9 protein-coding genes and 1 riboswitch are annotated in these 98,913 nt (G+C 76.5%); of the genes, 2 read left to right on the forward strand and 7 right to left on the reverse strand.

Annotated elements, in window-relative coordinates; translation table 11 throughout:
- The 6 genes from AW271_RS42680 to AW271_RS36385 all read right to left on the reverse strand — a co-directional run.
- Window positions 1–14,787: type I polyketide synthase (locus AW271_RS42680; RefSeq protein ID WP_062342604.1), on the reverse strand; the 14,787-nt coding region annotated here is incomplete at its 3' end.
- Between the two features lie 47 nt (window positions 14,788–14,834).
- Window positions 14,835–34,175: a type I polyketide synthase gene (locus AW271_RS42690; protein WP_062342606.1), complete on the reverse strand. Its 19,341-nt coding sequence runs from the start codon at window positions 34,173–34,175 to the stop codon at window positions 14,835–14,837.
- 28 nt (window positions 34,176–34,203) lie between these two features.
- The gene (locus tag AW271_RS42695) at window positions 34,204–52,758 is read right to left on the reverse strand and encodes a type I polyketide synthase (protein ID WP_062342608.1); all 18,555 of its coding nucleotides are present in this window, start codon (window positions 52,756–52,758) and stop codon (window positions 34,204–34,206) included.
- 27 nt (window positions 52,759–52,785) lie between these two features.
- On the reverse strand, window positions 52,786–62,931 hold the full coding sequence (locus AW271_RS42700; protein ID WP_062342610.1) for a type I polyketide synthase: 10,146 nt from the start codon (window positions 62,929–62,931) through the stop codon (window positions 52,786–52,788).
- A gap of 37 nt (window positions 62,932–62,968) precedes the next feature.
- On the reverse strand, window positions 62,969–81,172 hold the full coding sequence (locus AW271_RS36380; RefSeq protein ID WP_218008266.1) for a type I polyketide synthase: 18,204 nt from the start codon (window positions 81,170–81,172) through the stop codon (window positions 62,969–62,971).
- A gap of 19 nt (window positions 81,173–81,191) precedes the next feature.
- Window positions 81,192–94,742: a type I polyketide synthase gene (locus tag AW271_RS36385; RefSeq protein ID WP_062342612.1), complete on the reverse strand. Its 13,551-nt coding sequence runs from the start codon at window positions 94,740–94,742 to the stop codon at window positions 81,192–81,194.
- 282 nt (window positions 94,743–95,024) lie between these two features.
- On the opposite strand from AW271_RS36385, the gene AW271_RS36390 reads away from it, so the two are divergent.
- Complete coding sequence (locus AW271_RS36390) at window positions 95,025–95,693, forward strand: 4'-phosphopantetheinyl transferase family protein (protein WP_062342614.1); 669 nt, start codon at window positions 95,025–95,027, stop codon at window positions 95,691–95,693.
- Here AW271_RS36390 and metE read toward each other — a convergent pair.
- On the reverse strand, window positions 95,690–97,894 hold the full coding sequence (gene metE / locus AW271_RS36395) for a 5-methyltetrahydropteroyltriglutamate--homocysteine S-methyltransferase (RefSeq protein ID WP_083977764.1): 2,205 nt from the start codon (window positions 97,892–97,894) through the stop codon (window positions 95,690–95,692). The genes AW271_RS36390 and metE overlap by 4 nt on opposite strands.
- A 101-nt stretch (window positions 97,895–97,995) precedes the next feature.
- Window positions 97,996–98,205, reverse strand: a riboswitch (cobalamin riboswitch).
- A gap of 33 nt (window positions 98,206–98,238) precedes the next feature.
- On the opposite strand from metE, the gene AW271_RS40405 reads away from it, so the two are divergent.
- Window positions 98,239–98,913 (forward strand): hypothetical protein (locus AW271_RS40405; protein WP_062342616.1); only part of this gene is annotated, 675 nt, incomplete at its 3' end.

Raw genomic sequence — 98,913 nt, forward strand, 5'->3', positions numbered from 1 at the left:
GGTCAGCGAGGCGGCCAGCATGCTCAGGCGGTCGCCGGCGGTGCCGTCGGGCGGCAGGTCGGCCAGCACCAGGCGGCCGGGGTGCCGCGACTGGGCCGAGCGCACCAGCCCCCGGGCGGCGGCCGCGGCCGGGTCGGGCGCGGGCCCGCCGGGGCCGGTGGCGACCGCGCCCTTCGTGACCAGCACCAGGCGGGCGGCGGCCAGCGGTTCGAGCGCCGTCCACTGACCGACCAGGGCGGCGGCCTCCTCCTCGGTCGCCAGGCCGGCGACGGCGAACTGCGGGACCAGCTCGCCCGCCCGCACGGCGGCGGCCAGGGCGGCCAGGTCGGCGTGGCCGGCCACGGTCGCGCCGACCGCGCGCAGCCCGTCGCCCAGCCCGGCGGCGTCGTTCCCGATCACCGCCCACGGTCCGGCGACCGCGACGGTGGGGTCGGGTATCGGGGCCCAGGTGAGGCCGAACAGGGCGTCGCGCAGGTTGTTGCCCGCGATCCTCAGCCGGGCGGCCGTCACGGGCCGCCGTACCAGCGTGTCGACCGACACGACGGGCGCGCCGGTGCCGTCGGCGGCGGTCAGCGACCAGCCGTCGGCGCCGCGACGGAGCCGGACCCGCAGCGCGGCCGCGCCCGGCGCGTGCACCGACAACCCGGTCCACGAGTACGGCAACCAGGTGCCCTCGCCGGTCTCGCCGTGGTCGGGGAAGAGCGTGGTGGCCCGGAAGGCGGCGTCGAGCAGGGCGGGGTGCACGCCGAACGCCCTGGCCCCGGGGGCGGTGCGGTCGGGCAGCGCCACTTCGGCGACGACGTCGTCCCCGTGCCGCCAGGCGGCGCGCAGGCCGGGGTCGTCGACGGCGATCGGCTCCGCGCCGGCCGGCGGCCAGACGAGGAACTCCCCGGCCGGCCCGGCCGCGCGAGCCGGGGTGAGGGCGCCGCTCGCGTGCCACGTCCACGACCGGTCGTCGCCGCCTTCCCGGCGGGCGTAGATCTGGACCGTGCGCCGGTCGTCCACAGGAGCGCCGACGGTGATCTGGACCTGGGTCGGCCGGTCGGGGTCGAGCACCAGCGGGGCGGTCAGGGTGAGCTTCTCGACGTGCGGGCAGCCGGCCTGGTGGCCGGCCACGACGGCGAGTTCGGCGAGGGCCGTGCCGGGCAGGACCGTCATCCCGGCGACGGTGTGATCGGCGAGCCAGGGTTGCGCGGCGACCGACAACCGGCCGGTGACGACCAGGCCCTCGCCCTCGGCGAGTTCGACGCTGGCCCCGAGCAGCGGGTGGCCGACCGAGCCGAGCCCGGCCGAGGTGACGTCCCCGCTTCCGGAGACGATCGGCTCGGGCCAGAACCGGTGGGAGACGAACGCGTAGGTGGGCAGGTCGACCCGCCCTGCCGGGGCCAGCACGGCGGTCCAGTCGACGTCGACGCCGCGCACGTGCGCCTCGGCCAGGGAGGCCAGCGCGCGGGCGGGGCCGCCGTCGTCGCGGCGCAGCGTCCCGGTGACCACCGCGCCGTCGACGGTCTCCGCGACGGGGCCGGTCAGCACCGGATGGGCGGACGTCTCGACGAACGTGCCGAAACCGGCCCGGCCCAGCGTCTCGACGGCGCGGGAGAACTCCACGGGGGCGCGGAGGCTGGCGTACCAGTAGGCGGCGTCCAGTTCGGGGCCCTGGAGGAACTCGCCGGTCATCGCCGACACCATCGGGATCCGGCCCGGCCGGGGGGCCACGCCCGCCAGCAGGCCGAGGATCTCCTCCCGCAGCTCCTCGACCTGGGGGCCGTGGGAGGCGTAGTCGACGGGCAGCAGGCGGGCCCGCACGCCGTCGCGTTCGCAGGCGGCCAGCAGTGCGGCCAGGGCCTTGGGGTCGCCGGAGACGACGGTGGCGGCGGGACCGTTCACCGCGGCGACCGCGACGGGCTCGGCCGGCCGCTTGCGGCCGCGCTTCTTGGGCGCCGGCGTCTCCAACCGGGCGCGCACCGCCGCGACCGGTTCGGCGATCGAGAGCATGCCGCCGCGTCCGGACAACGCGGTCAGCGCCCTGCTGCGCAGCGCCACGACCCTGGCGGCGTCCTCCAGCGACAGGATCCCGGCGACGACCGCCGCCGCGATCTCGCCCTGGCTGTGGCCGACGACCGCGTCGGGCCGCACCCCGGCGGCCTCCCAGAAGGCGGCCAGCGACACCATCACCGCCCACAACGCGGGCTGCACCACGTCGACCCGGCCGAGGTCCAGGTCGTCGTCCAATGACCAGTCGACATAGGGCGCGAGGGCCGCGTCGCACTCGGCCAGCCGGGCCGCGAAGACCGGGCTGCTCTCCCGCAACTCCCGGCCCATGCCGATCCACTGCGAACCCTGGCCGGGGAAGACGAAGGCCACCTTCCCGGCCGTGCCGCCCGCCGGGACCCGGCCGGAGACGAGCCCGGCGGCGGGTTGCCCCCCGGCCAGCGCGGTCAGGGCGGCGGACAGGTCGTCGCGGCTCGCGCCGACGGCCACCGCGCGGTACTCGAAGACCGAGCGGCCGGTGACCAGCGACCAGGCGACGTCGGCGGGGTGCAGGTCGGGGCGGTCCGCCGCGAACCCGGCGAGCCGGCCGGCCTGGGCGGCCAGCCCGGCGCGGGTGCGGCCCGACACCGGCCACGCGGTCACGGGGCCCGTGACGACCGGGAGCGGCGCGGCGACCGTCTCCTCCCGGGGCGTCGGGGCGGGGGCCTCCTCCATGAGGACGTGCACGTTGGTGCCGCTGATGCCGAACGACGACACCCCGGCCCGGCGGGTACGCCCGTTCGCCGGCCAGGGCCGCGCCTCGGCCAGCAGCCGGACGTCGCCCTCGGTCCAGTCGACGTGGGGGGACGGGTTCTCGGCGTACAGGGACCGGGGCAGTTCGCCGTGCCGCAGGGCCAGCACCATCTTGATCACGCTGGCCACGCCGGCGGCGCACTGGGTGTGCCCGATGTTGGTCTTCACCGAGCCGAGCCAGAGCGGCCGCCCCTCCGGGCGGTCCTGACCGTAGGCGGCCATGAGGGCCTGGGCCTCGATGGGGTCGCCCAGTTCGGTGCCGGTGCCGTGCGCCTCGACCACGTCGACGTCGGACGGGGACAGACGGGCGTTGGCGAGCGCGGCCCGGATGACGCGCTGCTGGGAGGGGCCGTTGGGCGCGGTCAGGCCGTTGGACGCGCCGTCCTGGTTCATGGCGCTGCCGCGGATCACGGCCAGCACGGGGTGGCCGTGCCGCTGGGCGTCGGAGAGCCGCTCGACCACCAGCATGCCGACGCCCTCGGACATGCCCATGCCGTCGGCGGTGTCGGAGAACGCCTTGCAGCGGCCGTCGTGGGCGAGGGCCTGCTGCTGGGAGAAGCTGACCAGGCCGCCCGGCGTCGCCATGATCGTGGCGCCGCCGGCCAGCGCCATCGAGCACTCCCCCGCCCGCAGCGCGGCGACGGCGACGTGCAGCGCCACCAGCGACGACGAGCAGGCGGTGTCGATCGTGACGGCGGGGCCCTCGAGTCCCAGCGTGTACGACACGCGTCCCGACATCACGCTCGCGGCCGTGCCGGTCATCATGTGCCCGGCCAGTTCGATGGGCAGCCCCGCGCCGTACCCGGAGAACGCGGCCCCGATGTAGACGCCGGTGGCCGAGCCGCGCAGGGTGGCCGGGTCGAGCCCGGCCCGCTCGATCGCCTCCCACGATGTCTCCAGGAGCAACCGCTGCTGCGGGTCCATGGTGAGCGCCTCGCGCGGGCTGATGCCGAAGAAGTCGTGGTCGAAGTCGGCCGCGCCGCCGATGAAGCCGCCCTGGCCGGTGCTGGTGCCGGCGGTGTCCCAGCCCCGGTCGCCGGGCAGCGGCGAGATGGCGTCGACGCCGCCGGCCAGCAGGTCCCAGAACCCTTCGGGGTCCCGCACGTCGCCCGGGAACCGGCAGCTCATGGCCACGATCGCGATCGGCTCCCCGGCCGAAGCGGCCACGGCGGGGACGGCCGCCACGGGGGCGTGCTCGCCCAGCAGCCGGACCCGGACGAGCTCGGCGAGGGCCGCCGACGAGGGGTGGTCGAACACCACGGTGGCCGGTAGCCGAAGGCCGGTGGCGGCCGACAGCCGGTTGCGCAGTTCGACCGAGGTCAGCGAGTCGAACCCGAGTTCGCGGAAGGCCCGGCGGGGTTCGACGGCGTCGGGCGAGGCGTGCCCGAGCACGGCGGCGGCGTGGCCCCTGACGAGGTCGAGGAGCAGCCGGTCGCGGTCGGGTGCGGGCAGCGCGGCGAGCCGGGCACGCAGCGCCTCTCCGGTCGATCCGCCCGCGGCGGCGTGCGCCATCGGCGGCCGGGCCGGGCCGCCCGCGAGGCTCCGCCAGAGCGGCGCGAGGTCGGCGCCCGCCATCGCCTGCGCCCGGATCCCGGCGACGTCGAGCCGGGCCGGGACGAGCAGGGCGTCGTCGCGGGTGCGGGCCAGGTCGAGCAGGCCGAGCCCTTCGTCGGCGGTGAGGGCGGCGACGCCGCCCTGGCGGATGCGGTCGACGGCCTGGGCGCTGAGGCCGCCGGTCATGGTGCTGGCCTCGGCCCACAGGCCCCAGGCCAGGGAGACGGCGGGCAGCCCGGCGGCGCGGCGGTGCGCGGCCAGCGCGTCGAGGAAGGCGTTGGCGGCGGCGTAGTTGCCCTGCCCGGCGGCGCCGAAGGTGGCGGCCCCGGCCGAGAACAGGACGAAGGCGTCGAGGTCGAGGCCCTCGGTGAGCTCGTGCAGGTGCCAGGCGGCGTCGGCCTTGGGCCGCAGCACGGCGTCGATCCGGGCGGGGGTCAGCGACTCGACCACGCCGTCGTCGAGCACGCCGGCGGTGTGCACGACGCCGGTCAGCGGTTCCCCGTCGATCAGCGCGGCCAGCGCGGCCCGGTCGGCGGCGTCACCGGCGGCGACGCGCACCCCGAGCCCGGCCGTGGCCAGGTCGGCGGCCAGCGCGGCGGCGCCCGGGGCGGCCGGTCCCGACCGGCTCGTCAGCAGCACCCCGGCGGCCCGTCCGGTGGCGGCCAGGCGGCGGGCGACCAGGCCGCCCAGGGTGCCGGTGCCGCCGGTGACCAGGACGGTGCCGGGCTCGCGGACGGGCGGCACGGTCAGCACGATCTTGCCGACGTGCCGGGCCTGGCTCATGAACCGGAACGCCTCGGGCGCGCGGCGCACGTCCCAGACCCGCATGGGGAGCATCGGCAGCGTGCCCGACCGGAGCAGGGCGGTGGCGTCGGCCAGGATCTCGGTGAGGCGCTCGGGGGCGGCCTCGCCGGTGACGAAGGCCCGGTAGTCGACGCCGGGGTGGTCGCGGGCGACCTCGGCGGGGTCGCGGACGTCGGTCTTGCCCATCTCCAGGAACGTGCCGCCGCGCGGCAGCAGCCGGAGCGAGGCGTCGGTCATCTCCCCGGCCAGGGCGTTCAGGACGACGTCCACGCCCTCGCCGCCGGTCGCGGCCAGGAAGGCGGCCTCGAAGTCGGCCGTGCGGGAGGAGGCGATGTGATCGTCGGCCAGGCCCATGGCGCGCAGCGCGGGCCACTTGGCGGGGCTCGCGGTGGCGTAGACGTCCAGGCCCAGGTGCCGGGCGACGGCGACCGCGGCGGTGCCGACGCCGCCGGCGGCGGCGTGCACGAGCAGGCGCTGCCCGGGGCGGACGGCGGCCAGGTCGGCCAGCGCGTACCAGGCGGTCGAGTGGGCGATCGGCACGGTGGCGGCCTCGGCGAACGACCACTCCGGCGGCATCGCGGTGAGCATCCGGGCGTCGGCGACGGTGAGCGGGCCCGCCGCGCCGGAGGCCATGCCCAGCACCCGGTCCCCGGCGCGGAGCCGGGTCACGCCGGGGCCGGTCTCGGTGACGACGCCGGCGATCTCGGTGCCGACGAGCGCGTCCACCGGATACATGCCGAGCGCGATCAGGACGTCGCGGAAGTTCAGGCCGACGGCGCGGACGGCGACCCGGACCTGCCCGTCCGCCAGCGGGGCGGCCGCCTCCGGGGCGGGCACCAGGGCCAGGCCGTCGAGGGTGCCCTTCTCGGGGGCGTCCAGCCGCCACGGGCCGGTCGCGGGCGGCGTCAGGGGCGGGGCGGCCGAGCGCACGAGCCGGCGTCCGAGCGCGGTGTCGGCGCGGACGGCGAGTTCCGGTTCGCCCGAGCCCAGCGCGGCGGCGAGCACGCCGGCGCCGTCACCGGTCGCGGGCAGGTCGGCCAGCACGATCCGGCCGGGGTGCTCCGACTGCGCGGAGCGCACCAGCCCCCAGACGGCGGCGGCGGCCGGGTCGGCCACCGGCGCGCCGGGTTCGGTGGCGACGGCGGCGCGGGTGACGAGCACCAGGCGGGAGGGCGTGTCGAGGGCGAGCCACCGGTGCAGCAGCCCGAGCACGTCGGCGGTGCGCCGCCGCGCCGCAGTCGCCGGGTCGCCGTCGCCGGTCCCGTCGACCGCGGCGAAGACCAGCTCGGGAAGGGTCGCACCGAGGTCGCTCAGGTCGGCATGGGCGTCGGCGCCGAGACCGGCGGCCAGCCCGAAGGGGTCGGGGCCGATGACGGCGCACGTCCCGGCGGCCGGTGCGGCGGGCACCGGCGTCCATTCGACGGCGAACAGGGCGTCGTCGAGCGTGGTCCGGAGGGCTCCGGTGGCCACCGGGCGCAGCACCAGCGAGTCGGCGCTGACCACGGGCGCGCCGGTGGGGTCGGCCGCGTCCAGGGCGATCCCGCCGTCGGCGGCCCGCCGGAGGCGGACCCGCAGCCGGGTCGCGCCGGCCGCGTGCAGCGACAACCCGGTCCAGGCGAAGGGCAGCACGACCTCCTGGCCGCCGCCCGGCAGCCCGCCCTCGACCAGACCGGCGGCGTGCAGGGACGCGTCGAGCAGGGCGGGGTGCAGGCCGAACGCGGCCGCGTCGTCGGCGGCGTCGCCGGGCAGGGCGACCTCGGCGAAGACGTCGGAGCCGCGCCGCCAGGCCGCGCGCAGGCCGCGGAACGTCGGCCCGAACCCGTAGCCGCCCTCGGCCTGGGCCTCGTAGCGGCCGGTCAGGTCGACCGCCTCGGCGCCCTCGGGCGGCCAGACCGCGAGGTCGGCGGTGTCGGCGGGCGCGGCGGCCGGGGCGAGCAGGCCGGCGGCGTGCCGGGTCCAGTCGCCGTCGCCGTCCTCGGCGCGGCCGTACACCTCGATCGTGCGGTGGCCGCGCTCGTCCGGCGCGCCCACGGTGACCTGGACGCGGACCGCGCGGTCGGCGGGCAGGGCGAGCGGCGCGGCCAGGGTCAGCTCCTCCACGCGGGGGCAGCCGGCCTGGTATCCGGCCCGGACGGCGAGCTCCACGAACGCGGTCCCGGGCAGCAGCACGGTCCCGGCGATCGTGTGGTCGGCCAGCCAGGGCTGGGAGCGCAGCGAGAGGCGTCCGGTGAAGACCAGGCCGTGGCCGCCGGCCAGGTCGACGGCCGCCCCGAGGAAGGGGTGGCCGACCGCGCCCAGGCCCAGGGCGTCGGCCCCTGCTCCGGTGTGGGCGGCCGGGCGGGGCCAGTAGCGCTGCCGCTGGAAGGCGTAGGTGGGCAGGTCGACGCGCTGCCCGGCGGGCAGCACGGCGGGCCAGTCGACCGCGCCGCCCCGCACGTGCACCTCGGCGAGGGAGGTCAGCAGACGGGCGGGGCCGCCGTCGTCGCGGCGGAGTGTGCCGGTGACGATCGCGCCGTCGAGGGTGTCGGCGATGGGGCCGGTCAGCACCGGGTGCGGGGAGACCTCGACGAACACGCCGTGACCGTCGCGGCCAAGCCGCTCGACGCCCTCGGCGAACCGCACGGTGGCGCGCAGGCTCGCGTACCAGTACTCGGGGCCCGCCTGCGTCCCGTCGAGGTAGTCGCCGGTCATCCCGGAGACCATCGGGATCAGCGCCGGGCCGGGGGTGATGCCGTCCAGGGCCGTCAGGATCTCGTCCCGGATCGCCTCGACCTGGGGGCCGTGCGGGGCGTAGTCCATCGGCACGAACCGGGTCCGCACCCCGTCGCGCTCGCACTCCTCGGCCAGCGCCCGGAGGTCGTCGACCGCGCCGGAGACGGTGACCGCCTCGGGGCCGTTGACCGTGGCGACGGCGAGGGCCTTGTGCCCGTCCAGCCGGGCCTCGACGTCGTCGAGGGAGGCGACGATCGAGAGCACGCCGCCCTGACCGGCGATGGCCCTCATGGCCAGGGCGCGGCGGGCGACCACCTTCGCGCCGTCGGCCAGCGACAACACCCCCGCCACGGTGGCCGCCGCGATCTCCCCCTGGCTGTGCCCGATGACCGCGTCGGGTCGCACACCCGCCGCCTCCCAGACGGCCGCCAGCGACACCATCACCGCCCACAACGCCGGATGCACCACGTCGATGCGCGACAGGTCGGGATCCATGAGGTCCCAGTCGACGTGCGGGGCCAGCGCCTCGGCGCACTCGGCCAGCCGGGCCGCGAACACCGGGCTCGACTGCGCCAGCTCACGCCCCATCCCGGCCCACTGGCCGCCCTGACCGGGGAAGACGAACACGACCGGCCCGGCGGTCCCGGCCGTGCCGGTGACGACGGCGGGCGAGGGCGTGCCGGACGCGAGCGCGCCGAGCGCGGCCAGGAGGTCGTCGCGGGTGTCGCCGCGCACCACGGCGCGGTGTTCGAGCGAGGTGCGGGTGGTGGCCAGCGACCAGCCGGCGTCGACCGGGTCGAGGCCGGGGTCCGCGCCGAGGTGGCCGGCCAGCCTGCGGGCCTGTTCGGCCAGCCCGGCGGGCGTGTGGCCGGACACGAGCCAGGCCGGGGTCCCGCCGCCGAGAAGGCCGGGCTCACCGGCCCGGTTCGCCTCGGGGCTCGGGGGCTCCTCCAGGATCACGTGCGCGTTGGTGCCGCTGATGCCGAACGACGACACGGCGGCGCGGCGCGGACGGGCGTCCTCTGCGGCGGGCCACGGCGCGGCCTCGTGCAGCAGGCGGACGTGCCCGGCCGTCCAGTCGACGTGCGGGGTCGGCACGCCGGCGTGCAGGGTGGCGGGCACCAGGTCGTGCCGGAAGGCGAGCACCATCTTCATCACCCCGGCCGCGCCGGCGGCCTGCTGGGCGTGGCCGATGTTCGACTTCACCGAGCCGAGCAGCAGCGGCCGGTCGGCCGGCCGGTCCTGCCCGTACGTCGCGAGGATCGCCTGCGCCTCGATCGGGTCGCCGAGCGCGGTGCCGGTGCCGTGGGCCTCGATCACGTCGACGTCGCCCGGCCGCAGCCCGGCCGACGCCAGCGCGGCCCGGATCACCCGCTGCTGCGAGGGGCCGTTCGGGGCGGACAACCCGTTGGAGGCGCCGTCCTGGTTGACCGCGCTCCCGGCCACCACCGCGAGCACGGGGTGGCCGTGGCGGCGGGCGTCGGAGAGCCGTTCGAGCACGAACGTGCCGACGCCCTCCGAGAGGCTCATGCCGTCGGCGTCGGCCGAGAACGCCTTGCAGCGGGCGTCGGCGGCCAGCGCGCCCTGCTGGGAGAAGCCGATGAACTCGGTCGGGTCGGTGATCACCATGACGCCGGAGGCCAGGGCCAGATCGCACTCGCCGCCGCGCAGCGCCTGCGCGGCCAGATGGAGGGCGACCAGCGCCGAGGAGCAGGCCGTGTCGACCGTGACCGCCGGGCCTTCGAGCCCGAGGGTGTACGACACCCGGCCGGAGATCACGCTGGTCAGGTTGCCGATCATCAGATGGCCTTCGGAGCCCTGCACACCCGTCCCGAACCCGGCCACGCCGGCGTAGCCCGACGACGACGCGCCGGTGAAGACGCCGGTGAGCGAGCCGCGCAGGCCCGCCGGGTCGATGCCCGACCGCTCCAGCGCCTCCCACGAGGTCTCCAGCAGCAGCCGCTGCTGCGGGTCCATGCCCAGCGCCTCGCGCGGGCTGATCCGGAAGAAGCCCGGGTCGAAGTCGGCCATGCCGGTGATGAAGCCGCCTTCGGGGGTGTACGACGGCCCGCCCGGCCCCGGCTCCCACCCCCGGTCCGCGGGGAACGGCGAGATGGCGTCGCCGCCCGAGGCCAGCAGGTCCCACAACGCCTCGGGGGCGTCGGCGCCGCCGGGGAACCGGCAGCCCATCCCGACGATCACCACCGGGTCGGCCGACGACACCGGGGTCACCCGGGACGCGTCGGGCGTCAGGACCGCCGAACCGGTCATCTGGTCGAGGATGCGCCGGGCCAGCACGACCGGGGACGGGTAGTCGAACACCACGGTCGAGGGCAGCCGCAGGCCGGTGGCCTCGTTCAGCCGGGTGCGCAGCTCGACCGCCGTCAGCGAGTCGAAGCCCATGTCCCGGAAGGCGCGGGTGGCCTGGACGTCGTCCATCGAGCCGTGCCCAAGGACGGCGGCGGCGTGCCCGCGCACGAGTTCGGTCACGATCCGCTCGCGCCGGGCCGGGGTGACCTCCAGCAGGCTCGCCAGCAGCCCGGCGGCCTCGCCCGACACCGCGACGGCCATGGTCTCGGCGACGGCCTGGCGGGCCTCGGGGATCTCGTCGAGCAGCCGCCACGACCGGGCCGCGTTGAACACGGCCGAGAAGACGGGCCAGTCGACGTCGGCGACGGCCAGCGTGGTCTCGTCGGCGGCCAGCACCCGGCCGAGCGCCGTCAGCGCGCGGTCGGGGCCGAGCAGGCGCAGGCCCTGCCGCCGCAGCCGGTCGGGCACGAGGCTGCGCGGCAACCATTCGGCGTGGCCCGGCTCGCCCGGCGCCGGCGCGGGGGTCTCGGCGAACCGGCCGCCCGAGTCCCAGACGCCCCAGGCGACGGACGTCGCGGGCAGGCCGCGCGAGCGGCGGTTCTCGGCCAGCGCGTCGAGGTAGGCGTTGGCGGCGGCGTAGGAGCCGTGGTCCCGCACGCCCCAGGTGGCGGTGATCGAGGAGAACAACACGAACGCGTCGAGGTCGAGACCGGCGGTGAGTTCGTCGAGGTGGGCGGCCCCGGCAACCTTCGCGCTGGAGGCGAGGGCCAGCTCGGCGACGTCGGTCGCCGTCAGCGGGGTGAGCTCGACGGCCACCGCCGCGTGGATCACGGCCTTCAGCGGCGGGGCCACCTCGGGGATCCAGCGCAGCAGCCCGGCCACGTTGTCGCGGTCGGCGACGTCGCATCCGGCCATGGTCACGGCGGTGCCGTTCTCGGCCATCGCCGCCGCCAGGGTGGCGGCTCCGGGTGTCAGCGCGCCCCTGCGGCTGGCCAGCACCGCGTGCGGCACGCCGCTCTCGGCCAGCCAGGCGGCCAGGTCGGGGCCGATCGCGCCGCTCGCGCCGGTCAGCAGCACGCTGCCGTCGGTCGTCCAGGGCCGGCCGGCGGCGGGGGCGGCCGACCGGACCAGCCGCCGGGCCTTGACGCCACCGGGCCTGATCGCGACCTGGTCCTCCCCGCATCCGGCCAGCACGGCGGCGAGCCGGTCGGCGTCCCGCTCCGTTAAGACCCCCGGGACGTCGACCAGGCCGCCCCAGCGGTCGGGGTGCTCCAGGCCGGCGACCCGGCCGAGCCCCCAGACCTGCGCCTGGACGGGGCTGGTCAGCACCTCGCCGGGCCCGGCCGCGACCGCGCCCCGGGTGAGCAGCCAGAGCGGGGCCGTGATCCCGGCGTCGCCGAGCGCCTGCACCAGCGCGAGCGTGCCGGCCAGACCGGCCGCCACCACCGGGTGGGCGGCCAGCGGCGCCTCGTCGAGCGCCAGCAGCGAGAGCACCCCGGCGACCGGCCCCACCGTCGTGATCTTCTGGACGAAGGTCTCGCGGTCGGCCTCGCCGGCGGTGACCCGCAGGGTCACGACGCCGGTGCCCCGGGCCTCCAGGGCGCGCGTGATCGCGGGGTCGACCGGTTCGCCGCCGGGGGCCACGACCAGCCAGGTCCCCGGCAGCGCGGCGGGCGCGGGATCGGCGACCGGCGCCCAGGCCACCCGGTAGGACCAGTCGGCCACCGCCGACCGGTCGCGTTCGCGCCGCCGCCAGGAGGCCATCGCCGGGACGACGTCGCTGAACGGCCAGCCGCCCTCGACCGCGAGCGCGTCGGACAGGCCGGTCACGTCGTCGGCCTCGACGGCGGCCCAGAACCGCGCCTCCCCCTCGGACACCGGGCCGGCCGGCGCGGGGGCGGCGGCCGGGGCGGGCTTCGGCCAGTAGTGCCGCCGCTGGAACGCGTAGGTCGGCAGTTCGACGCGCTCGCCCTCGGTCAGCACCGCCGCCCAGTCGACCGGGACGCCGCGCACGTACACCTCGGCCAGGGAGGCGAGCACGCGGGCGGGCCCGCCGTCGTCGCGGCGCAACGTGCCGGACACGACGGGCGCGGCCGGGGCGTCGGTCTCCAGGGTGGCGGTGACGGCGGCGGTCAGGACGGGATGCGGGGACACCTCGACGAACGCGCCGTACTCGGCCCGGCCCAGCACCTCCACGGCGCGGGCGAACTCGACGGGGGCGCGCAGGCTCGCGTACCAGTAGGCGGCGTCGAGCTCGGGGCCATCCAGGTGGGCGCCGGTCATCGCCGACACCATCGGCAGGCGGGCCGGGCGCGGGGCGAGACCGTCGAGCAGGCTCAGCACCTCGTCGCGGATGGCCTCTACCTGGGGGCCGTGGGAGGCGTAGTCGACGGGCAGCATCCGGGCCCGCACGCCGTCGCGTGCACAGTCGGCCAGCAGCGCGGCCAGCGCCGACGGGGTCCCGGAGACGACGGTGGCCGCAGGCCCGTTCACGGCGGCGATCTCGGCCCGGTCGCCCGCCAGCGCCCTGACCCGGTCGGCCGGCGCGGCGATCGAGACCATGCCGCCCTTGCCCGACAACGCGGTCAGCGCCTTGCTGCGCAGCGCCACGACCCTGGCGGCGTCCTCCAGCGACAGGATCCCGGCCACGACCGCCGCGGCGATCTCCCCCTGCGAGTGACCGACCACCGCGTCCGGCCGCACCCCGGCGGCCTCCCAGAACGCCGCCAGCGACACCATCACCGCCCACAACGCGGGCTGCACCACGTCGACCCGGCCGAGGTCCAGGTCGTCGTCGAGCGACCAGTCGACGTAGGGGGCCAGGGCCGCGCCGCACTCGGCCATCCGCGCCGCGAAGACCGGGCTGCTCTCCCGCAACTCCCGGCCCATGCCGATCCACTGCGAACCCTGGCCGGGGAAGACGAAGACGACCCGGGGAGAGCCGTCGGCGACGCCGGTCACGACCGACGCCGAGGGGGCCGGGGCGGCCAGCGCCGCCACCCCGGCGGCCAGTTCGTCGCGGGCGCGGCCGAGCACGACGGCCCGGTGGCCGAGGGCGGGGCGGGTGGTGGCCAGCGACCAGGCCAGGTCGGCCGGCGCGGTCCCGGGCCGGGCGGCGAGGTGGGCGGACAACCGGGCCGCCTGGGCCCGCAGGCCCTCGGCGGTGTGGCCGGAGACCGTCCAGGCCGCCGTGTCGGTCAGCAGGAGCGGGACGGCCGGTTCGCCGGTCTCGTCGGGCTCCTCGTCGGCGGCGGCCGGGGCCTCCTCGATGATGACGTGGGCGTTGGTGCCGCTGATGCCGAAGGCGGAGACGCCCGCGCGGCGGGGCGTGCCGTTCGCCTCCCACGGCACCGGCTCGGTGAGCAGCCGGACGTGCCCCGCCGTCCAGTCGACGTGCGGGGAGGGCTTCTCGGCGTGCAGGGTGCGCGGCAGCAGTCCGTGCCGCATGGCCAGGATCATCTTGATGACGCCCGCGATGCCGGCGGCGGCCTGGGTGTGGCCGATGTTCGACTTCACCGAGCCGAGCCAGAGCGGCCGCTCGCGGTCCTGGCCGTAGGTGGCCAGGATCGCCTGCGCCTCGATCGGGTCGCCGAGGACGGTGCCGGTGCCGTGCGCCTCGACGGCGTCCACCTCGGCGGCCGACAGGCGCGCCCCGGCGAGCGCGGCCCGGATGACCCGCTGCTGGGAGGGGCCGTTCGGCGCGGTCAGCCCGTTGGACGCGCCGTCCTGGTTGACCGCGCTGCCCCGGACCACGGCCAGCACCCGGTGGCCCTTGCGGCGCGCGTCCGAGAGCCGCTCGACGACGACCATGCCGGCGCCCTCGCCCCAGCCGGTGCCGTCGGCGCCCTCTCCGAACGCCTTGCAGCGCCCGTCGAAGGCGAGGCCGCCCTGCCGCGAGAACTCCGCGAACGTGCCCGGCTCGGCCATCACGGTCACGCCGCCGGCCAGGGCGAGCGTGCACTCCCCCGACCGCAGCGCCTGGACGGCCAGGTGCAGGGCCACCAGCGACGACGAACAGGCCGTGTCGACGGTCACCGCGGGACCTTCGAGCCCGAGCGTGTACGCCACCCGCCCGGAGATCACGCTGGTCGCGTTGCCGGTGACCACGTAGCCCTCGGCGTCCGTGGCGGGCACCGCCGCGCCGTAGGCCGAGAACCCCGCCCCGGCGAACACCCCGGTCGCGGAGCCGCGCAGCGAGCCGGGGTCGATGCCGGCCTGCTCCAGGGCCTCCCACGAGGTCTCCAGCAGCACCCGCTGCTGCGGGTCCATGGCCAGGGCCTCGCGCGGGCTGATGCCGAAGAAGCCCGCGTCGAAGCCCGGCGCGTCGTAGACGAACCCGCCCTGGCGGGTGGTGGAGACCTCGGAGCCGGGACCGGCGCCGTAGACGCCCTCGGCGTCCCAGCCCCGGTCGACCGGGAAGCCCGAGATCGTGTCCACGCCGCCCGCGAGCACCTGCCAGAACCCGTCGAGGTCCCCGGCGCCGCCGGGGAACCGGCAGCCGACGCCGACGACGGCCACCGGTTCCTGGTCACGATCCTCCAGTTCCCGCACCCGGCGGCGGGCCTTGCGCAGATCGGCTCCGGCCCGCTTCAGGTAGTCGAGAAATTTGGCTTCGTTTTCCATGGAAACGGCTCCTCGCGCGTCGTCCCCGGCGTCGGCCCGGACCCTCGTTATTCGGCGAGCTCGTGATCGAGAAGATCGAAGATGTTCTCGACCGTCGCTGCTTTTAGATCGTTGTCGTCCGATTGGCCAGCGGCCGTTTCCGGGCCGCTTTCCAATGTCAGCAGAAGGGCTTTCACACGTGCCGCCAATACGGTTTTCGCGCTGTCTTCGAGAGAAATTCCCCGAACCATCTTCTCGAGTTTCCCGACCTCGTCCAGGACCGCCGAACCGGTGTCGGCCTGGGCGAATCCGATCTCCTTCAGCAGCAGCTCGGAGATCGCGGACGGCGTCGGATAATCGAATACGAGGGTGGCGGGCAGTTTCAGTCCCGTGGCGGCGTTCAACCGATTGCGCAGCTCCAGTGCGGTCAGCGAGTCGAAACCCAGATCCTTGAATGCCCGGCCGGTTCCCACGGCGTCCGCCGAAGAATGTCCGAGAACGGCGGCCGCGTGTGTGCGAACCAAGGTCAGTAATATCCGGTCGCGGTCCGATTCGACCACCGCGTTCAACTGCTGCCGCAGTGAACGGGCCGCGTCGGCCCCGCCGGCGGCCGACGCCGACCGCAGGGACGGCCCGGCCAGCACCCGCCAGAGGGGGGCCGCCGGCTCGCCGCGCGAGGCCCGCAGCGCGGCCACGTTCAGCCGTGCCGGGACCAGCAGGGCCTCGTCCCGGGCCATGGCCAGGTCGAGGAGGGCCAGGCCGTCGCCGACGCTCAGTTCGCCCATCAGGCCCCGGCCGGCCCGCCTGCGGTCGCCCGCGTCGAGGTGCCCGGTCATCGAGCTGGCCCCGGCCCACAGGCCCCAGGCGAGCGAGACGGCGGGCAGCCCCTCAGCGCGGCGGGCGGCGGCCAGGGAGTCGAGGAAGGCGTTCCCGGCGGCGTAGTTGCCCTGGCCGGGCGCGCCGAAGGTGGCGGCCCCCGCCGAGAAGAGCACGAAGGCCGACAGGTCGCGGTCCTTGGTCAGTTCGTGCAGGTTCCAGGCGGCGTCGGCCTTGGGCCGCACCACCGCGTCGATCCGGGCGGGGGTCAGCGAGCCGATCACGCCGTCGTCGAGCACGCCGGCGGTGTGCACGACGGTGGTCAGCTCTTCCGTCCGGGTGAGCAGCGTGGCCAGGGCGGACCGGTCGGCGGCGTCGGCGGCGGTGATCCGCACCTCCGCCCCCGCCCCCGCGCAGTCGGCGGCCAGGAGGGCGGCTCCGGGCGCGGCCGGGCCCGACCGGCTGAGCAGCAGCAGCCGCCCGGCCCGGCCGGTCGCGGCCAGGTGGCGGGCGACCAGGGCCCCCAGCATGCCGGTGCCGCCGGTGACGAGGGCCGTGCCGGAGACGGGGTCCGCCTCCGGCCGCGGCCCGCTCGCCACCCGGGTCAGCCGGCGTCCGTGGATCACCCGGTCGCGGACGGCCACTTCGGGTTCCCCGGCCGCGAGGGCCTCATGCAACATGGCGGCGGCGGCCGGGTCGTCGGCCGGGAGGTCGACGAGGACCAGGCGGCCGGGCTCCTCCGACTGCGCCGAGCGCACCAGGCCCCACGCCGAGGCGGCGGCCACGTCGGGCACCGGCTCGCCGTGCCGGGCCGCCAGCGCGCCCCGGGTGACGACCGCCAGCCGGGCGTCGGACAAGGCGGGCAGCCGCGACCAGTGCTGCACCAGGGCCAGGGTGTCGGCGGCGATGCGCCGCGACGCCTCGCCCGCTTCCGGGGCCGTCGACCCGACCGGGGCCACGACCACGTCGGGCGCGGGCTGCCCGGCCTCGATCGCCTCGGCCAGCGCGGCCAGGTCGTCGTGGGCCTCCGCCCCCACCGCGTCCGCGATTCCGAACAGGTCGGGGCCGATCAGCGCCCACCTGCCGGTTGACGGCGTCTCCGCGCCGACCGGCGCCCACTCGACGCCGAAGAGGGCGTCGCGCAGGCCGGTCCCGGCCGCCTGGAGCGCGTCGGCCGTGATGGGCCGCAGGATCAGCGACTCGACCGACACGACGGCCCGGCCGGTGGCGTCGGCGGCGTCCAGGGCGAGGCCGCCCGCGCCGTCGGCGGCCAGCCGGACGCGCAGCGTGGCCGCGCCCACGGCCTGGAGCGACACGCCGGTCCAGGCGAAGGGCACCCGGACCCCGCCGTCGCCGCCCGCGTCCGGGAGCAGCGCGGCGGCGTGCAGGGCGGCGTCCAGCAGGGCGGGGTGGACGCCGAACCTGGCGGCGTCGGCGGCCGCGCTCTCGGGCAGGGCGATCTCGGCGAAGACGTCGGTTCCGCGCCGCCAGGCCGCCCGGAGGCCGCGGAAGACGGGGCCGTAGCCGTAGCCGCCCGCCGCCTGGAGCTCGTACAGGTCCGTGACGTCGACGGGGTCGGCGTCGTGCGGCGGCCAGACCAGGAAGTCGGCCGGCGCGGCGTCGGCGGGCCGGTCGGGGGCGAGCCGACCGCCCGCGTGCCGGACCCACGGGCCGCCCTCCGCGCCGTCGGGGCGGGCGTGCACGTCCACGGCCCGGGTGCCGTCGTCGTCGGGGGCCGCGACGACCACCTGCACCTGGACCGCGCCCGTGGCGGGCACGACCAGCGGGGCCGCCAGGGTCAGTTCGGCGACGCGGGTGCAGCCGACCTCGTAGCCGGCCCGGACGGCGAACTCCACGAACGCGGTGCCCGGCAGCAGCACCGTGCCGCCGACGGCGTGGTCGGCGAGCCACGGCTGGGCGCGCAGGGACAACCGCCCGGTCAACACAAGGCCCTCCCCGCCGGCCAGTTCGACCGCCGCGCCGAGGAGCGGGTGGCCGACCGAGCCGAGCCCGGCCGAGCGCACGTCCCCGGCGCCGCCGACGGTCGTCCGGGACCAGTAGCGCCGCCGTTCGAAGGCGTAGGCGGGCAGGTCGACCCGCTTGCCGGCGGGCAGGACCTTCGGCCAGTCGAGGCCCACGCCGTGCACGTGGGCCTCGGCCAGCGACAGGAGCATGCGCCCGGGGCCGCCGTCGTCGCGGCGCAGGGTGCCGGTCACGACCGGGGCCGCGGCCCCTTCGAGGGTGGCGGTGACGGCCGCGACCAGCACGGGGTGCGGCGACGACTCGACGAACACGCGGTAGCCCGCCTGTCCGAGGGTCTCGACCGCGCGGGCGAACTCGACGGGGGCGCGGAGGCTGGCGTACCAGTAGCGGGCATCCAGCTCGGGGCCTTCGAGGAACTGACCGGTCATCGCCGAAACGACCGGGATGCGGCCCGGCTGCGGGGTCACGCCCTCCAGCAGGGTGAGAATCTCTTCGCGCAACCGCTCGACCTGGGGACCGTGCGAGGCGTAGTCGACGGGCAACATCCGCGCCCGGACACCGTCGCGCTCGCAGTCGGCCAGCAGAGCGGCCAGCGCTTCAGGGTCACCGGAGACCACGGTCGCCGAGGGGCCGTTGACCGCCGCGATCGACACCCGCCGCCCTGGAGAATCCGGCTCAGCATGGGATCTCCCGACCGCCGCCTGATCACCAGCCGCCCACGCCTCCATCCGGTCGCGCACTGCCGCGACCGGCTCGGCGATCGAGAGCATGCCGCCCTTGCCCGACAACGCGGTCAGCGCCTTGCTGCGCAGCGCCACGACCTTGGCGGCATCCTCCAGGGAGAGGATCCCGGCGACCACGGCCGCCGCGATCTCCCCCTGCGAGTGGCCGACCACCGCGTCGGGCTCCACGCCGGCCGCCTGCCACACCGCCGCCAGGGACACCATGACCGCCCACAACGCGGGCTGCACCACGTCCACCCGATCGAGGTCGAGGTCGTCGTCGAGCGACCATTCGACGTAGGGGGCCAGGGCCCGACTGCACTCGGCCATCCGGGCGGCGAACACCGGGCTGGTCGCGGCGAGTTCCCGGCCCATCCCGGCCCACTGCGAACCCTGGCCGGGGAACACGAACACCACGCGCCGGTCCCCGGACGGGACCGCGCCGGTCACGACTCCGGCGGCCGGTTCGCCCGCCGCCACGGCGGCCAGCCCGGCGGCCAGGTCGCCGGGGCCGGACCCGACGACCACGGCGCGGTGGTCGAGGGCCGTCCGGGTGGTCGCCAGCGACCACGCGACGTCGCCGGCGTCGCCCGGGTGCCCGGAGAGACGCGCGGCCTGGCGGCCCAGCGCCGCCGCGTCGTTGCCGGAGACCAGCCAGGCGGCCGGTCCGCCGGTGAGCACCGGCGGCGCGGTCTCGGCCGCGTCCACCGCCTCGGGGGCGGGCGGCTCTTCCAGCACGACGTGCGCGTTGGTGCCGCTGACGCCGAAGGACGACACCCCGGCCCGGCGCGGGCGCTCGCCCGCCGGCCAGGCCACCGGCTCGCTCAGCACCCGCACCTCGCCCGCCGACCAGTCGACGTGCGGCGACGGCTCCTGGGCGTGCAGGGTGGCGGGCAGCAACTCGTGCCGCATCGCCAGCACCATCTTGATCACCCCGGCGACCCCGGCGGCGGCCTGGGTGTGGCCGATGTTCGACTTCACCGAGCCGAGCCACAGCGGCCGGTCGTCCGCGCGGTCCTGCCCGTAGGTGGCGAGCAGCGCCTGTGCCTCGATCGGGTCGCCCAGCACGGTGCCGGTGCCGTGCGCCTCGACGGCGTCGACGTCGGCGGGCGTGAGCCCCGCGTCGGCCAGGGCGGCGCGGATCACCCGCTGCTGCGAGGGGCCGTTGGGGGCGGTCAGGCCGTTCGAGGTGCCGTCCTGGTTGACCGCGCTGCCGCGCACCAGGGCCAGCACGGGGTGGCCGTTGCGGCGGGCGTCCGAGAGGCGTTCCAGGACGAGCACGCCGGCGCCCTCGCCCCAGCCGGTGCCGTCGGCGCCCGCGCCGAACGACTTGCACCGGCCGTCGCCGGACAACCCCTGCTGCAGGGCGAACTCGGCGAACGCGCCGGGGGTGGCCATCACGGTGACGCCGCCGGCCAGGGCCAGCGACGACTCGCCGTCCCGAAGCGACCGGCAGGCCAGGTGCAGGGCGACCAGCGACGACGAGCAGGCCGTGTCGACGGTCACCGCCGGGCCTTCGAGTCCGAGGGTGTACGACACCCGGCCGGAGATCACGCTGGTCGCGCTGCCGGTGAGGAAGTAGCCCTCGGTGCCGGCCGCGTCGGCCGACGGTCGCAGGCTCATGCCGTAGCCGGAGGACCAGGCCCCGGCGAACACCCCGGCGGGCGTGCCGCGCAACGACGCCGGGTCGATGCCGGCCTGCTCCAAAGCCTCCCAGGAGGCTTCCAGGAGGAGCCGCTGCTGCGGGTCCATCGCGAGCGCCTCGCGGGGGCTGATGCCGAAGAACGCGGGGTCGAAGTCGCCGGCGTCGTAGACGAACCCGCCGACCGGGGTGAAGGTCCCCTCATGGCCGTCGTCGGGGGCGAAGGCGTCCCAGCCCCGGTCGGTGGGGAACGCCGTGATGGCGTCGGTCCCGGTGGCGAGCATCGTCCAGAAGCCGGGCAGGGTGTCCGAGCCGCCGGGCAGGCGGCAGCTCATGCCGACGATGGCGATCGGCTCGTCCGCGGCGGCGGTCGCCCGGACGTGGACCGGCGCGCCGGCAGCCTGCTCGCCGGTGAGGTCGGCCCGCAGGTGGGCGGCGAGCGCGGCCGGGGTCGGGTAGTCGAAGACCAGCGTGGCCGGGAGCCGCCGGCCGGTGGCCGAGGTCAGCCGGTCGCGCAGCTCGACGGCGGTGAGGGAGTCGAAGCCGACGTCCTTGAACGCCCGGGCGGCCTCCACCGCGTCGGGTGAGGAGTGCCCCAGGACGAGCGCCGCCTCGGTCCGGACCAGGTCGGTCAGGATCCGGTCCTGGTCGGCGCGGGCCAGGCCGCGCAGCCGCCGTTCCAGCTCGGTCGCCGGGCCGGTCGCCGGGCCGCCGGCGTCCGCGTCGGGTTCGGCCAGCGCGGCGCGGACCTGCGGGAGGTCGCCGATCAGCGCGCTGGGCCGGTGCAGGGTGAAGACGGGGGCGAAGCGGGCCCAGTCGAGGTCGGCGACGGTGACGAGGTCCTCCCCCCGGTCGAGGACGGCGGCCAGCGCGCCGATCGCCGCGCCGGGGTCCATCTCACGCAGGCCGAGCCGCTGGAGCTGGGCGCCGCCTTCGCCCTCGCCCATCCCGCCGCCGCCCCACAGGCCCCACGACACCGAGGTCGCGGGCAGCCCCCGGGCGAGCCGGTTGGCGGCCAGCGCGTCGAGGAAGGCGTTGGCGGCGGCGTAGGCCGCCTGCAATCTGCTGCCCCAGATGGCCGCGCCGGAGGAGAACAGGACGAACGCGTCGAGGTCGCGCCCGGCCGTGACCGCGTCGAGGTGCGCCGCCCCGGCGGTCTTCGCGGCGGCGGCGGTGGCCAGGTCGGCGACGGTGGTGTCGACGACGAGGGAGCCCTGGGCGACGCCGGAGGCGTGGAAGACCGACCGCAGCGCGGGCCCGCTCCCGTCGATCCAGTCGAGCAGCCCGGCCACCTGGGCGCGGTCGGCCGTGTCGCAGGCGACCACCGAGACGGCGGCCCCGGCGGCGGCCAGCCCGGCGGCCCGCTCGGCGACGCCCGCCGCACGCGGGCCCGACCGCGACACCAGCACCACCCGGGGCACGCCGCGCCCGGCCAGCCAGGCGGCCACGTGGCCGCCGACCGATCCGGTGCCGCCGGTGACCAGGGCGCTGCCCGCCGACGTCCACACGCCGGCGCCGTCGGGACGGGGGGCCGGCAGCAGCCGCCGGCCGAGGACCGCGCCGCTGCGCACGGCGACCTGGTCCTCGCCCGGGGCGAGGGACCCGGCCAGGACGGCGGTCAGCCGCGCGGCGGCGGGCCCGTCGAGAACCGGGGGCAGGTCGACCAGGCCGCCCCAGCGGTCGGGGTGTTCGAGGGCGGCGATGAGGCCCAGCCCCCAGACCTGCGCCTGGACGGGCCGGGCCGGCGGGTCGTCGGGGCCGGTGGAGACGGCTCCGCACGTCGCCGCCCAGACCGGCGCGCCGACGCCGAGGGCGGCCAGCGTCCGGATCAGGTGGAGGGTGCCGGCCAGGCCGGCGCTGACGACGGGGGTGCCGCTCAGCGGCTCCTCGTCGAGGGCCAGCAGGGAGAGCACGCCCGCCACCGGCTCGGGCGCGTCGGCGAGCGCCGCCTCGACCGCGTCGAGCCCGTTCTCGGCCAGCACCACCAGGGCGCCCGCGCCGGTCAGGGCCTCGACGCAGGCGCGGGTGAGGGCGGCGTCGTCGGGGGCGACGACGAGCCAGGTGCCGGTCAGCGGCGCGGGGGCCGGGGCGGGCAGCGGCGTCCAGGAGACGCGGTAGCGCCAGCCGGCCGTCAGCGACTCCGCCCGGTCGCGCTGCCGCCAGGAGGCCAGCGCCGGGAGCACCTCGCTGAAGGGGCGTTCGCCGTCGACGTCGAGGGCGCCGGTCAGCCCGGCCAGGTCGCCGTGTTCGACGGCGGCCCAGAAACGCGCCTCGGCCTCGGTGGCGGCCCCCGTGCCGGTCGTCTCGGGGAGCGGCCTGGGCCAGTAGTACTCGTGCTGGAAGGCGTAGGTGGGCAGGTCGACCGGGCGGCCCGGGGGCAGGATCGCCGGCCAGTCGACGTCCACGCCGTGCACGTGGGCGCGGGCGAGCGCGGTCAGCACGGACGCGGCCGCGTCGGCGTCGGCGCGGGCCGTCGGGATGAACGTGCCGTCGGCGCAGGCGGGGCCCATCGCCGACAACGTGCCGTCGGGGCCGATCTCGACGAAGACGGTGACGCCCTGCGCGGCCATCGCGGTCACCGCGTCGGCGAACCTGACCGGCTGACGCGCCTGGTCGACCCAGTAGCGCGGCTCCGGCCGGGTCACCGGCTCGCCGGTGAGCGCGCCGACCCACGCCACGGCGGGCGGCGTGTGCTCCATGCCGACGGCCACCACCCCGAGCCCGGGCAGGACGGGGTCCATCAGGTCGGAGTGGAAGGCGTGGCTGACACGCAGGCGGCGCACCCGGCGGCCCCGCGACCGCCACCGCGCGACGACCGCCTCGACGGCGGCCTCGCCGCCCGAGACGACCACCGACGACGGGCCGTTCACGGCCGCCAGGGAGACGTGCTCCAGGTCGGCCGCGATCTCGTCCTCGGCCGCCTCGACGGCGGCCATGGCGCCGCCCGCCGGGAGGTCCTGCATCAGCCGGGCCCGGCTGGCGACCAGGCGGCAGGCGTCGGCCAGGGTGAGCACCCCGGCCGCGTGCGCGGCGGCGATCTCGCCCACGGAGTGACCGGCCACCACGTCGGGCGTGATCCCGGCCGCCTTCAGCAGAGCGACGAGGCCGACCTCCACGGCGAAAAGCCCGGTCTGCGCATACAGCGTCCGATCGGCGGAGGACTCACCCGAGACGGCGCCCTGAGCGGCCGCGTCGTGATCGGCCGCGCCGCCCCGGCCGAGGACCACGTCCCGGATCGGCAACCCGAGTTCGGCCTCGATCAGGGCGCAGGCGTGGTCGAACGCCTCCGCGAAGGCGGGCGAGGCGGCGTACAGGTCGCGGCCCATCCCGGCGCGCTGCGCGCCCTGGCCCGCGAAGAGGAAGCCCACCCGGCCGGGCCCGTTGGCGGGGACCGAACCCTGGATCACACCGGGCGCGGCCACGCCGTCGGCGAGCGCGGCGAGCCCGGCGGCCAGGTCGCCGGTGACGATCGCCCGGTGCTCCAGGGTCGCCCGGGTCCGGGCCAGCGACCAGCCGACGTCGTCGGGATCGAGGTCCGGGCGGGTTTCGAGATGGGCGGCGAGCCGCCCGGCCTGGGCGGCCAGCCCGGCCGCCGACGCGCCCGAGAGCGGCCACGCGGACGGCGGCGGGTCCAGCACCGCACGCGGCGCGGGGGCCTCGGCGGCCTCCTCTGCCGCGGGGGCCTCCTCGATGATCACGTGGGCGTTGGTGCCGCTGACGCCGAACGCCGACACGCCCGCCCGCCGGGGCCGCCCGTTCACCGGCCACGCGACCGGCTCGGTCAGCAGGCGCACGTCACCGGCCGACCAGTCGACGTGGGGAGACGGCTCGTCGGCGAAGAGGGTCACCGGCAGGGTGCCGTGCCGCAGCGCCAGCACCATCTTGATCACCCCGGCGACCCCGGCGGCGGCCTGGGTGTGGCCGATGTTCGACTTCACCGACCCGAGCCACAGGGGCCGCTCGCGGTCTTTCCCGTACGTCGCCAGGATCGCCTGCGCCTCGATCGGGTCGCCGAGCACCGTGCCGGTGCCGTGCGCCTCGACGGCGTCCACGTCGGCGGCGGTCAGCCCGGCGCCCGCCAGCGCGGCGCGGATCACGCGCTGCTGGGAGGGCCCGTTCGGGGCGGTGAGGCCGTTCGACGCGCCGTCCTGGTTGACCGCGCTGCCGCGCACCACGGCCAGGACGCGGCGGCCGTTGCGGCGGGCGTCGGAGAGCCGTTCGAGCACCAGCACGCCCGCGCCCTCGCCCCAGCCGGTGCCGTCGGCGGACGCGCCGAACGACTTGCAGCGGCCGTCGCCGGCCAGTCCCTGCTGTCGGGCGAACTCGGCGAACGCCCCCGGCGTCGCCATCACGGTGACGCCGGCGGCCAGCGCCAGCGAGCACTCGCCCGCGCGCAGCGCCTGCGCGGCCAGGTGCAGTGCGACCAGCGACGACGAGCACGCGGTGTCGACGGTGACCGCCGGGCCTTCGAGCCCGAGGGTGTACGACACCCGGCCGGAGATGACGCTGGTCGCGTTGCCGGTGAGCATGTAGCCCTCGGTGCCGGTCTGGTCGAGTCCGGTGCCGTAAGCCGACCACGACGCGCCCGCGAACACGCCGGTCTGGCTGCCCCGCAACGAGGCGGGGTCGATGCCGGTCCGTTCGAGCGCCTCCCAGGTGGTCTCCAGGAGCAGGCGCTGCTGCGGGTCCATCGCCATCGCCTCACGGGGGCTGATGCCGAAGAAGGCGGCGTCGAAGCCGGTGGCGTCGTACACGAACCCGCCCGCGCCGAAGTCGCCGTGCACGCCCCAGCCCCGGTCGGTCGGGAAGGCCGAGACGGCGTCGGCGCCGGTCGACAGCAGGTCCCAGAAGCCCTCGGGGGTGACGGCCCCGCCGGGGAATCGGCAGCCGATGCCGACGACGGCGATCGGCTCGCCCGGGTCGGCGACCACGACGGGCGCCGCCGGAGCGGCCGATCCGGCGGCCCCGAGCAGCCCGTCGCGCAGGAACGCGACGACCGCCGCCGGGGTCGGGTGGTCGAAGACGAGCGTGGCCGGCAGCTTCAGCCCGGTCGCCGCGTTGAGCCGGGTGCGCAGGTCGACGGCGGTGAGCGAGTCGAAGCCGAGGTCCCGGAACGCCCGCGCGGCGGGCACCGCGTCGGCGGTGGCGTGCCCCAGGACGGCGGCGGCCTCGGCCCTGACCAGGTCGGTGAGCACGCGGTCCTGTTCGGGCCGGTTCAGCCCGAGCAGCCGCCGGCCCAGCGCGGTGCCGGCCTCCGTCGCCGGGCCGCCGGTGGAGGTGAGGTCGTCGAGGGCCCGCCGGGCGTCCGGCAGGCCGGCCAGCAGCGGGCTGGGCCGCTGGACGGTGAAGACGGGCGCGAACCGGGCCCAGTCGATGTCCGAGACGGCCATGACGGCCTCGCCGGCGTCCAGGATCCCGGCCATCGCCGCGATGGCGGGCTCGGGGTCCATCTCCCGCACGCCGAGACGTTGCAGGGCCTCGCCGGCCGGTCCTTCGCCCATGCCGCCGCCGCCCCACAGGCCCCAGGCGATCGAGGTGGCGGCCAGGCCGCGCCCGCGCCGCTCCTCGGCCAGGGCGTCGAGGGCCGCGTTGGCCGCCGCGTAGCCGGACAGCTGACCGCTCCCCCAGGCCGCCGCGCCGGACGAGAAGAGCACGAACGCGTCCAGGCCGGCGGCAGCCTCGTCGAGGAACCGGGCGCCGCCGGCCTTGGCCTGCGACACCTCCGCCAGGTCGGCCGTGGTCAGGTCGCTCACCAGGCCGCCGAGTCCGGCCCCGGCGGCGTGGAAGACCGAGGTCAGCCGGGGGCCGGTCGCGTCGATCCACGCCACCAGGCCGCTCACCTGCGCCCGCTCGCCGACGTCGGCGGCGACCACGGCGACGTCGGTCCCGGCGAGGGCCAGCTCGGCGGCCAGCGCGGACGCTCCGGCCGCGCGGGGTCCGGACCGGCTCGACAACACCACCCGGGCGGCGTCGCGTCCGGTCAGCCAGCGGGCGACGTGCCCGCCGACGCCGCCGGTGCCGCCGGTCACCAGCACGCTGCCGCCGGGCGACCACCGGTCACCCTGGCGGGGCCGGGGCGCGCGGGTGAGGCGGCGGCCGAGCACTCCCCCGGCGCGGATCGCGACCTGATCCTCGCCGCATCCGGCCAGGACGGCGGCGAGCCGCCCGGCGGTCCGGGCGTCCCACGTCGTGGGCAGGTCGATGAGGCCGCCCCAGCGGTCGGGGTGCTCCAGCGCGGCCACCCGGCCGATCGCCCACGTCTGCGCCTGACCGGGTCCTGAGGGGACCTCCCCCGCCCCGGCGGCCATCGCGCCCGACGTCAGCACCCAGAGGGGCGCGCCGACGCCGGTGTCGCCCAGGGCCTGGATCAGCGCCGTCGTCGCGGCCAGACCGGCGGGAACGACGGAAGCGGCGGGCAGCGGCGACTCGTCCAGGGCCAGCAGCGAGACGACGCCGGCCGCGGGGGGCACGTCGAGGAGCCGCGCGGCCAGGGAGTCGCCGGGGGCGATCTCCACTGGGACCACGTCGGCGCCGTGGTCGATCATGGCCTGGTGGACCTCCCGCCCGGAACCGGCAGGGGCGATGAGCAGCCAGGTGCCGGACAGGGTCGCGGCGGCCGGCACCGTGACGGGAGCCCAGGTGATCTGGTAGCGCCAGTCGGCGACCCGCGACTCGTCGTGCTCGCGCCGCCGCCAGGCGGCCAGCGCGGGCAGCACCTCGCGGAGCCGCGCCTCGTCCACGGCCAGGGTGTGCGCCAGGCCGGTCAGGTCGCCGCCCTCGACGGCGGCCCAGAACACGCGGTCGGCGACCGGTCCCTCCGGGGCGGCGGCCGCCGCCTTCGCGGGCCAGTAGCGCTGCCGCTGGAAGGCGTAGGTCGGCAGGTCGACGCGCTCGCCGGGGGTGAGCACGGCGGTCCAGTCGACGAACACGCCGTGGTTGTGCAGGTGGGCGAGCGAGGCCAGGGCCCGCACCGGCCCGCCGTCGTCGCGCCGCAGGGTGCCGGTCACCACCGCGTCCCCGAGCAGGTCCGCGACGGGGCCGGTCAGCACCGGATGCGGCGACGCCTCGACGAACACGCCGTATCCGGCGCGGCCGAGCGCCTCGGTGGCGCGGGCGAACTCGACGGGGGCGCGCAGGCTCGCGTACCAGTAGGCGGCGTCCAGCTCCGGGCCGCGGAGGAACTCGCCGGTCATCGCCGACACCATGGCGATGACGCCGGGGCGCGGCGTGACGCCGTCGAGCAGGGTCAGCAGCTCGGCGCGGATCTCCTCGACCTGGGGGCCGTGGGAGGCGTAGTCGACGGGCAGCATCCGCGCCCGGACACCGTCACGCTCACACTCGGCGAGCAGCTCGGCGAGCGCCGAGGGGTCACCGGAGACCACGGTCGCCGAGGGGCCGTTGACCGCCGCGATCGACACCCGGTCGCCCGCCAGCGCCCTGACCCGGTCGGCCGGCGCGGCGATCGAGAGCATGCCGCCGCGTCCCGACAGCGCGGTCAGCGCCTTGCTGCGCAGCGCCACGATCTTGGCGGCGTCCTCCAGGGAGAGCATGCCGGCGACCACGGCCGCCGCGATCTCCCCCTGCGAGTGGCCGACGACGGCGTCGGGGATCACGCCGGCCGACTGCCAGAACTCGGCCAGCGACACCATCACGGCCCACAACGCGGGCTGGACGACGTCCACGCGGCCGAGGTCGAGGTCGTCGTCGAGCGACCAGTCGACGTGGGGAGCCAGCGCGCGGCCGCACTCGGCCATCCGGGCCGCGAAGACCGGCGAGGCGGCCGCGAGTTCGCGGCCCATGCCGATCCACTGCGAGCCCTGGCCCGGGAAGACGAACACGACCGGCCCGGCGGCCCCGGCGACGCCGGTCACGACCCCGGCGGCGGGCTCACCGGCGGCGAGGGCGCGCAGCCCGGCCGTCAGGTCGTCGCGGCCGGTGCCGGTGACGACGGCGCGGTGCTCGAACAGGGACCGCGTGGTCGCCAGCGACCAGGCGACGCCGGCCGGGTCGAGACCGGGGTGGGCGTCGAGGTGGGCGGCCAGCCGCCCGGCCTGCTCGGCGAGGCCGCCGGGGGTCTGGGCGGAGACCTGCCAGGCCGTCGCGCCCGACAACGCGGGGCCCGGCTCGACGGGCGTGACCTCGGCGGGCGGGGGCGGCTCTTCGAGGATGACGTGGGCGTTGGTGCCGCTGATCCCGAACGCGGAGACTCCGGCGCGGCGCACCCGGCCGTTGGCCTTCCAGGCCACCGGCTCGGTGAGCAGCCGGACGTCGCCCGCCGACCAGTCGACGTGCGGGGAGGGCACGTCGGCGTGGAGCGTGGCCGGGAGCAGGTCGTGCTGGAGGGCGAGCACCATCTTGATGACCCCGGCCACCCCGGCGGCCTGCTGGGCGTGGCCGATGTTCGACTTGACCGTGCCGAGCCACAGGGGCCGGTCGCGGTCCTGGCCGTAGGTGGCGAGGATCGCCTGGGCCTCGATCGGGTCGCCGAGGACCGTGCCGGTGCCGTGGGCCTCGACCGCGTCGACGTCGGCGGCGCCGAGGCCGGCCGCCGCCAGCGCGGCGTGGATCACCCGCTGCTGGGAGGGGCCGTTGGGGGCGCTCAGCCCGTTCGACGCGCCGTCCTGGTTGACCGCGCTCCCGGCCACGACGGCCAATACGGGGTGGCCGTTGCGGCGGGCGTCCGAGAGGCGTTCGAGCACGACCATGCCCGCGCCCTCGGCCAGCCCCATGCCGTCGGCGTCGGCCGAGAACGCCTTGCTGCGGCCGTTCCTGGCGAGGGCGCCCTGCACGGAGAAGCCGATGAACTCGGCCGGGTCGGCGATCACCATCACGCCACCGGCCAGCGCCAGGTCGCACTCGCCCGCGCGGAGCGCCTGGGCGGCGAGGTGCAGCGAGACCAGCGCTGAGGAGCAGGCGGTGTCGACGGTGACGGCCGGGCCTTCGAGCCCGAGCGTGTAGGAGATCCGGCCGGAGATGACGCTGGTGATGTTGCCGGTCAGCAGGTGCGCCTCCGCGCCGTCGAGACCGGCGCCGTAGCCGGTCTGGGCGGCGTAGCCGGACGCCGCCGCGCCCGCGAACACGCCGGTCAGCGACCCGCGCAAGGACACCGGGTCGAGGCCCGCCCGCTCCAGCGCCTCCCACGAGGTCTCCAGCAGGAGCCGCTGCTGCGGGTCCATGGCGAGGGCCTCGCGCGGGCTGATCCGGAAGAACGCCGGGTCGAAGTCGGCGGCCCCGGCGACGAAACCGCCTTCGTTCGTGTACGACGCCAGCGCCCCCTCGGGGATCTCCCAGCCCCGGTCGGCCGGGAAGCCGGAGATCGCGTCACCGCCGGTCGCGAGCAGCCGCCACAACGCGTCGGGGCCGTCGACGCCGCCGGGCAGCCGGCAGCCCATGCCGACGATCACGATCGGGTCGGCGGCCGAGACCGGCGTGACCCGCGAGGCCGCCGCCGTGAGCTGCTGGGCGCCCATGAGCTGGCCGACGATCTGCCGGGCCAGCAGCGCCGGGGACGGGTAGTCGAAGACCACGGTCGACGGCAGCCGCAGCCCGGTGGCCTGGTTGAGGCGGCCGCGCAGTTCCACGGCGGTCAGGGAGTCGAAGCCGATGTCGCGGAAGGCCCGTCCGGCCTCCAGGTCGCCGCCCGAGGCGAGGCCGATGACGGCGGCGGCGTGCCCGGCGACCAGGTCGGTGACGATACGTTCCCGCTGGGCGGCCGACGCCCCGGCCAGGCGTTCGAGCAGCGCGGCGGCCTCCGCCGAGGTGACGACGGCCGCGCCGGGGGTTTCGGCGTCGGCCTGTCGGGCCTCGGGGATCTCGTCGAGCAGCGGCCACGACCGGACCGCGCCGAACACGGCCGAGAAACGCGGCCAGTCGACGTCGGCCACCGACAGGACGGTCTCGTCGTCGGCGAGCACCTGCCCCAGCACCGACAGGGCGCGGGCCGGGTCGAGCAGCTTGAGTCCCTGGCGGCGGATACGTTCCGGCACGAGGCTCAGCGGCCGGTCGGCACCGCCCGCCCCGGCGTCGTCGAACCGGCCGCCGGAGCTCCACACCCCCCACGCGACCGAGGTCGCGGGCAGGCCGCGGGCGCGGCGGTTCTCGGCCAGCGCGTCGAGGTGGGCGTTGGCGGCGGCGTAGGTGCCGTGCTCGCCGACGCCCCAGGTCGCGGTGATGGACGAGAACAGCACGAACTCATCCAGCTCAAGCCCGGCGGTCAGCGCGTCGAGGTTGGCGGCCCCGCCGACCTTGGCGCTCAGCGCGAGGGCGAGGTCGTCGACGCCGGTCTGGTCGAGGGTGGTCAGCTCGACCGCGACGGCGGCGTGGATGACCGTGGACAGCGGCGGGGCGACGGTCGGGATCCAGTCGAGCAGCGCGGCCAGCGCGTCACGGTCGACGACGTCGCAGGCGGTCATCGCCACCGACGTGCCGGCCTCGGCGAGGAACGCGGCCAGCACCGCCGCGCCCGGCGTGCCCGGCCCTCGGCGGCTGGTCAGCACGGCGTGCGCGGCCCCGGCGTCGGCCAGCCAGGCGGCCAGGTCGGGACCGATCGCCCCGCTCGCACCGGTCAGCAGGACGGTGCCGCGCGGCGTCCAGACGTCGCCGTGACGGCGCGGCGCGGCGCGGACGAGGCGGCGGGCCAGCACCCCGCCGGTCCGGATCGCGACCTGGTCCTCCCGCCCGTCGGCGAGCACCCCGGCGAGCCGGGCCGCCGAACGGTCGTCCAGGACCGGCGGCAGGTCGATCAGGCCGCCCCACCTGCTCGGGTGCTCGACTCCGGCGGTGCGGCCGAGGCCCCAGACCTGCGCCTGGGTGGGGCTGGCGAGCACCCCGCCGTCCCCGGTCGTGACGGCGCCCTGGGTCAGCACCCACAACGGCGCGGCCAGCCCGGCGTCGCCGAGCGCCTGCACCAGCGCCAGCGTGCCCGCCACGCCAGAGGGCACCTCCGGCCGCTCGGGCAGCGGCGACACGTCGAGCCCGAGCAGCGACAGGACGCCCGTCACGGGGGCATTTCCGGCGGCGATCACGGCGGCCAGTTCCGCCCGGGTCACCCCGCTTCGCACTTCGACGAGCCGGGTTTCCCCGCCCCGCTCGGTGAGGGCCCGCACGCACGCGGCGGCGAGGCCGTCGCCGCTGGGGGCCAGGACGAGCCAGGTGCCCGGCAGCGACACCGAGGCGGGTTCGCCGACCGGGACCCAGGAGACGCGGTAACGCCAGTCGGCGGTCAGCGACTCGTCGCGCTCGCGCCGCCGCCAGTCGGCGAGGGCCGGGACGAGTTCGTGCAGGGTGCTCCCGTCGACCGAGAGCGCCCGCGACAGGTTCGCGACGTCCCCGGCCTCGACGGCCGACCAGAACCGGGCCTCGGCCGCCGACTCGCCGCCGGTGACCGCTGCGGGGATCGGGATGGGTTTGGGCCAGTAACGCTTGCGCTGGAAGGCGTAGGTCGGCAGTTCCACGACGGCGGCCTCGGGGACGACGGTGGTCCAGTCGACCTGGACACCGCGCACGTGCGCCTCGGCCAGGGAGGCGAGCAGGCGGATCGGGCCGCCGTCGTCGCGGCGCAGGGTGCCCGTGACGACGTGGGCCGGGGCGAAGGCGTCGTCCTCGGCGAGGCGGTCGAGGGCGTCGCCGATCGCGCTCACCAGAACGGGGTGGGCCGAGCTCTCCACGAAGACGCCGTAGCCCGACCTGCCCAGCACCTCGACGGCCCGGGAGAACTCGACGGGGGCGCGGAGACTGGCGTACCAGTAACGGGCGTCCATCTCGGGGCCTTCGAGGAACTCGCCCGTCATCGCCGAGACGACCGGGATGCGGCCTGCCTGCGGGGTCACGCCCTCAAGCAGATGGAGGATCTCCTCGCGCAACGCCTCGACCTGGGGACCGTGGGAGGCGTAGTCGACGGGCAACATGCGCGCCCGGACACCGTCACGCTCGCAGTCGGCCAGCAGGGCGGCCAGCGCCTCGGGATCACCGGAGACCACGGTCGCCGAAGGGCCGTTGACCGCCGCGATCGACACCCGATCGAACTCGGCGCCCGAAACCCGCCGCCCCAGGGAATCCGGCTCAGCGCGGGAACCGGCCTGATCACCGGCCGCCCACGCCTCGATTCGGCTTCGCACAGCGGCGACCGGCTCGGCGATCGAGAGCATGCCGCCCTTGCCCGACAACGCCGTCAACGCCTTGCTGCGTAGCGCCACGACCTTGGCCGCATCCTCCAGCGACAGGATTCCGGCCACGACGGCAGCCGCGATCTCCCCTTGCGAGTGGCCGACCACCGCGTCGGGCTCCACGCCGGCCGCCTGCCACACCGCCGCCAAGGAGACCATGACCGCCCACAGGGCGGGCTGAACCACGTCCACCCGGTCGAGGTCGAGGTCGCCGTCGAGCGACCAGTCCACGTAAGGAGCGAGGGCTCGGCCGCACTCGGCCATCCGCGCGGCGAACACCGGGCTGCTCGCGGCGAGCTCCCGGCCCATGCCGGCCCACTGCGAACCCTGGCCGGGGAACACGAAGGCCACCCGGCCGGCGCCGGCGGCCGGGACCACTCCCGTGACGACGCCCGCGCCCGGCTGACCGGCGGCGACCGCCGCCAGGCCCGGTAAGAGCTCGTCGGGGTCCTGGCCCACGACCACGGCGCGGTGTTCGAAGAGCGACCGGGTGCTGATGAGCGACCACGCCACGTCCGCCGCGTCCAGTTCGGGTCTGGCCAGGACGAACTCGCGCAGCCGCGCGGCCTGGGCGGCGAGGCCCGCGGTGCTGCGGGCCGAGACCGGCCACACGGGGGCCGCGCCGGTCAGCACGGGGAGCGCGGCGGGGGTGCGGTCCTCCGCCGGGGTGCCGGGCTCGTCGTCGGGGTCGGGCTCCTCGATGGCCGCCGGGGCCTCTTCGACGATCACGTGCACGTTGGTGCCGCTGACGCCGAAGGCCGACACGCCGCCGCGCCGGGTCCGGCCGTCGGCGGGCCAGGCGACCGGCTCGGTCAGCAGCTTCACGTCGCCCGAGGCCCAGTCGACGTGCGGGCTGGGCTCCTCGGCGTGCAGCGTGCGGGGCAACTCCTGGTGGCGGAGCGCCAGCACCATCTTGATGACGCCGGCCACGCCCGCCGCCGTCTGCGTGTGGCCGATGTTCGACTTGACCGACCCCAGCCACAACGGCCGGCCGTCCGCGCGGTCCTGCCCGTACGTCGCCAGGATCGCCTGCGCCTCGATCGGGTCGCCGAGCACCGTGCCGGTGCCGTGCGCCTCGACCGCGTCGACCTCGTCGGCCCGCAGGCCGGCGTTGGCCAGCGCGGTGCGGATGACCTTCTGCTGCGACGGGCCGTTGGGCGCGGTAAGGCCGTTCGACGCGCCGTCCTGGTTCATCGCGCTGCCGGCCACGACGGCCAGCACGGGGTGGCCGTTGCGGCGGGCGTCCGAGAGCCGCTCCAGGAGCAGCACGCCCGCGCCCTCGCCCCAGCCGATGCCGTCGGCGTCCGCGGAGAACGCCTTGCACCGGCCGTCGAAGGCGAGCCCCTGCTGCTTGGAGAACTCGGCGAACGCCGACGGCGTCGACATGACCGCCACGCCGCCCGCCAGCGCCATCGAGCACTCCCGCGACCTCAGCGCCTGGCATGCCAGGTGCAGCGCCACCAGCGACGACGAACAGGCCGTGTCGACCGTGACGGCGGGGCCCTCCAAGCCGAGGGTGTACGACACCCGGCCGGAGATCACCGACGTCAGGCTGCCGATCATCAGGTAGCCCTCGGAGCCGCCCTCCTCGGCCAGGCCGTGCCCGTAGGCGCCGAACCCGGCCCCGGCGAAGACGCCGGTCGCGCTGCCCTTCAGCGACAGCGGGTCGATCCCGGCCCGCTCGACCGCCTCCCACGCCGTCTCCAGCAGCAACCGCTGCTGCGGGTCCATCGTGACCGCCTCACGCGGGCTGATCCCGAAGAACCCGGGGTCGAAGTCGGCGGCGTCGTAGAGGAAGCCGCCCACGCGCGTGGTCGACTCCGCGTCGCCCGCGCCGGCGTACAGGCCCTCGGGGTCCCAGTTCCGGTCGGACGGGAACCCGGAGATCGCGTCGGCGCCGTCGGCCAGCAGGTTCCACAGATCCTCGGGCTCGCGCACGCCGCCCGGGAAACGGCAGCCGATGCCGACGATCGCGATCGGTTCCCGGTCGCGGTCGCGGAGCCGCTTGCGGGTCCGGCGCAACGTGGTGGTTACCTGCTTGAGGTACTCGCGAAGTTTGCCCTCGTTGTCAACCGCAGCCATGGTGGCCTACCCCTAAGAGTCTTGTGGATCAGTCGAAGTCGGCGGCGCGGAGTTCCTTCTCCACGAAGTCGAACATCTCGTCGTCGGTGGCCGACTCGAGCTCCTGATCGGCGACCGCCTCGTCGCCGTCGTGCTGGACGCGCAGTTCCCGGCCGATCGATTCGAGCCGGGAGGTGAGGTCGAAACGTTCCTCGCGGTTCCAGGTGATCCCGGCGAGGACGGCCTGCAGTCTCTTGAGTTCGGCCACCGCGACCGCGTGGTCGGTCTGTTCATCGACGGCCTTCGAGCGGATGAAGCCGGCCAGGACCACGGGGGTCGGATAGTCGAACACGAGCGTGGCCGGGAGCTTGAGCCCGGTGGCGGCGTTCAGGCGGGTGCGCAGGTCGACGGCGGTGAGCGAGTCGAACCCGAGGTCCTTGAACGCCCGCCCGGCCGGCACCGCCTCGGCGGAGGCGTGCCCCAGGACGGCCGCCGCCTCGGCCCGCACCAGGTCGGTGAGCAGGCGTTCCTGCTCGGCCCGGCCGAGCCCGTCGAGCCGCCGGCTCAGCGCCGTGCCCGCCTGGTCCGCCTCGTCGGCGGCGGGTTCGGCGTCGGCGATGGCCCGCCGCGCCTCGGGCAGGCCGGCCAGCAGCGGGCTGGGCCGCTGCACGGTGAAGATGGGCGCGAACCGGTCCCAGTCGATGTCGGAGACCGCGACCAGGCTCTCACCGGCGTCCACGGCCGCCGCGAGCGCGGCCACGGCCCGCCGGGGGTCCATCTCCCGGACGCCCAAACGCTGCAGCATCTCCCCGCCGAGACCGCCGCCCATGCCGCCGCCGCCCCACAGACCCCACGCGATCGAGGTGCCGGTCAGGCCGCGGGCCCTGCGGTTCTCGACCAGCGCGTCGAGGGCGCCGTTGGCGGCCGCGTACGCGGACAACTGGGTGCTGCCCCAGGCGGCCGCGCCGGAGGAGAAGACGACGAACGCGTCGAGGTCGCCGGTCAGGTCGTCGAGGTAAGCCGCGCCACCGGCCTTGGCCTGCAACGATTCGGCCAGATGGGCGGTGACCACACCGTCGAGCGGGCCGGCGAGACCGGCGCCGGCGGCGTGGAAGACCGAGCTCAGATCGGGCCCGATCCAGGTGACCAGCCCCGCCGTCTGGGCGCGGTCGCCGACGTCGGCCGCGAGCACGGCCACGTCGCTGCCCGCGCGGGCCAGCTCGGCGGCCAGCGCGGGCACGCCGGCCGCGCCGGGGCCCGACCGGCTCGACAACACCAGCCGGGCGGCGTCGCGCCCGGTCAGCCAGCGGGCGACGTGCCCGCCGACGCCGCCGGTGCCGCCGGTGATCAGCACGGTGCCACCCGGCCGCCACTCGCGCGCCGGCCGCTTGGGGCGCGGCGCGCGGACCAGCCGCCGGCCGAGCAGCCCGCCGGAGCGGATGGCGACCTGGTCCTCACCGCACCCGGCCAGGACGGCGGCGAGCCGGTCGGCCGTCCGGTCGTCCCAGACCGGCGGCAGGTCGGCGAGGCCGCCCCAGCGGTCGGGGTGTTCGAGGGCGGCGACCCGGCCGAAGGCCCAGATCTGCTCGGGGACCAGGCTGACGGGCGCCTCCCCGCCGGAGGTCAGCGTCCACAGAGGAGAGCCGATGCCCGCGTCGCCGAGGGCCTGGACCAGCGCCGCCGTTCCGGCGAGCCCGGCGGCGACGACGGGCGCGCCGTCGAGCGGCGTCTCGTCGAGGGCCAGCAGGGAGACGATCCCGGCGGGGGCCGGGCCGCCCCTGAGCGTGTCGAGGACCTGGGCGGCCAGCCCGTCTCGGCTCGGCTCGCCGGGGACGATCTCGGCCCGGAGCACCTCGGCTCCGTGGCCGGTCAGCGCGTGTTCGACCCGGTCGGTCAGCTCGGTGCCGGCGGGGGCGACGATCAGCCAGGTGCCGTCGAGGGTCGCGGGGGCGGGCTCGGTGACCGGGGTCCACTGGATCAGGTAACGCCAGTCGGCGGTGTCGGCCACGCCGCGGTCGCGCTCCCGCCAGGCGGCCAGCGCGGGCAGCACGTCGCGCAGCCGCTCGCCGTCGACGTCGAGCGTCTGGGCCAGCCCGTCGAGGTCGCCGCCGGTGACGGCGGACCAGAACTCGTCCTCCCGGGCCGAGACCGGCGGGGTGTGCGCGACCGTTTCTGGCCAGTAGCGCTGCCGCTGGAACGGGTAGGTCGGCAGGCCGACCCGGTTCCCGGCGGGCAGCACGGCGGTCCAGTCGACCGCGACGCCCCGGACGTGCACGGCGGCCAGCGAGGCGAGCAGCCGGGCCGGGCCGCCGTCGTCGCGGCGCAGGGTGCCGGTCACGACGGCGTCGTCGAGCAGGTCGGCGATGGGACCGGTCAGGACGGGATGCGCCGAGGTCTCGACGAACGTGCCGTAACCCGACCTGCCCAGCACCTCGACGGCACGGGAGAACTCGACCGGGGCGCGGAGGCTGGCGTACCAGTAACGGGCATCCATCTCCGGGCCTTCGAGGAACTCGCCGGTCATCGCCGAGACGATCGGGATGCGGCCCTGCTGCGGGGTCACGCCCTCCAGCAGGTGGAGGATCTCTTCGCGCAACCGCTCGACCTGGGGGCCGTGCGAGGCGTAGTCGACGGGCAGCAGGCGTGCCCGGACACCGTCACGCTCGCAGTCGGCCAGCAGAGCGGCCAGCGCTTCAGGGTCACCGGAGACCACGGTCGCCGAGGGGCCGTTGACCGCCGCGATCGACACCCGCCGCCCTGGAGAATCCGGCTCAGCATGGGATCTCCCGACCGCCGCCTGATCACCAGCCGCCCACGCCTCCATCCGGTCGCGCACTGCCGCGACCGGCTCGGCGATCGAGAGCATGCCGCCCTTGCCCGACAACGCGGTCAGCGCCTTGCTGCGCAGCGCCACGACCTTGGCGGCATCCTCCAGGGAGAGGATCCCGGCGACCACGGCCGCCGCGATCTCCCCCTGCGAGTGGCCGACGACCGCGTCGGGCTCCACGCCGGCCGCCTGCCACACCGCCGCCAGCGACACCATGACCGCCCACAACGCGGGCTGCACGACGTCCACCCGATCGAGATCGAGGTCGTCGTCGAGCGACCAGTCCACGTAGGGCGCGAGGGCCGCGCCGCACTCGGCCATCCGGGCCGCGAAGACCGGGCTGCTCGCGGCGAGTTCCCGGGCCATCCCCGTCCACTGAGAACCCTGGCCGGGGAAGACGAACACGACCGGTTCGGCGGCGTCGGCCGTGCCGACGACCACCTCGGCGGACGGTCGCCCGGCCGCCAGGGCCGACAACCCCGCGGCGAGGTCGCCGACCACCACGGCGCGGTGCTCGAAAGCCGATCGGGTCGTGGCCAAGGACCAGCCGACGTCGGCCGGATGTGCTTCCGGGTGCCGGGTCACGTGCGCGGCCAGCTGGGCGGCCTGGGCCCGGAGGCCGGCCGGCGAGTGCGCGGACACGAGCCAGGCGGTTCCGTCGGACACCACCGGGGCCTGCTCGACCGGCTGAGGATCCGCCGGAGCGGGCGGCTCTTCGAGGATGACGTGGGCGTTGGTGCCGCTGATCCCGAACGCGGACACTCCGGCGCGACGCACCCGGCCGTTGGCCTTCCACGCCACCGGCTCGGTCAGCAGGCGGACGTCCCCGGCCGACCAGTCGACGTGCGGCGACGGAACGTCGGCGTGCAGCGTGGCCGGGAGCAGGTCGTGCTGGAGGGCGAGCACCATCTTGATGACCCCGGCCACCCCGGCGGCCTGCTGGGCGTGGCCGATGTTCGACTTGACCGTGCCCAGCCACAGCGGCCGGTCGCGGTCCTGCCCGTAGGTGGCGAGCAGCGCCTGCGCCTCGATCGGGTCGCCCAGCCGCGTGCCGGTGCCGTGGGCCTCGACCGCGTCGACGTCGCCCGGCGTCAGCCCGGCGCTGGTCAGGGCCGCGCGGATCACCCGCTGCTGGGAGGGGCCGTTGGGGGCGCTCAGCCCGTTCGACGCGCCGTCCTGGTTGACCGCGCTTCCGGCCACCACCGCCAGCACGGTGTGCCCGTTACGCCGGGCGTCGGACAGCCGCTCCAGCACCACCATGCCCGCGCCCTCGGCCAGCCCCATGCCGTCGGCGTCGGCGGAGAACGCCTTGCACCGCCCGTCGGCGGCCAGCGCGCCCTGCTGCGAGAAGCCAATGAACTCGGCGGGGTCGGCGATCACCATCACACCGCCCGCCAGCGCCAGATCGCACTCCCCGGCCCGAAGCGCCTGCGCCGCCAGATGCAGCGACACCAGCGCAGACGAACACGCCGTGTCCACCGTGACGGCGGGACCTTCCAGCCCCAGGGTGTACGAGATCCGCCCGGAGATCACGCTCGTCACGTTGCCGGTGATCAGATGCCCGGCCGAGCCCTCGTCGAAGCCGCCCTGGCTGGCGTAGCCCGAGGCCGCCGCCCCGGCGAACACGCCGGTCAGCGAACCCCGCAACGACACCGGGTCGAGGCCCGCCCGCTCCAGCGCCTCCCACGAGGTCTCCAGGAGAAGCCGCTGCTGCGGGTCCATCGCCAGCGCCTCGCGGGGGCTGATCCGGAAGAACGCCGGGTCGAAGTCGGCCGCCCCGGCGACGAAACCGCCTTCGTTCGTGGACGACGCCAGCGCCCCCTCAGGGATCTGCCAGCCCCGGTCCATCGGGAAGCCGCCGACGGCGTCCGTGCCGGTCGAGAGCAGGTTCCACATCGCGTCGGGGCCGTCGACCCCGCCGGGATACCGGCAGCCCATGCCGACGATCACGATCGGGTCGGCGGCCGACACCGGCGTGACCCGCGAAACGGGCGCGGTGAGCTGCTGGGCGCCCATGAGCTGGCCGACGATCTGCCGGGCCAGCAGCGCCGGGGACGGGTAGTCGAACACCACCGTCGACGGCAACCTCAAGCCCGTCGCCTGGTTGAGGCGGCCGCGCAGGTCGACCGCGGTCAGCGAGTCGAAGCCCATCTCGCGGAAGGCGCGGGCGGCGTCCACGGCATCGGCGGAGGTGTGCCCGAGCACCGCGGCGGCGTGGCCGCCGACCAGGTCGGTGACGATACGTTCGCGCTGGGCGGCCGACACCCCGGCGAGGCGTTCCCGCAGGGCCGCGCCGTCTCCGGAGGTGACGACGGCGGCCGACTCGGCGGTTTCCTGGCGGGCCTCGGGGATCTCGTCGAGCAGCGGCCACGACCGGGCCGCGTTGAACACCGCAGAGAAGCGCGGCCAGTCGACGTCGGCGACCGACAGGACGGTCTCGTCGTCGGCGAGCGCCTGGCCGAGGACCGACAGCGCCCGCTCGGGGGCGAGCAGCTTGAGGCCCTGGCGGCGGATGCGCTCGGGGATCAGGCTCAGCGGCCGGTCGGGACCGGCGTCCCCGGCGTCGTCGAACCGGCCGCCGGAGCTCCACACCCCCCACGCGACCGACGTCGCGGGCAGGCCCCGGGCACGGCGATCTTCGGCCAGCGCGTCGAGGTGGGCGTTGGCGGCGGCGTAGGTGCCGTGCTCGCCGACGCCCCAGGTCGCGGTGATGGACGAGAACAGGACGAACTCATCCAGATCGAGGCCGGCGGTCAGTTCGTCCAGGATCGTGGCCCCGCCGACCTTCGCGCCCAGGGCGAGGGCGAGGTCGTCGACGCCCGTCTGGTCGAGGGTCATCAGTTCCACCGCGACCGCCGCGTGCATGACCGTGGACAGCGGCGGGGCGACGGTCGGGATCCAGGCCAGCAGCCCGGCCAGCGCGTCGCGGTCGGTGACGTCGCAGGCGGCCATGGTGACCGGGGAACCGGCCTCGGCCAGTTGGGCGGCCAGCGCGGCCGCGCCCGGCGTGCCCGGACCCCGGCGGCTGGTCAGCACGGCGTGCGGCACCCCGGCCTCGGTCAACCAGGCGGCCAGGTCGGGGCCGATCACGCCGCTCGCGCCGGTCAGCAGGACGGTGCCACGAGGCGTCCAGGCGTCGCCGTGGCGGCGCGGCGCGGCCCGCACGAGGCGGCGCGCGAACACACCGCCGGCGCGGATCGCGACCTGGTCCTCTCCCCCGTCGGCCAGGACTCCGGCGAGCCGGGCGGCCGAGCGGTCGTCCAGGACCGGCGGCAGGTCGATCAGCCCGCCCCACCTGCCAGGATGCTCGACCCCGGCCGTGCGGCCGAGACCCCACACCTGGGCCTGGACGGGGTCGGCCGTGGTCCCTCCGGCGGTGACGGCGCCCCGCGTGACCACCCACAACGGCGCGGTCACCCCGGCGTCGCCGAGCGCCTGGACCAGTGCCAGGGTGCCCGCGACCCCGGCCGGGACGACGGGCCGGTCGGCCAGGGGCGTGCCGTCGACGCCGAGGAGGGACAACACTCCGGCGGGCTCGGGGCCGTCTGCGACGAGGGCGGCCAGGGTGTGCCGGTCGAGGTCGGCCGGGGGGATCTCGGCGAGCACGACGTCGGCTCCCCGGTCGGCCAGCGTGCGGCGGCAGGCGGCCGTGAGGTTCTCGTCCAGGCCGGTGGGGGCGAGGACCAGCCACGTGCCGGACAACACGGCGGGGCCGGGGTCGCGCAGGGGAAGCCAGGAGACCCGGTAACGCCAGTCGGCCGTGCCGGAACCGCCGCGCTCCCGCTCCCGCCAGGCGGCCAGCGCGGGCAGCACGTCACGGAGCCGGTCGCCGTCGACGTCCAGCGTCCGGGACAGTCCTGCCAGGTCACCGCCGCTCACGGCGGTCCAGAAGTCGTCCTCCTGCGCCGAGACGGCGGGGGTGGCGGGCATCGGCTTGGGCCAGTAGCGGCGGCGCTGGAAGGCGTAGGTCGGCAACTCCACGACGCCGGCCTCGGGCACGACGGCGGTCCAGTCGACCTCGACGCCGCGCACGTGCACTTCGGCCAGGGACGCCAGCAGGCGAGCGGCGCCGCCGTCGTCGCGGCGCAGGGTGCCCGTGACGACGTGGGCCGGGGCGAACGTGTTCTCCTCGGCGAGCCGGTCGAGGCTGTCGCCGATCGCGTTGACCAGGACGGGGTGCGCCGAGCTCTCGACGAACGTGCCGTAGCCCGACCTGCCCAGCACCTCGACGGCCCGGGAGAACTCGACGGGGGCGCGGAGACTGGAATACCAGTAACCGGCATCCATCTCCGGACCCCGCAGGAACTCGCCGGTCATCGCCGACACCATCGGGATCCGGCCCGGCTGCGGGGCGACACCCGCCAGCAGACTGAGGATCTCCTCGCGCAACTGCTCGACCTGGGGACCGTGGGAGGCGTAGTCGACGGGCAGCAGGCGCGCCCGGACACCGTCGCGCTCACAGTCGGCCAGCAGTTCGGCCAGCGCCTCGGGGTCACCAGAGAGCACGGTCGCCGAGGGGCCGTTGACGGCCGCGATCGACACCCGATCGCCGAGATCCCGCTCAGCGCCGGAAACCTGATCGCCGACCGCCCGCTTGGCCCACGCCTCGATTCGGTTTCGCACCTCGGCGACGGGCTCGGCGATCGAGAGCATGCCGCCCTGGCCCGACAAAGCGACCAGCGCCTTGCTGCGCAGCGCCACGACCTTCGCGGCGTCCTCCAGTGACAGGATTCCGGCCACCACGGCCGCCGCGATCTCCCCCTGCGAGTGGCCGATGACCGCGTCCGGCTTCACGCCGGCGGCCTGCCACACCGCCGCCAGGGACACCATGACCGCCCACAACGCGGGCTGCACCACGTCCACCCGGTCGAGGTCGAGGTCGTCGTCGAACGACCAGTCCACGTAAGGAGCGAGAGCACGGCCGCACTCGGCCATCCGCGCGGCGAACACCGGGCTGCTCGCGGCGAGCTCCCGGCCCATCCCGGCCCACTGCGACCCCTGACCGGGGAAGACGAACGCGACCCGGCCGCCACCGCCACCCGCGGGCACGACACCGGTGACCACACCCGAGCCCGGTTGGTCTCCCGCCAGCGCGGACAGCCCTTCCAGCAGTTCGGCCCGGTCGCCGCCGATCACCGCCGCGCGGTGTTCGAAGGCCGATCGGCTGGTGAGCAGCGACCAGGCCACGTCGGCGGCGTCCAGGGAGGGGCGTGCCAGCACGTGCTCGCCGAGCCGGGCGGCCTGCGCCGACAGGCCGGTCGCGCTGCGGGCCGACACCAGCCACACCGGTACCGGCCCCGTCAGCACCGGCGGTGCCGCGGGGGTGCGCTCGGCGGGGACCGCCGCCGGGGCCTCTTCGATGATCGCGTGCACGTTGGTGCCGCTGACGCCGAAGGCCGACACGCCGCCGCGCCGGGGGCGCCCGTTCGCGGGCCAGGCGACCGGTTCGGTCAGCAGGCGCACGTCGCCCGCCGACCAGTCGACGTGCGGTGACGGCTCGGCGGCGTGCAGGGTGCGGGGCATCTGCTGGTGCTGGAGGGCGAGCACGAGCTTGATGACCCCGGCCACGCCCGCGGCCGTCTGCGTGTGGCCGATGTTCGACTTCACCGAGCCCAGCCACAGGGGCTGGTTCCGGTTCCGCCCGTACGTCGCCAGCAGCGCCTGCGCCTCGATCGGGTCGCCGAGCACCGTCCCGGTGCCGTGCGCCTCGATCAGGTCGACCTCGTCGGCCCGCAGGCCGGCGTTGGCCAGGGCGCTGCGGATGACCTTCTGCTGGGCGGGGCCGTTCGGGGCGGTGATGCCGTTGCTGGCGCCGTCCTGGTTCATCGCGCTGCCGGCGACCACGGCGAGCACGGTGTGGCCGTTGCGGCGGGCGTCCGAGAGGCGTTCCAAAACCAGCATGCCGGCGCCCTCGCCCCAGCCGATGCCGTCGGCGTCCGCGGAGAACGCCTTGCACCGGCCGTCGAACGCGAGGCCCTGCTGCTTGGAGAACTCCGAGAACGCCGACGGCGTCGACATCACCGCGACACCGCCGGCCAGCGCCATCGAGCACTCCCGCGACCGCAGCGCCTGGCACGCCAGGTGCAGCGCCACCAGGGCCGAGGAACAGGCCGTGTCGACCGTGACGGCGGGCCCTTCAAGCCCGAGGGTGTACGAGATCCTCCCGGAGATCACCGAGGTCAGACCGCCGATGAGGGTGTAGCCCTCGGAGCCCTCCTCCGGCGCGAGGCCGTATCCGTACCCGCCGAAGCCGGCCCCGGCGAAGACGCCGGTCGCGGTGCCCTTCAGCGACGCCGGGTCGATCCCGGCCCGTTCGACCGCCTCCCAGGCCGTCTCCAGCAGGAGCCGCTGCTGCGGGTCCATCGTGATGGCCTCACGCGGGCTGATGCCGAAGAAGCCGGGGTCGAAGTCGCCCGCGTCGTAGATGAACCCGCCGACGACGGTGGTGGACGCGCCGTCGTCGACTCCGGCGTACAGGCCCTCGGCGTCCCAGCCCCGGTCGGTGGGGAAGCCGGAGATGGTGTCGACCCCGTCGGCCAGCAGCCTCCAGAGGTCCTCGGGTTCGCGCACGCCGCCGGGGAACCGGCAGCCCATGCCGACGATGGCGATCGGCTCGCCGGGGTCGGCGGCCGTGTGCGCCACGACCGGCGTGCCCGCGTCGTCCGGCACGCCGAGCAGTTCGGCCCGCAGGAACCGCACGGCGGCGGCCGGGGTGGGGTGGTCGAAGACGAGCGTGGCCGGGAGCTTGAGCCCGGTGGCGGCGTTCAGGCGGGTGCGCAGGTCGACGGCGGTGAGCGAGTCGAACCCGAGGTCCTTGAACGCCCGCCCGGCCGGCACGGCGTCGGCCGACACGTGCCCGAGCACGGCGGCGGCCTCGGCCCTGACCATCTCGGTGAGCAGCCGCTCCTGCTCGGCCGGGTCGAGACCGGCCAGCCGCCGCCCGAGTTCGGTCCCGGCGGCCTCCGCGACCGGGGACGGCCGGGTGTCGGCGAGCGCCCGCCGGGCCTCGGGCAGGTCGGCCAGCAGCGGGCTGGGCCGCTGCACGGTGAAGACGGGCGCGAACCGGTCCCAGTCGACGTCCGAGACGACGACGAGGTCCTCCCCCGCGTCCAGAACGGCCGCCAGCGCGCCGACGGCCAGGCCGGCGTCCATCTCCCGCACGCCGAGCCGTTGCAGCACCTCTCCGGCGAGCCCCTCGCCCATGCCGCCGCCGCCCCAGAGACCCCAGGCGACCGAGGTCCCGGCCAGGCCGCGGGCCCTGCGGTCCTCGACCAGCGCGTCGAGCGCGGCGTTGGCGGCGGCGTAGCCGGACAGGCGGGCGCTGCCCCACGAGGCCGCACCGGACGAGAAGCCGACGAACGCGTCCAGCTCGCGGTCGGCGGTCAGCTCGTCGAGGTGGACGGCGCCACCGGCCTTGGCCGCCAGCACCTCGGCCAGGTCGTCACGCGTCATCGCGGACACGGGACCGCCGACGCCCGCGCCGGCGGCGTGCATGACCGAGGTCAGCGCCGGGCCGTGCGTGTCGATCCAGGTGACCAGTCCGGCCGTCTGGGCGCGGTCGCCGACGTCGACCGCGAGCACGGCCACCTCGGTGCCCGCGAGGGCGAGTTCGGCGGCCAGCGCGGGCGCCCCCGCCGCACGGGGGCCCGACCGGCTCGACAACACCACCCGGGCGGCGTCGCGCCCGGTCAGCCAGCGGGCGACGTGCCCGCCGACGCCGCCGGTGCCGCCGGTGACGAGCACGCTGCCGCCCGGCCGCCACGGGCGCTCGGCCGGAGCGGGAAGGGCGGCGCGCACCATCCGGCGGCCCACGACCGCATCGGGACGGATGGCGACCTGGTCCTCACCGCACCCGGCGAGGACGGCGGCGAGGCGGGCGGCCGTGTGCGCGTCCCAGGCGCGGGGCAGCTCGATCAGGCCGCCCCACCGGCCGGGATGCTCCAGCGCGGCGACGCGCCCGAAGGCCCAGGTCTGCGCCTGCGCCAGACCGGCGCCGGACGTCAGCACCCAGAGCGGCGCGTCGATCCCGACGTCGCCGAGGGCCTGCACCAGGTCGACGGTCGCAGCCAGCCCGGCGGGCACGACGGGATGCCCGGCCGACGGCGACCCGTCCAGGGCCAGCAGGGAGACGACGCCGGCCGCGGGGGGCACGTCGAGGAGGCGCGCGCTCAGGGAGTCGCCGGGGGCGATCTCCACGGGGACCACGTCGGCGCCGTGGTCGGCCATGGCCTGGTGGACCTCCCGCGACGTCCCGGCGGGCGCGATGAGCAGCCAGGTGCCGGTCAGGGTCGCGGGGGCGAGAGGGGCGAGCGGCGTCCAGGTGATCGTGTAACGCCAGTCGTCGGCGGTGGCCTCACGCGCCGTGACGACGGCCTTGGGCCAGTAGCGCTGCCGCTGGAACGCGTAGGTCGGCAGGCCGACCCGGTTCCCGGCCGGGAGCACGGCCGACCAGTTCACCGGCACACCGCGCACATACGCGGTCGCCAGCGACGCGAGCAACCGGGTGGGGCCGCCGTCGTCGCGGCGCAGGGTGCCGGTCACGACGGCGTCTTCGAGCAGGTCGGCGATCGGGCCGGTCAGCACGGGATGGGCCGAGGTCTCGACGAACGTGCCGTAACCGGCCCTTCCCAGCACCTCGACGGCGCGGGAGAACTCGACGGGGGCGCGGAGGCTGGAATACCAGTAACCGGCATCCATCTCCGGACCCCGCAAGAACTCGCCGGTCATCGCCGACACCATCGGGATCCGGCCCGGCCGCGGAGCGACACCCTCCAGCAGACTGAGGATCTCTTCACGCAACTGCTCGACCTGGGGACCGTGGGAGGCGTAGTCGACGGGCAGCAGGCGCGCCCGGACACCGTCACGCTCACAGTCGGCCAGCAACTCGGCCAGCGCCTCGGGATCGCCGGACAACACAGTCGCGGAGGGGCCGTTGACCACCGCGATCGACACCCGATCGGCGAGAGCACCACCGAGAGAATCCAGCTCGGCCTTCGAAACGGCCCGGCCACCGAGGTTCGCCCCCACGACCGCCGCCTCGTCATCGGCCGACCGGCCACGGGAATGCGGTCCGGCGGCCCGCGTGGCCCAGGCCTCGATGCGGGCCCGCACCGCCGTAACCGGCTCGGCGATCGAGAGCATGCCGCCCTTGCCCGACAGCGCGGTCAGCGCCTTGCTGCGCAGCGCCACCACCTTGGCCGCGTCCTCCAGCGAGAGGATCCCGGCCACCACGGCAGCCGCGATCTCCCCCTGCGAATGACCGACCACCGCGTCGGGCTCCACGCCGGCCGCCTGCCACACCGCCGCCAAAGAGACCATCACCGCCCACAGGGCGGGCTGCACCACGTCCACCCGGTCGAGGTCGAGGTCGTCGTCGAGCGACCAGTCCACGTAGGGCGCGAGGGCCGCGCCGCACTCGGCCATCCGGGCGGCGAACACCGGGCTGCTCGCGGCGAGTTCCCGGGCCATCCCCGTCCACTGCGACCCCTGGCCGGGGAAGACGAACACGACCGGCTCGGCCGCGTCGGCGGCACCCACGACCACCTCGGCGGACGGTCGCCCGGCCGCCAGGGCCGACAACCCCGCGGCGAGGTCGCCGACCACCACGGCCCGGTGCTCGAAAGCCGACCGGGTCGTGGCCAGCGACCACGCGACGTCGACCGGGTCCAGGTCCGGCACGTGTCCGGCGAGCCGGGCCGCCTGCGCCGTCAATCCCTCCGGCGAACGGGCCGACACCAGCCACGCCGTCGCCTCCGGCAGAACCGGCGTGCGCTCGGCGGGCTCGGCCTCCTCGTCCTGAGGGGCCTCTTCCAAGATCATGTGAGCGTTGGTGCCGCTGATCCCGAACGCCGACACCCCGGCCCGGCGCGGACGGCCGTTCGACGACCAGTCGACCGGCTCGGTCAGCAGCCGGACATCCCCGGCCGACCAGTCGACGTGCGGCGACGGGACGTCGGCGTGCAGCGTGGCGGGCAGCAGGCCGTGCCGCAGCGCCAGCACCATCTTGATGACCCCGGCCACCCCGGCGGCCTGCTGCGCGTGCCCGATGTTCGACTTCACCGAGCCCAGCCACAGCGGCCGATCCCGGTCCTGCCCGTAAGTGGCGAGCAGCGCCTGCGCCTCGATCGGGTCGCCCAGCCGCGTGCCGGTGCCGTGGCCCTCGACCGCGTCGACGTCACCAGGCGTCAGCCCAGCGCTGGTCAGGGCCGCGCGGATCACCCGCTCCTGCGAAGGACCGTTCGGCGCCGACAGTCCGTTCGACGCGCCGTCCTGGTTGACCGCGCTTCCGGCCACCACCGCCAGCACGGTGTGCCCGTTGCGGCGGGCGTCGGAGAGCCGTTCGAGCACGACCATCCCGGCGCCCTCGGCCAGCCCCATGCCGTCGGCGTCGGCGGAGAACGCCTTGCACCGCCCGTCGGCCGCGAGCGCCCCCTGCTGCGAGAAACCGACGAACTCGCCGGGATCGGTGATCACCGTCACGCCGCCGGCCAGCGCCAGGTCGCACTCCCCGGCCCGGAGCGCCTGCGCCGCCAGGTGCAGCGACACCAGCGCCGACGAACACGCCGTGTCGACCGTGACGGCGGGGCCTTCAAGCCCGAGGGTGTACGAGATCCGCCCGGAGATCACGCTGGTCACGTTGCCGGTGATCAGATGGCCGGCCGAGTCCTCGTCGAAGCCGCCGTGCCCGGCGTACCCGGACGACGTGGCACCGGCGAAGACGCCGGTCAGCGAGCCGCGCAGGGAGTCGGGGTCGAGCCCGGCGTGCTCCAGCGCCTCCCATGAGGTCTCCAGCAGGAGCCGCTGCTGCGGGTCCATGGCGAGGGCCTCGCGCGGGCTGATCCGGAAGAACGCCGGGTCGAAGTCGGCCGCTCCGGCGATGAAACCGCCTTCTCTCGTGGACGATGTCCGCAACCCCGCCAGGTCCCAGTTCCGGTCGGCCGGGAAGCCCGACACGGCGTCCCCGCCGGTCGACAACAACCGCCACAACGCCTCGGGGTTGTCCGCGCCGCCGGGGAACCGGCAGCCCAGCCCGACGACGACCACCGGATCGACGACCGAGACGGGGGTGACCCGCGACCCCCCCGACGCCGCCGGACCGGCGCCCGTCAGCTGCGTCACGATCCGGCGCGCCAGCACGACGGGCGACGGGAAGTCGAACACCACCGTCGACGGCAACCGCAGGCCGGTGGCCTGGTTGAGGCGGCCGCGCAGTTCCACCGCCGTCAGGGAGTCGAAGCCCATCTCGCGGAAGGCCCGGCCCGCCTCGACCGCGTCGGAGGAGGCGTGCCCGAGCACCGCCGCCGCGTGCCCGCGGACCAGGTCGGTGACGAGGCGTTCCCGCCGGGCCGGGGTCGCGTCCGCGAGGCGGCCGAGCAGTTCGGCGACCTCGCCCGAGGTGACCACGGCGGTGTCGGCGGGGCCGGGCTCGGCCTGCCGCGCCTCGGGGATCCCGTCGAGCAGCGGCCACGACCGGGCCGCGTTGAACACCGCCGAGAAGCGCGGCCAGTCGACGTCCACGACCGACAACGCGGTCTCGTCGTCGGCGAGCACCTGGCCGAGAACCGAGAGCGCCCGGCCCGGGTCGAGCAGCCGGAGGCCCTGGCGGCGCAGCCGCTCGGGGATGACGCTCAGCGCGCGGTCGGCCGTGGCCGACTCCTGGCCGGTGTCCCACACCCCCCACGCCACCGACGTGGCGGGCAGGCCCCGGGCGCGTCGGTGCTCCGCCAGCGCGTCGAGGTGGGCGTTGGCCGCCGCGTAGGCGCCGTGCTCGCCGACGCCCCAGGTCGCCGCGATCGACGAGAACAGCACGAAGGCGTCGAGGTCGCGGCCGGCGGTCAGTTCGTCCAGGATCACGGCTCCGCCGACCTTGGCGGCCAGCGCGAGCGACAGGTGGCCGACGCCGGTGTCGGCGAGGGTCAGCAGTTCGACGCCGAGGGCGCCGTGGATCACCGACGACAACGCGGGGCCGGTGCGGTCGATCCAGGTCAGCAGGCCGGCGACGGCGTCGCGGTCGGTGACGTCGCAGGTCGCCAGGCTGACGGGCGTCCCGGCGGCGGCCAGGGCGGCGGCCACGGAGGCCGCGCCGGGGACCATCGGCCCGCGCCGGCTGACCAGCGTCAGGTGCGGGGCCCCGGCGTCGGAGAGCCAGCGGGCCAGTTCGGGGCCGATCTCGCCGCTCGCCCCGGTCACGAGCACGGTGCCGCGCGGCCGCCACACCCCCTCGCCACGGGACGGCCCGGTCCGGACCAGCCGCCGGGCGGCGATCCCGGCCCGACGGACGGCCACCTGGTCTTCGCCGCACCCAGCGAGCACCGCGCCGAGGCGCTTGACCGCCCGGGCGTCGAGCACGGGCGGCAGGTCGACCAGGCCGCCCCAGCGGCCGGGGTGTTCCAGGCCCGCGACCCGGCCCAGGCCCCAGACCTGCGCCTGCACGGGGCTGGCCGGGAACTCGCCGGGACCGGCGGCCACCGCTCCGGAGGTCAGCACCCACAACGGCGCGGTGCTCCCGGCCCGGCCGAGCGCCTGGACGAGCGCCAGCGTGCCGGCCAGGCCGCCGCTCACCTGCGGATGCCCGGGCAGCGGCGTCTCGTCGAAGGCCAGCAGTGAGACGATGCCCCGGGCGTCGGTCGCGTCGTCGGCCAGGTCGTCCAGATCGGTCTGGCCGGGACGCACCTCGGCGACCATGACCTCGGCGCCACGGGCGGTCAGCGCCGCCACGCACGCGGCGCGCCGTTCGACGTCCCCGCCCGAGGGGGCCACCACGAGCCAGGCGCCGTCGAGGGCGGCCGGGGCCGGGTCGGGCACCGGGACCCAGGAGACGCGGTACCGCCAGTCGGCCGTCACCGACTCCTCGCGCTCCCGGCGCCGCCAGGACGCCAGCGCGGGCACGACGTCGCCGAGGCTCCGGCCGTCCAGGGCGAGGGCGCCGGCCAGGGCGTCGACGTCGCCGTTCTCGACGGCCGCCCAGAACGCGCTCTCGCGCGCGGAGCCCGCCTCCTCGCCCGGCCGGGCCGGGACGGGGTCGGGCCAGAAGTGCCGCCGCTGGAAGGCGTAGGTCGGCAGGTCGACGCGCTCCCCGGGGGGCAGCACCGACGGCCAGTCGACGCCGACGCCCCGGACGTGGGCCTCGGCCAGCGAGGTGAGCAACCGGCCGGGGCCGCCGTCGTCCCGGCGCAACGTGCCGGTGACGACGGGGCTCTCGGCGAGGTCTTCGAGGATCGCGCCGATCGACGCGGTGAGCACCGGATGCGGGGAGGTCTCGACGAACACGCCGTACCGGGACCGGCCCAGGCTCTCGACGGCGCGGTGGAACTCGACGGGGGCGCGGAGGCTGGCGTACCAGTACCCGGCGTCCAGCTCGGGACCGGCCAGCGTCTCTCCGGTCATCGCCGACACCATGGGGATGCGGGCCGACTGCGGGGCCACGCCCTCCAGCAGGCGGAGGATCTCCTCGCGCAACTCCTCCACCTGGGGACCGTGCGAGGCGTAGTCGACCGGCAACATGCGCGCCCGGACGCCCTCCCGCTCACACTCGGCCAGCAGCTCCGTCAGCGCCGAAGGGTCACCGGAGACCACGGTCGCCGCCGGGCCGTTGACCGCCGCGATCGACACCCGCTCGGCCCAGCCGGGGAAATCCGCTTCGGCGACCGCCGCCTGGGCATCGACTGCTCGTGCGGCCCAGGCCTCGATCCGGCTTCGCACGGCGGCGACCGGCTCGGCGATCGAGAGCATGCCGCCCTGGCCCGACAACGCGGTCAGCGCCTTGCTGCGCAGCGCCACGACCTTGGCCGCGTCCTCCAGCGACAGGATCCCGGCCACCACGGCAGCCGCGATCTCGCCCTGCGAGTGGCCGACGACCGCGTCGGGCTCCACGCCTGCCGCCTGCCACACCGCCGCCAGGGAGACCATGACCGCCCACAGGGCGGGCTGCACGACGTCCACCCGGTTCAAATCAAGATCGTCGTCAAGGGACCAGTCGACATGGGGAGCCAGGGCCGCGCCACACTCGGCCATGCGCGCCGCGAACACCGGGCTGCTCCGCGCGAGCTCGCGCCCCATGCCCGCCCACTGCGAACCCTGGCCGGGGAAGACGAACACCACCCGCTCGCGGCCGCGACCGGCCACCACCGCACCGCTCACGACACCGGGCGCGGGCTCGCCGGAGGCCAGCGCGGACAGGCCCGGCAGGAAATCGCCGCGGACCACGGCGCGGTGCTCGAAGGTCGACCGGGTCGTCGCGAGCGACCACGCCACGTCGATCGGGTCGGGGGCCTGCTCGCGGGTGAAGTCGGCCAGGCGGGCGGCCTGGGCGCGCAGGCCGTCGGCGGTGCGGGCGGAGACCAGCCAGGCCGTGCCCTCCGACAGGACCGGCGTCGTGGCGGGCTCGGGCTCGGCGTCGCCGGCCGGAGGGGCCTCCTGGACGATGACGTGGACGTTGGTGCCGCTGGCCCCGAACGCCGAGACGCCGGCCCGGCGCGGCTGCTCCCCGGCGGGCCAGGGCACCGCCTCGGTCAGCAGCCGGACGTCGCCCGCCGACCAGTCGACCTGCGGCGAGGGCTCGTCGACGTGCAGGGTGGGCGGCATCAGGTCGTTCCGCAGGGCCAGCACCATCTTGATGACCCCGGCGACGCCGCCCGCGGCCTGGGTGTGCCCGATGTTCGACTTGACCGAGCCCAGCCACAGGGGCCGGTCGCGGTCCTGTCCGTACGTCGCCAGGATCGCCTGCGCCTCGATCGGGTCGCCCAGCACGGTGCCGGTGCCGTGCCCCTCGACGACGTCCACCTGGTCGGCCCGCACCCGGGCGTCGGCCAGGGCCTCGCGGATGACGCGCTGCTGGGAGGGCCCGTTCGGCGCGGTCAGGCCGTTGCTGGCGCCGTCCTGGTTGACGGCGGTCCCGGCGATCAGCGCGAGCACGGGGTGGCCGTTGCGGCGGGCGTCCGAGAGCCGTTCCAGGACGAGCAGCCCGGCGCCCTCGCCCCAGCCCATGCCGTCGGCCGCGCCCGCGTAGGCCTTGCTGCGGCCGTCGGCGGCCATGCCCGACTGCTTGGAGAACTCCGCGAACGCCGCCGGAGTGATCATGACCACGACGCCGCCGGCCAGCGCCAGCGTGCAGTCGCCCGACCGCAGCGCCTGCGCGGCCAGGTGCAGCGCCACCAGCGACGACGAACAGGCCGTGTCGACCGTGAGGGCGGGCCCCTCCAATCCGAGCGTGTACGCCACCCGTCCCGAGATCATCGCGGTCTGGCTGCCGGTCAGCAGGTAGCCCTCCGCGCCGGTGTCCGCCTCGACCAGGCCCTCGCCGTAACCGGCGAAACTCGCCCCGACGAACACGCCGGTCGACGAGCCGCGCAGCGACCTCGGCTCGATCCGGGCCCGCTCCAGCGACTCCCACGCGATCTCCAGCAGCAGGCGCTGCTGCGGGTCCATCGCCAGCGCCTCACGGGGGCTGATGCCGAAGAACCCGGCGTCGAACTCCGCCGCGTCGTGCACGAAGCCGCCCTGGTGCGCGAACGAGGTGCTCACCCCGTCACCGGCGGCCCGCCGCAGCGCCTCCCAGCCCCGGTCGGCCGGGAACCCGCCGATCGTGTCGGTGCCGGACGCCACCACGTCCCAGAAGCCGCGCGGATCGGCGATGCCTCCCGGGTATCGGCAGCCGACGCTCACGATGGCGATGGGCTCCTGCTCGGCCGCCTCCATCCGGCGCAGCCGCTTGCGGGTCTCCTGCAGCTCGGCCGACGCCTTCTTGAGGTAGTCGAAGAGTTTTTCCTGGCTGTCCATGACGACTCCCGGAAGCGATTGAGCGGGTCAGTTGGTCTGCGGCGCCGACCGCGGCAGCCCGAGTTCCTGGTCGAGGAAGCTGAAGACCTCGTCCGGCGTGGCCGATCGGAACTCGATGTCGGCGGGTTGGTCAGCGCGGTGGGCGTCGAGCCAGTTCGACAACATCCCGCGCAGCAGCTTCGTGACGTCGTCGCGGGTCCCGGCGTCCGGCGTGAGACCGGACAGGGTGGCCGCGAGCCGTTCGATCTCGGTGACGACCGACGGTTCGCCGTCCTCCGCGCCGGGCGCGAGCGCGGCCCCGACGTGACCGGCCAGCGCCTCGGGGGTCGGATAGTCGAAGACGAGGGTGGCCGGGAGCCGGATGCCGGTGGCCCGGTTCAGCCGGTTGCGCAGTTCGACGGCGGTCAGCGAGTCGAACCCGAGGTCCTTGAAGGCGCGGTCGGCGTCCACGTCGTCGACGGAGGCGTGCCCGAGCACGGCGGCGGCCTCGCCGCGGACCAGTTCGACCAGCACCCGGTCGCGTTCGGCCCGCGACAACCCGGCCAGCCGCCGGGCGAGCCCGTCGTCGGCCGGCTCCGCGTCGCCGCCGGACGACGCCCGCCGCACCTCGGGCAGGTCCCCGATCAGCGCGCTCGGCCGGTGGAGGCCGAACACCGGCGCGAACCCGGCCCAGTCGAGGTCGGCGACGGTCAGGGTGGCGCTCTCGCCGGTGGGGCCCGCGGTGTCGTCCAGGATCGCGGCCAGCGCCTCGACGGCCCGGCCGGGGTCCATCTCGCGCAACCCCAGCCGCCGGAGCCGCCCGCCGTCGCGGCCCATGCCGCCGCCGCCCCACAAACCCCAGGCGACGGACGTGGCGGCCAGGCCCCGGGCGCGGCGGTGCTCGGCGAGGCCGTCGAGGAAGGCGTTGGCGGCGGCGTAACCGGCCTGCCGGCCGCTGCCCCAGACGGCGGCGCCGGAGGAGAACGTCACGAAGGCGGTCAGGTCCGCCGTGAGCTCGTGCAGGTGCGCCGCCCCGGCCGCCTTGGCGGCGGCCACCTCGGCCAGCGCCGCGACGGTGAGCTCGTCGAGCGGGACGACCTGGCCTGTTCCGGCGGCGTGGAAGACCGCTGCCAGCTCCGGTCCCGTGCGGTCGAGCCAGGCCAGCAGGGCGGCGGCCCGGTCCCGCACGGCGATGTCGCAGGCGATCACCGTGACGGCGGTGCCCGCTTCGGCGAGCTTCGCGGCCAGCGCGGCCGACTCGCCGGTCGTGGGGCCGGACCGGCTGGTCAGCACGACGCGGGGGGCGCCGCGCCCGGCCAGCCAGCCGGCCACGCGCGCGCCGATGGCGCCGGTGCCGCCGGTGACCAGGGTGGTGCCGGTGGGGTTCCATCGTCCGGGCAGGCCGGTGCGGGGGGCGCGGACCAGCCGTCGGGCGTGCACGCGGCCGTCGCGGATGGCGACCTGGTCCTCGGTCTTCTGGGCCAGGACCGCGGCGAGGAGGGGGGCCGTGGTGTCGTCCACGACCGAAGGAAGATCGACCAGGCCGCCCCAGCGGCCCGGGTGTTCGAGCCCGGCGGCCCGGCCGAGACCCCACACCGCCGCCTGAGCGGGCGCGACGTCACCCGGACCGGCCCCCTGCCGGGTGACGGCCCAGACGGGCGCCTCGATGTCCCGGTCGCCGAGGGCCTGGAGCAGCGCGAGGGTGGCGGCCAGCCCGGCGGTGACCCCTGGTGCACTCGGGGACTCGTCGAGGGCGAGGAGGGAGAGCACGCCCGCCGCCGGTTCGAGCCGGTCCGCGAGTGCTCGCCGGTCGGCCGCGGAGGGTTCGACCTCGACGTGGACGACGTCGCTGAAGACCTTCGCGATCGTGGCGGCGAGGTCGCGCTGGGCGGGGGCCGCGATGAGCAACCATGTGCCGGTCGGCGCCGAGGGCTCGGGGTCGGGCAGGACCGGCCAGGCGATCCGGTAACGCCAGCCTTCGGTGCCGCCGCGCTCCCGCTGCCGCCAGGACGCCAGCGCGGGCACGACCTCGCGGAACGGCCGGTCGGCGTCGACGGCGAGGGTGTCGGCCAGGGTGGCGAGGTCGCCGTGGTCGACGGCGTCCCAGAACCGGGACTCGACGGGGCCGGCGGGCTTCGCCGTCTCGATCCAGTAGCGGCGGTGCTGGAAGGCGTAGGTGGGGAGGTCGACGCGGGGGCGGGGGCGCAGGACGGTGGTCCAGTCGACGGGGAGGCCGTGGACGTGCGCCTCGGCGAGGGAGGCGAGCAGGCGGGCGGGGCCGCCGTCGTCGCGGCGCAGCGTGCCCGTCACGACGGCGTCTTCGAGGAGGTCCGCGACGGGGGCGGTCAGGACGGGGTGCGCTGAGGTCTCGACGAAGACCGCGTGACCCGTTCCGCCGAGTGTCTCCACCGCCTTGGAGAACTCGACGGGGGCGCGGAGGCTCGCGTACCAGTAGGCGGCGTCCATCTCGGGGCCTTCGACGTACTCGCCGGTCATCGACGAGACCATCGGGATTCGGCCCGGTTGGGGCGTCACGCCCTCCAGCAGGTGGAGGATCTCCTCTCTCAACCGCTCGACCTGGGGGCCGTGAGAGGCGTAGTCGACGGGCAACATGCGGGCGCGGACACCATCGCGCTCACAGTCGGCCAGCAGGGCGGCCAGCGCCTCAGGCTCACCGGAGACCACGGTCGCGGCCGGGCCGTTGACCGCCGCGATCGACACCCGCTCGGCCCACGCTTCCAACCGGTTTCGCACCGCGGCGACCGGCTCGGCGATGGAGAGCATGCCGCCCTTGCCCGACAACGCGGTCAGCGCCTTGCTGCGCAACGCCACGACCTTGGCGGCGTCCTCCAGTGACAGGATCCCCGCCACCACCGCCGCCGCGATCTCCCCCTGCGAGTGGCCGACAACGGCGTCGGGCTCCACGCCGGCCGCCTGCCACACCGCCGCCAAAGAGACCATGACCGCCCACAACGCGGGCTGCACCACGTCCACCCGGTTCAGGTCGAGGTCGTCGTCGAGCGACCAGTCGACATAGGGGGCGAGAGCACGGCCGCACTCGGCCATGCGCGCCGCGAACACCGGGCTGCTCGCGGCGAGTTCCCGGCCCATCCCGGCCCACTGCGAACCCTGACCGGGGAAGACGAACACGACCCGGCCGCAACCACCGGTCGGCACGACACCCGTGACCACTCCCGGACCCGGCTGACCTGCGGCCACCGCTGACAACCCGGCGAGCAGCGCGTCACGGCCGGGCCCCAGGATCACCGCGCGATGCTCGAACGCCGACCGTGTGGTGGCCAGCGACCAGGCCATCCCAGCCGGGTCGAGTTCGGGGCGGGCACACGCGCCAAGACGGTCGGCCTGCGCGGCCAGCCCGGCCGCGCTCCGTGCCGACACCGGCCACACCGGCGCCGTCCCGGTCAGCACCGGCGGTTCGGCGGGCGTCGGCTGGGCGACGGGGGCGACCGGTGGGGCCTCTTCGAGGATGACGTGGGCGTTGGTGCCGCTCATGCCGAAGGCCGACACCCCGGCCCGGCGGGGGCGGCCGTCGACCGGCCACGGTCGCGGGTCGGCCAGGAGCTCGACGTCGCCGGCCGACCAGTCGATGTTCCCGGCCGGTTCTCCGGCGTACAGGCTGCGGGGCAGTTCCTCGTGCTGGAGGGCCAGCACCATCTTCATCACCCCGGCCGCGCCGGCCGCGCTCTGGGTGTGCCCCAGGTTGGACTTCACCGACCCGAGCAAGAGCGGCCGGTCCCGGTCCTGTCCGTAGGTGGCGAGCAGCGCCTGCGCCTCGATCGGGTCGCCCAGCACGGTGCCCGTGCCGTGCGCCTCGACGACGTCGACCTCGTGCGCCGCCAGGCCCGCGTTGGCCAGCGCCGCCCGGATCACCCGCTGCTGCGACGGGCCGTTCGGCGCGGTCAGGCCGTTCGACGCGCCGTCCTGGTTGACGGCGCTGCCGCGGATCACCGCGAGCACCCGGTGGCCGTTGCGGTGCGCGTCCGACAACCGCTCCAGCAGGAGCATGCCGGCGCCCTCGGCCATGCCCATGCCGTCGGCCGCCGCAGAGAACGCCTTGCACCGGCCGTCGCGGGCCAGCCCGCGCTGCCGCGAGAACCCGACGAGCGCCCCGGGCTGCGCCATGATCGTGACGCCGCCGGCCAGCGCGAGCGAGCACTCCCCCGCCCGCAGCGCCTGCGCCGCGAGATGCAGCGCCACCAGCGACGACGAACAGGCCGTGTCGATCGTGACGGCGGGCCCCTCCAGGCCCAGGGTGTACGACACCCTCCCGGACAACACGCTGGTCGAGCCGCCCGTCATCAGGTGACCCTCGGAGCCGGTGGCGTCGAAGAGGCCGTACCCCCAGGTCGTGCCGCCGGCGAAGACGCCGGTCTGCGAGCCGCGCAGCCGGGCGGGGTCGAGGCCGGCCCGCTCCAGCGCCTCCCAGCTGATCTCCAGCAGCAGCCGCTGCTGCGGGTCCATCGCCAGCGCCTCACGGGGGCTGATGCCGAAGAACCCCGCGTCGAACTCGGCCGCGTCATGGACGAACCCGCCCGAGCGGGCATAGAACGAACCGGCCTTGTCGGGGTCGGGGTCGTACAGCCCGTCGATGTCCCAGCCCCGATCCCGGGGCAACTCGGTGACCGCGTCACCACCGTTGGCGAGCAACGTCCACAACGACTCGGGGTCGTCGACCCCGCCGGGGAACCGGCAGCCCATCCCCACGATCGCGATGGGTTCATCCGGATCGGCGAGCACGACCGGCACAACCGGGGCGGCCGCGGGCGCACCGAGCAGTTCTGCGCCCAGGTGACCGGCCAGGACCGCGGCCGTCGGGTAGTCGAACACCAGCGTGGCGGGCAGCCGCAGCCCGGTGGCGGCGCTCAGCCGGTTGCGCAGGTCGACGGCGGTGAGCGAGTCGAACCCGAGGTCGGTGAACGCCCGCCCCAGCTCGACCGCGTCCCCGGAGGCGTGCCCGAGAACGGCGGCGACGTGGCTGCGCACCAGATCGGTGAGCACCCGGTCACGCTCGGCCGGAGCCGCCCCGTCGAGCCTGCGGCGCAGCCCGTCGACCACGCCGTCCCGGTCGGTGCCCGCAGCCGTGGACAACCGCGCCGGCCCGGCCAGCCCTCTCAGCAGCGCCGGGACACCCGCGCCCCGCCCGGCCTGGGCGCGCATCCCGGCGACGTCGACCCGGATGGGCAGCAGCAGCGCCTCGTCCCGGGTGAGGGCGAGATCGAGCAGCGCGAGCCCCTCATCGGCGGACAACTCGGCCGTGCCGCCGCCGGTGACCCGGTCGAGCAGCCCCTTCTTCAGGTTCCGGCCGATCCCCTCACCGGCCACCCAGGCTCCCCAGGCGAGGGAGACGGCGGGCAACCCGGCGGCGCGGCGGCGGGCGGCCAGCGCGTCGAGGAAGGCGTTGCCGGCGGCGTAGTTGCCCTGCCCGGCCGCGCCGAACGTGGCCGCAGCGGAGGAGAACAGGACGAACAGGTCCAGGTCATGGCCAAGGGTCAGCTCGTGCAGCGCCCAGGCCGCGTCGGCCTTGGGCCGCATCACGGCCTCGACCCGCTCGGAGGTCAGCGACCCGATCACACCGTCGTCGACGATCCCCGCGGTGTGGACGACGCCCGACAGGACCGTCCCGGCGGGCAGTCCGGCCAGCAGTCCCGACAAGGCGGCCCGATCCGCGACGTCACAGGCGGCGACCACGACGTCCACCCCGGCGGAGGCGAGGTCAGCGGCCAGGGCGGCGACACCGGCACCGGGCCCGGCTGCGACATCGGCTGCGACATCGCCAGCGACACCGGCATCGGCATCGGCATCGGTCCCGGCGGCGGGCGCCGCGATGGTCTTAGCAGCGGTCTCGGCAGCCAGGGCGGTGCCACCGGAACCGGGCCCGGTAGCGGTCCTGGGCGTAGGTCCGGAGCGGCTGATCAGGACCAATCGGGCGGCCCGGCCGGTCGCGGCAAGGTGTCTGGCGGTCAGCCCCGCGAGCGTCCCGGTGCCGCCGGTGATCAGGACGGTGCCGGGGACGCGGAGCGGCGAGGGCTGGTCGCCCGTGCCGACCGCGTCAGCCGCGTCGGTCGTGCCGGTCGCGTCATTCGCATCGGCTGCGACGGCCGGTGGGCGCGTCAGCCTGCGGGCGTGGGCGACGCCGTCGCGAAGCGCGAGTTCCGGTTCGTCGGCGGAAGGCACGCCGGCCAGCAGTGCGATGTGCTCGTCGTCGGCGGGCAGGTCGGCGAGGATGAGGCGGCCCGGGTGCTCCGACTGGGCCGAGCGGAGCAGGCCCACGGCGGCTGCGGCGGCCAGGTCGGTGACGCCCTCGCCGGGGTGCGCCTCGACCGCTCCCCGGGTGACGACGACCAGTGGCGCCGGTGAGTCGAGTGCCGTCCATTCCCGTGCCAGGTTCAGCGCCGCGGCCGTGACCTGGCGGGCGGCGGCGCCCTCGTCGTGTGCCGCGGCCGTTCCGAGAGTGGTCACGACCACGTCCGGGACGGCGCCCGAGGTGGTCAGCGCCGCGAAGTCGGGGTAGGTGTCGGCCTCGATGCCGGTCGTGGCCAGGTGGCGGGCCAGATCGAGTGGGTCGGGTCCGACGACCGCCCAGTGGCCGCCGGATGCGGGCTTCGGCAGGGGAACGGGCGTCCAGCCGACGCCGAACAGGGCGTCGCGGAGCGCGGCCGCCGCCTGGGGGGCGACCGGGCGCAGGACCAGCGATTCCACCGACACGACCGGCGTGCCCGCCGGGTCGGTCGCGACGAGCGAGACCGCCCCGGTCGGCGTCACCCGCAGGCGGGCGCGCAACACCGACGCGCCGACGGCGTGAAGGGACAGGCCGGACCAGGTGAAGGGCATGCGCGGGCCCTCGGTGTCCGGGCCGGCGAGCCAGCTGGCGCTCAGGGCGGCGTCGAGGAGGGCCGGATGCAGACCGTAGTCGCCGGCCTCGCCCGCCGCCTCGGGCAGGACGACCTCCGCGAAGACCTCGCCGTCGCGCCGCCAGACGGCGCGCAACCCCTGGAAGGCGGGGCCCAGCCCGGCGGCCGTCGCGAGTTCCCGGTGCGCGCCGTCGACCGGAACGGTCTCGGCTCCGGTGGGGGGCCAGGTCTCGTCGAAGGGCGCCGGTGGTTGGGCGGGACCGATCCGGCCGGTGGCGTGCCGGGTCCATGGGAGGCCGGCGTCGACCGGCCGGGCGAAGATCTCGACGTCCCGTCGGCCGTCGCCGTGGGGGCCGCCGACGGTGACCTGCACCTGGACGGCGTCCGGCAGCGCCAGAGGGGCGGCCATGGTCAGTTCGTCGATCCGGGTGCAGCCGACGCGGGCTCCGGCGGCGAGCACGAGCTCGGCGAAGCCGGTGCCGGGGAAGAAGACGGTGCCGGCCAGCGCGTGGTCGGCGAGCCACGGCTGGTCCGCCGGTGACAGGCGTCCGGTGAACAGGAGGGCGTCGCCGTCGGCGAGCTCGACCACGGCGCCGAGCAGCGGGTGCCCGACCGGGCCCAGACCCGCCGAGGCGACGTCGGCGGCCGCCGACCGGGGCGGGGGCCAGTAGTGGTCGCGCTGGAAGGCGTAGGTCGGCAGGTCGACGCGGCGTCCGGCGGGCAGCACCGCCGCCCAGTCGACGCCGACGCCGTGCACGTGCGCTTCGGCCAGCGAGGCGAGCAGGCGGCGGGGGCCGCCGTCGTCCCTGCGGAGGGTGCCGGTGACGACCGCGTCCTCCAGGGTGGCGGCGACGGCGGAGGTCAGCACCGGGTGGGGGGACACCTCTACGAACACGCCGTGGTCGGCGCCGAGCGTCTCGACCGCCCGGGAGAACTCGACGGGGGCGCGCAGGCTGGCGTACCAGTAGGCGGCGTCCATCTCCGGGCCGTGGAGGAACTCGCCGGTCATCGCCGAGACGATCGGGATGCGGCCCGGCCGCGCAGCGACGCCCTTCAGCAGGTCGTGAATCTCTTCGCGCAGTTCTTCGACCTGCGGGCCGTGCGAGGCGTAGTCGACGGGCAACATGCGGGCGCGGACACCGTCACGCTCGCAGTCGGCCAGCAGTTCGGCCAGCGCCTCGGGGTCACCAGAGAGCACGGTCGCCGAGGGGCCGTTGACCGCCGCGATCGACACCCGATCGGCCCATGCCTCGATCCGGCTTCGCACGGCGGCGACCGGCTCGGCGATCGACGACATCCCGCCCTTACCCGACAGCGCGACCAGCGCCTTGCTGCGCAGCGCCACGACCTTGGCGGCGTCCTCCAGCGACAGGATCCCGGCCACCACGGCCGCCGCGATCTCCCCCTGCGAGTGGCCGACCACCGCGTCGGGCTCCACGCCGGCCGCCTGCCACACCGCCGCCAGGGACACCATGACCGCCCACAACGCGGGCTGCACCACGTCCACCCGGTTCAGGTCGAGGTCGTCGTCGAACGACCAGTCCACGTAAGGAGCGAGAGCACGGCCGCACTCGGCCATGCGCGCCGCGAACACCGGGCTGCTCTGGGACAGTTCCCGGGTCATCCCGGCCCACTGCGACCCCTGGCCGGGAAAGACGAACACCACGCGTCCGGCGTCGCCGGCGGACGGGACCGTGCCGCGGATCACCCCGTCGGCCGGTTCCCCCGAGGCGACGCACGCCAGCCGCGCCGTCAGTTCGTCTCGTTCGCCACCGACGACGACCGCGCGGTCGTCCAGGGCCGACCGGGTGGTGGCCAAGGACCGGCCCACGTCCAGCGGGTCGAGCCCGCCCGCCACGACGGCCTCGCGCAGGCGTTCCGCCTGGGCCGCGAGCCCGGCCGCGCCGCGTGCCGAGAGCGCCCAGGCCGTCACGCCGCCCGTCAGGACCGTCGGCCCCACGGTCTGCGGTTCGGGTGAAGGCGGCTCTTCCAGGATCACGTGAGCGTTGGTGCCGCTGACCCCGAACGCCGACACCGCCCCACGCCTGGGTCGCCCGTCCGGCTTCCAGGGCACCGCCTCGGTCGCCAGCCGTACCTCCCCCGCCGACCAGTCGACGTGCGGCGACGGCTCAGCGGCGTGCAGCGTCGGCGGCAGCAGGTCGTGCCCGAGGGCCAGCACCATCTTCAGCACCCCGGCCGCCCCCGCCGCCGCCTGCGTGTGCCCGAGGTTCGACTTCACCGATCCCAGCCACAGCGGGCGGTCGCGGCCCTGGCCGTAGGTGGCGAGCAGCGCCTGGGCCTCGATCGGGTCGCCCAGCACCGTGCCCGTGCCGTGCGCCTCGACCGCGTCCACGTCGGCCGCGAACAACCGGGCGTCGGCGAGGGCGGCGCGGATGACGCGCTGCTGGGAGGGGCCGTTGGGGGCGGTGAGGCCGTTGGAGGCGCCGTCCTGGTTGACCGCGCTGCCCCGCACCACCGCGAGCACCGGGTGGCCGTTGCGCCGCGCGTCGGAGAGGCGTTCCAGCACCAGGACGACCGCGCCCTCGGCCCAGCCCGTCCCGTCGGCGTCGGCGGAGAACGCCTTGCAGCGGCCGTCCTCGGCCAGCCCCTCCTGGCGGGAGACCTCGGAGAACGCCGACGGCACGGCCATCACGGTCACGCCGCCGGCCAGGGCGAGGGTGCACTCGCCCGACCGCAGCGCCTGGGCGGCGAGGTGCAGTGCCACGAGCGACGACGAGCAGGCCGTGTCGATCGTCACGGCCGGGCCTTCGAGGCCCAGCGTGTAGGCGACCCGGCCCGAGATCACGCTGGGGGCCAGGCCGGTCAGCTGGTAGACGCCGGCGCCGGGGGCCGCGTCGGCGGGGTAGCCGGAGAAGGTGCCGCCGGTGAACACGCCGGTGGACGTCCCGTGCAGCGACCTCGGGGCGATGCCGGCGCGCTCGAGGGCTTCCCAGGAGGTCTCCAGCATCAGCCGCTGCTGCGGGTCCATCGCCAGGGCCTCGCGTGGGCTGATGCCGAAGAACGCGGCGTCGAACTTCGCCGCGTCGTACACGAAACCGCCCCGGCACCAGGTCGAGTCGTGGTCGAGTTCGGTCCGCCAGCCCCGGTCGCCCGGGAAGCCGGAGATCGCGTCGACGCCCTCAGAGAGCAGCGTCCAGAAGGCTTCGGGGCTGTCTGCGCCGCCGGGGAGGCGGCAGCCCGTGCCGACGATCGCGACGGGCTCGGGCTCGCCGGTCTCGGCCTTGCGCAGGCGTTCGCGCGTCTCGTAGAGCTCGGCCGAGACCCTCTTCAGGTACGCCAGGAGCTTCTCATTCTCGACCATCGGAGGTTCCCTTCGGGTCACGCGCCGGGCGGTCCATCTACGACACCCCGAGTTCGTTTTCGATGAAGTCGATGACCTCGTCGGCGGTGGTCGCGGCCTCGAGCCGTCCGGCGGCCTGCTGCTCGTCGGGGGTCTCGCCGGCGCCGATCCACTTCGACAGGACGGTCCGCAGGCGGGCCGTGACGTCGGCGCGGAGGTCGCTGCCGGGCGGGATCGCGGCGAGCACCGACTCCAGCGTGTCGATCTCGGTGAACACCTGCGGCGCGGCGTCCTCGTCGTGGTGCAGCGCCGACCGGAGGTGGGCGGCGAGCGTCGCGGGGGTCGGGTAGTCGAAGACGACGGTGGCGGGCAGCCGCCGTCCGGTGGCCTCGTTGAGGCGGTTCCGCAGTTCGACGGCCGTCAGCGAGTCGAAGCCGAGGTCGCGGAACGCCCGGCCGGCGCCGACCGGGTCGGCCGAGGTGTGGCCGAGCACGGCGGCGGCCTCGGCGCGGACCAGGTCGACCAGGATCCGGTCGGCCTCCGCCGCCGACCGGCCGGCCAGGCGCGCGGCCAGGGCCGAACCGTCCGGCTCCGGGGCGTCGGATCCGGGTGCTTCGAGGGCGTCGCGCACCTCGGGCAGGCCGCTGAGGAGCGGGCTGGGCCGCCGCAGGGTGAACACCTCGGCGAACCGGGCCCAGTCGACGTCGGCGACGGTCACCACCCCGCCGCCGCCGTCGACGACGGAGGCCAGCGCGGCGACGGCCCGGTCGCCGTCGAGGAAACGCAGGCCGCGGGAGCGCAGGGCGGTCTGCGCGCCGTCGCTGCCGGCCATGCCGCCACCGCTCCACGGGCCCCAGGCGACCGAGGCGCCGGTCAGGCCGCGGGCCCGCCGGTTCTCGACGAGCGCGTCCAGGTAGGCGTTGCCGGCGGCGTAGCCGGGCTGGTGGCCGCTGCCCCAGGTGGCGGAGATCGAGGAGAAGACCACGAAGGCGTCCAGGCCGGTCGTCAGTTCGTCGAGCCAGCGGGCCCCGCCGACCTTGGCGGCGGTCACGGCGGCCAGTCCGGCGGCGTCGGCCTCGTCGACCGGGATCGCCTCGGGCAGGCCCGCGGCGTGGAAGACCGAGGTCAGGGCGGGGCCGGTGGCCGCGATGCGGCGCAGCAGCCCGGCGACGTGGTCGCGCACGGCGACGTCGGCGGCGAGCACGGCCACGTCGGCGCCGCCGGAGGCCAGGTCGGCCGCCAGCGCCGCCACCCCGGGCGCGGTCGCGCCCGACCGGCCGGTCAGCACGACCCGTCCGGCGCCGCGGCTCGCGGCCCAGCGGGCGGTGCGCCCGCCGAGGGCGCCGCCTCCTCCGGTGACCAGGACCGTCCCGGCCGGGGCCCAGCGTCCGCCGGTCCGGGCGGGCGCGGGCCTGACCAGGCGGCGGGCCAGCAGGCCGCTCTTCCGGACGGCCACCTGGTCTTCCCCGGCGTCGGCCAGCACTCCGGCGAGCCGGGCCGCCGCCTCCTCGTCCACGACCGCGGGCAGGTCGACGAGACCGCCCCACCGCTCGGGGTGTTCGAGAGCGGCCACCCGGCCGAGGCCCCAGACCTGGGCCGCCATCGGCGTGACCGGGGCGTCGGCGGGGCCGGTGGTGACCGCGCCGCTGGTCACGACCCAGAGCGGCGCGGTCATCCCCAGGTCGCCCAGCGCCTGGACGACGGCCAGCGTCCGGGCCGCGCCCGCCGCCACCGTGGGGTGGTGGTCCAGCGGGTCGGCGTCCAGGGCCAGGAGGGAGACGACGCCCGTGACGTCGGCGGCGGCCTCGCTGATGCGGGCCGCGACGGCCTTGCGGTCCTGTTCGTGGTCGGGGACCTCGACGACGACCGTCTCGGCCCCGCGTGCGGCCAGCGCCTCCGTGAAGAGACCGGCGTGGGCGCCCCGGGACAACACCAACCAGGTCCCGGTCACGAGGGCGGGCGGGTCGGCGAGCGGCGTCCAGGAGATCGTGTAGCGGCGGTCGGCGACCTCCGCGTCCGCGCGTTCCCTGCGCCGCCAGGAGGCCAGCATCGGCAGGAGGCCGTCGAGCCGCTCGCGGTCGTCCACGGCCAGCGTCTCGGCCAGGGCGTGGACGTCGCCGTCCTCGACGGCCGTCCAGAACCGCCGCTCCTCCGGGCTGCCGGCGGCGGGTGCGGCGGGTTCGCCGCGGACCCAGAACCGCTCGTGGTCGAAGGGGTAGGTCGGCAGGTCGACGCGGCGTCCGTGGGGCAGCACGGCGGGCCAGTCGACGCCGACGCCGGTGACGTGGGCGCGGCTCAGCGCGGTCAGCAGCGCGTCCCGGGCGAACACGTCGGGGCGCTGGAGCGGGATGAACACGCCGTCGTCGGCGACCGCCGATCCCATGGCCGACAACGTTCCGTCGGGGCCGATCTCGACGAACACCGAGACCCCCTGGGCGGTGAGCGTGGCGACGGCGTCGGCGAACCGGACGGCGCCGCGTGCCTGCCGGGCCCAGTAGCCCGCGTCGGGCTCCGTGATGACCTCGCCGGTGAGCGCGCCCACCCAGGTCAGCGTCGGCGCGGCGTGCTCCAGCGGGGCCGCCGCCGCGTCGAGGCCGGCGAGCACCGGGTCCATCAGGGCCGAGTGGAAGGCGTGGCTGACCCGCAGGCGGCGCACCCGGCGGCCGCGTTCCCGCCAGGTCTCGGCGGCCGCGTCCACGGCCGCCGCGTCGCCCGAGACGACCACCGACGTGGGGCCGTTGACGGCCGCGACGGCCACACCGCCGTCGAGCTCGTCCTCACGCGCCTCGATGGCGGCCATCGCGCCGCCCTCGGGCAGCGCCTCCATCAGCCGGGCCCTCGCGGCGACCAGCCGGGCCGCGTCCACCAGAGACAACACCCCCGCCGCGTGGGCGGCCGCGATCTCGCCGACCGAGTGGCCGGCCACCGCGTCGGGCACCACCCCGGCCGCCTTCAGCAGCGCGACCAGGCCGACCTCGACGGCGAACAACCCGGTCTGGGCGTACACGGTCCGGTCGGCGCGCGGGTCGTGCTCGTCGCCGGTCAGCACGACCTCCCTGACGGGCAGGCCGAGATCCGCCTCGACCGCCGCGCACGCCTCGTCGAAGGCGGCGGCGAAGACCGGCGAGGCCGCGTACAGGCGACGGCCCATCCCGGCCCGCTGGGCCCCCTGACCGGCGAACAGGAAGGCGACGCGCGGCCGCCCGGCGGGCGCGGCGCCGGTCACCACTCCGGGAGCGGGCGCGCCGGAGGCCACCGAGGCCAGGCCCGCCGTCAGGTCCCCGGCGACGACGGCGCGCTGCTCGAACGCCGCGCGGCCGGTCGCCAGCGACCAGCCCACGTCGGCCGGATCGGCGTCGGCGAGCGCGCCGAGCCGCCGCGCCTGCGCGGCGAGCGCGGCCGGGGTGCGCCCGGACACCAACCACAACGGCTCGGGGTCGGCCAGCACGGCCGGTCGCGGCGGCTCGCCGGCCGCCGCCTCGTCGGGGGCCTCCTCCAGAATGAGGTGGACGTTGGTGCCGCTCATCCCGAACGCCGACACCCCGGCCCGTCTCGGGCGGCCGCCCGAAGGCCAGGCGACGGGCTCGGTCAGCAGCCGCACGTCGCCCGCCGACCAGTCGATGTGCGGCGAGGGCTCGTCGGCGTGCAGAGTGCGCGGCATCTCCTGGTGCCGCAGCGCCAGCACGGTCTTGATGACGGCCGCCATCCCGGCCGCGGCCTGGGTGTGGCCGATGTTCGACTTGACCGAGCCCAGCCACAGGGGGCGGTCCCGGTCTCTCCCGTACGTCTCCAGCAGCGCCTGCGCCTCTATCGGGTCGCCCAGCACCGTGCCCGTGCCGTGGGCCTCCACCAGGTCGACGTCGCCCGGCGTCAGCCGCGCGTTCGCCAGCGCGGCCCGGATCACCCGCTGCTGCGACGGGCCGTTGGGCGCGGTCAGGCCGTTCGACGCGCCGTCCTGGTTGACCGCGCCGCCCCGGATCACCGCCAGCACCGGGTGGCCGTTGCGGCGGGCGTCCGAGAGGCGTTCGACCACCAGGACGCCCACGCCCTCGGCCATCCCCATGCCGTCGGCCCCGGCCCCGAACGCCTTGCAGCGGCCGTCGGCGGCCAGGCCGAGCTGGGCGTTGAAGCCGGTGAACATCACCGGCGTGGCGGCCACGAACGCGCCCCCGGCCAGCGCCAGCGTGCACTCGCCCGACCGCAGCGCCTGACCGGCCAGGTGCAGCGCGACGAGCGACGACGAGCAGGCCGTGTCCACCGACACCGCCGGGCCCTCCAGGCCCAGCACGTAGGACACCCGCCCGGACAACACGCTGCTCGACGTGCCGGTCAGCAGATGGCCCTTGTCGCCGCCCGTGCCCTGGTCGAGGCCGTAGCCCGACCACGACGCGCCGACGAACACGCCGGTCGCCGACCCGCGCAGCAGCGTGGGGTCGACGCCGGCCCGCTCCAGCGCCTCCCAGGAGGTCTCCAGCAGCAACCGCTGCTGCGGGTCCATGGTGAGCGCCTCACGCGGGCTGATGCCGAAGAAGCCCGGGTCGAAGAGCCCGGCGTCGTAGACGAAGCCGCCGCGCGGCGGCGTCCCGGCGGCGTCGAGCACGGCGGCCAGGTCCCAGCCCCGGTCGTCGGGCAGGCCGGCGACGACGTCGGAACCGGCCGCGAGCAGCCGCCAGAAGTCGTCGGGGCTCTGGACGCCGCCGGGGAACCGGCAGCCGATGCCGACGATCGCGAGCGGCTCGTCGCTCGCGGTCGCGGTCACCACCACGGCGTCGTCGCGGTCGCCCAGCAGCCGGGAGCGCAGGTGGCCGGCCAGCGCCGCCGAGGTCGGGTAGTCGAAGACCAGCGTGGCGGGCAGGCTCGTGCCGGTGGCGGCGGTCAGCCGGTTGCGCAGGTCGACGGCGGTCAGCGAGTCGAAGCCGAGTTCCTTGAACGCCCGCCCGGCGGCCAGCGCCCCGGGCGAGGCGTGCCCCAGGACGACGGCCGCCTCGGCCCGCACCAGGTCGGTGAGCACACGGAGCTGCTCGGCCCGGTTCAGCCCGGCCAGCCGGGCCGCGAGCTCGTTGCCCGCCGGGCCCTCCTCGGACGGCTCCGCCTCGGCCAGCGCGCGACGGGCCTCCGGCAGGTCGGCGATCAGCGGGCTGGGCCGCTGCGCGGTGAGGACGGGCGCGAAGGCGGCCCAGTCGACGTCGGCGACGGTGAGCAGCGCCTCGCCGTGGTCGAGCGCCTCGGCCAGCGCGCCGACGGCCAGGCCGGGGTCCATCTCCCGCAGGCCCATCCGCTGGAGCACCTCGCCGGCCCGGCCCTCGGCCATGCCGCCGCCGCCCCACAGGCCCCAGGCGACCGACGTGCCGGTGAGGCCCCGGGCGCGCCGGTCCTCGACCAGGGCGTCCAGGGAGGCGTTGGCGGCGGCGTAGCCGCCGAGGTGGGAGCTGCCCCAGGTGGTCGCGCCGGAGGAGAACGTGACGAAGGCGTCGAGGTCGCCGGTGAGCGCGTCGAGGTGAGCCGCCCCGCCGGCCTTGGCGGCCATCGAGGCGTGCAGCCCGGCCGCGTCGAGCGTGCGCAGCGGGTCGCCGCCGCCGACGCCGGCCGCGTGGAAGACCGAGCTCAGATCGGGCCCGATCCAGGTCAGCAGACCGGCCACCTGCGTCTTCACGCCGACGTCGGCGGCCATCACCGCGACCGGCGTGCCGGCCAGGGCGAGGTCGGCCGCCAGGGCGGCGGCCCCGGCGGCGGCCGGGCCGGAGCGGCTGGTCAGCACCACGCGGGCGGCTCCCCGGGAGGCGGCCAGGCGGGCCAGCCGCCCGCCGATCGCCCCCGTGCCGCCGGTGATCAGGACCGTGCCGCGCGGCGTCCACGGGTTGCGGTCGCGCGGGCGCGGGGCCCGGACCAGGCGGCGGGCCAGCACGCCCGCCGGCCGGATGGACACCTGGTCCTCGGTCCTCGCGGCGAGCACCGCGACGAGCCGGTCGGCCGCCGCGTCGTCCAGGACCTCGGGGAGGTCGACGAGGCCGCCCCACCGGTCGGGGTGCTCCAGGGCGGCGACCCGGCCCAGCGCCCACACCTGGGCCTGCGCGGGGCCGGCGCCGGAGGTCAGCACCCAGAGGGGGGCCGTGGTGTCGAGGGCGCGGATCAGGTCGACCGTGGCGGCCAGCCCGGCGGGCACCACGGGGTGGGCGGGCAGCGGGGTCTCGTCCATGGCCAGCAGCGAGACCACGCCGGCCAGCGGTCCGGCGGCCGGGTCGAAGACGACGTCCGCGCCCCGGGCGGCCAGCGCCCCGGCGACGGGGGCCGCGTCGACGCCCTCGGGGGCGACCACGAGCCAGGTCCCGCTGAGCGTCGCGGCGGGGACGGCGACCGGGACCCAGGTGATCCGGTAGCGCCAGCCCGCGCTGCGCGAGCGGCGTCGCCACGACGTCAGGGCGGGCAGCACCTCGTCGAGCCGCCGCCCGTCGAGGCCCAGGGTGTCGGCCAGGCCGGTTACGTCGCCGTCGTCGACGGCGGACCAGAAGGCGTCCTCGGCCGGGTCGCCGGTCCGGGCGGGGGCGGCGAGCAGCCCCTCGGCCCAGAAGCGCTCGCGGGCGAAGGCGTAGGTCGGCAGGTCGACCGAGCGTCCGGGGGTGAGCACCGCCCGCCAGTCGACCGGCACGCCGTGGACGTGGACCTCGGCCAGCGACCGCATGACCCGGCCGGGCCCGCCGTCGTCGCGGCGCAGGGTGCCGACGGCCAGCGGCGGATCGCCGTCCTGCGGCCGTCCGTCGAGGGTGGCGCTGATGGCGGCGGTCAGCACGGGGTGCGGGGAGACCTCGACGAAGACGGTGTGGCCCTCGTCGTGCAGGGTCTCGACGGCCCGGGAGAAGCGGACCGTGCCGCGCAGGCTGGCGTACCAGTAGCCGGGGCCGGCGTCCGCGCCGGAGAGGACCTCGCCGGTCAGCGCCGACACCAGCGGGATCGAACCCGGGCGCGGGACGATGCCGTCGAGGGCGGTCAGGATCTCCGCGCGCAGGTCCTCGACCTGGGGGCCGTGCGAGGCGTAGTCGACGGGGAGCAGGCGGGTGCGCACACCCGCCCGTTCGCACGCGGTCGCGATCTCGGCCAGCGCGGCGACGTCGCCGGAGACGACGGTGGCCTCGGGCCCGTTGACCGCCGCCACCGACACGCGGCCGTCCCAGTCGCCGATCCGCGCCTCGATGACGTGCGCCGGTTCGCCGATCGAGAGCATGCCGCCCCGGCCCGACAACGCGGTCAGCGCCCTGCTGCGCAGCGCCACCACCTTGGCGGCGTCCTCCAGCGACAGGATCCCGGCGACGACCGCCGCCGCGATCTCGCCCTGCGAGTGCCCGGCCACGGCGGCCGGGCGGACTCCGGCGGCCTGCCAGACGGCGGCCAGCGAGACCATCACGGCCCACAGGGCGGGCTGCACGACGTCGACCCGGTCGAGGTCGAGGTCGTCATGGAGCGACCAGTCGACGTACGGGGCCAGGGCCGCGTCGCACTCGGCCAGCCGGGCCGCGAACACCGGGCTGCCCTCAGACAGCTCCCGGCCCATGCCGGCCCACTGCGAACCCTGGCCGGGGAAGACGAACACCACCGGGCGCGCCGGACCGGCCACGCCGCTCACCACGTCGCCCGACGAGCGCCCCTCGGCCAGGGCCGCGAGCCCGTCGGGGCCGACGACCACGGCGCGGTGCTCGAAGGCGGTCCGGGTCGTCGCCAGCGCCCAGCCCACGTCCAGCGGGTCGGCGTCGGCGGCCGTCAGCCGCGCGGCCTGGGCCTTCAGCGCCTCCGGGGTGCGCGCTGAGATCGGCCAGGCTCGCACGCCCGGCAGCACCGGCGGCGGCCCGCTCTCAGCGGCGGGTTCGTCGGCCGGGGGCGCCTCTTCGAGGATGACGTGGGCGTTGGTGCCGCTCATGCCGAACGACGACACCCCGGCCCGGCGGGGGCGGTCGCCCTTCGGCCACGGCACCGGCTCGGTCAGCAGCCGCACGTCGCCCGCCGACCAGTCGACGTGCGGCGACGGCTCGCCGGCGTGCAGGGTGGGCGGCAGCAGGTCGTGCCGGAGCGCCAGCACCATCTTCATGACCCCGGCCACGCCCGCCGCCGACTGCGTGTGCCCGATGTTCGACTTCACCGAGCCCAGCCACAGGGGCCGGTCGCGGTGCCGCCCGTACGTCGCCAAGAGCGCCTGCGCCTCGATCGGGTCGCCCAGCGTCGTCCCGGTGCCGTGGGCCTCGACGGCGTCCACGTCGGCGGCCGACACGTCGGCGGCGGCCAGCGCCGCGCGGATGACCCGCTGCTGCGACGGCCCGTTCGGCGCGGTCAGGCCATTGGAGGCTCCGTCCTGGTTCACGGCGCTGCCGCGCAGCACGGCCAGCACCCGGTGGCCGTTGCGCCGGGCGTCGGACAACCGTTCGAGCAGCAACATCCCGGCGCCCTCGGCCCAGCCGGTCCCGTCGGCGCCCGCGCCGAACGCCTTGCAGCGGCCGTCGGACGACAGGCCCTGCTGGCGGGAGAACTCGGAGAAGCCGGTCGGCACCGCCATGACGGTCACGCCGCCGGCCAGCGCCAGCGAGCAGTCGCCCGACCGCAGCGCCTGCGCGGCCAGGTGCAGCGCCACCAGCGACGAGGAGCAGGCCGTGTCGACCGTCACCGCCGGGCCTTCGAGGCCCAGCGTGTAGGAGACCCGGCCGGAGATGACGCTGGCGGCCATGCCGGTGAGCTGGTAGCCCTCCAGCCCGGACGCGCCGACGCCGTAGCCGGAGAACCCGGCCCCGGCGAACACGCCGGTGTCGCTGCCCCGCAGCGACCGCGGTTCGATGCCCGCCCGCTCCAGCGCCTCCCACGAGGTCTCCAGCAGGATGCGCTGCTGCGGGTCCATCGCCAGCGCCTCGCGCGGGTTGATGCCGAAGAAGCCGGGGTCGAAGTCGGCCGCGTCGTGCAGGAACCCGCCGGCGCGGGCGTGCGACGTGCCGGACCGCCCGGGATCGGCGTCGAAGAGGCTCTCCAGGTCCCAGCCCCGGTCGGCCGGGAAGGCCGAGACCGCGTCGGCGCCGGTGGCGACCAGCTGCCAGAACGCTTCGGGGTCGTGGACGCCGCCGGGGAAACGGCAGGCCATCGAGACGACGGCGATGGGGTCGCCGTCGACGGCGACCGGGCCGCGGGCCCGGTCGGGCCCGTCGGCGTCGCCGAGCAGCTCCGCCCGCAGCAGTTCGGCCAGCGCGCGCGGGGTCGGGTGGTCGAAGACGAGCGTGGCCGGCAGCCGCAGGCCGGTCAGGCCGGTCAGCCGGTTGCGCAGTTCCACGGCGGTGAGCGAGTCGAAGCCGATGTCGCCGAAGGCCCGTTCGGCGTCGACCGCCGAGGCGGACGGGTGTCCCAGCACCGCCGCCGCCTCGGTCCGGACGAGGTCGACGAGGGCCTGTTCCCGCGCGGCCCGGTCGAGGCCGGCCAGGCGGCGGGCCAGGCCGGTGCCGGGCTCCGGACCGGCGGCGGCCGGGAGGGCGCGGATCTCCGGCAGGTCCCGGACGAACGGCAGGCGCCGCAGCTCGGCCATCCGGGCGACCGCTTGGGCCCAGTCGACGTCCATGACGGTCAGCGCGCCGGCGTCGTCCATGGCCTGACCGAGCACCCGCAGCGCCAGGTCGGGGTCCATCGCCGTGAGCAGGCCACGGTCGAGGCGCTGGCGGGCCGCGTCGCCCGACTGAGCCATGCCGCCCCCGGCCCACGGGCCCCAGGCCAGCGCGACGCCGGGCAGGCCGCGGCCGCGCCGGTGTTGCGCCAGCGCGTCGAGGTAGGCATTGGCGGCGGCGTAGTTGCCCTGGCCGCCCCCGCCGAAGGTGCCGGCCGAGGAGGAGAACAACACGAACGCGTCGAGGTCCTCGGTGAGCTCGTCGAGGTGGGCCGCGCCGCCCGCCTTGGCGGCGAGCACGGCGGCGAGCCGGTCGGCGTCCAGCCGGTCGAGCACGCCGTCGTCCAGGACCCCGGCGGTGTGCACGACCGTTCGCAGCGCGGGCCCGCCGGCCGCGATCCCGGCCAGCAGCCCGGCGACGTCGGCACGGTCGGCGACGTCGGCCGCGACGATCGCCGCCGTGGTGCCGGCCAGCGCCAGCTCCGCCGCCAGGTGCCCGGCTCCGGGCGCGCCGGGGCCCGAGCGGCTCGACACCACGACGCGCTCCGCGCCGCGTCCGGCCAGCCAGCGGGCGACCCGCGCGCCGATCGCGCCGGTGCCGCCGGTCACCAGGGACGTGCCCCGGGGCGTCCAGCGCGGCCCGGCGGGGACCTCGCCGGCCCGGACCAGGCGGCGGCCCAGCACGGCGGCGTCCCGGATGGCGACCTGGTTCTCGCCCGCGCCGGCCAGCACCGAGGCCAGCCGGGCCGAGGCCCGGTCGTCGAGGACCGGGGGCAGGTCGATCAGGCCGCCCCAGCGGTCGGGATGCTCCAGCGCGGCGACCTGCCCGAGCCCCCAGACCTGCGCCTGGATCGGGGCCGTCAGCGGGTCGGCCGGGGCGGCGGCCACCGCCCCCCGGGTCACCACCCACAACGGCGCGGCCGAGCCCACGTCGCCGAGCGCCTGGAGGAGCCCGAGCGTGCCGGTCACCCCGGCGAGCGGCCCGTCCGCCAGCGCCAGCAGCGACACCACCCCGTCGAACGCGCGGGCGCCGAGCAGGGCGGCGATCGACTCCCGGTCGAGCCCGTCCGGCGTGACGCGGTCGACCCGGACGCCCCGGACCGTCAGCGCGTCGGCGCACTCCGGGGCCAGGTCGTCGCCGACCACCAGCCAGGTCCCGGCCGGGCGGGCCGGCGGCAGGTCGGTCAGCGGCGTCCACGACGTGCGGTAACGCCAGTGGCCGGTGGCCGAGGCGTCCCGTTCGCGCCGCCGCCACGACGTGAGGCTGGGCAGCACCGCGCCGAGCCCGGCCGCGTCGGCCAGGTCGAGCGTGCCGGCCAGGGCGGCCAGGTCGCCGTTCTCGACCGCGGCCCAGAACCCGGCCTCGGCCGCGGATCCGGCGACCGCGGCCGCGCCGGGGCGCAGCACCTGCGGGCCGCCGGGCCAGAAGTTCCGATGCCGGAAGGCGTAGGTGGGCAGCTCGACCGGCCGCCGGGCGGGCAGCACGGCGGCCCAGTCGACGGGCACGCCGACGACGTGGGCGCGGGCCAGCGCCTCGATCGGGCGGCCGCGCACGGGGACGAACGCGGCGGCGTCGAGGACGGCCGCCCCCAGCCCCGACAACGTCGCGTCGGGGCCGATCTCGACGAACACCGACACGCCCCGGGCGGCCATCGTCGTGACGGCGTCGGCGAACCTGACCGGGCGGCGGGCCTGCTCGGTCCAGTAGCCCGCCTCGGGCACCTCGACGACCTCGCCGGTCAGCGCCCCCACCCAGGTCAGGGCGGGGGCCATCAGCTCCAGACCGGCGGCGGCGCGGCCGAGTGCGTCCAGGGCCGGGTCCATGTGGGCCGAGTGGAACGCGTGGCTGACCCGCAGGCGGCGCACCCGGCGGCCGCGCGCCCGCCAGCTCTCGACGATCCCGGCCACGGCGGGTTCGTCGCCGGAGATCACCACCGACGACGGGCCGTTCACCGCCGCCAGCGAGACGTCCGGCCGCCCGGCGAGGTCGGCCAGCATCTCGGCCTCGGTCGCGGCCACCGCCGCCATCGCGCCGCCCTCGGGCAGCGCCTGCATCAGCCGCGCCCGCGCGCCGACCAGGCGGCAGGCGTCCGCCAGGGTGAGCACCCCGGCCGTGTACGCCGCCGCGACCTCCCCCACCGAATGCCCGGCGACCGCCTCGGGCACGACGCCGGCCGCCGCCAGGAGCGCGACCAGGCCCACCTCGACGGCGAACAGCCCGGTCTGCGCGAAGACGGTCTGGTGGGCCCGCGCGTCGTCCTCGTCGACGCCGAGCACGACCTCCCTGACCGGCAGGCCGAGCTCGGCCTCCAGCAGGGCGCACGCCTCGTCGAACGCGGCGGCGAAGACCGGCGAGGCGGCGTACAGGTCGCGGCCCATGCCCGCCTTCTGGGCGCCCTGACCGGCGAAGACGAAGCCGACCCGGGGCGGCGCGGCCGGGACCGCGCCGGTGACGACGCCGGGCGCGGGGGTGCCGTCGGCCAGCGACCGCAGGCCAGCCAGGAGGTCGTCGCCGGTGACGACGGCCCGGTGCTCGAACGCCGACCGGGTGGTCGCCAGCGACCAGGCCACGTCGGCCGGGTCGAGGCCGGGGCGGGCGGTCACGAAGTCCGCCAGCCGGTCGGCCTGGGCGGCGAGCGCGGCCTCGGTGCGGGCCGACACCAGCCACACCGGCGCGGCGCCGGGCTCCGCGGGCGCCTCTTCGAAAGGCTCCTCGTCGGAGGGGGCCTCTTCGACGATGACGTGGGCGTTGGTGCCGCTGATGCCGAATCCGGAGATCCCGGCCCGGCGGGGGCGACCGTCCGACGGCCACGGCGCCGGCTCGGTCAGCAGCCGCAGCCCCGAGTCGGCCCAGTCGACGTGCGGGGAGGGCTCCTGAGCGTGCAGGCTGGCGGGCAGCCGCTCGTGCCGCAGGGCGAGGACCATCTTCATCACCCCGGCCACCCCGGCGGCGGCCTGGGCGTGGCCGATGTTCGACTTCACCGAGCCCAGCCACAGCGGCCGGGCGGGGTCGCGGTCCCGCCCGTAGACGGCGGCCAGCGCCTGCGCCTCGATCGGGTCGCCGAGCACCGTGCCGGTGCCATGAGCCTCGACGGCGTCGACGTCGGCGGGGGTCAGCCCGGCGTTGGCCAGCGCGGCCCTGATCACCCGCTGCTGCGAGGGGCCGTTGGGCGCGGTCAGCCCGTTGGACGCGCCGTCCTGGTTCACGGCGGTGCCCCGGATGACGGCCAGGACGGGGTGGCCGTTGGCGCGGGCGTCGGAGAGCCGCTCCAGCACGAGCACGCCCGCGCCCTCGGCCATGCCCATGCCGTCGGCCTCGGCCGAGAACGACTTGCAGCGCCCGTTCCCGGCCAGGCCGCGCTGCTTGGAGAACCCGACGAGCTCGGCCGGGGTGGCCAGCACCGTCACGCCGCCCGCCAGCGCGAGGCGGCACTCGCCCGAGCGCAGCGCCTGACCGGCCAGGTGCAGCGCGACCAGCGACGAGGAGCAGGCCGTGTCCACGGTCATGGACGGCCCCTCCAGCCCGAGCGTGTAGGAGACCCGGCCGGAGATGACGCTGCCGGCGTTGCCGGTCACCATGTGGCCCTCCAGCCCGGAGGTGCCGGCGGGGGCCAGCTGCAGGCCGGTGGCGTAGCCGGAGGAGTAGCCGCCCGCGAACACGCCCGTGGCGGAGCCGCGCAGCGAGCGCGGGTCGATGCCGGCCCGCTCCAGCGCCTCCCAGGAGGTCTCCAGCAGGAGCCGCTGCTGCGGGTCCATGGCCAGCGCCTCGCGGGGGCTGATGCCGAAGAACCCCGGGTCGAACAGCCCGGCCTCGCGCAGGAAACCGCCGGCCTGGACGTAGGCCGTCCCCGGGTTGTCGGGGTCGGGGTCGAAGAGGTGGTCGACGTCCCAGCCCCGGTCGAGCGGGATGCCGGAGATGCCGTCGCGGCCGGCGGCCAGCAGCTCCCAGAAGCTCTCGGGGCCGTCGACGCCGCCGGGGAAACGCCCGGCCATGCCGATGACGGCGATCGGCTCGTCGTCGAGGGGGGCGGTCGCCACCGGGGCGGCGGCCGCCGCCAGGTCGCCCAGCAGTTCGCCGCGCAGGTAAGCGGCGAGCACGAGCGGGGTCGGGAAGTCGAACAGCAGGGTGGCCGGCAGCCGCAGCCCGGTGGCCGCGCCGACCTGGTTGCGCAGCTCCACGGCGGTGAGCGAGTCGAACCCGAGGTCGCTGAACGCGCGGGCGGCGTCCACCTCCTCCGGGGAGGCGTAGTCGAGCACGGCGGCGGCCTCGCGCCGGACGACGTCCACGAGGAGCCGGTCCTGCTCGGCCCGTGACAGGCGGGCGAGCCGCCGCGCCAGGTCGCCGCCGGTCGGCGCGGCGCCCGCCGGTCCCGTCTCGCGGCTCTCGGCCAGCCGCCCGACCTGGGGCAGGTCGCGCACGAACGGCACGGTGTGCAGGTCGGCCATGCCGGGCGCGCCGGCCATCTCCGACCAGTCGACGTCCATGACGGTGAGGGCGGTGTCGTCGCCGTCGACCGCCCCGGCCAGCGCCTGGACGGCCAGCGCGGGGTCCATCAGGACCTCCCACCGGTTCCGGTCGAGCCGCTTGCGGGTCGCCTCGCGCGCCTGGGCGACGCCGCCGCCGGCCCACGGCCCCCACGCGATCGACAGGGCCGTCCGGCCGCGCCCCCGTCGGTGCTCGGCGAGCGCGTCGAGGTGGGCGTTGGCGGCGGCGTAGTTGGCCTGGCCGCCGCCGCCGAAGGTCGCGGCGGCCGAGGAGAACAGCACGAACGCGTCGAGGTCGCCGGTCAGCTCGTCGAGCAGGTCGGCGCTGGTCGCCTTGGCGGCCAGCACCGCCGCCAGCCGGGCCGGGTCGAGCCGCGCGATGACGCCGTTGTCGACGACCCCGGCCGTGTGCATGACGCTGGACAGGTCCGGCCCGGTGGCCGCGATGCGGCGCAGCAGGCCGGTGACGTCGTCTCGGCGGCCGACGTCGGCCGTGAGCACCTCGACGGTGGTCCCGGCCTCGGCGACCTCGGCCGCCAGGGCGGCCGCGCCGGGGGCGGCGCAGCCGGAGCGGCTGGTCAGCACGACCCGGGCGGCGTCGCGGGTGGTCAGCCAGCGGGCCACGTGGCCGCCGATCGCGCCGGTGCCGCCGGTGACGAGCACGGTGCCGCCGGGCGTCCACCGGCGGCCGTCGCGCGCCGGGGCGGGCACGAGCCGCCGGCCGAGCACGCCGCCGGGCCGCACGGCGGTCTGGTCCTCGCCCGGCCCTCCGGTCAGGATCGCGCACAGCCGGTCGGCCGCCCGCTCGTCGAGCACCTCGGGCAGGTCGACCAGGCCGCCCCACCGGTCGCGGTGCTCGAACCCGGCGACCCGGCCGAGCGCCCACGCCTGGGCCTGCGCGGGCGCGGTCAGCACCTCGCCGGGGGCCGCCGCGACCGCGCCCCGGGTGAGGATCCAGAGCGGGGCGTCGAGGCCCCGCTGGATGAGCGCCAGCGTGCCCGCGAGGCCGGCGGTGACGTCGGGGAAGCCGGGGTGGGGGGTCTCGTCGAGGGCGAGCAGGGAGACCACGCCCGCGACGGGCGTGCCGGGCGTCAGTTCGCCGACCACGTCGGCGCCGCGGTCTTCGAGGGCCTGCCGCAGCCGTTCGGTGAGGTCGTGGCCGGGGGCGGACACCAGGAGCCAGGTGCCGGACAACCGTCCGGGGGCCGGGTCGGGGATCGGCGTCCACGAGACGCGGTAGCGCCACGACTCGGTGGCGAAGCGGGCCCGTTCGCGTCTCCGCCACGCGGTCAGCGCGGGCAGCAGCTCGTCGAGGGGCCGGGCGCCGACGGCCAGCAGGCCGGAGAGCCCGTCGAGGTCGGCGTTCTCGACGGCGGCCCAGAAGCGGGCCTCGGTCTCGCTGCGCCACTCGCCGGGGACGGGCGCGGACGCGTGCCGCGCGGGGGCCAGCCAGTAGCGGTGCCGGGCGAAGGCGTAGGTGGGCAGCTCGACGACGGTCCCGGCGGGCAGCACCGCCGTCCAGTCGACCGGGACGCCGCGCGTGTGCAGGCGGGCCAGGGCGGTCAGGAAGCGGCGCGGCCCGGCGTCCTCGCGGTCGAGCGTCCCGGTGACCAGCGGGCCCTCGTCGTCGAGGGTCTCGGCGATGGCGGCGGTGAGCACGGCGTGCGGGGACACCTCGACGAAGGTGCGGTGGCCGTCCTTCGCCAGCGCCAGCACGGCGTCCTGGAACCGCACCCGCTCGCGGACGTTGGCGTACCAGTACGCCGCGCCGAGTTCCGGGCCCTCCACCCGCGCGCCGGTCACCGTCGAGTACAGCGGGATCCGGCCCGGCCGAGGCTCGACGGCGGCCAGGTCCCCGGCCAGCGCGTCCTCCAGCGGGGCCACGCGGGGCGAGTGGGCCACGAAGTCGGTCTCCGGGATGCGCCAGCGCAGCACCCGCCGGGCCGACAACTCGCGCTCGAACACGGCCAGCGCGTCGAGGTCGCCGGAGACGACGGTCGTCGCGGGCCCATTGACGGCGGCCACGGACAGGTCGTCGTTGCCGGCCAGCAGCTCCTCGACGGCGGCGACCGGCATGACGACCGACAGCATCCCGGCCGAGGCGGCCAGCCGCGAGAGCCCCCGGCTGCGGGCCGCGACGACCCGGGCGGCGTCCTCCAGCGACAGGATCCCGGCCACGCAGGCGGCGGCGATCTCGCCCTGGCTGTGCCCGGCGACGGCGTCGGGACGCACCCCGGCCGCCTCCCACATCGCCGCGAGCGACACCATCACGGCCCACAACACCGGCTGCACCACGTCGGCCCGCTCCAGGCCGGGCGCGCCGTCCCTGCCCAGCAGGACGTCGGCGGGGTCCCAGTCCACGTGCGGCCGGAGCGCGTCGGCGCACTCGGCGAAGCGGGCCGCGAACACCGGCGAGGCCGCCAGCATCTCCCGGCCCATCCCGGCCCACTGCGTGCCCTGACCGGGGAAGACGAACACCTTCCTGCCGGTACGGGCGGCCACGCCCGAGACCAGCCCGGGGCCGCGCCCGCCCGTGGCGAGAGCCGCCAGATCGGCCGGATCCGCGCCGACCAGGGCGGCCCGGTGCTCGAACGCCGACCGCGTCGTGGCGAGCGACCAGGCGACGTCGACGGGGTCCCGATCCGTGCCGTCCCCGGTGAACGCGGCCAGCCGCCGCGCCTGCTCGGCCAGTCCGGCCTCCGAGCGGCTCGACACCAGCCACACCGGCGGGGCGTCGTGGAAGAGGATGGGCGACGGCTCGGCGACGTCCTCGGCGGGCTCGGCCGCCGGTTCCTCGGCGAGGATGACGTGCACGTTCGTGCCGCTCATGCCGAACCCGGACACACCCGCCCGGCGGGGCCGCTCCCCCGGCTCCCAGGGCGTCGCCTCGGTCAGCAGCCGCACGTGGCCCGCCGACCAGTCGATGTGCGGCGAGGGCGCGTCGGCGTGCAGGGTGCGGGGCAGCAGGCCGTGCCGCAGCGCCAGCACCATCTTGATCACTCCGGCCATGCCCGCCGCCTGCTGCGGGTGGCCGAGGTTCGACTTGATGGAGCCCACCAGCAGCGGCCGGTCCTCGGGCCGCTCCTGGCCGTAGGTCGCCAGCAGCGCCTGGGCCTCGATCGGGTCGCCCAGGGCGGTGCCGGTGCCGTGGGCCTCGACGGCGTCCACGTCGGCCGGGGACAACCGGGCGTCGGCCAGCGCGGCCCTGATGACCCGCTGCTGGGCGGGCCCGTTGGGGGCGGTCAGCCCGTTGGAGGCGCCGTCCTGGTTCATCGCGCTGCCCCGGACGACCGCCAGCACCCGGCGGCCGTGGCGGCGGGCGTCCGACAACCGCTCCAGCACCACGATGCCGGCGCCCTCGGCCACGCCCATGCCGTCGGCGCCGTCGCCGAACGCCTTGCACCGGCCGTCGGGGGCCAGCCCGAGCTGGGCGCTGAAGTCGGTGAACATGACCGGGGTGGACGCCACGAAGACGCCGCCCACCAGGGCGAGCGAGCACTCCTTCGCGCGCAGCGCGCGGGCGGCCAGGTGCAGCGACACCAGCGCCGAGGAGCAGGCGGTGTCGACCGTGACCGCCGGTCCTTCGAGCCCGAGGGTGTACGCGACGCGCCCCGACAACACGCTGCTCGCGGTCCCGGTGACGAGATGGCCCTCCAGCTCGGTCTCCGCGCCGAGCCCCCAGCCGTACCCCGACGACGACGCCCCGGCGAAGACGCCGGTGGCCGAGCCGCGCAACGACTGCGGGTCGATCCCGGTCCGCTCCAGCGCCTCCCACGCGACCTCCAGCAGCATGCGCTGCTGCGGGTCCATCGCCACCGCCTCACGCGGGCTGATGCCGAAGAAGCCCGGGTCGAACTCGCCCGCGCCCTCGACGAACCCGCCGGCGCGCACGTGGGACGTCCCGTCGGGGCCGAGCAGCTCGTCCAGGTCCCAGCCCCGGTCGTGCGGGAACCCGCCGATCGCGTCGACGCCGCCGGTCAGCAGCTCCCACAGGTCCCCCGGGCTCCGGACCCCGCCCGGAAAGCGGCAGCCCATGCCGACGATCGCGATCGGCTCGCTCGCCGCCGCCTCGATCTCGTCGAGCCGCTGACGGGTCTCGTGCAGGTTGGCCGTCACCCGGCGGAGGAAGTAGCGCAGCTTGTCGTCGTCGCTCACCTGCGGATCCCCATTCATGTCAGTGAATTCCGAGCTCTTTTCCGATGAAGTCGAAGACCTCTTCATCGGAGGAGGAATCGAGCTCCTCGGCGACCGTCCCGGTCCGGCTTCCGGCGGCGATCTCCTTCCAGCGGGCGACGACGGCCTCCAGCCGGGCCGTGATCCGGGCCGCTTCGCCGTCGTCGCCGGCGAGGGCGGACAGCATGGTTTCGATCTTGTCGAGCTCGGCGAGCACCGGCCGGGCCGGCGAGGTCCCGTCGGGAGCCAGCAGCGTGCGCAGGTGGCCGGCCACCGCGACGGGCGTGGTGTGGTCGAACAGGAGGGTGGCCGTCAGCCGCAGGCCGGTGGCCGCGCCGAGCCGGTCGCGCAGTTCGACGGCGGTGAGCGAGTCGGCGCCCAGGTCGCTGAAGGCGCGGTCGGCGGGGATGTCGTCGGACGACGGGTAACTCAGCACCCCGGCCGCCTCGGCCCGGACGAGTTCGACCAGGAGGGCGTCCTGTTCGGCCCGGGGCAGCGCGGCCAGTTTCCCGGCGAGCGCGCCGCCCGCCGGGTCGCCCGATGGGGCCGCCTCGCCCTCCAGGGCCCGCGCGACCTCGGGCAGGCCCTCGATCAGCGGGCTGGGGCGGCGCAGGGTGAAGGTCGGGGCGAAGGCGGCCCAGTCGACGTCGGCGACGGTGAGCAGGTCCTCGCCGCCGTCGAGCGCCTGGGCCAGGGCCCTGATCCCGAGGGCGGGGTCGAGCAGCCGCAGCCCGCGCCGGACCATCTGGGCCTTGCCCTCCTGGTCGCTCATGCCGTCGCCGTCCCAGGGACCCCAGGCGACGGAGGTCGCGGCCAGCCCCCGGGCCCGCCGGTTCTCGGCGAGGGCGTCGAGGAAGGCGTTCACGGCGGCGTAGCCGGGGTGCAGGCCGCTGCCCCAGATCGCCGAGACCGAGGAGAACAGCACGAAGGCGTCGAGGTCGCCGGTCAGTTCGTCGAGGTGGACGGTGCCCGCCGTCTTGACCGCCGCGAGGGCGGCCAGTTCGTCCACGGTGGTGTCCCGCAGGGCGGTGGCCTGCGCGGCCCCGGCGGCGTGCAGGACGGCGGTGAGCGGCGGCCCCTCGGCGGCGATCCGGCCGAGCAGCCCGGCGACGTCGGCACGGCGGGCGACGTCGGCGGCCACGACGTCCACGGAGGTCCCGGCGGCGGCCAGTTCGGCGGCGAGCGCGGCGGCTCCGCGCGCGGCGGGCCCCGACCGGCTCGTCAGGACGACGCGCGGCGCGCCGCGACCGGCCAGCCAGCGGGCGGCGTGCCCGCCGATCGCGCCGGTCCCGCCGGTGATCAGCACAGAGCCGCGCGGCGTCCAGGTCTGCTGAACTCGCGGCCGCCGGGCCCGGACGAGGCGGCGGCCGCGCAGGCCCGCGCCGCGCACCGCGACCTGGTCCTCGCCGCATCCGGCCAGCACCGCGCACAGGCGGTCGGCGGCGCGGTCGTCGAGGATCGGCGGCAGGTCGACCAGGCCGCCCCAGCGTTCGGGGTGCTCCAGCCCGGCGACCCGGCCGAGCCCCCAGACCTGCGCCTGCACCGGCCGGGGCGGCCGATCGCCCGCGTCGGCGGCCACGGCTCCGGCGGTGAGCACCCACAGCGGCGCGTCGATCCCGGCGGCGCCGAGGTCCTGGATCAGGGTCTGGGTGGCGGCCAGTCCGCGGGCCACGGCCGGGTGGCCGGGCGCGGGGGTCTCGTCGAGGGCCAGCAGCGAGACCACTCCGGCGAAGGTCCCCCGGCCGATCGTGTCCGGGGCGGCCTCGACGACCCGGGCGCCGTGGCCTTCGAGGATCTTCCGCACGTCCTGGGCGAGGTCGTGGCCGGGGCCCGCGACCAGCAGCCAGTCGCCGGAGAGCACGCCCGGGGCGGGGTCGGGCACGGGCGCCCACGTGACCCGGTAGCGCCACGCGTCGGTGGCCGGGCGGTCGCGTTCGCGGCGGCGCCAGTCGGCCAGCACCGGCAGCAGGTCGTCGAGCCGCCGGTCGTCGACGGCGAGCGCCTCCGACAGGGCCGGGCGGTCGCCCGACTCGACCGCGGCCCAGAGCCGCTCCTCGGCCCCGCCGTCGCCGGTGACCGGGCCGAGCCGGAGCTTGTGCGGGCCGAGCGCCCAGAAGCGCTGGTGCCGGAAGGCGTAGGTGGGCAGCTCCACCCGGTTCCCGGCGGGCAGCACCGCCGTCCAGTCGAGCGAGACCCCGCGCACGTGGACGCGGGCCAGCGCGGCGAGCACGGCGTCGGCGGCCGGGGTCCTGGGCTTCAGGAGGGGGACGAAGACGGCGTCGCCGCCGGGCGCGGCGGCCGGGCCGAGCGCCGAGAGGGTGCCGTCGGGGCCGATCTCGACGAAGACGGAGACGCCCTCGGCGGCCAGCGCGGCGACGGCGTCGGCGAACCGGACCGCCTCCCGCGCCTGGCCGGGCCAGTACTCGGGCCCCGGGTCGGTCAGGATCGTGCCGTCGAGGGCGGCGGCCCAGGTCACCGCCGGGCGGCGGTGCTCCAAGCGGGCCGCGACGTCCGCGAGTTCATTCAGGATCGGGTCCATGCGGGCCGAATGGAACGCGTGGCTGACCCGCAGGCGGCGCACCCGCCGGCCGCGCGCCCGCCAGTGCTCCACGATCTCGTCGACGTCGGCCTCGTCGCCCGAGACCACCACCGACGTGGGGCCGTTGACGGCCGCGACGGCCACACCGCCGTCGAGCTCGTCCTCACGCGCCTCGATGGCGGCCATCGCGCCGCCCTCCGGCAGCGCCTCCATCAGCCGGGCCCTCGCGGCGACCAGCCGGGCCGCGTCCGCCAAAGACAACACCCCCGCCGCGTGGGCGGCCGCGATCTCGCCGACCGAATGACCGGCCACCGCGTCGGGCTCGACCCCGGCGGCGGCCAGGAGGGCGACCAGGCCGATCTGGACGGCGAACAACCCGGTCTGCGCGTAGAGCGTCCGGTCGGCGCGGTCGTCGTCCCCGTCGCCGAGCACGACGTCGCGGATCGGCGTCCCGAGTTCGGTCTCCAGCAGGGCGCATGCCTCGTCGAAGGCGGCCGCGAAGACCGGTGAGGCGGCGTACAGGTCGCGGCCCATGCCGGCCTTCTGGGCGCCCTGGCCCGCGAACAGGAAGCCGACCTTGGGGCGGCCCGCCGGGACCGTGCCGCTCACCACCGAGGGCGGCGTCTCCCCGTCGGCGAACGCGGTCAGCGCGGCGAGGTCGGCGCCGAGCACGACGGCCCGGTGCTCGAACGACGAGCGGGACGCGGCCAGCGACCAGCCGAGGTCGGCGGGGTCGTGCCCGGCGGCGACCTCGGCCAGCCGCGCGGCCTGGGCCCGGAGCCCGTCGGGGGTGCGCGCCGACAGCGGCCACGCCGGGCTCGCGCCGGTGAGCACGGGCGGGCGGGCCGGGGTCTCGGGGGCCGCCGGGGCCTCTTCGACGATGGTGTGCGCGTTGGTGCCGCTGATGCCGAACGCCGAGACGCCGGCCCGGCGTGGCCGCCCGTTCGCCGGCCACTCGACCGGCTCGCGGAGCAGCCGCACGCCGCCGTCCGACCAGTCGACGTGCGGCGACGGCCGGTCGGCGTGCAGGCTGCGCGGGAGCGTGCCGTGCCGCAGGGCCAGCACCGTCTTCATCACCCCGGCCACCCCTGCGGCGGCCTGGGTGTGGCCGAGGTTCGACTTGACCGACCCGAGCCAGAGCGGCCGCCCATCGGGCCGTTCGCGCCCATAGGCGGCCATCAGCGCCTCGGCCTCGATCGGGTCGCCGAGCGGGGTGCCGGTGCCGTGCGCCTCGACGGCGTCGACGTCGGCCGGGGTCAGCCCGGCGTCGGCGAGCGCCGCCCGGATCACCCGCTGCTGCGAGGGCCCGTTGGGGGCGGTCAGCCCGTTGGACGCGCCGTCCTGGTTCACCGCGCTGCCCCGGATCACGGCCAGCACCGGGTGGCCGTTGCGGTGGGCGTCGGAGAGCCGTTCCAGCACGAGCACGCCCGCGCCCTCGGCCATGCCCATGCCGTCGGCGTCCGCGCCGAACGCCTTCGACCGGCCGTCGGGGGCCAGCCCGCGCTGCCGCGAGAACACGACGAGGTCCCACGGCGTGGCCATGATCGTGACGCCGCCCGCCAGCGCCAGCGCGCAGTCGCCCGCGCGCAGCGCGCGGGCGGCCAGGTGCAGGGCGACCAGCGACGAGGAGCAGGCGGTGTCCACCGTGATGGCGGGCCCCTCCAGTCCGAGCGTGTACGCCACCCTCCCGGAGATCACGCTCGTCGCGTTGCCGGCCATCAGGTGGCCTTCGAGGGCGTCCGCGCCCTCCGCGCCGGTCTGCTGCCCGACGGCGGCGTAGCCGGAGCCGTAGCCGCCGACGAACGTGCCGGTCCGCGAGCCGCGGAGCGACGCCGGGTCGATGCCCGCCCGCTCCAGCGCCTCCCACGAGATCTCCAGCAGCAGCCGCTGCTGCGGGTCCATGGCCAGCGCCTCACGCGGGCTGATGCCGAAGAACCCCGGGTCGAACAGCCCGGCCTCGTGGACGAAGCCGCCGGCCCGCGCGTACGTCGTGCCGCTGTGGCCGGGGTCGGCGTGGTGGAGCCGGTCGAGGTCCCAGCCGCGGTCGTCGGGGAAGCCGGAGATCGCGTCGCCGCCGGAGGCGAGCAGGTCCCACAGCTGGCCGGGGGTGCGCACGCCGCCGGGGAACCGGCAGCCCATGCCCACGATGGCGATCGGCTCGCCGTCGGAGGCGGCCGTCACGGGCGCGGCCTCGACGGGCGCGGCGCCCAGCAGTTCCGCCCGCAGGTGCTCCGCCAGAGCGGCGGCGGTCGGGTGGTCGAACAGCAACGCCGCCGACAGGCGCAGGCCGACGGCGGCGCTGAGCCGGTTGCGGAGCTCGACCGCCGTCAGCGAGTCGAACCCGAGGTCGCTGAAGGCGACACTCGGCCGGACCGCCTCGGGCGAGGGGTAGGCCAGCACGTCGGCGACGTGCGCCTGCACCAGCGCGACGAGCTGCTGCTCCTGCGCCGCCCGGGGCAGCGCGGCGAGCCGGGCGGCCAGCCCGTCTCCGGCCGTGGCCGCCACCGCCATGCGCTGGACCTCGGGCAGGTCGCGCAGGAACGGCGAGCGCCGCATCTCGTGCTCGCCCCCGGAGGAGGCGATCAGCTCCCAGTCGATGTCGATGACGGTGAGCACGCCGTCGGGGCCGCCGAGCGCGTCGGCGAGGGCCCGCACGGCGTGCCGGGGCTCCATCAGGACCTCCCACCGGTTGCGGCTGAGCCGCTGCCGGGTGGCCTCGCTGGCCGAGGCGACGCCCCCACCGGCCCACGGACCCCACGCCACCGAGAGCGCGGGCAGGCCGCGTGAGCGCCGGTTCTGGGCCAGCGCGTCGAGGTAGTGGTTGGCGGCGGCGTAGTTGCCCTGGCCGCCAGCGCCGAAGGTGGCGGCGGCCGAGGAGAACAACACGAACGCGTCGAGGTCGAGGCCGGCGGTCAGTTCGTCCAGGAGCGCGGCGCTGCCGGCCTTCGGGGTCAGGACCGACGACAGGCGGGCCGGGTCGAGGCGGTCGACGACGCCGTTGTCGACGACGCCCGCGGTGTGCATGACGCCGCTCAGCGCCGGGCCGGTCGCGGCGATCCGGGCGAGCAGCCCGGTCAGCGAGGCGCGGTCGGCGCCGTCACCGGCCACGATCTCGACGGCCGCGCCCCGGGCCGCGAGTCCGGCCGCCAGGGCGGCCACGCCGGGCGCGGCCGGGCCCGACCGGCTGAGCAGCACCAGGCGGGGCGTGCCCGCGTCGGCCAGCCAGCGGGCGACGTGCCCGCCGATCGCGCCGGTGCCGCCGGTGATCAGGACGCTGCCGCGGGTCGTCCACGGGGTGTCGCCGCCGCCGGTCCGGGGGGCGCGCACCAGCCGCCGCGCCAGCAGACCGGCGTCGCGGATGGCGACCTGGTCCTCGTCGACGCCGGCCAGGACGGCGGCGAGCCGCCCGGCCGCCGCCTCGTCGAGGTCGGCCGGGAGGTCGACGAGGCCGCCCCAGCGGTCGGGGTGTTCCAGGGCCGCGACCCGGCTCAGGCCCCAGGTCTGCGCCTGCGCCGGGCCCGTCAGCGGCTCGCCGGGCGTGGTCGCGACCGCCCCCGAGGTGGCCACCCACAACGGCGCGGCGGTCCCGGCGTCGCCGAGGGCCTGGACGAGGGTCAGCGTGCCGGCCAGCCCTGCGGGCACCGCCGGGCGGCCGGGCAACGGGCTCTCGTCGAGCGCCAGCAGGGAGAGCACGCCCGCCACCGGCCGGTCGGCGACGGCGGCGCGGATGCGGCCGGCCAGGGTGTCGCGGTCGAGGTCGCCGGTGAGGGCGACGACCTGCGCGCCGTGCTTCGTGAGGGCGCGGGCGACGGCGTCGGCCGGGTCGCCGCCGGTGACGAGCAGCCAGGTTCCGGTCAGCCGGGCGTCGGCCGGGACGGCGACGGGGGTCCAGGCGACCCGGTAACGCCAGTCGTCGGTGGCCGGGGCGTCCGGCCGCGCCGCCGGGGCGGCGCTCTTCAGCCAGTACTTCTGCCGCTGGAAGGCGTAGGTGGGCAGGTCGACGATCCGGCCGGCCGGCAGCACCCGGGCCCAGTCGACCGCCACGCCGCCGACGTGCACGCGGGCCAGCGACGACAGGAACCGGGCCGGGCCGCCGTCCTCGCGGTCGACCGTCCCGGTGACCAGCGGGGCGGCGCGGCCGCCCTCCTCGAACGTCTCGGCGATGGCCGTGGTCAGCACCGGATGCGGGGACACCTCGACGAACGTGCGGAACCCGGCCTCGGCCAGGGCCTCGGTGGCGTCCTGGAACCGCACCCGCTCGCGCACGTTCGCGTACCAGTACGCGGCGTCGAGCTGGGCACCGTCGGCCCGCGCGCCGGTCACCGAGGAGAACAGCGGCGCCCGGCCCGCCTTGGGCTCGATCGCGGCCAGGTCGCCGATCAGCCCGTCGCGCAGCGCCTCGACCCGCGTGGAGTGGGCCACGAAGTCGGTCTGCGGGATCCGCCACCGCAACACCCGCAGCGCCGACAGGCGGCGCTCGAACGCGTCGAGGGCGTCGAGGTCGCCGGAGACCACGGTGGCGGCGGGCCCGTTCACGGCGGCCACCGACAGGCGCGGCTCCCCGGCGAGCAGCTCCTCGACGGCGGCGACCGGCATGACGACCGAGAGCATCCCGGCGGGCGAGGCCAGCCCGGACAGGGCGCGGCTGCGGAGGGCGACCACCCTCGCCGCGTCGTCCAGCGACAGGATCCCGGCCACGCACGCGGCGGCGATCTCGCCCTGGCTGTGCCCGACGACGGCGTCGGGACGGACGCCGGCCGCCTCCCACGTCGCCGCCAGCGAGACCATCACCGCCCACAACACCGGCTGCACGACGTCGGCCCGCTCCAGGCCGGGCGCGCCGTCCCGGCCGAGCAGGACGTCTTCGAGGTCCCAGCCGACGTGCGGCGCGAGCGCCCGGCCGCACTCGGCCAGCCGGGCCGCGAACACCGGGGACGCCAGCATGTCGCGGCCCATCCCGGTCCACTGCGTCCCCTGGCCGGGGAACACGAACACGATCTTCCCGGTGGACGCCGGCGCACCGCCGGTCACCGCCGCCAGTCCCGTCACGAGTTCGTCGCGGCCGGTCCCGACGACGGCGGCGCGGTAGGGGAACCTCGCCCGCGACACCGCCAGCGACCAGGCGACGTCGGCCGGGTCGAGGTCCGGAACGGCCTCGGCGAAGGACGCCAGCCGCCGCGCCTGCCCGGCCAGCGCGGCCTCCGACCGCGCCGACAACAACCAGACCGGCGGCGCGGTGGGCAGCACCGGCTCGGTCACGGTGGGCACGGGCTCGGGCTCGTCGGCCGGGGCCTCCTGGAGGATGACGTGGGCGTTGGTCCCGCTGATCCCGAAGGCCGACACACCGGCCCGGCGGGGCCGCTCGCCCCGGGGCCACGGCCGCGCCTCGGTCAGCAGCCGGACGTCGCCCGCCGACCAGTCGATGTGCGGCGACCGCTCCTCCGCGTGCAGCGTGCGCGGCAGCAGCCCGTTCCGCAGCGCCAGCACGGTCTTGATGAGCCCGGCCACCCCGGCCGCCTGCTGCGCGTGGCCGATGTTCGACTTCACCGAGCCCAGCCACAACGGCCGGTCCCGGTCCTGCCCGTACGTCGCGAGCAGCGCCTGCGCCTCGATCGGGTCGCCCAGCGGGGTCCCGGTGCCGTGCGCCTCGACCGCGTCGACGTCGGCGGCGCGCACCCCGGCGCTCTCCAGGGCGGCCCGGATCACCCGCTGCTGCGAGGGGCCGTTGGGCGCGGTGAGGCCGTTGGACGCGCCGTCCTGGTTCATCGCGCTGCCGGTGACCAGCGCGAGCACCGGGTGGCCGTTCCTGCGGGCGTCCGACAGGCGTTCCACGACGAGCACGCCCGCGCCCTCGGCGACGCCCATGCCGTCGGCCCCGGCGGCGAACGCCTTGCAGCGGCCGTCGTCCGACAGGCCCAATTGGCGGCTGAAGTCGGTGAACATGAGCGGGCTGGCCGTCACGTAGGCGGCTCCGGCCAGCGCCAGCGCGCACTCGCCGGCGCGCAGCGCCTGGGCGGCCAGGTGCAGCGCGACCAGGCCGGAGGAGCAGGCGGAGTCGACCGTGAGCGCCGGCCCCTCCAGGCCGAGCGCGTAGGACACCCGGCCGGACAACACGCTGGTCGCGGTGCCCGTCACCAGGCCGCCGTCGAGCTCGCCGGCCGGCTGGCCGGCGCCGTAGTGGGAGAACGTGCCGCCGACGAACACGCCGGTCCGGCTGCCGCGCAGCGTCGACGGGTCGATGGCGGCCCGCTCCAGCGCCTCCCACGACGTCTCCAGCAACAACCGCTGCTGCGGGTCCATGGTCAGCGCCTCGCGCGGGCTGATGCCGAAGAAGCCGGGGTCGAACTCGTCGGCCGCGGGCAGGAACCCGCCGGCTTGGACGGGGGTGGCGTCGTCGCCGGTGGGCCAGCCCCGGTCGGCCGGGAACGCGCCGATGACGTCGGCCCCGGCTTCGAGCAGCGCCCACAGCGCCTCGGGGGTGTCGGCGCCGCCGGGGAAGCGGCAGCCGATGCCGACGATCGCGATCGGCTCGCCCGGGTCGGCCGTCCGGAGCGGGCCGGGCCCCTCGGCTCCGGTCGTCTCGCCGGTCAGCTCGGCCCGGAGGAAACGCGCGGCGGCCAGCGGCGTGGGGTGGTCGAACACGAGCGTGGCGGGCAGCCGCAGGCCGGTGGCCGCGGCGAGCCGGTCACGCAGTTCGACGGCCGTGAGGGAGTCGAAGCCGAGGTCGCTGAAGGCCCAGTCGTCCTGGACGTCGTCGGGCGACAGGTGGCCGAGGACCCCGGCGATCCGGGCCCGGACCAGGTCGACCAGCAGGCGGATCTGCTCCGCCTCGGGCAGGCCGGTCAGCCGCCGGCCCAGAGCCGTCCCGGGCGCCGTCCCGCCGGGGGCCGGGGTGCCGTCGATCGGGGTCAGGCCCGCGATCAGCGGGCTGGGCCGCCGCAGGGTGAAGGCCGCCGCGAACCGGGGCCAGTCGACGTCGGCGACGGTCACCGGCGTGTCCCCGTCGCCGAGCGCCTGCTCCAGCGCGCGCATTCCCTTCGACGGGTCCATCGGCCGCAACCCGCGCCGCCGCAGCGCCGCGCCGTCGGCCGTGCCCTCCCAGGGGCCCCAGGCGATCGACGTGGCGGGCAGGCCACGGGCCCGCCGGGTCTCGGCGAGCGCGTCGAGGCGGGCGCCGGTGGCCGCCGACGCGGACCGCTCGGCCCCGCCCCAGGTCGCGGAGACCGAGGAGAACAGGACGAAGGCGTCCAGGTCGTGGGTCAGTTCGTCGAGCCAGGTCGCGGCGGCCGCGCCGTCGTCGTCCGCGGCGTGGAAGACGGCGGTCAGCGCCGGGCCGACGCGGTCGAGCAGGGCCTCGGCCTGGTCACGGCGGTCGAGGTCGGCGGCGAAGACGCTCACCGCGACCCCTGCCTGGGCCAGGCGCGCCACGGTGGCCGGGCCGGGTCCGGAACGACCGGCCAGGACGACGTGATCGGCCCCGCGCCCGGCCAGCCAGTGGGCCGTCGTCGCGCCGATCGCACCGGCGTCACCGCTGATCAGGACGGTGCCCCGGGCGGGCCCTGGGCCGGTCCGGCCAGGGGTGAGGGGGGCCCGCGTCAGGCGGCGGCCGAGGAGGCCGCCGCCGCGGATCGCGACCTGGTCCTCGCCGCATCCGGCCAGCACGGCGGCCAGCCGCCCGGCCGCCGGTTCGTCCAGGACGGCGGGCAGGTCGACGAGCCCGCCCCAGCGTTCGGGGTGCTCGATCGCGACGACACGCCCCAGCCCCCAGACGCTCGCCTGCCCGGCATCGGCGGGCGTCTCGCCGGGCCCGGCCGCCATCGCCTCCCGGGTCAGCGCCCAGATCGGGGCGCGCACGCCGCTCTCGTCCAGCTTCCGCACCAGATCCGCCGTCGCGCGGGCCGGATCGTCGCCGAACGCCAGCAGCGAGACGACTCCGGCCACGGGCGCGTCCGCGAACCCGTCGGTGACCACGACGGGTTCGGCGCCCCGGGCCGCCAGGACCGAGGCGACCTCGGCGCCCAGGCCGCCGGGGTCGCCGACGACGAGCCAGGTGCCCGAGAGCCGGGCCGGCGCGGGGTCGGAGACGGGCTCCCAGGTGATCCGGTATCGCCACTCGGCGGTCTCCGCCTCGGCGTGTTCGCGCTGCCGCCACGACCACAGGTCGGGCAGCACCTCGGCGAACGACCGGCTGCCGTCGAGGGCCAGCGTGGCCAGGTCGCCGGTCTCGACGGCCGCCCAGAACCGGCGTTCGGCCTCGGAGATCGCGCCGTCGGCGGTCCCCTGCCGGGCGGGCGACGCCCAGAACGACCGGCGCGCGAAGGCATAGGTGGGCAGGGCCGTCCTGCGCCCGGCCGGGAGCACGGCGGCCCAGTCGACCGGCACGCCGTGGACGTGCGCCCGCGCCACGGCGGTCAGCACCGATTCCGGTACGTCCGTGCCCGGCCGCAGCACCGGCACGAACTCGGCCGGCTCGGCCAGGGCGGCCGCGCCCATCGTGGAGAGGGTGGCGTCGGGCCCGATCTCGACGAACACCGTGACACCCCGGGCGGCCAGCGTCGCCACGACGTCGGCGAACCGCACCGGGCGGCGGGCCTGCTCGGTCCAGTAGCCGGGCCCGGGGTCGGTGACGAGCTCCCCGGTCAGCGCCCCGGCCCAGGTGACGGCCGGCGGCTCGTGCCGCAGCGCGGCGGCCGCCTCGGCCAGCCCGTCGAGCGCGGGATCCATCCGGGCCGAGTGGAAGGCGTGGCTGACCCGCAGACGGCGCACCCGGCGCCCCCGCTCGCGCCAGGTCTCGGCGAGCCGGACGACCGCGTCCTCGTCGCCAGAGATCACCACGGACGACGGCCCGTTCACGGCGGCCAGTTCGACGCCCTCGACGCCGTCGAGCGCCGCCGTCATCTCGGCCTCGGCAGCCTCGACGGCGGCCATCGCGCCGCCTTCGGGCAGCGCCTGCATCGACCGGGCCCGCGCGGCGACCAGCACGCAGGCGTCGGCCAGGCTCAGCACCCCGGCGGCGTGCGCGGCCGCGATCTCGCCGACCGAGTGCCCGGCCACCGCGTCCGGCACGATCCCGGCGGCGGCCAGCATCGCCACCAGGCCGGTCTCCACGGCGAACAGTCCGGCCTGCGCGAACACGGTCTGGTCGGCGCGCGGGTCGTCGGCACCGTCCGGGGCGAGCACGACGTCGCGGACGGGCAGCCCGAGCTCGCCCTCCAGCAGCGCGCAGGCCCGGTCGAAGGCGGCGGCGAAGACCGGCGAGGCGGCGTACAGGTCGCGGCCCATGCCCGCCTTCTGGGCGCCCTGCCCGGCGAACAGGAACCCCACGCGGCGGGTCCCGCCCGGCGGCACCACCCCGGTCACGACGCCGGCGGCCGGCTCACCGGCCGCCAAGGCCGCCAGCCCTGATGTCAGCGCCCCGGCGTCGCCGCCGAGGACGACCGCGCGGTGCTCGAACGTCGACCGGGTGGTGGCGAGCGACCACGCGACGTCTGCCGGGTCCGCGCCAGTGAGGGCGGCGGCGGCCAGCTTCCCGGCCTGGGCCGACAACCCGGCGGCCGAGCGCCCGGACACCAGCCAGGCGGCGGGCGCCCCGGTCAGCACCGGCGGCGTGACCTCCGGTTCCACCTCGGGCTCCTGGGGGCTCGCCTCCTCCAGGATCACGTGGGCGTTGGTGCCGCTCATGCCGAACGACGACACCCCGGCCCGGCGCGGCCGGTCGCCGGCGGGCCAGCCGACCGCCTCGGTCAGCAGCCGCACCCCGCCCGACCAGTCGGCCAGCGGCGAGGGTTCCTCGACGTGCAGCGTGCGGGGCAGCATCTCGTGCCGCAGCGCCTGGACCATCTTGATGACCCCGGCCATCCCGGCGGCGGCCTGGGTGTGGCCGATGTTCGACTTCACCGACCCCGTCCAGAGCGGCCGGTCCCGGTCCTGCCCGTACGTCGCCAGCAGCGCCTGCGCCTCGATCGGGTCGCCCAGTTCGGTGCCGGTGCCGTGGGCCTCGACCGCGTCGACGTCATGGGGCGTCAGCCCGGCCGAGGCCAGCGCCGCCTGGATGACCCGCTGCTGCGAGGGCCCGTTGGGGGCGGTCAGCCCGTTGGACGCGCCGTCCTGGTTGACGGCGCTGCCGGTGATGACGGCGAGCACGTCGCGGCCGTTGCGGCGGGCGTCGGAGAGCCGTTCCAGCACGAGCACGCCCGCGCCCTCGGCCAGCCCCATGCCGTCGGCGTGCGCGGAGAACGCCTTGCACCGCCCGTCGGGGGCCAGCCCCAGCTGGCGGCTGCCCCAGACGAACCACGTCGGGCTGGCGAGCACGGTCACGGCCCCGGCCAGCGCCAGCCCGCACTCGCCCGCGCGCAGCGCCCGCACGGCGAGGTGCAGGGCGACGAGCGACGACGAGCAGGCCGTGTCGACGGAGACGGCGGGCCCTTCGAGCCCGAGGCTGAAGGCGATGCGGCCCGAGATGACGCTGTTGGCGGTGCCGGTGAGGAGGTGGCCTTCGAGCCCGGCGTCGGCGTCCTGGAGGGCGCTGCCGTATCCGGAGAAGCTGGCCCCGGCGAACACGCCGGTCGAGGAGCCGCGCAGGGAGCCGGGCTCGATGGCGGCCCGCTCCAGCGCCTCCCAGGAGGTCTCCAGCAGCAGCCGCTGCTGCGGGTCCATGGCCAGCGCCTCACGGGGGCTGATGCCGAAGAACCCGGGGTCGAAGTCGCCCGCGTCGTGCACGAACCCGCCCGACCGCACGTGCGAGGTGCCCGGATGGGCCGGGTCGGGGTGGTACATGCCGTCGAGGTCCCAGCCGCGCGCGCCCGGGAGCCCGGAGACGGCGTCCGAACCCGCCGTCAGCAGGTCCCAGAAGCCTTCGGGGTCGCGCACGCCGCCGGGGAACCGGCAGCCCATGCCGACGATCGCGACCGGTTCCCGGCTCTGCTCCTCCACGTCGCGCAACTGGCGGCGCGTCTGCTGGAGATTGGCGGTGACGAGCCTCAGATAATCGCGGAGCTTTTCCTCGTTAGACATTCAGCAGCCATTTCCTGATCGCTCGACATGAGCTTTCCCATGACCCCGCCGGGAGCGGTCGGCGCGACAAGACGCCACTGAACAGAAATCGACAGAGAGTTCTCACCGAATTGGCGAGACGACAGTGATTCGGAATCGCGATCGGCAGGATGCTAACCGCGCCGCGAGAAGGCCCGCAACCAGCGCCGACGCCTTTGTTCAACTGCGGAACGGCCGCTTTTCCCGGGTCGCCGGGCGACGTCGGTTACGCTCGCCACCGGCCTTCCCGCGAAGGAGACCGCCATGATCGAACCGATCCTGCCCGCCTACGTCGTGGCCGCCGACACCCGCGCCGACCTCCTCGACGGTCCCCTGTTCCCCGAGGAGGAGGCGGTCGTCTCCCGGGCGGTCGGCAGACGTCGCAGGGAGTTCACGACCGCCCGCGTGTGCGCCCGCGACGCCCTGCGCCGCCTGGGCAGACCGGCCGCGCCGATCCTCCCGGGCCCGGCCGGCGAGCCGCTCTGGCCGGACGGGGTCACCGGGAGCATCACCCACTGCGCCGGCTACCGGGGAGCCGTCGTCGGCTCGCTGGCCGACGCCGCCGCGATCGGCGTGGACGCCGAACCGAACGAGCCGCTGCCCGACGGCGTGCTGGCCGCCGTCGGGCTGCCGCCGGAACGCGGGCACGTCGGCGGCCTGCTCCGCGCGTATCCCTCGATCCGGTGGGACCGGCTGCTGTTCAGCGCCAAGGAATCGGTCTACAAGGCGTGGTTCCCATTGGTGAACATCAGGCCAAGTTTCGAGGACGCGCAGATCGACGTCGACCCGCTCGGCGAATTCACGGCGCGATTAATGGCCGAAAGGCCATTGGTCGGCGGCCACCCGCTCGACGTATTGTCGGGACGCTGGCTGGTGGCCGACGGAATCATTCTGACGGCCGTCGTCGTGCCCGCCGCCGGAAAGGCGTATTAGCCTCTTTCCGCGACGGCGGCGGCGACCATGTTGGCCAGGGCCGCCAGCGTCTCCGGGTAGGCGCGGGTCTTCAGGCCGCAGTCGGGGTTGACCCACAACCGGTCGGCCGGAACCGCCCGGAGGGCGGTGCGGAGGTTCTCGGCCATCTCCTCGGTCGTCGGCACGCGGGGCGAGTGGATGTCGTACACGCCGGGACCGATGCCGTTGGCGTAGCCGGCGGCCCGCAGGTAGGGCAGCAGTTCCATGTGGGACCGGGCGGCCTCGACGCTGGTCACGTCGGCGTCGAGGTCGGCGATCGGGCTGAGGATCTCGCCGAACTCCGAGTAGCACATGTGGGTGTGGATCTGGGTGGCGTCGGCCGCGCCGGAGGTGGCCAGCCGGAACGCGCCGACCGCCCACGCCAGGTAGTCCTCCTGGTCGGCCGCGCGGAGCGGCAGCAGTTCCCGCAGGGCCGGTTCGTCGACCTGGACGATCGCGATCCCGGCCGCCTCCAGGTCGGCGATCTCGTCGCGGAGGACGAGGGCGACCTGCCGGGCGGTCTCGGCGAGCGGCTGGTCGTCGCGGACGAACGACCAGGCCAGCATCGTGACCGGCCCGGTGAGCATGCCCTTGACCGGCTTCGGCGTGAGCGACTGGGCGTAGGCCGCCCACGCGACGGTCATCGGGCGGGGGCGGGCGAGGTCCCCGTACAGGATCGGGGGACGTACGCACCGCGTGCCGTAGGACTGTACCCAGCCCGCTTCGGTGGCGGCGTAGCCGTCGAGCTGCTCGGCGAAGTACTGGACCATGTCGTTGCGCTCGGGTTCGCCGTGCACGAGCACGTCCAGCCCCAGGTCCTCCTGCAGCCCGATCACGCGGGCGATCTCGGCGCGCATGGCCGCGACGTAGGCGGCCTCGTCAAGGCGCCCGGCCCGCAGGTCGGCGCGGGCGGCCCGGATCTCGGCCGTCTGCGGGAACGAGCCGATGGTCGTGGTGGCCAGCGGGGGCAACCCGAGCCTGGCCCGCTGGGCGGCGAAGCGCACCTCCCGGTGGGACCGGCGGGCGTCGAACCGCACCGGCTCACGCGGTCCCGCCGCCGGGCGGACCGGCAGATCCGCGGCGTCCAGCCCGGTGGCCAAGGCGACGAGCTCGGCGACCTTCTGCCGGGCGAACGCGAGCCGCCCCCGCACCGCCGGGTCGAGCGCCGTCTCCGTGCCGAGGTCGACGGGCACGTGCAGCAACGAGCACGACGTGCTCAGCTCGACCGTGTCGGCGAGGCCGAGCAGGCCCTCGTACGCCGCCCTGACCCGCGCCGGATCGGCCCGCCAGACGTTGCGCCCGTCGACGACCCCGGCCACCACCGTCTTGCGCGGCAGCCCGCCGACGGAGGCCAGCGCCGCCGCGTTGCCGGGCCCGGCGACGACGTCGAGGGCGACCCCCTCCACGTCGGTGCCCGCGATCTCCCGCAGCGCCTCCGGCGCGACCGCGCCGAAGTAGGTGGCGAGCAGGATCTTCGGCCGGCTGCCCAGCCCGCCGAGCCGCCGGTAGGCCCGGCCGAGCGCCTCGACCTCGTGGACGGCCAGGTCACGGGCCAGCACCGGCTCGTCGAGCTGCACCCACCGGGCGCCCGCCCCCGCGAGCCGTTCGAGCAGCTCGGCGTAGACCTCGACGAGCGAGTCGAGCAGGTCGAGCGGGGCGAACCCGCCGGGCGAGCCGGGCGCGGCCTTGGCCAGCAGCAGGTAGGTGAGCGGCCCGACGAGCACCGGCCGCGTCTCGACGCCGAGACGGCGCGCTTCGAGGTATTCGGCGACCGGCTTGGCGGCCGAACCGTCGGCCAGCCGGAAGCGGGTGTCCCGGGTGATCTCCGGGACGATGAAGTGATAGTTCGTGTCGAACCACTTCGTCATCTCCAGCGGCGGCAGCTCCGCCGTGCCGCGCGCCATCGCGAAGTACCGGTCGAGCCCCGTCAGAGCCCGGTATCGCGCCGGCACGGCGTCGATCATGACGGTGGTGTCGAGCACCTGGTCGTACAGGGAGAAGGTGTTCGACGGGATGGTGTCGAGCCCCGCGTCGCGCAGCTCGGTCCAGACCGCGCGGCGCAGGTGCGCCGCGGTCGTCTCCAGTTCGGCGGCGTCGATCGCGCCGGACCAGTAGTGCTCGGTGGCGAACTTGAGTTCGCGGTGCGCGCCGATGCGCGGGTAACCCAGAATCGTCGTCTTCACGGCTGTTTCCCTCGTGTCGCCGAAAATGCGGCCGGGCAGGAGGAGGACAGCGCTCGACGGCGCAGGCCCTCCCACGAGGCCGCGTACCACCACGCGCCGGGGTCGGCGCGCGGGCGGAGGCAGGTCTTCGGACTCGTGGGCGCTGGTGCTCGTTCCTACTGGCCGTCGCTTCCCGGGCCCGGAGGGCTCAGTGCTGATGACGGCGGTCGTTCCCACATACCGCTGCGGGGCAGTCCCGGATTCGCACCGGGTTCCCTCTTACGACGCCCGTCTCTGGCGGAGGCGGGCGAACCATCCACGCCGCGAGACTATCGCGGGAGACCTGGGCGGTGAAAACCTGGAGCATGCCCTCCAAGACGGCCCGACCGGCCCGCGCCCTCCCCGCCCCGGAGACCCCCCGCCCCGCCCGGGTGCGCTACGCGATCGGGCTGGTGGCCGCCGTCGCGGTGGCGGGCTCGCTGGGCTACCTGTTCGGCGCCCCCGACCCCGCCGAGACCTCGGCCGCCGAGATGCGGGCGGCCGAGATGAGGCGCGACGTGGACCAGGTCACCGAGCTGACGTCCACCGCCCGCACCACGGTCGGCGAGATCACCTCGGTCATGGTGGGCCTGGGCGAGGCGTTGCCGCCCGGCGGCGCGCTCGCCGCCCGCACCCCCACCGACGCGGAGGTCGGCGACTGGCAGCGGGTGATGAAGCAGGCGGTCGAGCGTCACGCCGCCACGCCGTCGGGGACGACCGCGACCAACGTGGCGCGCGGCGCTTTCCGCACCGCCGTCGACGGCATGGCGATCGCGGTCGACACCTACGCGTACTGCCGGCGGGTGACCACCGACGTGCGCGCGGGTTGCCTGGACGTCGCCCGCCGTCAGCGGACGGCCGGGGTGATGGCCTGGTCGGTCGCGGCCACCCAGCTCGACGCGATCAACGTCGACGCCGGCAACGGTCATCAGCACGTCTATCTGACGAGCACGCCGGGCGAGGGGGCCATGACGGCCGACGGCGTGCCCGAGGGGGCGAAC

Source organism: Herbidospora sakaeratensis (assembly GCF_001570525.1).
Taxonomy (GTDB): domain Bacteria; phylum Actinomycetota; class Actinomycetes; order Streptosporangiales; family Streptosporangiaceae; genus Herbidospora; species Herbidospora sakaeratensis.

Coding starts and splice junctions, on each gene's coding strand:
- AW271_RS42695 (WP_062342608.1), bottom strand. CDS start 52,758: ATGGACAGCCAGGAAAAACTCTTCGACTACCTCAAGAAGGCGTCGGCC.
- AW271_RS42690 (WP_062342606.1), bottom strand. CDS start 34,175: ATGGCTGCGGTTGACAACGAGGGCAAACTTCGCGAGTACCTCAAGCAG.
- AW271_RS36385 (WP_062342612.1), bottom strand. CDS start 94,742: ATGTCTAACGAGGAAAAGCTCCGCGATTATCTGAGGCTCGTCACCGCC.
- AW271_RS36390 (WP_062342614.1), top strand. CDS start 95,025: ATGATCGAACCGATCCTGCCCGCCTACGTCGTGGCCGCCGACACCCGC.
- AW271_RS42700 (WP_062342610.1), bottom strand. CDS start 62,931: ATGGTCGAGAATGAGAAGCTCCTGGCGTACCTGAAGAGGGTCTCGGCC.